Origin of the sequence: Blautia sp. OF09-25XD, from assembly GCF_003482095.1 — a bacterium.
Taxonomy (GTDB): Bacteria; Bacillota; Clostridia; order Lachnospirales; family Lachnospiraceae; genus Fusicatenibacter; species Fusicatenibacter saccharivorans.
This window is the reverse complement of the sequence record NZ_QUMG01000002.1, coordinates 1-115,343: the sequence shown is the minus strand read 5'-3', so window position 1 is coordinate 115,343 and position 115,343 is coordinate 1. Positions and strand designations below refer to the sequence as shown.

The window sequence follows — 115,343 nt, the reverse complement described above, 5'->3', positions numbered from 1 at the left end:
ATGCAGGATTTCACCCACTACATCGGAATCAGCCTGAACACGGTTCTCCACACCTTCAACCCGGACGTCATCGTCATCAACAGCTCCTTCACCAACTACATCCCAGGTCTGATCGACGAAATCACCTCCGGAATCCAGAACCGCCTCCGCTGGTACCTCCACGTCCTCCCGGCTCACCTGCAGGATGTCTCCGTCCTCATGGGCGGAATCAGCCTCTGCTCCCGGAACTTCCTCGGAATTTCCACCTTTAAGCTGCTGGACCTGTAACTCAGAAATAAGTCCCTGTTCAGAGCCCCATCTCGATTCCGCTGCGCTGCATCTTGATGTGGCTTCTCGCCATATGAAATTTCAGAAAAAAGTGCTCATTCATGCAAGCATGATTCGCAATTTGTTCTGAAATTTCGCATGGCTCTGAATAGTCACAATTTGTTCATGATTTTTTTACAACATGAACACGCTTTCAACATAATTTACCCGTATACTAAAAGCATAAATAATGAATGCCAACATTATTTACACAATTTTCTTTTTCATATTGCCGATTAGAAAATCGGCTCTCCTTCCTTTAAAAATAAAAATGAAAGAAAGCACTGTTTCGCCAACGGTGCTTTTTTTCATGCCCTTTTCCCCCGCTGCCATGCGCATCACGCAAGGGCGGACGGGCGGCGGTGAGGCGTCCCCTCTATTTATACAATTCATCCGTCAACCGCGCAAACTCCTGTAAACTCAATGCCTCCCCACGAATCGTAAGCGGCCAGCCGCAGGCTGTGATTGCAGCCTCAATCTCCTCTTTCGAAAAATGCAGCAGCTCCGAATTTTTCAGTCCGTTCGCCAGAGTCTTCCGTCTCTGATTAAACGACGCCCGAATAATGGAGAACATCAACTTCTCATCCTTCGTCTCCACCGGCATCACCTCATGACGCGTCAGCCGGATCACCGCACTTCCAACCTTCGGCCGCGGCATAAAACAGTTCGGCGGCACATTCGCCACAATATACGGCTCCGCATAATACTGCACCGCCAGCGACAGCGCCCCGTAATCCTTCGATCCCGGCCCCGTCTGCATCCGGTCCGCAACCTCCTTCTGAACCATAACCGTAATCGAATCCACCGGCACATGATTCTCAAATAATCCCATAATAATCGGCGTCGTAATATAATACGGAAGATTCGCCACAACCTTGATCGGCCGTCCGTTGTTCTTCTCCTTCGCCAGCGCCGCCAGATCCACCTTCAAAACATCATTGTTGATAACCTCAACATTATCATAATCCGACAGCGTATCCTCCAGAATCGGGATCAGATTCTTGTCAATTTCCACCGCACACACACTCCGCGCAGCATACGCAAGATACTGCGTCAGCGTACCGATACCAGGTCCGATTTCCACAACAAAATCGTCCGGTCCGATACCTGCAGCGGCTACAATCTTATCCAGCACATGTGGATCGATCAGAAAATTCTGACCATACTTTTTCTGAAATACAAAGCCGTACTTCTGCAGTACGGCTATTGTATTCTGCGGCTCCCCGAGCCACGGTTTTACTTTCTCCATAAATTCTCCATGTATTTAGAACTCAAAGTCTTTCTCGTAAAGAATCACGCGGTCGTCCGCATCGGTATGCTTTCTGGACATGCGTCTTCCGAATTTACGGGTTCCCTTTTCTGCATGGGCGATGGCACGATCCACCATATCTTTGACCTGTGAAATCGTCATCGGCTCGCCCTCCTTCTGATTATTGCCAATTTGTGTATACAGAGCAAGCACACCCATCTCGTCCATCTTGTATCCATTCTCACGCGCATACGTGCGGGCAAACGTAACAAGCTCGTCGTTCGTGAAAACAGGAATCGAAATGACCGTCTCAAACTTCTTCGCAAAATCAGGGTAATTCCGCAGAAGACCTCTCATGCTGACCTTCTCATCCTCGATGATCAGAACCAGACTGTCGGTACGGAAATCCATTGCCTGCGACAGCTTCTCGATCGTCTCCGGGTACATCAGACCGGCACGCTCGATCAGGAGGAAACCTCCCGCCAGCTTTGAAACAATCTGCGCACAGTCCTTTTTGTTCAGAACAGATGCATCCAGACGGGCCATCTTCGTTGCCGGAAGTTTTAAGTCAGCACAGATTGCACGGACGAGATCCTCCGACAGCTTCGTTTTTCCAGTACCGTATCCGCCCATAATGGCAATGTTTCCATGACGGGAAGTACGGTCGCCTGCGTAATGATAAACACCATGCATTGCATCCAGAATCTGGATATCCATGCCTGGAACTTTCGCAAAGTAAGTAAACAGCGCTTTCTGCTCATCACTCAGCTTATCCGGCTGGGTGTCGTTCAGGATGCGGAGTCTTGCCTCCTCCGGCGTCTCCTCGCGGAGCACCTCTTCAATCGATTTCGCAACAGTTCCTTCCGGAATGTTGTCGCGGATCAGCTGAACGGTGGCATCCGTTGTTTTTTCGATGCTCATGTTGATCGTCGCATCGGATACGCGCTCACGCTTTGGCTCGGTCGGAACTTCGATTTCGATTTCCTCCGGGGTAATCTCGATCGGCTGGGTTCCTGCCGGCTCAAACGGATCGGCTGGCTCAGTCTCGGCCGGGGTTTCCGGCTCTGTTTCGCTTTCCGGCTCGTCCGGCAGTTCGATTTCCGATGCTTTTTCAGCTTCCTGCACTTCTGCGTTCAGCGCTGCCTGAAGCTCACTAAAATCGATGGTCGGCCGTGTCTCCTCTGCCGGTTTCAGATCCGGGATGACAACCGTTGCATCCATGGACGGCGTCTCCGCCGGTTCTACGGTTTCCTCAATTTCGGCTTCCGCCTGAGCCTTCTCGGCTGCTTCTGTTTCAGCTTCCACTGCTGGTTCTGTAACTTCTGCTTCTTCGATTTCAGCCTCGGCTGCCGGTTCTATAATCTCTTCGATCTCAGCTTCATCCATCGGCTCTGCAGCTTCTTCGGTTTCAGCCTCATCCGCCGGTTCTGTGATCTCTTCGGTTTCCGCTTCATCTGCCGGTTCTGCTGCTTCTTCCGGCTCAGCTTCCGCCTGCGGCTCCTCAGCCGCTTCCCGTGCCTCTGCCTCGGACTCCGGATCCATCGGCTGCTCTGCGGTTTCGGCTTCTGCTACCTGCTCAGCCGGCTCTTCTGCTTCTTCCTCCGCAACTTCCTCCGACAGGTTTGCTGCGGTCTCCTGGAACAGTGCTTCGAGGTCCGGCTCTTCGTATTTCTTCTCCGGCTTCGGTGCTTTCGGCATTACCGGCTCGGCTTTTTCCTTCGGTTTTGGCTGCGGTCTTGTCTTGATCGTCGTGTTGGCATCCGGGGATACCTCTACGTTTACATCAAGCTGCTCCGGCTCCAGATCTTTTACTTCGTACTGTACCGGCTCTTCGCTTGTCTCTTCCTCGACTGCCGTCTCTTCCTGTTTCTTTCCGCGGAAGGAGAAGACGTCGCGGATGCTCTTTGCAAGCTCTGCGTGAAGATCGATCGTATTTCCAAGGTACGTCGGCGTGCTGTCTGCATACGCCTGCTCTTCCGGAATCTCCTCGATCGGCTCCTCTGTCTGCTGCAGTGCTTCGTACTCCTGCACCTGCTCTGCATCTGCCTCGGCCTGCTGTGTTTTCTCATATGCTTCGTACGGCGAACCGGCTTCTTTTTCTTCTTCACCGGCCACATACTGGCTCATCACACCGCCGTTTACCGGTTTTACTTCCGGCGTCTCTGCCGGCTCTTTCGTCGCAGCCATTTCACCGGCTCCGCTCTCTCCGGCTAACCGCACTTCAAGTGCTTCCGGATCCTCGGACGGCTCTTCATTCTTTTTGTAGTCAAAACGATGCTCGTATTTGATCTGCTGGGACGGTGACAGCGGCTCGTACTTCATTTTCAGATCCATTGCCTTTGTTACATATTTGCCCTCGCTGAACCACAGGATCAGCTCATCACAGGCATCGATGCATTTCTGCGTCTCTCCGGCTTTGCTGTAAAGGTTTGCCAGTTCATATGCCCATCTCTCGGTAAATTCCCGCTCTTTGTATTCCTCCAGAAGGGAAATCTGCTCCTCAAGCGGCGCTTTCTGTCCTCTTAAAATCTTGTATTTCAGCAGATACCGGGAATTATCGTGACGTGCGACTGCTTCAAACTCGTTGTAAAAGTCAATCGCCTCATCAAAGTCTTTCATTTTTACGGAGACCTCTACCAGGCGGTACAGAATGCCCTTCCGATGGAAGAACGGTCATACGCCATCAGCAGAATCTTCTTCGCCTCCGGATATCGTTTGTTCGCCTCATAGACATCCGCTACCATGCCGAGCGTGCGCAGACTCTTGACACGCCGCCAGTCAACGGCTTCTACAACTGCAAGTGCCCCCTCATAGTCCTCTTTTTTTACCAGACTGTTCAGCTCTTCCAGCCGGCTTTGATATTCAGCTTTATCCAATCTTTTCACCTCAATACATTTCAGATTGTTTTAGTTCATAGACACGAACAGTGTACCACACTCCCCGTAGAATGTCAAAAGAATGCCTGTTTTGCAGGCATTTTTCGGGATGCAAATCCTTCCAGCGGTCATCAAAAAAAGAACACCCGCCCCTCCGGTTTTTCCCGGAAAAGCAGGTGTCCCCTAACTACTTATATTTGATTCCGATTACTTTCTGACAGTAATCTTGTCCAGATGCCAGATATCATCTACATACTGCTGGATGGTACGGTCGGATGTGAATTTGCCGCTGTGTGCGGTATTCAGGATCGCGCTTCTTGCCCATGCAGAAGTATTTCTGTATTTATCCTCAACACGCTCCTGTGCTGCCGCATAGGACTTGAAGTCTGCCAGGGTAAAGTACATATCCGGGCGCGGAGCATTCTTCGGTGTGAGCAGGGAGTCATACAGATCACGGAACATCATGGTGTCGCCGTTTGAGTATCTTCCGCTGATCAGATCCATCACTACGTTGTGGATGTCCTGATCGTGGATGAAGTAGCTCATCGGATCGTAGGTGTAGTTGTTCTCATATTCGATAACCTGATCTGCGGAAAGTCCGAAGATAAAGGCGTTCTCCTTTCCAACTTCCTCAACGATCTCTACGTTTGCACCGTCCATGGTTCCAAGAGTCAGGGCACCGTTCAGCATGAACTTCATGTTACCGGTACCGGAAGCCTCTTTACTTGCGGTGGAAATCTGCTCGGAAACATCAGCAGCGGCAAAGATCAGCTCTGCGTTGCTGACACGATAATCCTCGATAAATACGACTTTGATCTTTCCTTTGATGGTCGGATCGTTGTTTACCACATCACCAACGGAATTGATCAGTTTGATGATCGCTTTTGCACGCTCATAACCTGCGGATGCTTTTGCTCCGAAGATGAAGGTTCTCGGGTAGAACGGCATATCCGGGTTCTTTTTCAGGCGGTCATACAGATACATGATGTGCAGAATGTTCATAAACTGACGTTTGTACTCATGCAGACGTTTTACCTGAACATCGAAAATGGAGTTCGGGTCTACATCGATACCGTTATGCTCTTTGATGTATTTTGCCAGGCGGACTTTATTTTTATATTTGATTTCCATAAATTCCTTCTGTGCCTGGGTGTCATCTGCCAGCTTAGCGATCTTTTCGATCTTCGGCAGATCGGTGATCCAGCCGTCTCCGGCGTACTCGGTTACCCAGTCAGCCAGGAGCGGGTTTCCGTGAAGCAGGAAACGACGCTGTGTGATACCATTCGTCTTATTGTTGAACTTCTCCGGAGTCATCTCGTAGAAGTCTTTTAAGGTCTGTTTTTTCAGAATCTCGGTATGAAGCTGTGCAACACCGTTGACAGAATAGCCGCCTACGATAGCCAGACGGGCCATATGAACCTGTCCGTCGTAGATGACTGCCATCTGGCGGATTTTCTCCTCATCACCCGGGTACTGCTCTCTTACCTGGATCAGGAAGCGGCGGTTGATCTCCTCTACGATCTGATAGATACGCGGAAGAAGTCTGGAGAACAGGTCAACCGGCCATTTCTCAAGTGCCTCTGCCATGATGGTGTGGTTGGTGTATGCGCAGGTCTTTGTGGTGATCTCCCATGCCTCATCCCAGCCAAGGCCTTCTACGTCCATGAGGATTCGCATCAGCTCCGGAACGGCTACGGTCGGGTGAGTATCGTTCAGCTGGAAGGTAACCTTCTCATACAGCTTTGTGATATCATCGTGATGTTTTTTATATTTTGCAACTGCTCTCTGTACGCTTGCAGAAATGAAGAAATACTGCTGTTTCAGACGCAGCTCTTTTCCTTCGTAATGGTTGTCGTTCGGATACAGAACCTCTACGATGGTTTTTGCAAGGTTTTCCTGCTCAACCGCTTTGTGGTAATCACCTTTGTCGAAGGAATCCAGGGAGAAGTCCTGAATAGCCTCTGCATCCCATATGGTCAGCGTGTTTACAACATCGTTGTCGTATCCTACGATTGGCATATCGTAAGGAATTGCGTTTACAGACTGGTAATCTTTCTGTACAAAGTTTACGCGTCCGGTAGCCTCATCATACTCCTGTGCTACGTATCCGCCAAATTTTACTTCTTTTGCGTATTCCGGGCGTTTCAGCTCGAATGGATAGCCGTGTTTCAGCCAGTTGTCCGGTACTTCTACCTGATAACCGTCGCGGATCTGCTGTTTGAACATACCGTATTTATAACGGATACCGCAGCCGTATGCCGGATATCCCAGTGTAGCCAGGGAATCCAGGAAGCATGCTGCCAGACGGCCAAGACCGCCGTTTCCAAGCGCAGGATCTCTCTCCTGGTCCTCCAGAAGGTTCAGGTTCAGTCCCATCTCATCAAGAGCTTCCTGTACCTGTTTGTATGCAGTCAGGTTAATCAGGTTATTTCCCAGCGCACGTCCCATCAGGAACTCCATGGACATATAGTACAGAATCTTCGGATCCTGCTCATCCATTGCTTTCTGGGTTTTCAGCCAGTTGTCAATAATAACGTCTTTTACTGCGTAGCAGACTGCCTGGTAAATTTCCTGCTGGGAAGCCTCTTCCAGATTTTTTCTGTACAGCATTTTTACGTTTTCTTTGACACTGTTCTTAAAAGTTTCTTTGTTGAACTCGGCGTTTAACATCTGCGTCCTCCTCAATAGCAGTCTGCGAGCGGAGAGCTTGTCTGCATCCCCGCTCGCAGGCTGATTTTTATATTAACGATCGTCGTGGAAACGCATCCAGAAGTATTCTTAGATACGCTCTACTGCCATGGTAACCTTTTCGGAGTTGATATTCCACTCCTTCTCATAGCCCTTTGTCTCTCCAGTCACGATTTCTTCTGCCAGAACTTCAGATTTAATTTCATCACCATGGTTTTTCATGATGCTTACAATCTTGTCGTTGTCTTTTGCATATACTCTGATCTTGTCCATAACCTCAAAGCCGGCCTCTTTACGCATGGTCTGGATTTTACTTACCAGCTCACGAACAAAACCTTCCTCGATCAGTTCCGGAGTCAGATTGGTATCCAGAACAACGGTGATTGTATGGTCGGATTCGGATACATAGCCTTCCATCTGTGCCATGTCAATTAACAAATCCTCCTCTAATAATACAATTTCCTGTCCATCGATGTCAAGTTTAAGTTCGCCGGTGCTCTTGAGCTCTGCCATAGCCTTGTTTCCATCCAGCTCAGACAGGGTTGCTTTGATCTTGTTCAGCAGTTTTCCGTATTTTGGTCCTACGGTACGCATCTGCGGTTTGAAGCTGTAGCTGATGAAATCTGCGATGTCATCTTTGAATACAACTTCTTTGATGTTCAGCTCATCCTTGATGATCTCTTTGTAGAACTCGGAAAGCTGGAACTCGCTCTTCACGTACATGGTTCCGATCGGCTGACGGTTCTTGATGTTGGCGGTGTTTCTTGCGGCACGTCCCATAACGACGATCTCCAGCAGGTCTGCCATATCCTCTTCCATCTTCGGATCAATCCAGTTCTCATGTACCTCCGGGAAGTCGCACAGATGGATACTTTCCGGTGCACTTGCATCGATGCTCTTTACGAGGTTCTGATAAATATCCTCTGTCATGAACGGAATCATCGGAGCTGCTGCTTTTGCAACGGTCACCAGTGCGGTGTACAGAGTCATGTAAGCATTGATCTTATCCTGCTCCATGCCTTTTGCCCAGAAACGCTCACGGGAGCGGCGTACATACCAGTTACTCATATCATCACGAAGGACTGCAGTGCTTTTGCTGCCTCCGGGATACGGTAATTTGCCAGGTTGTCGTCTACTGCTTTTACAGTGGATTCCAGACGGGACAGCAGCCATTTATCCATAACAGCCAGTTTGTCATATTCCAGACTGTATTTTGTTGCATCGAAGTTGTCGATGTTTGCATACAGGACAAAGAACGCGTAGGTGTTCCACAGGGTTCCCATGAACTTTCTCTGTCCTTCCACGACCGTCTTGCCTGCGAAACGGCTCGGCAGCCACGGAGCACTGCTGGTGTAGAAGTACCAGCGGATCGCATCGGCACCGTAGGTCTGCAGTGCGTCAAACGGATCTACCGCATTTCCTTTGGATTTACTCATCTTCTGTCCGTTCTCATCCTGTACCAGACCAAGAACGATAACGTTCTCGTATGGTGCTTTGTTGAACAGCAGAGTGGAAATTGCAAGCAGGGAGTAGAACCATCCACGTGTCTGGTCTACAGCCTCGGAAATAAACTGTGCCGGGAACTGTTTCTCGAAGGTTTCTTTGTTCTCGAATGGATAGTGATGCTGTGCGAACGGCATGGAGCCGGAATCGAACCAGCAGTCGATAACCTCCGGTACACGGTGCATCTCTTTACCGCATTTCGGGCACTTAATGGTCACTGCGTCGATGTATGGGCGGTGAAGCTCGATGTCATCCGGGCAGTTGTCGGCTTTTTCTTTCAGTTCTTCGATACTGCCGATGCAGTCCTGATGGCCACATTCACACTGCCATACCGGAAGCGGAGTTCCCCAGTAACGGTTTCTGGAAAGTCCCCAGTCCTGAACATTCTCCAGCCAGTCGCCGAAGCGTCCTTTTCCGATGCTCTCCGGAATCCAGTTGATGGTGTTGTTGTTGCGGATCAGATCCTCTTTTACTGCAGTCATGCGGATGAACCAGGTCTCACGTGCATAGTAGATCAGCGGAGTATCGCATCTCCAGCAGTGCGGGTAGCTGTGCTCGAACAGCGGCGCATCAAACAGAAGATCCTTGTCCTCGAGTGCCTGCAGAACGGCCATATCTGCTTTCTTGCAGAAAGTGCCTGCCCACGGAGTTTCCTCGGTCATCTCACCTTTTTCGTTTACTAACTGTACGAATGGAAGATCGTATCTGTGACCGACCTTGGAGTCGTCCTCACCAAATGCAGGGGCGATATGAACAACACCGGTACCATCGGTCAGTGTTACGTAGGTATCGCAGACTACATAGTATGCTTTTTTGTTTCCGATTCTCTTCTCAGCGTACGGGAACAGCGGCTCGTACTCTTTGAACTCGAGATCTTTACCCTGATAATGCTCCAGGATTTCAGCGCCCTCACCGAGAACGGTGTCTACCAGAGCAGCTGCCATATAATAGGTATATCCTTTGCTTGTTACTTTTACATAATCCTCATCCGGGTTGACGCAGAGTGCAACGTTGGACGGAAGGGTCCACGGTGTGGTGGTCCATGCCAGGATGTAAGCGTCCTCGCCTTTTACTTTAAAGCGGACAACGGCTGAACGTTCTTTGACATCTTTGTATCCCTGCGCTACTTCGTGGGAAGAAAGCGGGGTACCGCAGCGCGGGCAGTAAGGAACGATTTTGTGTCCTTCGTACAGAAGACCTTTCTTCCAGATCTCTTTTAATGCCCACCACTCGGACTCGATGTAATCGTTATGATACGTAACGTATGGGTTTTTCATATCAGCCCAGAAGCCAACGGTATGGGAGAAGTCTTCCCACATTCCCTCGTATTTCCATACGCTCTCTTTACACTGCTCGATGAATGGCTCTACGCCGTATTTTTCGATCTGGTCTTTTCCGTCCAGACCGAGTTTTTTCTCAACTTCCAGCTCTACCGGCAGTCCGTGGGTATCCCAGCCTGCTTTTCTCGGCACCTGATAACCCTTCATGGTACGGTATCTCGGGATCATATCCTTGATAACACGGGTCTCTACGTGGCCGATGTGCGGTTTTCCGTTTGCGGTCGGCGGTCCGTCATAGAACACGTAGGACGGATTTCCTTCACGCACTTTCATACTTTTTTCGAAGATCTGATTGTCTTCCCAGAACTTCTCAACCTGTTTTTCTCTCTCGACAAAGTTCATGTCGGTTGAAACTTTCTTGTACATGCTTGTACCTCCTGAAACTTAAGTTTCTCGTTTGATTTGCTCGCGTAAAATAAGAAAAAGCTCCCGCCCTGTAATAGGACGAAAGCTGTACTTATCGTAACCACCTGTTACATACTATCATATGCATTTCCTGTAACGGGGAACAACCGGCAACTTCTTACCACTGCTCTCCGGCTTTCTATATTTTATGCGCCGGACGCGCAGATTCAGAACTGCAACTTGGAAGTGATGTTCACCTGCCGCTACTTGTACCGGACTCCCACCATCCCCGGCTCGCTTTCACTGTACCGTTCACGCGCAGACTACTGTCTTCGTCATCGTTTTTCATGCCTTATTATAACTAGGGGCTGCAAGCGTTGTCAAGAGTGGAAAGCATATTTTATCGGTTCTTTTCCGCGATTTTACGGGATTTTCGGGGGTGTGCGTTGCTATTTGGATGGGGGAATGGTAAAATCGGGGTATAATCAAAAAACGGAAGGGAAGTGAAATCATGGGAAGATTTGTGAATCCGGACAACAGTGCATTTCAGGTTGCTCTCAATTCCGAAATCTATGTGGACAAAACAGGACTTTTATCGTATACCAACAAAGTTCTGGACACCATGCAGGGCTATATCTGCAACAGCCGCCCGCGGCGGTTTGGAAAATCATTTGCTGCAAATATGCTGGCGGCCTATTACAGCAAGGGCTGTGATTCCAGAAAGATGTTTTCTGGCCTTGCGATCAGCCAGACGGCAGACTTTGAGAAGCATCTGAACCAGTACGATGTGATTCATCTGGACATCCAGTGGTTTCTTTCGAATGTCAGCGATCCGGAACAGATTGTGGCCTACATTACAGAATGTATACTGGCCGAGCTGCGTACCATCTATGCAGATCAGCTTCCGCCGGAAGTTTCCACCGTTCCCGACGCTCTGTCCCGGATCAAAGAGGCGACCGGACAGAAATTTGTGATTATTATTGATGAATGGGATGTCCTGATTCGTGATGAGGCCTCCAACCAGAAAATTCAGGATGATTACATTAATTTTCTTCGTGGAATGTTCAAAGGGACGGAACCGACGAAATATATCCAGCTTGCGTTTCTCACGGGTATTCTTCCGATCAAAAAATTGAAAACGCAGTCTGCCTTAAATAATCTTCATCAGTATTCCATGCTGAATCCAGGCCCGCTGGCTTCCTATATTGGATTCACAGAAGATGAAGTTTCCGCTCTCTGTCAGAAATACGGACAAAATTTTGAGGAAGTCAGACGATGGTACGACGGCTATCTGCTTGGAAATTACCATGTATACAATCCAAACGCGGTGACAAGTCTGCTTCTGGATGGGACATTCCAAAGCTATTGGTCGGAGACGAGCACATACGACTCGATGGTTCCTTTTATCAATATGGATTTTGACGGATTGAAAACAGCAATTCTGGAGATGCTTTCCGGCGCCGCAGTTCCTGTCATGGTTACCTCTTTTAAAAATGACATGGTCAGCTTTGTAAATAAAGATGATGTTCTGACGCTGCTGATTCATTTGGGCTATCTTGCCTACAATCAGCAGACACAGATGGCATATATTCCCAACGAAGAAATCCGCAGGGAGTTTCTGACTGCGGTGACTTCCAATCATTGGAATGAACTTTTCGCTTTCCAGCAGGAATCTGCGGATCTTTTAGATGCTACGCTCGATATGGATGAAAATGCTGTCGCTGCCGGAATTGAAAAGGTCCATGAGGAATATACTTCCGTGATTCAGTATCATAATGAAAATTCGCTCAGTTGTGTCCTCACGATTGCTTATTTAAGTACGATGCAATATTACTTCAAACCCATTCGTGAACTTCCGACCGGGCGCGGTTTTTCCGATTTTGTCTTTCTGCCAAAGCCGGAATACCGATACGATTTTCCGGCGCTTGTAGTAGAACTGAAATGGAACAAGAATGCGAAAACGGCACTGGATCAGATTAAAAGACAGCATTACCCGGCTTCCATTGCATCTTATACAGGGGATATTCTGCTGGTTGGTGTTAATTATGATAAGAAGACGAAGGTGCATGAGTGTCGGATTGAAAAATATTTGAAATCAGGAGAAAAATGATGAAAGTTGTGATTGCAATTGATTCTTTTAAAGGAAGCCTTTCCTCTCTGCAGGCTGGAACAGCGGCCGCCACCGGGATTTATCGTGTCGATCCGAAGGTGGAGACGGTTGTGCGCCCGCTTGCCGATGGCGGTGAAGGTACCGTTCAGGCACTGACCGAAGGTCTTGGCGGACGGCTTGTCTCCGTTTCGGTGACCGGTCCTGCCGGAAAACAGGTTATCTGCCCGTATGGCATCATCGACCGAACGCAGACCGCCATTATCGAGATGTCGGGGGCTGCCGGTATTACGCAGGTACACGGCGATGAGAAAAATCCGCTGTACGCCACAACGTACGGTGTCGGTGAGGTTATCTGCGATGCCATCCGCAATGGCTGCCACCGCTTTATCATTGGAATCGGCGGAAGTGCCACAAATGACGGCGGTATTGGTATGCTACAGGCACTCGGTTTCGGACTGCTCGATGCAGAAGGAAAACAGGTTCCTTTTGGTGCTGTCGGACTGGAATCTCTTACCACGATTACGGCAGATCACGTTCTGCCGGAACTTTCGGAATGCACCTTCCGTATTGCCTGCGATGTAACGAATCCGCTCTGCGGTTCCAACGGCTGCAGCGCCGTTTTCGGACCGCAGAAGGGCGCGGATGCTGTCATGATCAAACGTATGGACACATCGCTTGCCTCCTACGCCGCACTCTGCCGGAAAACATTCCCGAACGTCGACGCGGAATTTCCCGGAACGGGTGCTGCAGGCGGACTTGGATTTGCTTTTCAGACGTTTCTTTCTGCTTCACTGGAACCCGGCATTCAGATCATACTGGATGAAACCCGACTTCGTGATGATGTGAGAGACGCTGATCTTGTCATCACCGGTGAGGGACAGCTCGATGGGCAAACCGTGATGGGAAAAGCGCCGATCGGAGTTGCAAAACTGTCAAAAGAATACGGCAAACCTGTCCTTGCATTCTCAGGCTGTGTTACAAAAGATGCATCCACATGCAACGCCGCCGGAATTGATGCCTTTTTCCCTATTATGCGGAGCGTCGTTTCACTCGAAGAAGCTATGGACATAGAAAATGCGGCAGAAAATATGACAGATACCGTGGAACAGGCTTTTCGGCTATTTTTGCTTCAGTAAAGCGGATATTCGCAATCCGCTTCGCTACTTGCTTGAGTCGGTTAAAATACAAGACCGTTTTCTCCTGCTTTAATTTTTGCAGGAAGGACAGAAAACACGTCGTGCTCTCATCGTCTTAATTCCAGCAGATATTCTGTCGTTCCTACTTCCAGCTGTTTCGTTCCTGTCCACCGAAATCCGTGGCGGTTGTAAAACGCAATGGCACGCGTATTTTTCTCCAATGCCCATAGATGGTCTGCGTCAAACTTTTCAATTGCAAAGGTAATCAGCCGTGGCCGACTCCGTTGTTCTGCAGACATGGATCTACGTATAGTTTACAGATTTCGGTTCCGTTGATTTCTGTAAAACCTCTTATAATTCCATCATCGTAGACATAGATGCGGTTTAAGATTTCTTCTTTCTTAAAGTACTGGTCGATCATCGGGACTACCTGCATTTCACCGAAGGAATAGGCCTCCTCGTGAAAAATCGGGAAATAATTGATTCGGTTGTTGAACACGAAAATTTCCGCAATTCTGGACAGGTCTTTCAGTTCTGCTTTTCTGATTTTCATATTTTCTCTCATTTTAATTTCCAATCAACACTTTCTTCCCCCGAAACGCAAATCCATAATACCTGATCCGCTCCTTTGCGATTCCTCTGGCAAGCAATTCTGTGTCATACTGTTTTTCCTGAATCTGACGAAGTGCATGCTCCACCGTCTCTTCCAGCGACTTTTCTTTTGATGTGTTCTGAACCTTAAATTCCATTACGATCGCATCCAGGTTTTCTTTCAATGGCTCCATTACTACGTCATACCTTCCGAATCCACTTTCTCTGTTGGAAGTGATTCTGTATTTTCCGGCCAGATCAACAATCAGCCCAAGGACAAATCCATGGTAAAATCTTTCTGGTTCGAGTTCCTCTGATGGTTTTCCGCCCGTGTCGAAACTGCTGAATGTCTGAAGTGCTACCTGATTCATAAACTGGTTCATATAATCCAGATCTCCGGCAAGCAGAGCATCTTTAAAATTGCCATATGCAGAATCTTCTTCTGTAAACCAGTCCTCTATCATTTGTTCAAACATCAGCATTGTCTCATGATTTGTCACTTTCAAATCATACTGGCGCTTTCCTGTTCGGTTATCCATTTCGTACCGATCCACTTTCAGATATCCGCTCGCAAGCATAAGACTCCAGATGGCTCCCCGCTTTCTGCCAAGCTGTTCAAAAATAACCTGCTCATCCAATTCTGTGCAGATCACTCTGCCGTTTAATAAATCTTCCATTTCCGTCTTGATCTTTGCAGGACTTCGACGGATCAGATTGGAGATCAGCATATTTCCGCTGGTGTCTGCCCAGTACGTTCCATATTCTCCCGTGTCCAGATATTTTGTAATGGACCACGGATTGTAAATATCCTTCCGTTTTCCAAAGGAAAATCCATCATACCAATAGCGGACGGTTCCTTTTTCATCGGACAGCCCATTTTCCTCCAGCGCATGAAAGACTTCTTCTTCTGTAAAGCCAAACGAGCCGCTGTACTTTTCCGATGTTGTTGTTACAACTTCAAGATTATTCAGATCGGAAAAGATAGATTCTTTACTGACTCTTGTTATTCCTGTCAGCAGTCCCCGTTCCATATAGGGATTCGTTTTGAATGTGGAATTGAACAGGCTTCTGATAAACGCAGTAAGATTCTCCCAATACCCATGAATATACGATTCCTGCAAAGGAGTATCATACTCATCCAGAAGAATAATCACCTTTTTTCCGTAATAGCGGCTCAGATAATCGGACAGATAATTGACAGCTACTGCTGCCGCATCATCCGACATATTTTCTTCAACGGAATCAAAATAGGCGCGGTCTTTTTCATTTAATACTTTGCTGGATTTGACAAATTCAAAAGTACTATATAATTTTACCAGCTTACGAATTACCGCTCTTCTTGCAGTCTCATATGTGGTTGCCTTGATATCTGCAAAGCTGAGGGAAATCACCGGATACGTTCCCTGCAGCTTACGAAATCTTTCCTCTTTCCAGATGACAAGGTCTTCAAAATATTTGCTGCATTCGGAATGATTTACGGAAAAGAAATATTCGACCATACTCATATTCAGGGTCTTGCCGAATCTTCTTGGGCGTGTGATCAGAGTAACACTGTCCTGATTGTCCCACCATTCCCTGATAAAATCCGTCTTATCGATATAAAAACAGTTATTCTTTCTGATGGATATAAAATCCTGATTTCCAATGGAAATTACTGATTTCATGGGTCTGCTCCTTCCTAAATCCTTTACCACCGACAGGCTTGCAAAAATTTATTTCTGTTTCTATTTTATCATATTTCTCTGGCAGAACAAAGATCATTCCCTGTCCGAAGCAATTATTTTCCATTGGATATTATGTTTTGACAGATGTCACGAACTATGCTTTCTCTGTCCTGATCCGCCGTTATTCTGGTTTCATACAGAACGGATGTATAATCTTTTTCGTTCCACCATCTCTGCATATCTTCTGCACTGAAATCATTGCAGTTCGGCTTTGTTTTGTGGCGCTTCACGGTCTCCTCGAAGGGGATGTCGAAGTAATATGCGTATATATTTTTTCCATATAAAGCTACTGCCAGCTCAAATAATGCACGATACCATTCCGCATTCAGTATTCCTTCCAGAATAACAATCTCGCTGTGTTTTCTTCCATATCGCAGAAGTTCTTCCAGAAGAGGCAGCGCCTTTGTATTTTCTCCGTCTTTGACTTTGAGCATATCTCTTCGGATAACATCCTGCGAGATCAGCATTGTATTATTTCCGAACACTTGCTGTAATTCCTTTGCAATAGTTGTTTTTCCACTGCCGGAATTTCCTCTTAAAATGATTAATTTATTCGTCCGTAAGCAATCGCCCATTGTCATTCCATTCTCCATACATAATTCCCGCTTTCGTATTATCTAAAAGTTTCTGCAAACGGCTCTGAAATATTTCTTTTTCCTCAAACATTGTAATTTTATACACTTTTCGCTATCTGCAGCGCCAGAAACAGCTTGTCCAGATCGTGGTTAGCGGCAGATAATCCATCCGTTTCATAGTTTCCTTCGATCAGCACATCTCCCGCAACAAGAAAATCATACAGTTCAAATCCATAAAAATCACTGATCGCCTGAACGCCTGCGAGTTCCATTTCCACGGCAATGCATCCTTCTTCTTTTCGTTTTCTTACAAGATTTACCGTTTCCCGAAGCATACTGTCTGTCGTCCATACGCGCCCCTGAACGTATGGCAGTTTCCTTTCTTTGAAAAATTCCGCCAGTTTGTCCGTGTTTTTTATTTTTATGTAGTCCTGCGGTTCTGCAAAATAATAGGACAGTCCTTCTCCCCGGTATGCCTCCGTTGGGAGAATAAACTTTCCATCGGTTGCTTCTTTGTCCAGACTGCCGCACGAGCCAAACATGATAAAGACGGATGCTCCTGTTAAATGATTGACTTCGGCAATCGTTCCTGCTGCAAGAGCGGAACCAATTGGTGTCAGGTAGAAAGCAATCGTTTCTTCCTCATATGGCAGAGTCCAAACCGGTATATTTCCATTGCATGCTCTTACTTCTGCAATCTGTCGGCATGGGAATTTTTCAAGCATGTATTCATATATTACTTTTGAAAAAATTACCATACATTTTTTTACCAGATGCTGCTTCTCCCCATAAAAATTCTCCAGCTTTACAATCGGCTCGCTGTTGATATCATAAGAATCAATAATCATTCTGTTTCCTCCATAAATTTTATTTATCTTTACCAAAAAGTCCCATATCCACCACCCTTACTGCGCAGACATGAGACTTCCGTTTTTATTTTTGCATTACTTCAATAACACATTCATGTTTCTTCGTTTTTTTATTATAATTGATACCGGCAAGCATTCGAACCACAGAATCTTTCAGGCCATCCATATCCATTTGAATATAAATTTTTAAGGCCTCATACGTTTCCGTCTGGTTCCAATAGGTTCCGAATTTGTGGCGCAGCATGGCTTCTACCACAGATTTCGGGCTATACATGGAATAAATTTCATCTCCAGTCTGCCGATGCGCAATCAACTGATAACCATCGTACCACGTTTTTGCTTCTTCAAAACTCATCTCATATTTTTCACAGAGGGCAGATATCTCCTGCTCTGTGAAGCCAAAATATTCCGCCAGATCACCGGGATCTGTCATGGAATACTCGGTAAATATATTTAGTGCAGAATGAGAACCATTTTTGTTTGTGAACTTTTCTTTTTTCAGACTTTTTAGCAATACCTTTCGATTATATACATGCGTATTCCACAGTATTTCCATGCTTCTGAATTATTTTCATTAAATCATCAGCCTGCATCCAAACGGTTGCTGTATTATCATTTGGATGAACACCAATTTTATTTCCGACAAATTCCACGTCCATGAAGACTTGAACTCTGTGTTCGGCATCGTTTAGAATACCAAGCGGCGTAACGGCACCGGGTATCAGTTTCATAATATCAAATAATTCCTCCGCAGCTGCAAAAGAAAGTGCACGCAGACCACGTTGCCTGCGAAACGCTTTCAAATCTACTCGCTTGTTCCCTTTCATCGTTATCAAATAATAATTACGTTTTTTATCGTCGCGAACAAATAAATTTTTAGCGCCCCACTCTGGATACGGCAAATCAACAGCATCTGCTTCTTCCATATTGAAAACTGCCTTATGTTCCGTAATTTCATACGCTATATTTTGCCTTTTTAAATAATGATATATCTCTATCTTATCCATACTCTTTTATCTCTGTAAACTGAAATTGAAATATGCCCTTATTTTTCATACTTTTCAATCCGGCATTCATGTTCTTTTGTTTTTTCATTGTAGTTAATTCCCACCAGCAAAAGCTCCCCTGCATAGCATGCAACAGACTCCGGATATTTTCTGTCTCTGATCTGATCTAATGCTGCTCTGACGCTTTTGTCCCATTTCAGTTCCACAACAAGCGCCGGGTAATAATTCTGAAACTCCGGCTTTGGAATAAACACAAAGTCTGCAAATCCACGACCCGCGGGAAATTCGCGGATTGGTTTGAAATAGTATTGCATGGAACTCAAATAGGCAATGGACAGAACACTGCTGAGTGAGTTTTCATTGTTATACTGAATCACAGAAGTATATTCCCTGTGAATTTTTTCAATTTCTTTTGCTACTGCGTTTCCATTCATCTGAATTGTATCTTTCAGAAGCTGCTCTGATTCTTTTTGAAATACAATCAACTCATTCCATTTTTTCCTTTTCGTTGCCAGAATCAATTCCTGACGGATTTCCTCATTCGGAATAAAAGCAGTTCTAAATGTCCGGTCATAGGCCAGATATCCAAGGTGAATCAGATACGTCAGCACATCGTCTTTATTGGCGAAGCTAACGGTATCGTTCTGAAAAGAGGTAACATCAACCGGAACATGATCTCCTGAAAGCATTTCGATTACGGCACTTTTCAGGCCATCAAAATCCATATTGATCAGCGGAACAATCGCCTCATAGGATGCGGTTCCGGACCAGTAGCTCTGGAATTCGCCTTCGAGCATCAGGTTCACAACGGCATTTGGATTGTATACATGATATTTCCCAATCTGATAACCGTCGTACCATCGTTTGACTTCTTCAAACTTCTGACCATATACTTCACATAGTTTTTGAACTTCTGTTTCTGTAAAACCTACATATGGTGCAATCGGCCCGGCATACAGCATCGAATAATCTTTGAAATTGTTCAGCGCCGACTGTGTCTTTTCTTTTTTTACAGGCAAAATACCTGTCAGATATGCCAGTTGAATATATTTTGTCGGCTCCGTCCCTTTGAACATCGCCCGCAGAAAATTGATATATTCTTCCTGTGTTTTGAGATCCGCCGCCTCGTCACGAATCAGAACATCCCATTCGTCTATAATCACAATAAATTTTGTCCCGGATGCCGCGTTGATCCGCGACAGCGCCTCCGGCAGTGACCGGATTTCTTCTGGAAGTATATGGGGATAATATTCTTTTAACTCCGAAATCGTTTTTTCTGAGATATAAGAAACAATCCGCTCCGGTCCGCCTGCCGGTTCCATACACCATTGGATATCCCAGTGGAGCACATCATACTGATTCAGATGTTTTTCAAAATCCTTTGCCCTGCTGATTTCCAGCCCGGAAAACATTTCTTTCGAACTGCAGCCCTTGCTGTAATACGCGGTGAGCATATTTGCCGTAATTGATTTTCCAAACCGCCGCGGGCGGCTGTTGCAGATATATCCCTGCAGAGTGTTCATGACTTTATTCGTATAAGTCAGCAGTCCTGTTTTATCAACATAAATCTCAGAATTTAATGCAACCGCAAATGCTTCATTTCCCGGATTCAGATAACTTCCCATGCAAATCCCTCCCGTCAACATTTTATATGACTCATTATACTTGATCCCTCTGACTATCACAAGGACAGGATTTTCCCACGCAGCTTCCGGTTTTTCACTTTCGTCCTCCTGTGAGAATCCCATACAATTCCGGTCTTCTGTTTTTCAGTCCGCATTTTTCCCGCTTTCTGCATTTCCTGCATTTCGTTGATACTAAAATCAGACATGTTATTATCCTTCATCCTCGTAAATAATGATTTGAAAATATTGTAACTATTCAGAGCCATGCGAAATGGAAGAAAAATCGCGAATCATGTTTACATGAATGAGCTATTTTTCTGGAATTTCATATGGCGAGATGGGGCTCTGAATAGTTACAAAATATTATACCCTATAAATGCTTCAATGGTAAACTTTCATTTTGCCGCATAAAAAATGCGCACCGCAGTTTTCATCAAAATCATGAGTATGCGGCACGCAGTTTTTATTTTGCTTTTTTCTTCTCTCTTTTCACAAAAAGACAGACACATGCAACAACAAAAACAGCCGTTGCAGCGATCAGTACCGGCCATACCGGCAGTGGACAGACGCTTGCGCTGATCAGTTTCAGTCCCTGGTAAAGTGTGTATACACCGAAAATTGAAAAGATGACAAACGCCAGTGTATTCAGCAGCCCATCCGGTGTCTTGCTCTTTAAGAGATAGCCGACCAGCATTCCGAGAATATCCGCTGCGAACAGTCCGAGAGAACATCCGATCCATACAACGAATGCGGATCCCATCCCTTCATTTGCACCAAAGGTGATTGCGGTAAGCTGTGTTTTGTCTCCAAGCTCTGCTACGAAGAACGTACAGAAAACGGCGAGCGGTGCGAACCGAATTTTGGATTTGCCGCCTTCTTCCTCTTCCTCGTCATCATCACCGGAAATGGTGGATGCTGCGAAGTAAAGAAATGCGAGTGCTGCAATCGTCTTAATCAGCCAGTCCGGAATGAATTCGCTGACGAGGCCGCCTGCGAGAACCGCCATTCCATTCAGTACCAGAATCGCGGCTGCGGTTCCCAGGATAATGTCTTTCAGCTTGTACTTCGAAGTAAGCGCAATCAGCATGAGCTGCGTCTTATCGCCCATCTCTGCGATGAACTCGGTAAGAAACACCTTTAGAAATAACACCATTTTCCATTCCCCTTATCTTATAATGATATAAATGGCATATGCGGCATAAAATGCGACCATACAGAAACCTCGACTCTTCCGATTTTCTTTTTGGTTCCTGCAAAAATCCATACACATACCGTGAATACGATCAATACACACAAATCAATTATATTTTCCGTAATGATGGCCATCGGGCTGATTGCGGATGCAATGCCAAGTACCATAAGAATGTTGAAGATATTAGAACCGATCGCGTTGCCAAGTGCCATATCAACTTCATTCTTTCTCGCAGCAACGATAGAAGTTACGAGTTCCGGAAGGGAAGTTCCGATGGAAACAATGGTCAGTCCGATCAGAGTCTGGCTCATTCCGAGATCGCCCGCGATTCTCGCTGCGGCATCTACGGTCACATCTCCGCCGACTGCAATGGCGACTGCTCCACCGACGATGAACACGATACTCTTCGGAACGGAAAGCAGCTTGATATCCTCGTCGGAACCGCCTTCAATTTCGACTTTTTTTCCTTCGCGGTTTGCCTTTAAGGCAATCTGAACCATGTAGACAATGTAACCTGCAAAGAATCCAATTAAGATCACACCGTCCAGGTGACCGAGCATCATACCGGATTTATCGCCGAGTCCGCTGATTCCTAAAACCATTAAAAGTCCGGCGCAAATCAGGGACAGCGGGATGTCTCTTTTGATGGTTTCCTTTGCAACTTCTATGGTGGTCAGTACGGCACAGACACCGATGACAACCATCAGGTTAAAGATATTGGAACCGATGACATTACTGACTGCGAGCTCGTTGTTGCCGGTAAGTGAAGCCGATACACTGACCGCGGTCTCCGGAAGTGATGTTCCCATGGCAACAATGGTCAGTCCGATGATGATCGACGGAACGTGCAGTCTCTTTGCTGCGCTTGAGCTTCCTTCTACGAAAAAGTCCGCACCTTTGATCAGCAGGACAAAACCGATGACGAGACAGACAAGCACAAGAGCAAACGGGGCGTTGTTGATGAAATTTTCCATGTTTTCCTCCTTTGTTTTCCAAGCATATATTCCAAAATAGTATCGTTAACAGAAGCAGGTTTTACTCATTATCCGCAAAAAAAGACTCATGTATATCAAGGAACATCCGATATGCGATACACCGGTGATTCATCGATATACATGAGTCTCATTATTTAAGATTTGCCAGATTATACTCTTTTCTTATAATCAGAATGTTGACAAATCACACATTCGTGCTAACTACTCCCTCATGGAATATTACATTACTTGATAAATACTATCAAATGTCTTCGGGGTTGTCAACAAAATTTGACTTTTTTATCCGAAAGATTTCAGCCCCGCTTACGAATGCATACCAGTCATGGGTGCAGAATACTTTACAAAATATAACAAACCGAATATCCTAAAACGAGAAAAACTTCATTTTCATGATAGTCCATTTTTAGACTGATCTATCTTTTCTATGGTACTCACCTCTCTATTCGTCCTGTGTTTCCATCTCTTCGAGTTCCAGTTCCGTTTCCATCATGCGCTCCAACAGGGATTCCTGTGCCTGATTTTCTTCGTCTATTTTCGTCTGAAGCTCCATCAGCTGTTCGTAATTTGCGGAAAGTTCCGGGTCCATCATTTCCAGTTGAAGTTCTGACATTCTGCTCTCACTCTCCGCAAGCTGCTCCTCGTATTTTTCGAGCTGCCGTTTTAAGCGGGACAGAATTTTTCCCGGGTTATAATATTTCTTTTTGTCAAACACATCATCCAGTGTCGGAACGTCGGCTGATTTCCGTACAATTCCTCCCGCATTTCCCGTTTCTCTGCCCGGCGTCTGCCGTTTGATTTCTTCGAGATACTGTGCATAATTCATTCCGTAAAATTGTACGTCGCTCTCGCCGAACTCCAGAATGCCGGTTGCCACCTGGTTGATGAAATAACGGTCGTGTGATACGAACAGAACGGTTCCCTCGTAGCTGGTCAGCATTTTTTCCAGCGCTTCTTTTCCCGCCAGATCCATGTGATTCGTCGGCTCGTCCAGGATCAGGAAATTCGGTTTCGTATAAAAAATCCGGCAGAGCTCCAGCCGCACTTTTTCACCGCCGGAGAGCTGTCCCATTTTCTTTTCAACATCCTCCCCGGAGAACAGAAAGGCTCCCAGTGCACTTCTGACGTCGTTGCGGAGCAGATTCGGATAAAGACTCCAGAAATAGTCGAGCACCGTCTGCTCCGGGTCGAATTTCTGGTTGACTGCTTTGTGCTGATCGAAGTAGGCAAAATCCACGCGGTTTCCAAATTGATAACTTCCGCCCAGTGGATTGATTTCGCCCACAACGGTTTTCAGAAGCGTCGATTTTCCTTTTCCGTTTTCTCCGATGATCGCAATCCGTTCTGCTTTTTTGATGACGGCCGAAACCTCGCTCAGAACGGTATCGTATCCTATTTTCAATTTTTTCATCGTGAGCACGTCCGTATAGCTTTCGCGTGCCGGATGGAATAAGGCATGGAACGTCTTCGTGTCAAACCGCCGCGGTTTCTCGATTTTTACCATGTGCTCGATCGCCATTCGTTTCGAACGGGTGGCCGCAACTTTTGTCGGTGTGTTTTTCCATTTCTCAATCCACGCCGTCAGACGCTCAATTTCCTTCTGCTGCGCCTCATAATCTTTTTCCTGCTTGATCTGCGCTTCTTCTTTTAATCTCACAAACGCAGAATAATTTCCCGGATACCGTTTGATGTCACCGTATTCGATTTCATACGTCACATCAATCACGCGGTCCAGAAACATGCGGTCATGTGATACAATGATAACGGCATTTTCGTAGCTTTTCAGATAATTTTCCAACCACTCCACTGCAGCGATGTCGAGGTGGTTGGTCGGCTCGTCCAGAAGCAGGATGTCCGGACGCTGTAAAAGAAGCTGAATCAGCGCAATTTTTGTCTGCTGTCCGCCCGAAAATTCACCGATCGGTTTTTCCAGATCTTCGAGCGCAAAACCAAATTTCTGGAACATCGTTTCCAGATCTTTTTTCCAGCTGTACCCGTGCAGGCTCTCGATTCTCCGCTCCAGGTAATCATACTCCGCCAGCAGTTTTTTATGATCTTCGGTCTCGGCGAGCAGCTTTTCGATTTCCTTTTTTCGCGCTTCACACGCAAAGACTTCCGCGAAAGCCTTCTCCAGCTCCTCTCTTACCGACACATCTCCATCGGTAAAATTAATCTGGCGCAGAAAACCGATGTTCTGTTTTCCGCTCATCGTAATTCCGCAGCTCTCGTCGCTGTCCAGATTACTCATCTCAATATCCCCGGCAATCAGCCGCAGCAGCGTCGTTTTTCCGCAGCCGTTTCTACCGACAATTGCAATTTTTTCTGTATCGTGAATTTCGAAATTCACACTGTTTAAAATCGTGTCTGCGCCAAACTGGACTCTGGCATTTCTGATCTGATATCTCATGTTTTATACCTTTTCTGTTGTTTCAACTCACAGTCGGTATTTTCACGGAGTCTGACATGTCGAAAATAGTTCGACTGTGACTTACCTCATGTCAATGGAGGATACCGATTTCTCTCCGCCCGCCACTGCTGTTATGTTTCTTTTAACAATTCATCCCACCGCTTTAGAAGCTGGGGACTTCTTGTCTACTGATGTTAAAATTCTGCTTCCATTATACCGTCTCCGCCCTTCGTTCTCAATGCCAAAAATTTTTCGAATCAAATTTGGTACGCCTGCGGCATAAAAATATCTCTGTTTTACTGATTTGCTCCAGTAAAACAGAGATATTTAACTTCCTATATATTCCGAAAGTCCCTTACGCAAAAATACTACTCATGAGTAGTATATAATATTCTTCTCTTTTTTTCAATGCTGTCTCTTAACAGATTTTCCCAACCAGCACTACAATCCCAGCTGTCACAAGTGCAATGATCAGATACAGAATCGTCGCCAGGCCTCGTTTTGTCAGCACGGTTTTCCATGGTTTTATGTACGGAATCCCTTCCATTCCTTTGATCTCCCATATTTTACTGTGTCCAACCCACACCCGGTCAAGCATAATTCCGTCGAACCAGTTCATCACCACAAGGAAGAGGTAGGATTGGAGATATGCCGTCTTGAAATCGGTGACTTTATTCCAGACAAAAATGATCGCGATCAGCACCACGAACAAAATGATGCAAAATGGAATCATAACCTGCTTTCCTTTTTTCATGACCGCATCTTTGTCGATCAGTCCACGTTTATCGGCTTCTTCTATATATTCCTTTGGGTAAAAATAAACACAGTTCATTCCATCATTTCTTACCAGACACTTTACCATCAGAATAAACAGAAGACAGTATAATATGTTTTGCAACAACAGCATCTCACATTCCTCCTCAGACTACCGTTTATGTTTCTTATAGCTTCATGTTAGTTCAGGCTAATCACATTGTCAAGAGGACTTGCTGTTTTTACATTAACACTGCCGCAATGGATAAATTATAATCGTTTATAAAGCAAAAAAAGAAACGAGCAAGTCCTGTCAGGCATAAACCTTACCCAGTGAAAACCCATTTCTTTTTTAGACAATGTCAAAGATACCATACTTCTTTCTCCCATCGAACTTTCTTTACACTCGTCCCTCATTTATTTTACAATTTCTATTTCAGATTGCAAAACTCATCCGCCGTCAGCTCATAGTCGACAGAAGATTCCATTTCCCCCAGCTGATTTTTCCAGGAATTGTAATGGACTGCGGTTTTGCGGAAGCCGAGTTTTTCGTAGACATGCTGTGCTCTTGTGTTTTTGAGGTTGGTATCAAGAAAAATAACGTTGGCTCCCATGCGGAACAATTCTTCTATGAGCATGCTCAGTACAACTCTTCCAATGCCTTTTTCCTGGTAATCGGATTCGCAGATTTTGATTCCGATTTCATATCGATGATTTTCGAATACATAGAAACTCATTTCGCCGATTCGCACATCGTTGTATTCTATGATGAGTCTTCGTCTTGTTTCATCGCTGTCGTCGGCAATCTGTTTTTCAATTTCCGCTGCGCTTGTCCCAAGCCCGTTTGGAAATCCGGCGTGGGCCATGACGGTTCCATCGTTCCACCAGACGGCTAATTGTTCACAATCTTTCTTTTCGGCATTTCTAATGCACAGCTGATTGTATTTTATGTTCATTTCTTCTCTCTTTCTCTGCAATCACTTACAGCTTAGACTCATACCATTCCTCCGCCGTTTTCTCAAATCCGACCGACTGGAACATGCGCTGGCTTTGTCCATTAAAAGAATAAATATTGGCTTTTACCCGCTCCATTCCCTTTTCTCTTGCAAGCTTCAGCATCTCCAGAACGCACCGTCTTCCAATATGCTGATTCTGGTATTCTTTACAGACAACGACAGCGATTTCACTATTCTCTCTCAGCGAAACATCTCCCACCAGCACGCCCTTATATTCTATATAATAGCAGTCACCGTGCGCGGTAAGATAATCATACATCCGATGCAACAGCTCCACATCATACGGCTTCTCCCGGTTGTCCACCTGCCTACACACGTCCAGATCCTGATACCACGGAAGAGAGGCCTCGTCATTCCTGTAATATGGGATCAGCCGGAGTTCATTGTCTATGATTCGTTCGGTCATTTTGGTTTGGCTCCTTGTTTTTTGATCTTAAAGTGCTGCAATTTCCTCTGTAATTTCACAGACACTCTTATTACTCGTATCAATTTTTACCGTATCAAGTACCTGATACATCTGAATTCGTGCAATGCTTTTGTCCATAATCTCTTCCGTACGAATCTTATTTGCGATGTCGGATAATAACCGCTTCCGCAAATTTGCTTCATCCACGATCAGCGAAATTTTAATCACTCTGCATTCTTCCGTGTCCAGCTTACTGACGATTTCATCAACAATACTCTGCTCATGCATCACCCAGCAGAAAATAACGTTTTCATAAGCGCTGCAATGCAGAAAGTTATTCAGCAGATAACAGATGTTGTCCATCACCATCTCTTTCGTCTCATCCGTCACCTGAAACGGATCGGCGTCCCAGCACCAGTCGCCGTCAAGAAAAACGCTGTTCGCCAGATCTTTTTTCAGCTGCTGACTTACCGTCGTCTTGCCAACGCCCATCGTTCCGCCGATCAAATATAATGTTTTCATTTTTCTCTCCCCATAACACGAATATCCGAAAAAATATCGTTTTCAAAAAGGATTTCAAATCCATCTGCCGGCTGAAATCTGCCATTCAGGATTTCTTTTCCATGGAAGGATATTTTTCTTACTTTGTTTTCCGCATCTTTCACTTCAATTTCACAGTAAGAAAGCAAATATGCACAGATCGCCGTCGCATGAGAAACCACGAGTGCTGTTTCTCCTTCTTCCATCTGTCCGACGATAGAATCGATCGCGGTTTTCATCCGCACCTTCACTTGATTTAACGATTCCCCGCCCGGATTGCGAAAATCGTGATCTTCATACTGTTTCAGCCAGAAATCCTCCCTGGCATCCCCGATCGTTCTTTCATGCAGCTCCTTCACAATGACCGGGTGATCTGCGATGAATTCAGCCGTTTCCATTGCTCTCCGATAAGGTGAAGAAAAGCATCTGTCCACATTTGAAAATATATTTCTTTTTGATACAGCAAGCGCTTTTCCCTCTTCCGATAGAGGAATCTGCTCATTCTGCATATCCCCTTTTTCCGGGATGGAATGCCTCATTAAAAATATTTTTTTCATTTCACTCTCCCCTGCTGTTATTCCTAAAGTTTTTTAATCAAAAACATCTCCATCGGCTTTTTTCCATATCCTTTTTCTGATGTTCCCCAGCGATAAAAAGCATGGTGCAAAACGGAGTAGTATCCCAGAAAAGATTATATTGCAGCAATCAAATGTTTCCAGCGGACCTGCTCTTGTGGATATTCTTGATAAACTGATACGAATGGATGTTGTTGCAAAAGAAGCTCCTATTAACGATGAAAATGATGTGTCGCACGGACGGAAGCTTCCCACAGTTCCACCAGCGTTTCCATCCGCGGCATTCTCTCCTGTACTTCATATATTATTATCTTACTCATCTTCCTTCCACAGCTTTCCTTCTTTATAATGTTTCCTGCAAAGCGCCACATAACTCTCGTTCGATCCAAGGAAAATCTGCGCGCCTTCCCGAACGATTTTTCCGTCTGCGTATCTCGTATTGCACTGCGCCCGTCTTCCGCACCAGCAGACCGTTGGGACTTCTTCGATGATGTCAGCAATTTCCATCAGCCTTCTCGACCCCGGAAACAAATGTGTCTGGAAGTCTGCCCGCAGACCGTAGCAGAGCACCGGAATTTCATAGAAATCTACAATATCCGAAAGCGTATCAACTTCCTCCTGGGAAAGAAACTGCGCTTCGTCGATCAGAACCGCGTCCACTTTCTTTCCATGATACCGGTATTCCCCGCTGTCCGCACTCCATGTCTCCGAAATTTCTTTTAAAAACTCATCCACATACTCCGCCGGTGCTTCCAGCCCGATGCGGGATTTGATCTCATGCTCTCCGTCGCGGTTGTCCGTCCGCGGTTTCAGCAGAACAGCATACTGCCCGCGCTCCTCATAATTATAGCGAACCATCAAAATATTAGCAGATTTCGAACTGCCCATCGCGCCGTAGCGGAAATATAATTTTGCCATTGTTTTTCGTCCTTTTGTCTTTTCTTATTCTTTCAGTTCTTTCCGTAAAAACGACTCCTCATCAATCTCTACGTTTTCAAAGCTGTGATAAAATTTATCTGCATTTGGATTTGTCGCCCGAATCAGATAATATTGGTTAATCCCATGTTTCCTGCAGTCTTTTTCCATCTCCTGAAACAGCCCCTGCGCAACGCCTTTATGTCTGGCTTCCGGCAGCACATAAACCCAGTCCACATATGCCATCCGGTAACCGTCCTGCATACATCCGTAAAAATGATACTCAATTCGCCCAAGAACCTGATCATTCTCCATAGCAAGAATGGATGTTGTATTCTGATAGAAGGGATCTTTTACTCTTCTTCGCAGCCCTTCCCGATCCACCGCTTCCACATGCATCATCTCCGGCTCTGCCCCCATTTCTTTTCTATAACAGAAAACTACCGACAAACCTGCTTTTATCGATAGTTTCTTCAATTTTTATTATAACCGATCCCGCTCTGTTTTCCAATTAAAAAGGCAGAAGAAATGAAACCTTTTATCCCGTTTCCATTTCCTCTGCCTTTCTTACATTTCTTTCCTCTTCTGATTCCTCTTCTTCCGCAGGTTCTCTTTCTTCTGCCGGATTTCCCCCGCCTCCTGTTCGCTGCTGATGCGGATGGTTTTCACGACGAAGAGTTTTCCTTCGTCCGAATGTTTCATGCGGCTTTGCCTTTCAAATATCCATGCTCCGGGCACCAGGCTACGCAGTAGTAGTTTTTCCCGCCGGCCGAAAACCAGCGTAAGCGTTTTCTTGCCGTTTTCCCGCAGATGCAGCAGTGCGTGCTGCAGACCTCGCGGTCGTGCATGGCTTCTTCTTTTGTGTCGAATTCGCGGGAGATGAATTTCGTGTAGCCATTATAGACGGCGTGGATCTCCTCTTTTTTCGATTTCGGGTTCTGATATACGTCGATCGAGTCGTACGCCAGCACAACATCCATATCGATGCGCGCAAAAATGTCGGCCGTATATTTTGCATCCGAAAGCGCCTGATGAAAATGCTCGTCCTTCGGGAGATGGAGGAAGTCGGCGGCGTACTCGAGCGCCCGGCGGCTCTTCATCGTTTCGTACTGGATCGCGAACAGTTTCTGTACATCGTAAAAATGAATCGGCCCGCGGATCAGCGACAGGAGGTTATAAAATTTCATGTTCCGCTGGAGCTCCGTCAGGTCTCCCGGTCCCCAGGTGCCGAACATGCACGCACCGCCGGAGAATGCAAAAAATTCCTGCACGGCCTGCGCAAATGGGATTCCGTTCTGCAGATCCTCTTCTGTCAGTCCGACGACCTCGCGCGTCCGGTGATGGAGATGCTGGTAGACCACCGGTTTTACAATCCGGTGAAACGTTCCCACCACATTCCGCTCACCATCCATCTTCACCGCGCCGATCTCAATAATCTCAAACGGCAGCTTCGGGTTCTCTTTTCCTTTTCCATAGGGACACTGGTTCCATTCCAGGTCAAAAATCACATAGTCCATTGTATTGTCAATCCTTCATTCTGTGTCGTCTGTCCCTATTATAAATGATTTTGATATAATGAGCAACTATCTGGCAATTCCATTCTCCGCCCATTCTGGCAATTTTCTTCTTATGCATTACATTTCCCATTCATTTCATCCCGTTCTCTTTCAAACTTAACGCTTCTTTTATTGAAATCCCAGGGTAAATCCGATATAATATTTTTAACTCCGGCCTTCGTTTTTACTCAAAAAAATCACCTGAAAAAGCCGGAAATATTACGAATTTAGATGAGCATCCGATATGAAAACAAAATTAACGCAAAAACAGATTCGATTTCAGGCGCTTCTGCTGTTTTTTATTACATTTTTTCTTGTCGAGCTCTGCGCCGTTTTTCTGTATCAGAATCAGTTAAAGGAAGCAAAGCTGAAAGCTGACTATACCGCACAGACGACCATCGGCCGCGTGAAATCGCAGTTAAACCATTATCTTGCCGAATCCAATCTGATGAAACACATGATTGAAGCCGGTTATACCGTCAATGACGAAGAGTTTTCCGTCCTCTCCTCGCTGATGCAGGACGACCAGAATGTCATCAAAGCACATGAGCTTGCAAAGGACGGCATTGTCACACTGATTTATCCGATGAGCGGAAACGAAGCCGCACTCGGACTTAACATGCTCGAGCATCCTGCCCGGAAACAGGAGGCACGCCTTGCCAAAGAGAGCGGCGAATACACGATTGCAGGACCGTTTGAGCTGCAGCAGGGCGACATCGGAGCACTGCTCTTTGACCCGATTTATACCACCGATGCCAACGGTGACCAGACCTTCTGGGGCTTTTCGATTCTCGTTCTCGACTGGGAATCGTTTCTGAACGAAATTGAACTGGATACACTGGAAGAAGCCGGCTACACCTACGAACTCTGGAAAATTTCTCCGGCCACCGGCGAACACGTTTCCATCGCACACTCCGGCAATTCCCGGCGTTCCGATGCCATCGAAGTTCTCTGCACCGTGCCGAACGACACCTGGCATTTTGAAATTGTACCGAAAAACGGCTGGCTCAGTCCGCTGCAGGTTTTTGTTTCCTTTGCACTCGGACTCATCCTTTCCCTGCTTGCCTCTATTGGTTTTCTGCAGTTCCAGATGCGCCGCTATAAAGACGAGATTCACGCAGCAGAACTGGAAAAAGCCGTACAGGAAGCACAGTCTGCCAACGAAGCAAAAACACGTTTTCTGTTCAACATGAGCCACGACATCCGAACTCCGATGAATGCCATCATCGGTTTCTCGGATCTGCTGGAAAAGCACATCGACGAGAAGGACCGCGCGGTCGACTACATTGCAAAAATCAAGTCCTCCAGCAGTTTTCTGCTCTCCCTGATCAACTACGTGCTTGAGATGGCGCGCATTGAGAGCGGTAAGGCCTCGCTGAAAATCGAGCTCGGCAGCTACAGCGAGCTGATCAATTCCCTGAATGCAGTGTTTGAGCCTTCGTTAAAAAGCAAAAAGCTTTCCTATCTCTGTTACAACACGGTGGAACACGATGCCATCCTCTGCGACCGGACAAAAATACGGGAGATTCTGCTGAATATCATCAGCAACTCCATCAAGTATACGCCGGAGGGCGGAAAAATTTTCGTAAAAATCGAAGAGACACCGGCACCAAGGAAGGGCTTTGCCTCCTACCGCATCACCGTGAAGGACAACGGTATCGGCATGAGCAAAGAGTATCTGCCGCATATTTTTGAAGAATTTACAAGAGAACATTCCTCCACCGAAAGCCACATCACCGGAACCGGCCTCGGCCTTCCGATCGTCAAATCCCTCGTGAATCTGATGGGCGGAACGATCGATGTGGAAAGCGAACTCGGTGCCGGAACAATAACTACGGTCTGCCTCACGTTTGGACTTCCGACCGAAGAACAGCTTGCGGCTCACCAGCATAAAGACGAGATTCTCGAGCAGTCCCTGCAGACGCTTTCCGAAAAACGTGTGCTGCTTGCCGAGGATAATGACCTGAATGCAGAAATTGTACTCACCGTTCTGGAAGAAAACGGCATTCACGCCGAGCACGTAAAAGACGGCGCCCTCTGCTTAAAAGCAGTCCAGAACGCACCAGAAGATTATTACAATGTTATTCTGATGGATATTCAGATGCCGAACATGAACGGCTATCAGGCCGCAGAAGCGATCCGTGCACTCCCGGGAAAACGCGGGGAAATCCCGATTGTCGCCATGACGGCAAACGCGTTTGAAGAGGACCGCCGAAAAGCACTGGAATCCGGCATGAACGCCCATATCGCGAAACCCGTTGACGTTTCGGTTCTTCTCGAAACACTTTCCAGGTTTTCATGACCTTTACAGATCCCGATGCACCGCGCCTCTTCTATGGAATTTTAACTTCCATCGACGATCAGAAACCCAAAAACAAATAATATGCATGAAAAAAGGAGCGTTCCCGTAAAGAGAACAGCTCCTTTTTTCATGCGCCGCAGCGGACGCTTTTATTTCTCGTTTTTCAGCAGCTCCAGGTTTTTGGAGATCAGCTCGCATCTCTGTTTTACGCAGTCCGGGGATCTGTGCGGATCCTGCGGTGTGTTGAACAGATAGTCCTCGAGTTTGTCGATTGTGGTGGTTGCTACATGCATTCTTGTATCGCAGGATGCATAGTAGATGTAAACCTCTCCGTTCTCACGCGCAATCGCGCCGTTTGTAAATACAACGTTGGAAACGTCTCCGACTCTCTCTTTTCCAAGCGGAACCAGGAATACACCGGACGGCTCTGCAATGACTTTGGACGGATCGTTCAGATCAGTACCGAAGACATACAGAACGTAGCGAAGGCCTGCTGCTGTATTTCTTACACCGTGTGCAATGTTGATCCAGCATTTCTTACCGCGGATCGGCACTGCTCCGGCACCGTTTTTGGACTCGGTCAGGGTATGATAAATACGTTTGCTGATGATCTTCTCCTCGTCGATGACAGCATGTGTGATATCATCGCAGAGTCCGAAGCCGATTCCTCCGCCGCTTCCGGTCTCAATGAAACCATCCATCGGACGGGTGTAGAAGGCATATTTTCCGTCTACGAACTCCGGATGCAGAACAACGTTTCTCTGCTGCGGAGAACGTAAGGTTTTCAGGTTGTCCAGACGCTCCCAGGTCTTCAGGTCTTTCGTTCTTACGATACCAGCCTCAGCAACAGCCGCGGACAGATCCGGATCGTTTTTGTCCTTGCTCTCAGAGCAGAACACTCCGTAAATCCAGCCGTCCTCGTGCTGGGTCAGACGCATGTCATAAACGTTGGTTTCCTCTGCGCAGGTATCCGGCAGCACAACCGGGTAATCCCAGAAATGGAATCCGTCGATACCAGTATCACTCTCTGCAACAGCAAAGAAAGATTTTCTGTCATTGCCCTCCACGCGGACAACGAGATAATACTTTCCATTCAGATAAATCGCGCCGGAGTTCATCACAGCGTTGATGCCGAGACGCTCCATAAAGTACGGATTCGTCTCCTCATCCAGATCATATCTCCAGTGAACAGGAGCGAACTCTCTTGTCAGCACCGGATACTCATAGCGGTCATAAATACCGTTGTAAAAATCTGCTTTTGTGTTCTTTCTTGCCACAAGGCGGTCTACCTTGGCTTTTTCCACATAATACTGTTTATTCAGCATCTTTTAACCTCCCAATTACTTCCATACACATACGTCCATTGTGATACGGGCATTTCCACGGTTCTACAATCGGCTCATGAATCGGGCTTCCGTCTGCATTCACGCACCAGAACCACTCAGACCCCTCTCGTTTGTCGATCACATATTCCTTGATGTAGCCCCAGATGTCTTTTGCCGCATCGAGATACTTTGTTTCCTCCGGTTTTTTCTGCCATGCATTTAAAAATCCAACGACTGCTTCTGCCTGTACCCACCAGACTCTTGTGGTATCATCCACACCGCGCTCGCACTCATTCATCAGCGAATGATTTTTGTATGCCGTGTTGTAGATATTTTCCGCAATCTCTCCGGTGATCGGCAGCAGTTTTTCCCGGTAAGCCGGATCGCCGAGCACTTCTGTACCCCGGTCGATCAGCCAGGAAGTCTCGATATCATGGCCATAAGAATACAGATCAATCAGCGTATTCCATGTCCGGTCGAAGAATACTTCCTGACGGCCTTTTTCTTTGTTATATACTTTATCCGCGAAGAGATCCATCATAAAGCGGAGACGGTCACCGGTAAACGGATCCTTTGTCACGCGGTACAGCTCGGTATATGCTTCGAAAACATGCAGCAGCGTATTCATGGTCTTCTCTGCCATGACGCCATTCTCCGAGAGCTTTTCATTGCTCTCCGGCTTGAAATCGCGGGTAAATGCCTCGAGATAACCGTACTCGTCGGTGCAGTGTGTCTCGATGATCTGCTGCAGCGATTTTGCCAGCTCCAGCGCCTCGGTGTCGCCCGTCGCATCAAAATACGTAGACAGCGCATAAATTGCAAATGCCTGATTGTACGTATGCTTTGTCGTATCGAGCGGTTTTCCGTCGTAGGTGACAGACCAGAACACGCCACCGTACTCGCGGTCCACACACGCCTGTTTCATAAAGCGGTACGCATGCTCCGCATCGGCGCGCAGCTTCTCGTCCTTTAAGGTCAGGTACGCATTCGAGAAAAACCAGAGAATTCTGCTGTTTAAGATGCAGCCCTTCTCATACGTTTTCTGCACGTTCAGATCAAAGTCCTGATAGCCGTAAAATCCGCCGTATTCCTCATCTCTTAAGCCCTCCCAGAACGGAACGATCCGTCCAGTAAGCTCCTGCTTTACTTCCTTTGCCAAAGACTGCATCTTTTCTTTCCTTCTTTCTTATCTTCTTCCAATTTCGGTGTCAGACTCGCGTACGACACTGTTTTTCTTGATATAATCTACAATCAGATCTACGGTTGTGAATGCCAGTCCTACATACGTATCGGCTGCGCCGTAGTAGATCGCGATCTTTCCGGTCTCTGCATCGTGAATGGTTGCGCACGGGAAGGTTACGTTCGGAACGAAGCCTCTCTCCTCATACCACTCTTCCGGTGTCAGAAGGAAGTTCTGGCAGCGGTATTTTACGATGGACGGATTCTCTTTGTCGAGGATTGCGCCGCCGATGCTGTATACATAGCCATTGCAGGTGCCGCTTACACCGTGGTAGAACAGCAGCCATCCTTCGTTGGTCTCAATCGGAGCTGCGCCGCCGCCGATCTTTAAGGACTCCCACCACTCCGGGCTCTTGCTCATGACGTGGCGGTGTTTGCCCCAGTACAGCATATCCGGGCTCTCGGACAGGAAGATGTCACCGAACGGTGTGTGGCCGCTGTCGCTTGGACGGGACAACATCACGAAGTTGCCGTTGATTTTTCTCGGGAAGAGAACGGCATTTCTGTTGAATGGAAGGAATGGATTCTCCACACGTACGAAGGTTTCAAAATCTTTTGTTTTTGCCATTCCGATGGCTGCACCGTAGAAGTCCTGGCACCAGATGATGTAGTAGGTATCTTCTACTTTTACAAGACGCGGGTCATATGCGTAAACCGGCATGAACGGTTTGCCTTCTTCGTCAACGAACTGGATTTTGTTCTCATCGAAATTCCAGTGGATCGCATCTTTGCTTCTTCCAAGGTAGATGTACGGGATTCCGTTTGTCTGCTCACCACGGAATACTCCGATGAACTCGTCGCCGTACGGCATAACGGCGCTGTTGAAGATTCTTGCTACTTCCTTCACCGGATTTCTTCCGATAATCGGATTCTCGCTGTATCTCCATACCGGTGCACCGGAAAACTCAGCCGGGCCTTCCTGCCATGGCATATTTTTGACAGCATCTCCAATAATTTTAACTTCGCTCATTTTTTGAAACCTCCATGAAAAATATTGTTTGTTTATGAGTTGTACTTTGTTTTTTTAAGTTTCTGTTAGTGGACAGAATCTTGTTTTTTAATTCTTTTTTCTCCGAACCGCCGTGTTTTATCACCCTCACGCCCAGTCCTTTAGCTTAATTTTAACATAGATGATTAATTTTTCAACTGGAAATCACTTAAAAAATAAGTTCCGTTAGATACTGTCAATTTTTAAGTGACTTTGTTGTGTAATATGTACAAAAACGGGGCATTTCAAAATGCCCCGTTTCTTAATTTATAATTCAGTTATAAAAATCAAAGCTTTACGCTCTCTTTCGGCACCAGCTGTCCGGAGACAATTTCCATATTTTTGCCGGATGCCGCGCCGCGGATCTGCTTCAGCGCTTTTTCGAGCGCTACTTTTACCATCGCCTTCGTATTGATCTCATACGAAGTGATCTTGAGATCCGGGAAACCCGGATACAGGTAATTGTCGAAGCCGACAATGGAAACATCCTCCGGCACGGAGATGCCGCGTTTTTCCAGCTCGAGCATCAGAAGGCCGGCGGTCAGGTCGCAGTTGCAGACGAACGCTTCCGGCATCTGTTCCGGGAGATGAATTTCGATCTGGCCCTGCTCATCACGGTCCTCCAGAATCCATTCCGCCGGTGTCACATCGCGGTGTTCCAGAACAGCCTTGGAAAAACCGCAGTACCGATCCATGATACTGCTGGAAAAATGAATCGAACCGACAAAAGCCAGCTTGGTCAGGCCATGCTCATACAGGTATTCCGTCATCAGATACATTCCGTGAAAGTTATCTGCGATCACGGCATCTTTTGCCAGCTCATTGTCGTAGAAATCCAGAAATACGATCGGAAGATCCACGTTTTTCTTCAGATAGTGGATGTAATCGCGGCTCGTGTCTCCCATAAGGATCAGTGCATCGACGGTCTGCTCCTTGGCGATGCACGGCACGATCATCTCATCTTCCATCTCCTGTTTCAGGATCTCCACGGTCACCATACAGCTCTTTTCCGTCGCCGCCAGTGCCATCTCCTGATACATTTTCCAGTAAAATGTCGTATACTCTGCCAGATACCGTTCCGGAATCACCACTCCGATGCAGCGCAGGCTTTTTCCCTGTGTATTTCTCGCTCCGCTTCCCGGCTGGCGGTACCCCATTTCCTTTGCAATTTCCAGAATCCGGGCGCGCATCTCATCGCTGACCCCTTTCTGTCCTGTAATCGCGTTATGCACGGTGACGGCGCTGACGCCCGCCACCTTTGCAATATCTGCCAATCTTACTTTTGCCATATATGTTACTCCTTAGTCCACTGCGATAAAGTGATACAGTCTGCTGACGAAATCGCCCCAGAAATCTTTCATGCGGAATCCGGCATTCATCAGCATCTCGCCGCTGTAAACCTCATCGGTTCCTTCCAGACGGTATTTTTTCGCCGGATCGAAGCCGCGCAGGCGTACCTTGCGGGACGGCATATTTACCTGTGCCAGCACCTGTACGTAAGTTACAAGCACTTCGTTTTTATCCTCAGAAGCTACTGCCCAGCAATCGGATCTGTGGTTTTCACGGTAGGAAAGAATACGATAATACTCTCCCTCGCGGATCAGTTCATGATATTTGTGATACATCGCGGTCTGCTCCGGAATCAGCTTTCTCTCTTCTTCCGGCAGTTTTGTGATATCAAGCTCATAGCCGAACGTTCCGGCCAGTGCCACATGGCCTCTCGTTGTAAACGGAGTTACACGGCCAACCGTGTGGTTCGGGCATACGCTGACGTGTGCACCCATTGAGCAGAGCGGGTAAATGAGGGCTGTTCCCTCCTGGATTTCCAGACGCTCAATCGCATCGGTGTCGTCGGAGCACCAGATCTGCGGGCTGTAGTAAAGCATTCCAGGATCGAAACGTGCACCGCCGCCGGAGCAGTTCTCCAGAAGCAGATCCGGGAACTCCTGTACCAGACGCTCCTGCATCGCATACATACCGAGCACGTAGCGGTGGAACAGCTCCTGCTGGGAATCTTTGTCCAGGTAGGTGCTTCCCAGGTCGCTTAACTGACGGTTCATATCCCATTTCACGTATTTGATGTTTGCACTGCGCAGGATTTTTGCCACACATTCATACGCATAATCCTGCACTTCCGGGCGGGAGAGATCCAGCACGTACTGGCAGCGGATCTCAGTCGCTTCTCTTCCCGGAATCTGAATCGCCCATTCCGGGTGCTCTCTGTAGAGATCAGAGTCCGGGGAGATCATCTCCGGCTCGAACCAGATACCGAATTCAAGACCGATTTCATTCACTTTGTCAACCAGATTTTTCAGGCCGCCTTTGATCTTCTCTTCGTTGACAACCCAGTCACCGAGGGAAGAATCGTCTTTATTTCGTTTTCCGAACCAGCCGTCATCCATAACAAGCATCTCGATGCCGTCTTTTTTTGCCTCTCTTGCGATATCGAGGAGTTTATCGGTATCAAAATCAAAGTAAGTTGCTTCCCAGTTGTTAATCAGAATCGGGCGTTTTTTGTGGTTGTACGGGCTGCGGATCATATGTCTGCGATAAAATGCATGGTAGGAACGCGTCATTTTGCCAAGTCCCTCGGCAGAGTAGACCATAACAACCTCCGGCGCCTGGAATTCATCGCCGGCTTTTAAATTCCAGCAGAACTCCTCCTGGTTGATACCCATCACCATACGCACGGTGTCGAACTGGCATCGTTCCACCTGACCGATGAAGTTTCCGGAATATACGAAATGCATTGCGTAAACCTCGCCGCGCTCCTGATCCGTTCCCGGTGTTACCATTGCCACGAACGGATGCTCCTGATGGCTGGACTCGCCTCTTCCGGAGGAAACGAGCTGTTTTCCGTAACGGAGCGCACCCTGCTGGATGTGGCGTTCTCTTCCCCAGGATCCATGAAGAGAAAGCATCTCAAAGTCTTCGTTGTCCATATCGAGGCAGGCACTGTAGATTTTCTCTACCTTCAGCGCTTCACTGCCTTCATTTTTCACGCGGACACTTCGGGTGATAACGTTTTCTTTTGTAAAAACAGAGTAGGAAAGGATAACAACAAGATCAAGAACAGGATCTTTGCAGGTGATTTCCAGAGTTTCTACTTCGTCCTCGGTTCCAAAAGAAGCCGGAAGACCGGTCAGCGGGCGTTTTCCTTTGAAAATTTCATAGGAATCAAAGAAAATCTCACATCCCATACGGCCCTGTGCATTTCTTATATTCAGACAGCTCTCACGGTAATCGCCGACTCCTCCGGTCGGGTATTCCATTGGAAAACGGTCGAGGAACGAAGATTTCTCTCTCTTATTGACGGACGGGGTGAACGGCGGCTCATCCATGCGGAGCGGATACAGATCCGGCTCTCCGTGCAGAAGGGGTCCGTAGTAAACATGTCCGACGTAGCCTTCCGGCTCAGGCCGATCACATACGTCGTATTCTCTGTATTTAACTGAAAAAGCTTTTTCTCATCATAATATAAAATCGCCATTTTCTTCTCCTTATTTCAGGTAAGCTTGATCCGCCGGGCCGATTTTTGTACAAAAAGACCTCACCCGCCGGGCTGAGGCCTTTTTTTTGTTTCTATATCACACAGCGTTTAAGCAGTTACCATTGCATTTTTTAATTTTTCCAGTTTCTCGGCTGCATCTTCAAGGGATGTGCCTTTTACGCCGAAATAGAATTTGATCTTCGGCTCAGTACCGGATGGGCGCACACAGCACCATGCGTTGTTTTCCAGCTCATAGTAAAGAACGTTGGAGGACGGAAGTCCGGTCGCGCTCTTCTCTCCGCTTACGAGATCCTGGCGTACATCTGCTTTGTAATCGCGTACGGCAAGAACCTGGAAACCGCCCAGCTCTTTTGGCGGGTTCTCACGGAAGTTGGTCATCATGGTCTGGATCTCTTTTGCACCGTCGATACCTTTTAAGGTCATCGTTGCAAGACCCTCTTTGTAGTAGCCGTACTCCTCGTACATATCCACCATGGCATCCCACAGTGTTTTGCCCTGCTGTTTGTAGTATGCAGCAACCTCGCAGAGCATCATAACTGCCACGCAGGCATCTTTATCTCTTGCATATGTTCCGGCCAGGCAGCCATAGCTCTCTTCCAGACCAAATACATAATTGTGTGCACCGCTCTGCTCAAAAAATTTGATCTGCTCGCCGATGTATTTGAATCCGGTCAGAACCTCGATCAGTGCCACGTTATAAGCTTTTGCGATTGCTTTTGCCATATCGGTCGTAACAATCGTCTCAACGAGTGCCGGGTTCTCCGGCATGGTTCCGTTCTTGGTGCGCTCACGCAGAATATACTCTGCGATCAGCATACCGGACATGTTTCCGGTGAAGCTTACGTACTCGCCGGTCTTGCTGTCTTTTGCATAAACGCCGAGACGATCTGCATCAGGGTCGGTTGCAAGGATGATGTCAGCGTCTACTTCTTTTGCCAGTTTCAGCGCCAGTGTCCATGCTTTCTCGTCTTCCGGGTTCGGGTAAGCCACCGTCGGGAAGTTTCCGTCCGGCACTTTCTGCTCTTTTACAACGTAAACCTGATTAAAGCCAAGCTCGCGCAGAACGCGGCGTACCGGCACATTTCCGGTTCCGTGAAGCGGTGTGTAGACGATCTTCATATCTTTTGCCGCATCTTTGATGATTTCCGGATGAATGCTCTGCTCTTTTAATTTTGCAACGTAACGGTCATCAAAATCGGTTCCGATGACCTGGAACAGGCCTTCTGCTCTTGCATCATCTTCTTCCATCGTTTTAACGGCAGAAAACTCGGTTACTTTTGCTACCTCTGCGAGAATGTTTTTGTCGTGCGGCGGTGTAATCTGTGCGCCGTCCTCCCAGTATACTTTGTATCCGTTGTACTCTCTCGGGTTGTGGCTTGCGGTAATGACGATACCGGAAATGCAGCCGAATTCACGGACAGCAAAAGAAAGCTCCGGTGTCGGGCGCAGGGACTCGAACAGATACGTTTTGATTCCGTTTGCATTCAGGCAGAGTGCTGCTTCGCGTGCGAATTCCGGAGACATTCTTCTGGAATCGTGTGCGATGGCTACGCCTTTTTCCTGTCCGTTCTGGGAAATGATGTAGTTGGCAAGGCCCTGGGTTGCCTGGCGTACGGTGTAGATGTTCATGCGGTTGGTACCCGCTCCGATGACACCGCGGAGTCCGCCGGTACCGAACTCAAGCTGACGGTAGAAACGGTCTTCGATTTCTGCCTCATTTCCTTCGAGTGCTTTCAGCTCTTCTCTGGATGCCTCATCAAAATATGGATCATTGCACCATTTTTCATATACTTCTCTGTAACTCATGTTTGTTATCCTCCCTGTCTGTTGTACTTTATTTAACTTAAGACAGCAGACTTTTTCTGGATTTAAGCTCGTTTCATCACAGCTTAAAGTTACCATTTGTTTAGTCTGCTGTCAACTTAAAAATTAATTTATTTTTTCTAATTCTCTTGGTTCCTGATAAAGCTCTTTTAGATCACTGAGAACCTGTACTTTTCCTTTGCGGTCTGCGGTGCTCCAGGCTTTTCGTCAGTTCCATGACAGCCTTCATATAGCAGGCATGATCCTCTCTTAACCGGCCATACCTTCCGCAGCGTTCCGCGCAGACGGTACATCATATTTTTCAGTGCTCCGTACGGATTTTCACTCTCCTCATCCGTCCAGAGTGCTTCGGTTAACTGTTCCAGTGTTACGATGTGGTTTTTGTTGCAGATCATATAAACCAGCAGCTTTGTGATCATCGGGGAATGAATCGCTTCCTCGTTGAGGCAGCGTGTTTCATCGTACATGCGGAATCTTCCAAGCAGCTGTACGCGAATCATAAAACATCGTCTCCTTCTAAGAACTCAAGCTCTTTTTCGATCTGAATTGCCGGCAGTGCACTGTATTTCAGATTCTTTGCCCAGCCTTTTTTCTCCTCGGAGAAGCGCTCGCTGATTCTCTTGTAGACGAGTTCGCATCCTCTCTGGCTGCCGCCCTGCAGCAGAATCACATACTGGGACGGGCTGTATTTTGCAAAAAATCGGAATGACGCAGGCTGCGTTTCATTACCTCAAGCAGCTTTTCGGACATACGGTCAAGGCGCGGACCGCCTTTTGCCGGGTAACCTTTTCCGTCTGTAATGGTGCACAGCATCAGCCACGGCATCTGTCCGTTCAGCTCGGACATACGGTAAACAAGTCGGTAGCAGTCACGGAATCCGGCGAGGGAACAGAAGAATGCTCCGCCCTTTTCTCCCGGGCTCTCCTGAAGATCTGCCTGTACCTCTTCGATCACGCGGTGTCTGCTGCCCATGCGGCTTCCCAGATAGCGGTACTGCTCCACCAGTTTCTCGCTCGGTGTAACGCCAAGCTCTTCAAAGTAATGTTTCGAGGTCTGCTCGTACAGTTTCATGGCCTCTTTGTATCTCTCCAGGCCGATCAGCGCCTGCATCTGGACTGCCTGCCACTCGTCGAACGGATACAGTTCGGAAGCAACAGAAGTCAGTTTCTGCAGCTCATCGAACTCCTCGTTTTTCAGAAGATACTCACTTACTTCTTTCAGTGCATCGGAATATACTTTTTTCAGCTGCGCGCGCTCCGCCTGTACCCACTCTTCCTCGCCGAAATCTGCAAGGAACTCTCCGGTGTACAGCTCCAGTGCTCGATCATCTGATCCATGCGCGCTTTCTCGTCCGTCTCTTTTCCTGCTTCCAGGATCTTATTTTTGATATCAATCGCATCTACCTCGACCGGCATCGGGCTGGTCCAGTGGTAAACGCCTTTCTGTGTATAAATGTACTCAAACTGCGGAAGTCCTGCCTCGACAAGGCTTCTTTTCAGGCGATGTACGCCGACACGCAGGCTGTTTGCCGCGTCCGCCACATCTTCTCTTCCGTATGTGCTCTCCAACAGTCTTCCTCTGGAAATTCCATTGTCCTTGTTATAGAGGAAAATCTGCAGAAGTCTCATCGATTTTGTTGCCATTGTTTTCCGGAAGGAAATCGGCTGGTCGCCGTACTCCAGGAAAAAACTTCCCATCATGTGTACTTTTAAAAGCGGTAACTGTTCTGTTTGGTTTTTCATTTCTTCGTTCATACTAACTCCTGTATTGCCTGTTGTGCTCTAATCTCTGTGGTCGGTTGCGCTGCGCTCCGCAATCGGCTGCGGTAACGGGCCGGCGGTTCCCTGTTCGTTCATTTCAAAAACAATTACGGACGCCGGATTTCTGTTTTCTATTTTACATCATTTTAATCAAAAATCCTACTATAAAATGTATAAAATATTAACTTTAACACCGAAAAATTCCTGCTTTTTCTTCTTTTGTCTTGTTATCTTTTTGTCAATCCCATCTCATCCGTAAATTGCCCGCATGATTTTAGCCATCAGCCGCCCTGCAGGCGCCGAGAGCACCAGTACTACAGCAAGAGATACCATGCCGCACCCGAGCAGTGCGCGGTTCACAAGTCCCCGTGCTGAGCAGAATCCGAGGCAGAATCCCTTCTTCCAGGGCCAGAACAGCTTTTCCGGTTTCCGGTTGAAAAAATCGAGCACCAGATGGGACAGAAAGCCCACGGTAAAATAAGCGGACGCATCCGGGTAGATGATGTCCACGCACGCCGTCAGCAATGCCAGCGCCGCAAATGAATGCATGAAGGAGCGGTGCGGCTGCTGTTTCCCATAGGCGCAGATCAGCAAAAATGCTGCCGTTCCGGTGAGGAGACGCAGCACGCTGCTGTCGCTTGTGAGGCGGCGGTAAATTCCAAGATTCAGTTTATACTCCGCAAGAATTGTGAGCACCGCAACTGCAACTGTTGCCGTAATAATCTTATCGGCATCGCGGTGCGCCTGTGAAGTGCCGACATCAATGTCACTGATCAAACCGCCGATCGCGGCAGCCCCGGCACCGGCCACAAGCGCGGGAACCGTCTGCGGCTGTAAAACAGCAAGTGCCGCTGCTGTTCCAATAAAAAAATGTGTTCTTCCAAGCATTTGTCTGTTTTTTCCTTTCGTAAAATTTCCTTTATCATAGCACATTCCCGCCCTTTTATGCAACCATTTGTTCGATTCTTTTACGACCGTATGGTCCTATCAGGATCAAAAAAAGAACCTCCTGCGACCGTTTATCGCCGCAGGAGGTTCTCCTCTGTTTCTGCCTTTATTCCATACTATTTCCAGGTTATCTTATTTCACGTTTTTCCCTTCATTGTATGAATTTTCATTTGACATTTATCGCTCATTTGAGTTATATCTTTATGCTTCATATACCAGTTCACCAGCAAGATACGTCCGGCACACCGGAATGTCTTTGATCGTGCTCTCATCCACCTCAAACGGATTCTGACCCAGTACGACGAAGTCTGCCATCATGCCTTCTGCGATCTGGCCTTTCACGTTCTCCTCGAAACTTGCCTCGGCACTGCGGATCGTGTAACTGTCGAGTGCTTCCTGTACGGTGAATTTCTGATCCGGCAGGTACGGGCCGACATGGTCGCGCAGCGTTGTTCTTGTGACAGCGCACTGCATGCAGGCGAGGGCATCCGGCAGCTCTACCGGGCAGTCAGTTCCGTTGCTGACGGAGACGCCGTTATTCATCAGCGTCTTCCAGCTGTAGCTTGTGCTCGCAAGCTCTTTGCCGACGCGCTCCTCTACGATATGGTTATCGTAATCGAGGAAGATGCTCTGTGCGTAAACGTGAAGATGCATTTTCGCGATTTTTTCAAGCTGATCGGCTCTTGTGATCTGGCAGTGCACGATGCCGTGGCGGTGATCTTCTCTCGGGTTTTCAGCAAGGGCTTTTTCATAGGCACTTAACACGCGGTCGAGGCACGCATCACCGATCGTGTGAACTGCAGCCTGCATGCCGTGTGCATTGGCGTAGCCGATCATCTCATCCATGGTTTCCTGGGTGAATACCGGGATTCCGCAGGTGGACGGGTCGTCTGCGTATGGGCGACTGAGGAATGCTGTTCTCGCACCGAGTGCGCCGTCGCCGAGCATTTTCAGCGGGCCGATTTTAAAGCGGTCTGTGCCGATGCCGGTCACATTTCCAGCCTCAACGAAACCTTTTAAGGATTCCAGATCGGTAAAGTTGCTCTGCTCGTAAACGCGGACGGTCAGCTCGCCGGAATCCTCGAGTTCTTTGTATGCTTCGTTGACGGTCTGCCACGGAACGGCGCGGTAAACGCAGTAATCATCACTCTGGCTGCTGGTGACGCCGTAGCTGTTCAGGGCTTTGCAGGCGCTGCGGATCATATCTTTGATTTCCTCTTTGCTCGGCACCGGAATGCTGTCGTAAACCGGTTCCATTGCATTGTCGAAGAATCTTCCGTCCGGCTCACCGTTTTCCATACCGATCTCTCCGCCCTCCGGCTGCGGGGTATCTGCGGTGACGCCGAGGAGTTCCAGCGCTTTGCTGTTGACTACGAGGCAGTGGCCGCACGCTCTCGTCGCGCAGATCGGAACTTCAGTTGATACGCGGTCAAGATCGTAGCGGTTCGGCATGCGGTCCACGTCCGTGAAGTAATCCTGATTCCAGCCGCGGCCCATCAGCCATGCGCCGTCTTTTCGCGGATGCTCTTTCTGGAAGGTGTCGAGGCAGGCGAGCATATCTTCCAGGCTTTCGGTATGTGCGGCAAGCTGCGCTTTCAGCAGGGAGCTTCCGTAATTTAAAAGGTGCATATGGCTGTCGTTAAAACCGCTGCAGACGAATTTTCCGCCGAGGTCTACAACTTTGTCGCCGGCTGCTGCAAGGGCATCTGCCTCTGCGCTGCTTCCGGCGAAAACAAATTTGCCGTCTTCTACTGCAAACGCTTCGACAAGCGGCAGTTTTCCGGTGTAGACAGCTCCGTTTTTGTAAATTGTTTTCATATCATTATCCTCCTACTGTCATCTAAATTTGATTCTATTCTTTTCTGCCCATTTGCGCAATATACAAATTCAGACACGCTATTCTCATGCGTGTCTGGATTCGCTTTTGAATATTTTTTATTTCGTTTTCTCTTCGTAGAACAGGCAGGCGTTCTTGTCTACCGTGCCCTGGCCGAAGTTTCTTGCTTTGTAGTCTTTCAGCAGTTTGAAATACTGGTTCGAGAGAATCAGGATCACTGCTACGTTGACGAAGGTCGGGATCGCAGATGTGATATCAACGACAGTCCAGATAAAGCCCTGGTTGTTTGTCTTTACCAGATAGATCGTCCACAGTACGCCCGGCAGAGCGCGGACTGCGTAGAAGATTTTCATGACGATATCTTTCATCTTGCCTTCTTTTTTATACAGATGCTCCAGAATTGCCAGATAGTAGGTGAACCATCCGCCGGAAGTCGTTACAGTGAAAATGACCATGATGACTGCCAGAAGGATGCTTCCAAATTTGCCGAATCCGCTTGCAAATGCACTTAAAGCAAGTGTTCCGCCGTTCGTTCCGTCGGTCCAGTTTCCGCTTAAGATAACGGAAAGTGCGGTGATCGTACAGATAACCATGGTATCAAAGAATACCTCGAAAGATCCCCACAGACCCTGCTCTACCGGATGCGGTGTTTTTGCGGAAGCATGGATCATTGGAGAAGTACCCCATCCAGCCTCATTGGAGTATACGGAACGCGCCATACCCACACGGATAATCTCGCTGACTGCGCAGCCGGCAAAACCGCCGATCGCTGCTGTTCCGGTAAATGCGTTTGTTACGATGCTGCAAATACGCCAGGAACGCGGTTGATGTTGATGATGATCATGCCAATTCCCATCAAGATATAAAGAACGCTCATAAATGGAACGAGCTTGCTGAACAGACTTGCGATTTTCTTCGTACCGCCGCTTGTAACGACATAGGTCAGAATGCAGAGCAGAACGCCCATCACGATAACGCCTTCTACTTTGAAGCTTCCAAGATTGATATTCTCAATACCGAACGCACCGGCTACGACCTGAGATGCGGTCAGGTTGGAAGAGGTTACGAAGAAGGTGGAGAAAATACCGATGCCGAAGATGAGCGCCGGGATCAGCCACAGCTTGCCCCAGTGGCGCTCCTCGCCAAGTCCGCACTCCATGTAGTAAGTCGGACCGCCGTAGTACTCACCTTTTTCGTTGGTGTGACGGTAGTAGCAGCCGAGGGTAACCTCAACCTGTTTTAATATCATACCAAGCAGAGACGAAAGCCACATCCACATAATGGCTCCCGGGCCGCCTGCTGCAACTGCAGTTGCAACACCGGCGATATTACCGAATCCTACGGTACCGCCGATAGCGGTCGAAATCGCCTCAAACGAGGAAAGCATACCCTTTCCTTCACTTGCTTTGTCTTCTTTCTGGAACAGTTTTCCGCCGGTTCTCTTCATAATCCAGCCAAAGTGACGGAACTGGAAAAATCCAGAACGAACGGTAAAGTACAGACCGGTCAGAATCATCAGCGCGATCAGCGGCACGCCCCAAAGGACACCGTCCAGCCAGTTAAGAAATGCTATCATGTCAAAATCCTCCCTTTTTTCTTTTCCGGCAACAGTTTTCTTCAGACGTATCCTGTAACACCCGTTTCGTCTTTCGTTCTCCAACCAAACAGATTTCCACCCCTGGAACCTTTTGTCACGGTTCCAACTGCAGTACAATAAAAAGAGCAGCGGTCTTCACCACTGCTCCATTAAATCTACGTTCATGAAGCAATAGCTCCTCCACCAGTACGGTGAGAGTGCACAGCCTGTTCGACTGTACCCCAACGCAGACAGTTTTTCGGGAACTGCCCCGTTTCGGCGAATGCTCCTTTCCCTGCCCGTCCCAGACCCCGTTGTCTCAGGACAGCTACTCTTAGCCTTCGCGCCTCTATTGCCGAATATGTATATTGACAGGTATTATCATATGTTTCTTTTCGCTACTTGTCAATCGTTTTTTCGACATTATTTTACAAAAATTTTATATTTTCGAAATTTGTCCTGATTTATTTGACTTTCTTGTCTCCCTCTGACGGCTTCAGCTGGTTGAACTTCCACAGACGCTCCATATAGCCGGACTGCTCTTTGGCCAGCTCTTCCACATTCGGGTTGTAAATGATTCCTTTTACCATTCATTCTCTGTCTGTCATACTGTCCTCCTGTCTGCTGTAGGATCTAAATAAGTATCCCTTCCAGATGATCCATCTCATGCTGGCAGATCTGGGCTGGCCAGCCGGTGAATTTCTGGCGTTGTTTTTTCCAGTTCCAGTCGTAGTATTCGATTTCGATGTTCTGGTACCGCTTTGTTTTCCGCACGCCTGGCAGGGAAAGGCAGCCTTCTTCTGTTTCGTAGGGGCCGCTTTTGCGGACGATCACCGGGTTGAACATGATGATGTCGCGGAATCCGGCGTTTACGATGATGATGCGTTTTTTCACGCCGATCATATTTGCCGCCATGCCGACGCATGCCTCGCGGTTTGCTGCCAGTGTGTCCTGCAGATCTCTTCCCACCTGCAGATCTTCCTCTGTCGCCGGGACGGATTTCTGTCCGAGGAAGAGAACGTCTCTCATAATTGGTTTTACCATTTGTGTTTCCTTTCTCTTTCGGCCTTAAAGGCCAAAATCGTTTAATTTTCTATTTGAATCCACATATCGCACGATGTGCATCCGATTACGTTTTTTCCGCCTTTCTGCTCCAATCGTTCTACTGTTCCGCTGCAGAACGGACAGATCCAGTCAATCTGTTTTCCGGCTTTGACGGCCTGCATCATGTTGACGAATTTTGTCGTATCTACATTTTTCGAATTGCAATTCTGCGTCCAATCACCGGAGAGTACTTTTCGCAATTCGCCGTTTTCATTCAGAATAACGGTGTCGCCCTCCTCGATGTTCCAGTCATACAGCATCTGATCCTCCTGGCGGATGCGCGATTCTGTTCCGTTTTCATCTTTCAAAACAACAACTGCCATGACAGGCTCGTCGGCACCGCGCTCCTCACAGCCGAAATCAAGGTCTTCCTCAATTCGCATTACCTGATATTTCATAAAAACGCCCTTTCTTCAAATATAATTCATGCTTTTTTGTATTCCACACGGTTTTTGCTGTTACAAAACTTTTTATTCCTGAATCGTAAAAATCACAACCCGCTCCCGGCTATCCCCGCCCGGAAACAGATCCATACAGTCGATCTCATCGAGAAATTCCAGTTCCGGCACCGTCATCAGATACGAGATATAAGCATCCGACGGGTAATAGAAAAACAGCTGGATCTCCCGCGGATTTTCGTAGTACGATTCCAGCAGTCTTGCCATCGCTTTTCTTAAGATTTCAAGCGAAAACGGGTTAAAAAAATACACCCGGTCCACTTCCGCAGGAACGGGAAAATTTTCGGCGCTCTCCAGCACAAACTCCGTCCGCGCACCAGAGGCCGCCGCCTTTTTGTTTTCCATTGCCTTCGCATAAATCCGCTCATCATACTCCACACCGATGGACTGGCACCGGGTCTGCGCCGATAAGAAGAAATCTACGCGGCCCTTTCCGCATCCGTAATCGAGCAGCGTATTTCCCTTTCGGATCATCCCCGTGTTTGCCATCCGCTCCAGCACGCAGTACGGGGTCGGCTCATACGGATACCGGTACAGATCCGACCGGCTGTCGTCCCGCCCCATTGTGTGGATCTGAAGCAGCTTGTCCCAGCGGTTTTCGTTTTTATCCTCTCTCATCGCCCGTCTCCCGATACTGTTCGAATAATTCCAGATACTCCTGTTCCACCGCATCAAACGGCCGCACCGCGTAGTCCAGCGTGATGTGAAGCTTCGGTGCATCCCCCTCCTGCGGCTCCTCCAGCAGATTCGTCAAATCGTACCACAGCAGATCATTGTCGATCTGTTTCATCATCCGCTGCTCCTCCGCCGTCAGATCACTGCCAAGATATTTCTCATAAATCACCGAAAGCAGATGGTCCTCGATCTCGCGGTACCGCGGCATTTCCTGTTTTAATGGCCGCGGCACGTCCGACATGTAACACTCGCTCGCGTCATGCAGAAGGCACGCCAGCACCAGCCGCCGGGAATAGCCGCGCGCGGCCGCCTCTTTCGCACAGCAGATGCAGTGCTCTCCCACTGACCAGAACGTCGTCACATGGCCGTTTCCGCGGCAGATCATCGGCAGCGCATGCGCAAAATCCTCCACACAGAGCAGTTCCGGAGCGGGATGCACAGGGTCAAAATGTTTTCTTGTATACGTTGTTATTGTGCTCATTCTTTTATCTCACTATATGATTTTACTGCCGGCTGTCCCGCGTGCGGCTCGCCGATGATTTTTTCCATCCAGACCATATCGTACCAGCGGTCGAATTTGTAGCCGCAGTTGTGGAAGGTTCCCACGAGTTCGAATCCGAGATGCGCATGGAACTCGGCGCTGTTTTTCGTCAGATATTCATCCTCGACCTGCGGATAGCCGATGCAGGCGTAGAGGTTCAGAATGCCCATTTTTTCAGGCGGTCCGCCAGCTCTTCATACAGTCTCCGGCCAAGGCCTCCTTTTCTTGCATTGTGATCGAGATAAATGGTCAGCTCGCTCGACCAGTCGTATGCGGCGCGGCCGACAAAGGCATGTGCGTATGCATAACCTTCGATTTTTCCATCCTGCTCGATGACGAGGTATGGATATTTTTTCATGATATCACGCATGCGGTTCTCAAATTCTTCCAGAGACGGCACGTCCCACTCGAAAGAAATGACGGTGTATTCTACATAATAAGCATAAATCTCCAGAATGCGTGCGGCATCCTCTATTTTTGCATCTCTGACAGTAATTGTACTCATAATAAATTCCTCCTCTGACCGTACTGCTTGCGTTTTCTGAACTTTATCTTATCACTCCGCTGAAAAATGGACAACATGATTTCCAGATTTCCTTTTTTTCTAAATTTTTCTGTGCTCTTTGCTTTCTTTCCTGTATAATAAAAGAAACAAGACGGATCACTATTTTTCTTCTTAATGAAAGAAAGGAACGTGCCTATGAAAATTTTAAATCTCGAAAACGAAAACCGGAAATTCACCAAGTCCATCGAAAATTTCCACGTCATGGAATATCTCCAGGATTCCAGCGTCTCGCCGATGACTGCCATGGAGGAGTATTACATGAGCAAAATGAATGTGCGCCGCCGCCAGGTTGTCATTGAACTGGACAAGGAGCACTCCGCGATTATCCAGTCCGGTGCGATGCAGTGGATGGGCGGCCATGTACAGGCGACCGCCGGAATCAAAGGGATCGGCGACCTGTTCGGAAAGGCCATCAAAGGCGCCATGACAAAGGAATCTGCCGTAAAACCGGAGTACGTCGGCGACGGATATCTCGTGCTGGAACCGACCTACAAATACATCATTCTTGTGGATGTCGAGAAATGGGGCTCCTCCGGAATGACGATTGAGGACGGCATGTTCCTCGCCTGCGACGGCAGAGTCAAAACCAAACTGACCGCCCGCAAGAGCATTTCCTCCGCTGTCCTCGGCGGCGAAGGCTTCTTCAATCTGAGCCTCGTCGGCAGAGGCGCCGTTGCCCTCGAAAGCAACGTACCTGAGGACGAGCTGATCGAAGTCGAACTCGAAAACGACGAACTGAAAATCGATGGAAACCTCGCCGTCTGCTGGTCCTCCAACCTTGATTTCACCGTAGAGCGCTCCACCGGAACCCTCGTCGGCTCCGCCGTCAGCGGTGAAGGCCTCGTCAACGTCTACCGCGGAACCGGCCGCGTCCTCATGAGCCCGGTCGCCCCGACAGATTCCCTGCCGACTGCAACCAACACGACCCAGGCGAACCCCGCTGTGAAGAACAACCTTCCGCCGGAAAATTAAATTCGAATCCTCTCCGCCCCTATGCCTAATACGCATAGAAAAAAGTCAAATTAAACCTCGTTTTTGATTGACACTTTCTTCAAAACATGTTAGCGTAAAATACGCATTTATCTTTACATTCTTAAGAAAAACCATACGATAAAATACATGTTCTGGAGAAAATGATGAATAGAATAAACTGGACTGAACTGAAACCGCAGATTCAGCAGGTCGGGCGATTAAGTCTGCCTGCGATTCTTACACAGATTACTACGATTGCGATGCAATACATTGATTCCGCGATGGTCGGCGCGCTTGGGGCGAATGCTTCGGCGGCGATCGGACTGGTTTCGTCGACGACGTGGCTCCTCAGCGGTACGATTTATGCGGTTTCAGCCGGTTTTTCTGTTCAGGTAGCGCATCAGATCGGGGGAAATCATGACAAGAAGGCAAGGGATGTTGTGCGGCATGGCATCGCGTCCGCGCTTGTTGTGTCGGCTGTTTTGTGCCTGATCGGGCTTCTGATCAGTCATCCGCTGCCGGGGTGGCTCGGCGGTGCGCAGGAGATCCGGCGGAATGCCACGCTCTATTTTATGATGTTTGCCATCATGCTTCCGTTTTCCCAGCTCAACTCGCTGATGTCGTCCTTCCTGCAGTGCAGCGGTGATATGGTGACGCCCAGTATTTTAAATGCCGTCATGTGCGTGCTCGATATCATTTTCAATGCTCTTTTGATTCCGGTTTTCGGTGTCATGGGTGCCGGTATGGGAACGATGCTGGCCTGCGCCGTCATCAGCCTCACGGGTGCCTGGTTCTGTTGTGTCCGCAATCCGCGGCTGCGTCTCCGCCGGAAGGAAAAAACGGTTTTTGATACGAAAATTCTGAAAACTGCATTCAAAATCGGTGTGCCGGTTGCCGTACAGGAAATCGCGATGAACAGCGCCATGGTTGCTGCCACCATGCTGATTGCCCCGCTCGGCTCCATTGCGATTGCGGCCAATTCGTTCGCCGTCACCGCCGAAGGCCTCTGCTACATGCCAGGCTACGGCATCGGTTCCGCCGCGACAACGCTCGTCGGCAGAAGCTACGGCGCCGGAAATTACAAGCTGGCGAAACGCTACGGAAATATCTGCATTGCCATGGGCGCAGTCCTGATGGCCATCACTGGAGGTCTGATGATGATCTTCTGTCCGTTCGTCTTTAGCATTCTGACTCCTGACCCGCAGGTGCGCTCGTTTGCCGCCGAGGTACTCCGCATCGAACTGCTCGCCGAGCCGTTTTTCGGCGCTTCCATCGTTGCCGCCGGAGCCCTCCGCGGAACAGGCGATACGTTTGTGCCAAGCCTTCTGAACCTTGGCAGCATCTGGGTCATCCGCCTCGGTCTCGCGGTGCTTCTCATCACCCCGCTCGGCCTGCGCGGCATGTGGATCGCCATGGCTATCGAGCTCTGCATCCGCGGATTGCTGCTGCTCTACCGCCAGCATACATCGAAATATTATAAACTGCCCGCAGCCTGACTTGGCGGCAGCGTATAGAAAAAGCGCTTATTTGAGATTTCATTCCCGCCTCAAATAAGCGCTTTCTATTTTACCTTATCCCTTGTTTCAATTCACAGTCGGTATTTTCACGGAGTCTGACATGTCGAAAATAGTTCGACTGTGACTTGCCTCATGTCTGTGGAGGATACCGATTTCTCTCCGCCCGCCACTGCCGTTATGTTTCTTTTAACAATTCATCCCACCACTTTAGAAGCGGGGGACTTCTTGTCTACTGGTATTAAAACTGAATCACTTCCGGCTCATCCGTAAAGGAGCTGATCATTGCCGTTGCGTTCTGGAAATTTTAAACGTCTCAACCTCCACAACCCGCTCTTTCCCTCTCGTTCCCCAGATCATCAGATGGACCTTATATTCCACCGAATCCCGTGCATAAAAGAATGGCTCCTCGCGCAGCAATGATGCGCGTTTTCCTTCGGCTTCCAGTATCTTTTTCCGTTTCATTGCCTGCTCCTGGATTTTTCGGATCTGGGTTCCTTCTTCGCCGGTGAAGCGTCGTTTCGGATAATTCTGTGCTTCGCGGGCCAGTTTTTTTTCCAGTAAATCCACGACTTTCGCGTGGCGGCTCGTATGCAGCAGTTTTGCGATCTGTTTTGCGAGGAGTTTTCCCTGCCATTTTTCATAAAGTGCAAGATACCACAGCAGCACTTTATCGCCTGCCTCCGATGCCAGTTTTTTCATCTCCGTAATTGCCTCTTCCGTCGCTTCCCACCACGGGCATGACGGTACGAGATACTGATCCGGCACGGCCGGGTAGCAGCAGAAATTGAGCGGCGGGAAATTGGCCAGCGATGCCAGACGCATTTCTTCCTCGGTGCAGAACGCCTCGCCGAGGTATTCCAGCTTGTCCCGCAGGATCGCAATACGGAACTCAATCTGCCGCAGATACTCGTATCCGTCCACCCAGAAATGACCCGTTTTTCCGTAATCAAACAGATGCACTTCCAGTGAAAGGCGGCTGAAAAACAGCGTGCACACCGTCTCTCCCTGCCGCACGATCAGAACGTACTGCTCCCCGTCTTTTTCCAGTGCAGCATCTATTTCTCCCTCGTATTCCTTCTGATACGTTCCCGTCAGCTCCGCGTCATGAAAAACGAGAAAGCTCTCTGCCGCATCGTTCATCAGATAGACAAGCCAGATCTCCTTTTCTCCTCCACCGTACCGCTCACCCGGAAGCAGCAGCTCGAACTGCCCCTGCGAAAGAAGCACATCCAGCCTTTCCAGTTCCTCGGTCCATGTGATATTTTCTGCAATTTCCATTCCGTGATTCTCCCCTGTTTTCTTTTACTTCCTATGATACACCATAAAAAGGCTCCACTGCAATCCAAAGCAGTAGAGCCCCTTCTCCAAATTTTTCTGTTATTAATCCGTCCCGTTATCCGGCGCATGCCGTCCGCACTTTCTCGTCCAGCGTCGTCTGAATCTCTTTTAAATTCACCGGTTTCGGAATATACCCGCGTCATGCCCGCATCCGCGCACCGCTTGCGGTCCGTTGCAAAGGTATTTGCTGTCATCGCAAAAATCGGAACATCATTGTCCTCACGCACACTGTTTCGAATTTTTTTCGTCGCCTCGATGCCATCCATCACCGGCATCTGCATATCCATGAAGATCGCAAAATAGCTTCCCGGATCCGACGCTTCAAACTGATCCACGGCCTTGGAACCATTCTCCGCCCAGTCCACGACAAGGCCGAAGCTTCCAAGCAGCTCCGTCGCAACCTCTGCATTCAGTGCATTATCCTCCGCAAGCAGAACAGCAGCACACCTGCAATCAGTGCCACCAGATACAGCTGGTGGTCAAACAGATACGCCATGATGGTCGGTGTCTCCACGTTCATGCTCGTAAATGCGGTGATCGCCGGATGGCGGGAAAATGCAAACTCCTCCTCTCGTATTTTCTTTTCGCAGGCAATAAAAAAGCACCATAGATTCTCCTACCGTGCATTTGAGTCATTTCTCCCTATTTATTTTATAAGAAATGTTCCATATTTACGCAGCTGGCTGCCATTTTACAGGCCTTGTAGCTTTGCGTCACAGCCTTTCGACTGCTTTGCCGAGATTCTTTTTTTATTTTAATTCATTGCTGTAAGACTCTCTTCTCCTTTCCCATCGGAATATGATATAATGACCTCTGGATTTTGGCAGATTACTGTTTTTAACATTGGAGGTGTACGATGAAATACAGACTCATGACAGAAAACGATTTAGAATATGTTGTCGAAAAAAATAATGAATACTACAACAATGTCGAAGGCTGCTGCTGGACCTATGAAAAGCCTATAAGAGAATTTATCAGGTACTCACAATGGAAAATTCCTGAAGTAAACTGCGGAATCGCAAGTATGTGTTTCGTCTTGAAAAAGCAGCAAAAATATAGTATAATATTTTTGTTTCTGACCTGGCTGAAACATTTATAATTCTTGTTTCTGTAGCTCAGCAGGATAGAGCGTCCCCCTCCTAAGAGAAAGCCGAGGCATTCCCCAAAGGGAAAAAATGAAAAACAACTTTCAGTTCGAATCTATTCTGAAAAATGCCAATGGTGACAACAAAGCATTCCCCAAATTGGGGAGCGTTCTAATGTTACCAAATCGAAAAAATCTGTAGATTGACAACTCGAAATAGAGTTGATAATCTTATATATGGCCGAAGGGAAAAATCCCAGAAACCCAGTAAAATCAAGGTTTGCGGCATGTGTCGTCATAGCTCAGCTGGATAGAGCACTCGCCTCCTAAGCGAGGGGTCGGAGGTTCAAATCCTCTTGGCGACGGGCTTCAAAGCGTTCGAAAATGTTAGCTGGATTAGCTGACAACGAACGCTTTTGTTATTTTCTAATCACGTTCTTCAATTCTATTAGCTACAGCTAATGGTCAAACAGCAATGTCTGTTTGGAACTTTACTATCTATAAAAGTTCCAGGCAGGCATTTTTTATTTCCTGAATCCTGGAGGAAAGGAGTCAAGATGACTGAACCAAACAAGTGAAAAGTCTGTTATTGAGAGGGTATGGGGAGATCCCCATCAAGATAAAACCCATAGGTTGACGGGAGGCAAAATGGCAATACTGTTAAACATGGGTGGATCTTGCTCTTATTTGTATCCCTCTATATAACGAAACGCTCAGAGGCTGTTTTACAGTGAGGGAAAAGAAAAAATATCAAAAAATTGATAATTAATGGTGAACTTGTGATAGAATGGAAAAAAGAGAAAAGCATAAAGGATGTAGTTGTGGAGAATATTTGTTATGATTAGAAAGTTGCTGAACGGAGATATCGATAGAGTCGCTGACATATGGTTAAAGACAAATCTGAAAGCACATTATTTTATTTCCAATCAATACTGGAAAAGTAATTATGAATTAGTAAAAGAAATGCTGTCACAATCCGAAGTCTATGTGTTTGAAGCAGATAAAATGATACAAGGATTTGTAGGACTAAATGATGAATATATCGAAGGTATTTTTGTCTCCGATGAAATGCAGTCATGTGGCATAGGTAAGCTTTTATTAGATTATATTAAGGATAAAAAAGTTAGCTTACGATTAAATGTATACCAGAAGAATGCCAGAGCAATTTCTTTTTACCAAAGAGAAGGATTCATTATTCAATGTGAAGATTTGGATGAAGATACTGGTGAAAAAGAGTACACTATGCTATGGAAACGAAAATAGAAATCGGAATTTGGAGAATTAGACGTTATGAGGAGCGTAAAAATATGAATGCTGACTTCAGAATAGACGGAAAAGTAATAGAAACAAAAAGGCTCATTCTTAGATCATTCAAACAAACAGATTTGGAGGATTTCTATGAGTATGCATCTGTCGAAGGTGTTGGGGAGATGGCAGGATGGAAACATCATGAAAATATTGCTGAATCTCAAAGTATTATGAATTCCTTTATCAGTGAGGATAAAGTATTTGCAATCTGCTTAAAGAAAAACAATAAAGTAATCGGTACTGTTGGCATAGAAAAATATGGGTTAGAAGATGCTTTGACAGAATTCAAGGATTATTACGGCAGAGAATTAGGATATGTTTTGAGTAAAGATTATTGGGGAAAAGGACTTATGCCCGAAGCCGTAAATGCAGTTAAAGATTATTTATTTGGCGAATTGGATTATGATTTTCTGATTTGTGGTTACTATGATTTCAATGAACAATCAAAACGAGTTCAGACAAAATGTGGCTTCAAACCATATCGTTCATTGGTCATGACAACGCAAATGGAGACAAAAGAACAAGGTACATTGATGTTGTTGCTGAATTCCAAGAAGAATATTAAATTAGTTTTTTCACATCCGGAAACCTTAATCTCCGAAAATTGGTAAAATCCAGTTTGTTGAACTGAATCCGAAAAGCATTAGGGCGCAGAGGAGATAGAATCCTTTGCGTAAAAGACTAACGAACATATTTAATGAAACATCGGAACCATCTTCTTTTTGTTGTCTACCTATAATAACGATTGGAGTAATCGATTATAGACACTGCAATCAAAAAAATCTGAAAATATATTTATCAACATTACATAAAAGTGTGTAGATGCACGGAAATGGGGAGTGTAACGATGGAGATTAAAAGAGACGCTTACCTACAGCAGCTGATCGAGCGAAAAGATAATGGAATGATAAAGGTGATTACCGGCATTCGTAGATGTGGCAAATCCTTTTTGCTGTTTACCATCTTTAAGAGATACTTACTGGAGAACGGCGTTGATGTTGATCATATTATTGAAATTGCATTGGATGGTATTGAGAACGAGGAATTAAGAGATCCCAAGGTATGCTTCAAGTACATCAAGGATGCCATGAAAGACGACGGGAAGTATTATCTCCTTTTGGATGAAGTGCAGTTCATGCCACGATTTGAGAAAGTGCTGAACAGCCTGCTCCGCATGAGCAATATTGATGTGTATGTCACCGGAAGTAATTCCAAGTTCCTATCCAGCGACATTGTGACCGAATTCCGTGGCAGAGGTGATGAGATTAGAATCTACCCTCTCTCCTTTGCAGAGTTTTATTCTGTCTATGACGGCGATTATGATGATGCATGGGATGACTACATGATCTACGGAGGATTGCCGCAGATCGTAAGTTTCCAGAGCGAACGACAGAAAGCGGACTATCTGAAGAACATCTTTGCAAATGTCTATCTGAAGGATGTTATTGAAAAAAATAAGATTCAGAACGTGGATGAGATTGGGATTCTGGTTGATGTGCTTGCATCTGCAATCGGCGCACCGACCAACCCTTCAAAGATTGCCAATACCTTTGCCAGTGAGCGCCAGATGACTTATGCTAATAAAACCATCTCCAAGCATATCGACTATTTGACAGATGCCTTTTTGATTTCCAAGGCAAGCCGATACGATATTAAGGGCAGAAAGTATATCGGTGCAAATCTGAAATACTACTTTACGGATCTGGGACTAAGAAATGCACGTTTGAATTTCAGACAGCAGGAGCCTACTCATATCATGGAGAACATTGTTTATAACGAGCTGTTGATCCGTGGCTACAATGTTGATGTGGGTGTCGTGGATATCTTCGATAAGGATAAAGAGGGCAAACGTGTTCGCAAGCAGTTGGAGGTTGACTTTGTGGTGAATCAAGGAAACCAAAGATACTATATCCAAGTTGCATATGACAGGACTTCGGAAGAAAAACAGACGCAGGAGTTCAATTCTCTGCGTAATATCCCGGACTCTTTCAAGAAGATCGTCATTGTAAATGGCAGCAAAAAGCCTTGGAGAAATGATGAAGGTTTTGTCATCATGGGAATGAAGTATTTCTTGCTGAATGCGAATAGTCTGGAATTTTAAGTCGATTTGAGTTGTTGCTGTGGTGTTGTTCTATTTCCAAAAAGAGTGAAATGATATAAATAAGGCCAGCCGATGTGGTAGCATTTATGTGGGAGTACATGAAAGTACCGGAGGATTCAAGAGAAAAAGTTAAGAATCTGCTTAAAGATGCAAATGAAAATGGAGTAAAAATAAGTCATCAGGCACCAACACTGTATGATGTTGTTCCGAAAGAAGAAATTGCTGAATTTGAAGAGCTTATGCGCAAAACCATAGCTGACATTGTATCAGAAGCCAGTAGCGTTGCCTGTTGGGTGTATGTGCAGAAATATGTGAAGCACAAAACCCTAAACGAAATGCTGCAAGAATTGCCAGACGTAAGTCAATTCATCCTGGCTATGATGAGATAAGTGAAGAATTACTTCATTCTGCAAGAGCTATCCTTGAAGCAGATAATGAAATGCAGAGAATAAAAGACAAAATTGGTATGTTACACGAAATTTAGGGAGAAAACTGAGCAAGTAGGAAGGTGGAATATATATGAAACAAGATACTTTAGAGGGCAAAGCAAAAACAAAAAATGGGGTAAAACGGCTGTGCTTTTCCATAATCTGCATTCTTCTGGAAGTGATTTTTATTATTACTATCGTAACACGCTTGAATGAATATGCAGAAATCATAAATTTATTTACAAGGATTTTGAGTGGGATCTTGGTTTTGGGATTGTACGCATCAAATAAGACATCCTCTATGAAAATGCCTTGGGTCATCTTAATTCTAATTTTCCCAATTATGGGTGTAGGCCTGTATTTGTTGATTGGTTTGAATGGTGGCACACATAAAATGCGTGAGCGATATGCAGAAATTGATAGCAAATTGTTACCAATGCTCCCGGACAGTCAGGAGTGTTTGAGCAGAATAAAAGAAACAATTCCGAAAGCAGGAAATATAGCAAGTTACATACAAAGAAATTCGCAGTATCCAATCTATCAGAATACGGATATTGTGTATTTTGATGAAGCAGTGAAAGGATTAGAGGCACAGCTTAAGGATTTGGGGAAAGCACAGAAGTTTATCTTTATGGAATATCATGCGATAGAAGACGCTGAAGCATGGCATAAGATTCAAGATGTTCTGGAAGAGCGAGTAAAAGCAGGTGTGAAAGTTAGAGTATTCTACGATGATATGGGTTCTATAGGCTTTATTAACACAGATTTTGTGAAAAAGATGGAGGCAATAGGAATTCATTGCCGTGTATTCAATCCGTTTATGCCAGGTTTAAATCTGTTTTTGAACAATCGTGATCATAGAAAAATAACAGTTATTGATGGAAAAGTCGGATTTACAGGTGGATATAATCTAGCAAACGAATATTTTAATTACACACACCCGTATGGACAGTGGAAAGATACAGGTATTCGTTTAGAAGGAGATGCTGTTCAGTCGCTTACGGTGACATTTTTGGAAATGTGGAATGCAGTAAGTGATAAGGATGCTAATGATTCTGATTTTAGTAAATACCTTTTCCACTATGATTATGCGGCACAGCAAACTGGGTTTGTTCAACCTTATGCAGACAGCCTATGGATAATGAGCAAGTAGGAGAAGAAGTTTATATCAGTATGATAAATAAAGCTGAAAAATATTGTTGGTTTATGACTCCATATCTAATCATAACAGATGAAATGACGCATGCGTTATGTCTGGCTGCTAAGCGAGGGGTAGACGTAAGAATTATCACACCTGGTATCCCTGATAAAAAATTCATTTATAATATAACTCGTTCTTTTTATCATGGATTGGTTAAACATGGTGTTCGTGTTTATGAGTGGACTCCTGGTTTCTGTCATGCAAAAATGAGTGTGGCAGATGACTGTATGGCAACTTGTGGAACAATTAATCTGGATTATCGAAGTTTATATCACCATTTTGAAACGGCTGTTTTATGGCAGATTGTCAGGCAGTTGTGGAAATAAAAAATGATCTGATAAGAACGATGGGAGAATGTCGTGATGTGACAGACCAATATCAAACCGGACGAAGTGCATATTTGCGACTGGGACAATTATTTATGAGATTATTTGCTGGATTGCTATAAGAATCTGATGAAACGACCTTTCAAAAAACAGTTGATTTAGAAGTTAACTGTTTTTGAAAGGCCGTTTTTGCTATATCTAACAGTCTGTTGTACAAAGAAGATGTTGCATTGATGAAAAAACAAACCTTGTTGAGGTTAAATTGAGATTGACTTTGTATTGTATAAGTATGAAATAAAAAGGAATCAGGTGATGTACAATGAAAAAGTATAAAATATGTAAAATCCTTCTTGTTATACTGGCAGTTTTTTTATGTGTGGCTTTTTATGAATTGCTCGGAATCCGCGTTGCATATAAAAAGCAGCCGGAAGTGTCCAATACAACCAAAAAAGAAACAAAAAATGGGTCATGGAACGAATGCAGTGAAAATACAGAACGGGCAGTAATCATAGAAAAGAATCCAGAAGCGCTTTTACAAAGAGTGCGTTTGATCAAGAATGCAAAAAAGGAAATTATTCTTTCTACTTTTGCATTTCAATCCGATGAAAGTGGAAAATTGATTTTAGGAGCACTGCATGATGCGGCAGACAGGGGTGTACATATTCGTCTGTTAGTAGATGGAATGGAGAGCTGGATTGATATGGAAGGAAATCCGTATTTCTATGGATTATCTTCCCATGAGAATGTTGAAATTAAACTATATAATAAGGCCAATCCGTTGAAACCGTGGAAAATGATGGGTAGAATGCATGATAAATATTTGATTGCAGATGGAAAGAGATATATTCTTGGGGGAAGAAATACATACAATTATTTCCTGGGTGATTTTCCGGGACATAAGAACTATGACAGAGACGTGTTAGTGGTTTGCGATGAACCTGAGAAAGAAAATTCAGTTAACCAGTTGTTAGAGTATTTTGAAACGATATGGGAACAAGAAGACAGTGGTTATTTTCATGACAATAAAAAACTGGCAAATAGAAAATCTGTAAAGAACGCAGTTTTAGAGCTGCAGAACGGCTATCAGAAATATTTTGAAGAGAATAAGGAAAGAATCTGCGATACCGATTACACGGACGAAACTTTTGAGACAGAAAAGATTGCATTAGTGTCAAATCCTATCCACACAGGTTCCAAGGAACCAGTAGTCTGGTATCAACTGGGAGAACTAATGAAAAATGCAAAAGAGCGCGTGAAAATTCATACACCATATATTATTTGCAATGATATGATGTATAATACATGGAAAGAGATTGCGGAGAGAGTTCCGGATTTTTCTATCATGACCAATTCGGTTGCCAACAATGGAAACCCGTTTGGTTCTGCTGATTATGCGAGAAACAGAAACAGAATTTTAAATACAGGAATTGATATCTGGGAGTATGAAGGCGGCTATTCTTACCACGGAAAAAGCATCCTGATTGATGATGATCTATCCGTAATCGGTTCCTTTAACATGGATATGAGAAGCACGTATCTGGATACGGAACTGATGCTTGTAATACGTAGCAAAGAGATTAATAAACAGTTGGAAGAAGGCATGATGGAATATGAAAGAGTGTCCCGACAGGTATTGGAAGATGGAACCTATCGTGATCCATATCATGTAGAGCCAATCGAATTAACAAAGAAACGTCAGAGAAAAATATTTTTGGTACAGCATCTGCTTGGATGGGCAAGGTATCTGTTTTAATAAGGAGGAAGGAAAACGTGTTTCAAATATTGATTGTAGAAGATGATAAAGAATTAAGCCAGCTATTCCAAAAAGTGCTTGAGAAGAATGGATATCAGGTCAAAAGTGCATCGGATGGAGCACTGGCATTAGAAATATTGGATAAAGAGTATATTGATCTGATCATTTCCGATATTATGATGCCGGTTATGGATGGTTATGAACTGGTGTCGGAACTCCGTTCAGCAGGATATCAGATACCGGTACTTATGATCACTGCGAAAGGTTCCTTTGATGATATGCGCCAGGGATTTCTTTCGGGAAGTGACGATTATATGGTAAAACCGGTAAATGTGAATGAAATGGTTTTAAGAGTCGGAGCACTGCTTCGCCGTGCACAGATACTGAATGAACACAAAATTGTGATCGGTTCAACAGAGTTTGATTATGATGCAATGACGGTTACAACTGATAAGGAAAGTCTTGTTTTGCCTAAAAAAGAATTCCTGCTTTTATATAAGCTTGCAGCTTCGCCAGGCAGAACATTTACAAAACAACAGTTGATGGATGAAGTATGGGGATACGAGACGGAGGCAGACCCACATACGATAGAGGTACATATAGGAAGAATCAGAGAGCGTTTTAAAGATAACCCTGATTTTGAAATCGTAACAATGCGTGGAATTGGATACAAGGTGGTGAAAAAATAATGGAACAAAAGAAAGAAAAAGGATTGCGGATCCGATCCTGTCTGACTGGTGCAATCTGGCTGGCACTTGTATTTTCAACAGTCATATCTGCTTTATTATTTGCTTTTTTGAATCATTTTTTTAATCTGCCGGGCAGCATATCTGTGCTTGGCTGGCTTTTGATTTTCAATACATTGATTGCAGGGCTGATCACTTCCTTTATCAATGCAAAGTTACTGGAACCAATTACCAGACTTAGTAAAGCAATGAAGGAAGTTTCTCAGGGAGATTTTGAACAGCATTTGGAAACGAACAGCCGTATAGCAGAAGTTGGAGAATCTTATCAAAGTTTTAACGTTATGACAAAAGAACTTCGTGCAACAGAGGTGCTGCAGATGGATTTTGTATCTGATGTTTCTCATGAGTTTAAGACCCCGATTAATGCCATTGAAGGATATACAATGCTGCTTCAGGGAGAAGAACTGTCTCCGGATCAAGAGGAATATGTAGAAAAAATCTTATTTAACACCCAAAGACTTTCCGGATTGGTTGGTAATATTTTGCTGTTATCCAAGTTAGAGAATCAGAATATACCAATGAAAAAAACAGAATATCGTCTGGATGAACAGATCCGCCAGGCATTTCTTTCATTGGAAACAAAATGGACAGAAAAAGAAATTGGTTTTCAGGTAGAATTGGAGGAAGTTAAATATACTGGGAATGAAGGACTTTTTATGCATATCTGGATAAATCTTTTGGATAATGCGATTAAGTTCAGCCCTTCAAAGGGGACAATTACGATGTTTCTGAAACAAGAACAGGATTCTGTTAAGTTCATTCTGGAAGATGAAGGACCAGGAATAGAGGATGATGTAAAATCCAGAATATTTGACAAGTTCTATCAGGTAGATGGATCTCATAAAGCAGAAGGAAATGGCCTAGGTCTTGCACTTGTAAAACGGATTGTAGATAGTGCCGGAGGAACAATCAAAGCAGAAAACCGTGAATATGGTGGATGCAGATTTGTTGTAGAGCTTCCAATCCAGAAAGATAAGGCCATATAAGTTTAAGAAAAACAGATAGAGGAGGAATTACATGACATTTTATCAGGAGTTGCAGTTAAATCAGGCAGGTTCTAAAAACCTGTTGAAAAAGAGTGAAACACTAAAAGAAAAATCATATCATATGTGGGTATATCTGGTGAAGATAGCTGCTACAATGGCATTTTGTTTTTGCTTTGTTAGTATTTTCAGTATCCTATTTGGAAATGAGAACAGCATTGTAGGTGTAGTAGTCTTATTATGTCTCATGGTGTTTAGAAATGCGGATCTGGGGATCCACACCGGACAATCTACGATGCTTTTGGCTTTGTTCTTTGTAATTATGACTGTATGTCCGCATTTAGCAAATCAGTTTTCACCGGTATTGGGAATGCTGTTAAATATTGCGGCACTGGCTGTGTTGATTCTGTTCGGATGCCATAATCCATTCATGTTTAATCAATCTACATTGGTTCTTGGGTATCTACTGCTATATGGTTATGATGTTACGGGAAAAAGCTATCAGATGCGATTAGTCGGAATGGCTTTAGGTGCAGCACTTACCTGCTTCGTATTTTATCGAAATCATAAAAACAGAACCTATAAAAGAAATCTGAAAGATCTGATACAAGAATTTGATATCACTTCTTCCAGAACAAAATGGCAGATATGTCAGATTTTATGCGTACCGATTGTCCTTTGCATTGCAGAACTTTGTAATATGCCACGTGCAATGTGGGCTGGTATTGCGGCCATGTCCACGATTTTGCCGTTTATGGAAGATATGCACTACAGAGTCCGTAAAAGGATTGTCGGAAATATTGCAGGTGTTATATGTTTTACAGTATTATATTTTCTGCTTCCTTCGTCAATCTATGCATATATAGGAATTCTTGGTGGAATCGGTGTAGGATTTTCAGCACAATATGGCTGGCAGGCAGTATTTAACACATTTGGTGCTTTAGCCATTGCTACAGAGACTTATGGACTACAAGGAGCGGTTAGTCTTAGAGTGATTCAAAATGTTTTTGGTGTTGTGTTTGCTTTAGCATTTTGTGTTATATTTTATTGGTTTATGTCTAAAAAAAAAGGAAAGTAAGGTGACCGTACATGCAGAGTGAAGTGAATCAGGAAGAAAATTTGAATAGAATTATTACGGTTCCTAATCTTCTTTCCTTTTTTCGGCTTTGTCTGATTCCGGTAATTATATGGAGTTATTGTGTAAAGAAAAATCCTCTGTTAGCTGGTGAAATCTTATTGCTGTCTGAGCTTCCCGATATGTTCTGGTAAAGACTTGGACCATGGCAGAAGCTCTGTTAGAAAATCAGTTTTTTTATCCTCCACATGTTTAGGGATTTCTCTGAGCAGATGTCGAACTTTCCTATTATATAAGAAAATTCCGCATAGCCGCTGATGATAATGAGCTACATATCTTCCCGGATTTTTCTCAGCACCGAGCAGACTTCCAGTTCAAGTTCTTCCCCCAGGATCCTACCTTCCATCCTTTCTTTTCTGTCATACCCTGCTGTAAGTATAGCATAGACTTTTGTTTCCGACATTAAAAATTCCATCGACATCCGTTTCTGCACACGGTATAATAGGTATCATGTAAAGAAAAAGGAGGTTGTTTTCTTATGTTATCCTGCACCTACGAAGTAGTCGCCATCGATGGTGATTACGCGCATTTACGCCGCAATGACATCGAACCGGAGGACAATGAAATGAAACTGGTTGCCCGCGCACTGCTGCCGCCGGAAATTATGGAGGGCAGTATTTTGAAATACGAGATGCTGCAGTATGAAATCATTGGCTGATGCTGTTTTTCCGGCCGAGGTGTTTTCTCTCCCGCTCTTTCATGGCATCTCGGAAACCGGGCGGACGGCTCTTGTTTCGAGCGGGTGGCTGCGGACGTGTTCGTTTGAGAAAAACCAGACCATTTATCACATGGGTGACCGCGTGTCCGAACTGGGGATTGTGCTGTCCGGCAGCGTTTTCGTGGAGAATACGGATCTCTGGGGCAACCGCAGTATCTTAAGCAAGATCACCCCCGGCCAGGTATTTGCCGAAACGTATGCCTTCTGTCGGGAGCCGATGATGGTGAATGTCACGGCAGCCGAAGCCTCGACGGTTCTCTTTTTCAATCTTCGAAACCTCGACCAGACCGCCGATGGTGATGATGCATGGCTGTCCCAGCTTCGCAGTAACATGCTCCGCATCTCCATGCAGAAAAATCTTACCCTCTCCAACCGCATTTTCTGCACTACACCAAAGACGATCCGCGAGCGCGTGCTGGTCTACCTCACCGCGCAGTCTGCCAAAACCAGCGCCGACACCTTTACGATCCCCTTCGACCGCCAGGGCCTCGCCGACTACCTGAACCTCGACCGGAGCGCCCTCTCCAAAGAACTCGGAAAAATGCAGAAAGAGGGAATCCTCGAATTTCATAAAAACAAATTTACGCTGCGTCATCCGTCTCTCTAGGCGGTACCGCAGCGTAAATTTTTTACCGTTTCATCGTTTCAAATGCTTATTTTTCATAAACGAATATACACAAAAAGTATTTTTCCGTGGTTATAACCACATACTTTTCCTGTTATATCCGATATTCTGTACGTGTAAATTATGAAACTCCGCGCAGATCTGTTTTTCCCTCTGCGCTTAACCCCTCGGAAATACCCTACAGGAGGAACTATTTTTATGGAACAGAACATGTTTTGCTACCAGTGTCAGGAAACTGCCGGCTGCTCCGGCTGTACAAAATCCGGTGTCTGTGGAAAGCGCCCGGAGACAGCGGCGCTGCAGGATCTGCTGATCTGGACGACGAAAGGACTTTCCGCCGTGACGACACAGCTCCGCCGCGAAGGAAAAACCGTCGATGCCAGCGTCAATCATCTCATCACCGAAAACCTGTTTACGACCATCACAAACGTGAACTTTGATGATGATACGATCCGCGCACGAATTGAGGCAACGCTTGAGACCAAAGCGCTTCTCGCTCAGCTTGCCGACTGCTCCGCTCTGCCGGAGGCCGCCCTCTGGAACGGCACAACCGATGAGTTTGCCGCAAAAGCAGTAACCGTCGGCGTACTTTCCACGAAAAATGAGGACATCCGCTCTTTACGCGAGCTCATCACCTACGGTCTGAAAGGACTTGCCGCGTACACCAGCCATGCCAATGTTCTCTTAAAAGAAAACGAGGAAATCGATGCCTTCCTGCAGCGTGCTCTCGCCGCAACGCTCGACGATTCCCTCTCCGCAGAGGAACTGACGGCTCTCGCACTCGAGACCGGCTCCTACGGCGTGCAGGGAATGGCACTGCTCGATGAGGCCAATACTTCCGCTTACGGCAATCCGGAGATCACCACCGTCGATCTCAGTGTCGGCACCCGCCGGGTATTCTCGTCTCCGGCCATGATCTGCGCGACCTCGAGATGCTGCTCGAGCAGACCGTGAACACCGGCATCGATGTTTACACCCACTCCGAAATGCTGCCTGCACACTACTATCCGGCGTTCAAAAAATATGAACATTTTAAGGGAAATTATGGTAACGCCTGGTGGAAACAGAAAGAAGAATTTGAAGCCTTCAACGGCCCGATTCTGATGACGACGAACTGTATCGTGCCGCCGAAGGACAGCTACAAAAACCGTATTTACACAACCGGAGCGGTTCGTTATCCGGGATGCCCGCACATCGACGGCGTCATCGGTGAGACAAAAGATTTCTCTCTGCTCATCGAACAGGCAAAGCACTGCGCACCGCCGACGGAACTCGAGCAGGGAACCATTGTCGGAGGCTTCGCCCATGCACAGGTACTCGCCCTGGCAGACCAGATCGTCGATGCCGTGAAATCCGGCGCGATCAAAAAATTCGTTGTCATGGCTGGATGTGACGGCCGTGCAAAGAGCCGCAGCTATTACTCTGATTTTGCACAGGCACTGCCGAAAGACACCGTGATTCTGACCGCCGGCTGTGCAAAATACAAATACAACAAGCTGAACCTCGGCGACATCAACGGCATTCCGCGCGTCCTCGATGCCGGCCAGTGCAATGATTCCTACTCTCTTGCCGTGATTGCACTGAAATTAAAGGAGGTCTTCGGCCTCGACGATATCAACGATCTGCCGATCATCTACAATATTTCCTGGTATGAGCAGAAAGCCGTCATTGTTCTTCTGGCGCTGCTGTCGCTTGGTGTCAAGAACATCCACCTCGGCCCGACACTCCCGGCATTTTTAAGTCCGAATGTCGCAGCTCTTCTCGTTGAAAACTTCGGCATCGCCGGAATCGATACCGTTGAAAACGATATGGAATTGTTTTTCGGAAAATAATCGAAAGCCCTTGCTTTCTTTCATTTTTCCACGTATACTGTATATGTTCAGACAAAAATATCTTTGAATTTGGGCATATCAGAAAACGGACCTCAGATTCCATTTCTATACACGCCCGACACCGATGAGTCATCTCATCTTAATCACACATTTTTAGAACGTGCCTGGGAATTTTTTCAGACACGTTCTCATTCTATCACGGAGATTTATAAACTATGAGCATCATGAAAAATATCAATAAAGCCAAGGTTATGGTCTTAAAAGATCAGGTTTCCTACCAGGAAGGCCAGATCGTCAGCAAAACACTGGTACAGAATGAATCCGTCAGTATCACCTTATTTGCCTTCGACAAAGGCGAAGAAATCAGCACCCACGAGTCCGGCGGCGACGCCTTCGTCACCTGCCTCGACGGAACCGGTGAAATCACCATCGACGGCGTAAAATACGAACTCCACGAAGGCGAATCCATCGTCATGCCGGCAAAACATCCGCATGCAGTGTATGGCAAAGAGCAGTATAAGATGCTTCTGGTAGTGGTATTCTAACGTATCCTTTTTGAACCAATTATTGATATGCCTGGCAAAATAAGGCAGCATGCCTCAGGATTTCCTGTGATATGCTGCCTTGCCTTTTTATTCATTTACGCCTTTTCTATCAGGCATTCATGCTTTTTGGTCTTTTTATCATAATTAATTCCAACCAGCAGAATATCTCCAATATACGGTTCCAATGATGCAATGTACTTTTTCTCTTTGATCTGATCTGTCTCCACCCACAGATGGGCTATGAGCTCCTCAGCAAATGGGATTCCACAAGACCATACGCCGAGGCGGTGCTCTACCACCATCTCTGGTACGACGAAAAAGACGGCTATCCGCGCGAGTATACCCATAAAGGCAACGACAACGCCATTCTCTACCAGATCCTCACCTGCGCCGATTGTCTCGGTGCGGCAACCGATTCCGTCGGGCGGCTGATCACCGTGGAACGCGAACAGTTATACCGCGAAGTCTTCGGTAAAAACGTGGAGCTGGTTCTATAACTTTGGTTTCTGTTTATGGCGTTAATTCGTATATCCGTATATTGTAGTTCTTTTCAAGGTTCTGTCCGTCTCGCGTGGACACATTGTAGAATGCACAAATTTCATTCAGCTCACATGTTCATTTTGTTAATTTATTAATGAACGTGTTTTTTTCAATTTTATGTTTTATGTTAATTTATGTTCATTTATCGTTCATCATTTTGTGAACGCCAAGTTGACATCATTAAAAGAAAATAGTTTACATTTTGGGAAAAATATACTAAAATAACAGAAACGGTCAAATCTCCGCCGAAAAAAACGGCGGAGATTTTTCTGGAAAGAAGGGCGAAAAACGTGTTGGAAAGACGATCGAAAAATTTCGAAGGAAATGCGTAGAAAATCCGCCCGAAAAGGTGAAAAACCAAGCATAAATCACAGGGAGGAACTTCATACTATGAAAGAAATCATCCAGGGCTTCTACCAGAAGAAACATTTCTGGACCCGCCTGATTCTGGTCATCGCTGCCGTCATCCTGATGGGCTTTGCGCTCTCATGGCTGCTTCTCGTCGATCTCGGCACCGATCCGTGTACCTTGTTAAACCAGACCATCTCCACCCGCCTCGGCATCAGCATCGGAAACTGGCAGGCGCTCTTCAATACCGTCCTGCTCATCTTCGTTATCATTTTCGGCGGCAGAAACTTAGGCTTCGGAACCCTCGCAAACATGTTTCTCGTGGGATATTCCATCGACTTTTTCTCCTGGATCTGGGCGAAAGTCCTTCCGGCAGACCTCTTCACCTCGATGGGTGTGCGAATCGCCGTGCTGATCCCGGCGCTGATCCTGTTTATCCTTGCCGCATCCTTCTATATGGATGTTGATATGGGAACTGCACCATACGACGCAGTATCCTTCATTATCTCCACCCACCTGCCGAACGTTTCGTTCCGTGTGATCCGCATCGTCTACGACTTCGTTGTCACCGCGATCGCCGTTCTGCTCGGCGGAAAACTCGGCATTGTCACCGTGCTGATGGTTATTACCCTCGGTCCGGTCATTGAATGGCTGGGAAATATCATGAAACAGCATCTGAATATTTTTGATGACTGAAATCATTGCTTTTCCGCGCTTTCTATACTACAATAGAACTACCAGATGATCTTTTTTCTAAAAGAAAAGCCTGCCTCCGGGACTCACATCTCTGTGGCAGGCTTTTCTTCCCTAAAAATAGCCGAAAAAAGACTCAAAAAGCAGAAAATCATTTATATTAAGGAGGTTTTTCCTATGAGCAACACCCCAAACCCTGTTTACGAAAAACTGATGAAATGCTACGAGAGCTTCCGCTCCCATATCGATTTCCAGCCGGAAGTCGCACTGATTCTCGGTTCCGGCCTCGGTGATTTTGCGAATGATATCCGCGTTACCGCAACCCTCGATTACCATGATATCGAAGGCTTCCCGGTTTCCACTGTTCCGGGCCACGCGGGCCGTTTTATCTTCGGCTACGTCGGCGATGTGCCGGTTGTCTGCATGCAGGGCCGCGTTCATTATTATGAAGGCTATCCGATGACCGACGTCGTTCTCCCGACCCGCCTCATGAAGCTGATGGGCGCAAAAGCACTGTTCTTAACCAACGCCGCCGGCGGCATCAAACAGGGCACAAAGCCAGGCTCTCTGATGCTGTTAAACGGCCAGATCGCCTGCTTCGTTCCATCTCCGCTTATCGGACCGAACATCGACGAGCTCGGCACCCGTTTCCCGGATATGAGCCAGATCTACGACCTTGAATTCCAGAAAATCGCACGGAAAGCCGCAGCCAGCCTTGATATCGACCTGATGGAAGGCGTTTATCTGCAGCTCACCGGCCCGCAGTACGAGTCCCCGCAGGAAATCGCCATGTGCCGCACCCTCGGCGCAGACGCGGTCGGCATGAGCACCGCCTGCGAAGCCATCGCTGCACGCCATATGGGCATGCGCGTCATCGGTATTTCCTGCATTACCAATCTTGCCGCCGGCATCTCCCCGCAGCCTCTGTGCCATGCGGAAGTTCAGGAGGCAGCTGACATGGTTGCACCGCAGTTCAAAAAACTCGTTGCCGCAACGATTCAGGGCATCGCAAAGACACTGTAAACACACAGCGGCGGGGGTCTGTCAAAAAAACAGGCCTCCGCCGCTGAAAACAGCACGTAAAATAAAGGAGAGATCTTTTTTGAATACACGTTTTTACAACGCCAAAATTCTCGTACTCGACGCTGAAAACCATTTTTCCATCGCCGAAGACGAACTTCATGTCACCGGCGACACCATCACCTATATCGGACCTGGTAGAAAAGCAGATCCAGATGCCGCAGAGACCACTGTCTTCGACCGCGAAATTGACGCCCGCGGCAATCTCCTGATCCCGGGCTTTAAAAACGCACACACGCACACCCCGATGACCTTCCTCCGCTCCTACGCGGACGATCTCCCGCTCCACGAATGGCTCGAGCGCCAGGTCTTCCCGAACGAGGCAAAGCTCGCCGGGGACGACGTTACTGGCTCAATATCCTCGGCATCATGGAATATCTGACGAGCGGCATCACCTCCAATTTCGACATGTACATCCAGCAGAAAAACAGCATCGCTGCCACGGTCGACACCGGATTCCGCACCGTTCTTACCAGCGGTCTCAACAACTTCGTCGACAGCCCGGAAATTCTCGAAGAGATGTATAACTATGTCAACGAACTCTCCGACCGCACCTCGTATCTGCTCGGTTTCCACGCCGAATATACGACCGGCGGCCCGCTTCTTGAAGCCGTTGCCAAACTCGCCGAAAAATACCATTCCCCTGTCTGGACACACAACGCCGAAACAAAAAGCGAAGTCGAGGGCTGTAAAGAGCGCTGGGGACTCACCCCGACACAGCTGATGGAACGCTTAGGCATGTTCCAGTACGGAGGCGGCGGCTACCACTGCATCTGGATGGAGGACCGCGATTTTGAGATCTTCCGTGACCGGAAACTGACGGCCGTTACCAATCCCTCCTCAAACCTGAAGCTCGCCTCCGGCATCTGCCCGCTGAAGCGTTTTTACGATAACGGCATCAACCTCGCCATCGGCACCGACGGACCGGCCAGCAACAACTGCCTCGACATGTTCCGCGAAATGTTCCTGACCACCGGTCTTTCCAAAGTCCGTGAGATGGACGCCGCAGGAATCCCGGCTGATGCGATACTCTACATGGCAACCGCAGGCGGCGCACACGCGATGCAGATCGATGACTGTGACCGTCTCGCCGTTGGCAAAAAGGCGGATCTCGTCATGATTGATCTGCACCAGCCTAACATGCAGCCGGAAAATAATCTGATCAAAAACCTCGTTTACAGCGGCAGCAAACAGAACGTAAAGCTTACCATGGTAAACGGTCAAATTCTCTACGAAAACGGCGAATTCCGCATCGGCTTTGACCCGGAAGAAATTTATGCAAGATCCAACGCCATTATCCGAAGAATTTCCGGCTCGCATGCAGATAATTAGTGGATTTCACGCAGTTTTTCCTTTGCTTGACATACTTTTTTCTTTTATATTATAATGTAGCCATACATGCAGAAACGCTGTACCGATTGAAAGGAGAATACTATTATGAAAAAGAAAGTAGTTAGCTTACTGCTTGCAGCCGCCATGACAACTGCTGCACTCGCAGGATGCGGTTCCTCCAATGGATCCTCTTCCTCCGACGCATCCACAGGTGCCGATTCCACCAGCGCAACTTCCGCTTCTGCTTCCACAGACGGAGAAAAAAAAGACGCCGCAGGTGAGAAAATTGCCATGATCACAGACTCCGGAGATATCACCGACGAATCCTTCAACCAGATCACCTGGGAAACTGTATGCGCCTACGGCGATGCAAACGGCGTAGAGTACGAGTACTACAAACCGGCAGAGGATACCGATGAAGAGCGTATCAACTCCATCGATCTTGCTGTTTCCGAGGGTGCTACCGTTGTTGTAATGCCAGGTTACCTGTTCGGACCTGCCATCGCTGAAGAGCAGGACACCTATCCGGATGTAACCTTCATCGCAGTCGATGTTACCGAAGGTGATATTGTAAAAAACGGCAAAGCTGTTGATCTCGGAAAGAACGTGTACATCTGCTCCTTCGAAGAAGAGCAGGCCGGCTACCTGGCTGGATACGCTGCAGTAAAAGACGGCTACACAAGCCTTGGTTTCCTCGGCGGTATCGCTGTTCCGGCCGTTATCCGTTTCGGTTACGGTTATGTACAGGGTATCAACGCTGCTGCTGAAGAAGACGGCGTAGATGTAAACGTAAAATATTACTATGGCGGCCAGTTCTACGGCGATGACTCCATCACCGCCCGTATGGAGGGCTGGTATGCAGACGGAACACAGGTTGTATTCGCCTGCGGCGGCGGTATCTGGACATCTGCTCTGGATGCAGCTGAGACACACGACGGAAAAGTTATTGGTGTAGACGTTGACCAGCGTTCCAAAATCGGCGAGCGCTGCCTGACTTCCGCTATGAAAGGTCTTCCAAGCGCCATCAACAACGCTCTGGATTCCTACTTCAGCGGAAACTTCTCTGAACTTGGCGGAACTGCTCAGCAGCTTGGACTGAAAGACGGAGATTACATCGGCCTTCCTACCGATTCCGAATCCTGGGGATTCACAACCTTCACACAGGATCAGTATGAAACTGTACTGGCTGGTATCCGCGATGGTTCCATCGAAATCTCCAGCGATACAGAAAATCAGCCGGAAGTAGGTTCTCACGTAACCGTTGATTACATCAGCTAATGTGCATACTGTTTCTGTAACAATATGCCTTTTGGGGAAGAGAATATTATTTCTCTTCCCCTTTTTTTTCTGCCATGCAAAATGCTATACTAGACATAATGAAAGCCCGCAGTTCTGCCTTATTTTCCATAGCTTCGGCAGTCCTGCAAAACCACGCTTGAAAGGGAATATGTATATGGAAAATGAGTACATTATTGAGATGTTGAACATCACCAAAGAATTCCCGGGTATCAAGGCGAACGACAACATTACGTTACAGCTCAAAAAAGGAGAAATCCATGCTCTGCTTGGAGAAAACGGTGCAGGAAAATCAACCCTGATGAGTATTCTTTTTGGTCTGTATCAGCCTACCTCCGGAATCATCAAGAAGAATGGGCAGGAAGTCCATATCAACACGCCGAACGACGCCAACAATCTCAACATCGGTATGGTGCACCAGCACTTTAAGCTGGTCGAATGTTTCTCGGTTCTCGACAACATCATCCTCGGCGTAGAGCCGACCAAAGGCCTTTTCCTCGAGAAAAAGAATGCCCGTGCAAAAGTCATGGAGCTGAGCGAGAAATACGGTCTGATGGTCGATCCGGACGCTCTGATCTCAGATATTACCGTCGGCATGCAGCAGCGTACCGAAATTCTGAAAATGCTCTACCGTGACAACGAAGTCCTGATCTTCGACGAGCCGACCGCGGTTCTGACGCCGCAGGAAATCGACGAGCTGATGAAGATCATGAAGAACCTCGCAAAAGAAGGAAAATCCATCCTCTTCATCACCCATAAACTCAACGAGATCATGGAAGTTGCCGACCGCTGTACGATTCTCCGCAAAGGAAAATACATCGGAACCGTCAACATCAGCGAAACTTCCAAAGAAGAGCTCTCCCGCATGATGGTCGGAAGAAACGTCAGCTTCTCCGTCAACAAAAAGCCGTCAAAACCGGGCGACACCGTTCTGAAAGTAGAGCACATGACCGTACCGAGCAAGGTGCACGGAAACAACGCCGTCAAAGATGTTTCCTTTAATGTAAGAAAAGGCGAGATTGTCTGCATCGCAGGTATCGATGGAAACGGCCAGTCCGAGTTCGTTCAGGGCCTCACGGGACTGGAAAAAGTATCCGGCGGTAAAATTCTGTTCAACGGACAGGACATCACGAAAGCTTCCATCCGCGACCGCTCCAAGATGGGCATGAGCCACATCCCGGAGGACCGCCATAAACACGGCCTCGTGCTGGATTACTCCATCGAGCAGAACATGGTGCTGCAGCGTTACTGGCAGCCGGAATTTGAATCCTTCGGCTTTATCAAATCAAAAGCCGTGCGCGAATATGCCGAGCGCCTGATCGAGCAGTACGATGTCCGCAGCGGCCAGGGTCCTGTGACCATCACCCGCAGCATGTCCGGCGGAAACCAGCAGAAAGCGATCATCGCGCGTGAGATCGACAAAGATCCTGATCTTCTCGTTGCGGTACAGCCTACCCGTGGTCTTGATGTCGGAGCCATCGAATACATTCACAGCCAGCTCGTTGCACAGCGCGACAAGGGAAAAGCCGTTCTTCTGGTTTCTCTGGAACTGGATGAGGTTATGGATGTTTCCGACCGTATTCTTGTTATGTACGAAGGAGAGCTGGTCGGCCAGCTGGATCCGAAAACCGTTTCTGTCGAAGAACTCGGTCTCTACATGGCAGGTGCAAAACGGGATCCGGTTCCCGAAAAAGTATAAAAGAGAGGTAAGAAAAGCATGAACGAAAAAACGAAAAACGCTCTTCTGTCCATTGTCGCTTCTCTTGTATGTATTGTGATCGGTCTTCTTGTGGGATTTATCATTTTATACTGCATCAACGCGGAGAACGCAGTGGATGGATTTACACGAATCATCAAAGGCGGCTTTTACTTAAAGCCGAAAGGAATCGGAAGTGAAATCGCTCAGTCCGCTCCCCTGATTATGACCGGACTTTCGGTTGCATTTGCTTTTAAAACAGGTCTGTTCAACATCGGTGCTGCCGGACAGTACACCGTCGGTGTCTTCGGCGCCCTGTATTTTGCCATCATCCTCCACATGCCATGGTATGTATGCCTTCTGGCTGCTATGGTCTGCGGAGCCATCTGGGGAGCATTTCCTGGTATCTTCAAAGCATACTTCAACGTAAATGAAGTTATTACTTCCATCATGTTCAACTGGATTGGTCTTTATCTTGTCAATGAGCTGATGTACAACACCATCCCGGGCATGTATGATCAGAAGACCACACGTACTTACAAATTAAGCTCCGCTTCTCCAAAATCCCTGATTCCGGACTGCGGCATGAACTCCATTTTCCGTACCAGTTCCACAACGATTGCGATTTTCATTGCGATTGCCATTGCGGTCATCATCTACATCGTTCTGAACAAAACAACCTTCGGCTATGAGCTGAAAGCCTGCGGATTCAATAAGGATGCTGCCAAATACGCCGGCATCAACGAGAAGAGAAACGTTGTTCTCTCCATGACCATCGCAGGTGCGCTTGCCGGAATCGGTGCAGGCCTCTACTTCCTCTCCGGTGCATCCGAGTGGAACCCGCAGGTATCGACAGCACTCCCGGCCATCGGATTTAATGGTATCCCGGTTGCGCTTCTTGCACTTAGCAACCCGATCGGCGTTATCTTCGCTGCTCTCTTCGTTGCTCATATTTCGGTCGGCGGTGCTTACCTGCCTACGAAATATTATCAGCCGGAGATCGCGGACCTGATCGTTGCCGTTATCATTTACCTTTGCGCATTCGTTACCCTGTTCAAGGGCATCGTTGCAAACCTGTTCAAGAGCAAAAAAGAGCAGAAAGCAAATGCCAATGCAGACAACGGAAAGGAGGAGAAGAAATAATGTTCCTTTTAATTAAATTTACCTTACTGTACGCCGTTGTTCTGATGCTCGTTGCGATGGGCGGTATGTTCTCCGAGCGAAGCGGTGTCATCAACATCGCGCTGGAAGGAATCATGGCGATCGGCGGCCTTGCCGGTGTCTTCGTCCTGGTTCTGTTCCCGGACCTCCCGGCTCCTGCACTTGTGGCACTTTCCATTCTGGCGAGCGCCGTATCCGGTATGATCTACTCTCTGCTGCTTGGCTTCTCCGCCATCACACTGAAAGCAGACCAGACGATCGGCGGAACCGCGCTGAACATGCTGGCTACTGCCATTGCCATCGTCCTGGTAAAAGCATTCAACAACGGCTCGGATGCCGGAAACGGTGCAGCTTCCGCAAAGCTGAACTACACCAACGCCGCTTTCATTTACAAGATCGGACCATTTACCGTGAACATCTTCCTGTTCATCGGCATCATCCTTCTGATCTGCAGCTACGTGTTCCTCTTCAAAACGAAATGGGGACTGCGCCTGCGTGCCTGCGGTGAGCATCCACAGGCAGCCGACTCTGTTGGTATCAACGTATACCAGTGGAGATACACCGGTGTTATCATCTCCGGTGCACTCGGCGGTATCGGCGGATTTGCCTACATCGTTCCGTCCGTTACCACCTGGAACTTCGAAGTCGGCGTAGCCGGTGCCGGATTCCTTGCCCTCGCTGTTATGATCTTCGGTCAGTGGAAACCGTTCCACATTGCCGGAGCAGCCGTATTCTTTGCGGTATTCCGTTCCCTGGCAAACATTGCGGACTCCACCGTCCTCTCCCATCTGGGACTGTCCAAGAACATTTACAACATGATGCCGTTTATCGCATCCATGATTATTCTCGCCTTCACATCCAAGAATTCCCAGGCTCCGAAAGCCGAAGGTATTCCGTACGATAAGGGCGCAAGATAATATGTAACTATTCAGAGCCATGTGAAATGGAAGAAAAAATTGCGAATCATGCTTGCATGAATGAGCGGTTTTTTCTGGAATTTCATATGGCGAGCAGCCACATCGAAATGCAGCGCAGCGGAATCGAGATGTGGCTCTGAATAGTTACAATTTTTAAAGGCAGAGCCGTTAAATCCGAACTGTGTTTTTTCGGCTCTGCCTTTTCTCTATCATTCTGATTTATTTTTCATCAAAGAAAGGAAAAAATTATGCTGAACACCAAATTATTTGACCACACTATTTTAAAAGCAGACGCAACCGAAGCACAGGTTGCAAAGATCTGCGACGAGGCACTTGCACATGATTTTGCTTCTGTCTGCGTCAACCAGTACTACACCAAATTCGTTGCTGAAAAGCTCAAAGGATCTGACGTCAAAGTCTGCACCGTTGTCGGCTTCCCTCTGGGCATGTCCGATACCCGTGTAAAAGCGTTTGAGACCCGTGCGGCCATCGAAGACGGTGCACAGGAGGTTGATATGGTCATCAACGTCGGAGCCCTCAAAGACGGCAAATACGACTTCGTACGCTCCGATATCCAGACCTTAAAAGAAGTATGCGGCAAGGACATCGTTCTGAAAGTCATCATCGAGACCTGCCTTTTAACCGATGAAGAGAAAGTAAAAGCGTGCGAGCTCGCAAAAGAAGCCGGCGCTGACTTCGTAAAAACCTCCACCGGATTTTCTACCGGCGGTGCAAAAGCGGCTGATGTTGCCTGATGAGAAAGACCGTAGGCCCGGATATGGGCGTAAAAGCTTCCGGCGGAATCCACAACGCAGACGAGGCACAGGCTATGGTAGATGCCGGCGCAAGCGTCTCGGAACAAGCGCAACACTGGCTATCATCGGATAAAAAGGAGTTTCTTATGGATACGATACTGATAGGAATTGCCGGAGGAACCGGCAGTGGAAAAACGACACTGGCAGATAAGCTGGTAGAAAGTTTTGGACGCGATGAAGTGAGCATTCTGCGCCATGACAACTATTACAAACGCCATGACGATATTCCTTTTGAGGAGCGTGCCAAATTAAATTACGATCATCCCGATGCCTTTGATACCGACCTGTTATGCCAGCACATTCTCGAGCTGAAAGCCGGAAAATCCATCGAGATGCCGGTTTACGATTATGCCATGCATAACCGCTCGGATAAAACGATTCTGGTCCATCCTGCCCCGGTTATCGTGCTCGAGGGCATTCTCCTCTTCGTTGAGAAGGATCTCTGCGATCTGATGGACATCAAAGTCTTTGTCGATACCGATGCGGACGTGCGGATTCTCCGCCGGATCCTGCGCGTTGTAAAAGAGCGCGGACGTTCCCTGGACAGCGTTGTAACGCAGTACCTGACGACCGTAAAACCGATGCACGAGCAGTTTGTAGAGCCGAGCAAGCGCCGTGCCGACGTGATCATCCCGGAGGGCGGACAGAAACCGTTGCTCTTGAAATGCTGATCGAGCGGGTGCGTAAGCATCTGAATCTGGTGCAGAACCAGTAAACATCCGTTTATCGCTATAAAAATCTGCAAAAAAAGAACGAGGACTGAATTTTCTCTTTTTCAGCCCTCGCTCTTTTTATTTTTCCCTTACAGATGTTCCAGCATTCCCTGCAGCCAGATCTGGCCTTTGAAACGTCTTCCCACTTCCGGTACTCCAAATAAATCCTTTTCGTTGATACAGATGTCTATCGGCACATCGTTGCAGACGAGGCCGAGCTCATACACCTGCTCGCCCGTTACCGCGTTCTTCGTTGTATTCATCTCCGTAATTTCACCCATCACGCTGTACTGGTCACATTCAAGACCGCTCGGCATGAAAAAGCTATCTACAATAGAAAAGACATCTTCCTTCGTCAGACGCTGGGAAATCATGGCATATGTGTCAATATCATCCATGGTGAGACTTTCCATCGCATCCTCATCCCCGTTTCTGGCAGCCGAGATCAGTGAATTCTTCTGCTGCGTGCTGCGGCGCTCCTTCTCGACCTGTTCCGGGTCTTTCTGGATCGGAAGCAGAATTGTTCCTTCCGCTGCAAGACCGGAGACAGAAAGCGGGAGCGGAAGCGGCTGCAGCGCATTTTTCTGTTTCATCTCAAGATATTCCGCTGCATGCGTCAGATAAAAGATCATCGTGATGCCAAGCCGCATATCGTCGCAGCGCCTGCAAACGATTCCTTATCGACGTGGCGCTCCACCGATACCTCCTCGTAGGAGCTGATCTGCCCGCCCTCGAAATAGGGATAATAATATTCCATCTGGAAACGGTTGTTCTCATCAATTTCCCCACAGACCGTGATACCACAGTCATATGCATATTCTTTCGAAAATTCAGCAAAAAGGTGGTGTTCTTCTGTTTCCACAATCTTTTTACGGTCGTAGTTTTCTACTACATCACGAAGAATCTCCTGGAGTTCCTTCGTCGTCTTGATCTTTGAAAATCCAATGGTTTTCAGGTAAGCGTGCATAAGAACACCTCCTCTCATTCCTTTGTATTTCTTATGCGATTAGTGTTTCGGAACCAGTTTCTCTTTTCCGCCCATGTACATACGAAGAACTTCCGGAATGCTTACGGTTCCGTCTGCATTCAGGTTGTTCTCCAGGAATGCGATCAGCATACGCGGCGGAGCAACTACGGTGTTGTTCAGGGTATGTGCCAGGTATTTCTTTCCGTCCTCGCCGTTGACACGGATTTTCAGACGTCTTGCCTGTGCATCACCAAGGTTGGAGCAGCTCCTACCTCGAAGTATTTCTTCTGACGCGGAGACCATGCCTCAACATCGACAGATTTTACTTTCAGGTCAGCCAGGTCACCGGAGCAGCACTCCAGAGTACGAACCGGGATATCCATGGAACGGAACAGGTCTACGGTGTTCTTCCACAGTTTGTCATACCACATCATGCTGTCTTCCGGTTTGCAGACAACAACCATCTCCTGTTTCTCGAACTGATGGATACGATAAACACCACGCTCCTCGATGCCGTGTGCTCCTTTTTCTTTACGGAGCACGGAGAGTAGCTGGTCAGGGTCAGAGGCAGTTTCTCCTCCGGGATGATGCTGTCGATGAATTTACCGATCATGGAGTGCTCGCTGGTTCCGATCAGGTACAGATCCTCGCCCTCGATTTTGTACATCATGGACTCCATCTCAGCGAAGCTCATAACACCGTTTACGACGTTGCCGTGGATCATGAAAGGCGGTACGCAGTAGGTAAATCCGCGGTCGATCATGAAATCTCTTGCATAAGAAAGGATGGCAGAGTGGAGGCGTGCAATGTCGCCCATCAGATAATAGAATCCGTTTCCTGCAACTTCTCTTGCTGCATCCAGATCGATTCCGTCGAAGGACTCCATAATGTCGGTGTGATACGGGATTTCAAAATCCGGTACAACCGGCTCGCCGAAACGCTCTGCTTCTACGTTCTCGCTGTCATCTTTTCCGATCGGTACGGAAGGATCGATGATGTTCGGGATGACCATCATGATCTTTTTGATTTCTTCTTCTACTTCTTTTTCTCTTGCGGAAAGAGCCTCGATGCGGGAACCGTCAACAGCTACCTGTTTCTTTACTTCCTCAGCCTCTTCTCTCTTGCCCTGGCCCATCAGTGCGCCGATCTGTTTGGAGATTTTGTTTCTTTTTGCACGAAGTGCTTCTACTTCCTGTTTGATGTCACGGTTTTCTTTGTCCAGCTCGATGACTTTATCAACCAGCTCCAGTTTCTGATCCTGGAATTTATTTCGGATATTCTGTTTTACAACTTCCGGGTTTTCTCTTAAAAACTTAATGTCTAACATAATTTCCTCCTAGTAGATCTTATCCCCTCATTTTGGCGGGATTCTTTTTGTTCTTTCCAGCCCGGAACCACTGCCGTTTTTCCAGCATTTATGCGGGTTTGGCGCGTTCCAGTACCATCATATAACAGTATATGCATTTTTTCAAGCGTTCTTTCATGCTGTTTTTCTGCGGTCCGCTTTTACATCAGATCGATCGAATTCATCGTAATTGCCTGGCGCAGCGCGTCGATTTCCTCGGCGCTCAGCATGATATAGGACTCGCCTTTTACGATCTCTTTCAGATATAAAAAGCAGTTGTCACGGCTGTGGATTGCATTCAGGATAAAACCTGTGTTTTCTTTGTCGAGCATTGCCAGCGCAAAACTCATCTTTCCGCCCACATCGTCAAACGCATCATATTTTACGATTCCGTATTTGTTCAGCGTCATGCCCTGGATCTTTTTCAGATCCGCAAGATTCTTTTTCGTCAGCTCATTCTGCTTGTTCAGTTTGTCAATTTCCTTGAACCGCTGATGAAACAGCTTTTCGAGTGACTGGGCGTCTTTTCCCTTCATAAAGCTTCTGTACTTCTGGTTCAGTCTGCTCAGACGCAGCGACATGCTGACCGTCATAATCATCATCACGATAATCAGTACAATCAGAAGAAGTACAACAACGCCAAGGTCAATTCCTACCTTACTAAATAAATCGCTCATTATTCTACCTCTTACTGTATTGATTCAAACAGATCCATGATTCTCTCGAGCTCTTCCTGGGAATAATACTCGATCTCGATCTTTCCTTTGTGCTTTGCCCCGCGGTGAATGGAAACCTTCGTACCAATGATGCTCTTAATTTTCTCTTCCAGACCTTCGTAGATGGCTTCCTCTTCCAGATTGACTTTCTTTTCTTTCTTCACCTTCGGATTCAGGATCTCTTTGACCAGGCGCTCGGTCTCACGGACACTGAGCTTTTCATCGAAGATTTTCATTGCCGTATTGTACTGGAGCTCTTTATTCTCCAGCGCCAGCAGCGTACGCACATGACCGGTTGTCAGCATTTCATCGACAACCATCTGCTGTACCCTGTCGTCCAGTTTCAGGAGACGCATCGAGTTTGTAACCGCCGTTCTGCTCTTGGAAACGCGCTCTGCGATTTCATCCTGGCGGAGATGGAACTCTTCCATCAGGCGTTTGTATGCGTGTGCCTCCTCAATCGGGTTCAGGGATTCTCTCTGAATATTTTCAATCAGGGAAATCTCGACAACTTCCTGCTCGGTAAAATCTTTGATGATGACCGGTACTTCTTTGATTCCGGCAAGCTTTGCAGCCTCCATCTCCGTTCCCCTGCGATGATCTCATAATAATCATCTTTTTTCTGCACCAGAATCGGCTGTAGAACTCCGAACTGTTTGATGGATTCCGAAAGTTCGATCAGGCCGTCCTCGTCAAAGGATTTTCGCGGCTGTTCGCGGTTCGGTTCAATTTCGGAGATTTTCAGTTTCATCTCAACTGGTTTTTCGACAACTTTTTCAACAACCTTCTCGACTACTTTGACCTCCGGTTTTGCCGGTTTCTCTTTTGCTTCTGCTTTGGCCGAATGTCCCGGTGAAATCAGGGAATCCAGGCCCTTGCCTAATCCTCCTCTTCTCGCTGCCATTACTCTTCATCCCCCCTGTGAATCACTTCGTCTGCCAGGAGACGGTAGCTCTCTGCACCGGTGGACCGCTTGTCGTAATAGTTGATCGGCATACCGTAGCTCGGTGCCTCCGCAAGGCGGACATTTCTCGGAATAATGGTTTTGTAGATATTCTGATCCAGGCTGTCTTTTACGTTTTCTACTACCTGCAGAGAAAGATTCGTTCTCGCATCGTACATGGTAAAGACAACGCCTTCCATCTCCAGTTCCGGATTCAGACGCTCCTGCACCAGCTCAATCGTGTGCATAAGCTGGGATAAGCCCTCCAGTGCGTAATATTCACACTGAATCGGCACCAGAACGGTGTCCGCGGTGGTCATCGCGTTGATTGTCAGCATATTTAAGGATGGCGGACAGTCAATAATAATGAAGTCGTACTGATCGCGAACCTGATCAATTGCGTTTTTCAGGATGAATTCTTTGTCTTCCACCCCGATCAGCTCGATCTCCGCTCCGGCCAGATTGACATTGGAAGGGATAAGGGAAAGATTGTCAAAATTCAGAGGAATGATGCAGTCCTCCAGTTTTGACTCTCCAAGAAGCAGCTCATAGATGGTATTTTCCACTTCATTTTTCTCTACTCCCATTCCGCTGGTGGTATTTCCCTGCGGGTCCATATCAATGGTCAGAACTTTTTGTCCCATTTCTCCTAAACAGGAAGAAAGGTTAATTGCGGTGGTAGATTTACCTACGCCGCCTTTCTGGTTTGCAATTGCAATTGTTCTTCCCAAAATATGTATTGCCTCCTTTCATCTTTTTGTTTTCCATTTGCAGTTTTTCCTTTTTACAGGAAATGACCTGCCGGCACTTCTTTCAAAAAAATGATTCATGCGGCAGGTGTTTTGGCATATATATAGGAAAAATCTCCTTTTCTATGCCAGTCTATCTGAGGAATTCTTCAGATTCTATCTCAAAATTGCCCCAATTTGGGACAAAGATATTTTATCATACTACGCCGGATTTTACTACTGGAAATGTTTCACGTGAAACATTTTCTGCATTTTTGCATGATTAGGCGGTTTGAAGCATAAGAAAATTGGAGATTTTTGGCGATGTTTCACGTGAAACATTTTGAAAAGCACTGTTTTACAATAATTTTTCTCGGTTTTTACGCTGTTTAAAGGCTTTTTGGAATTTTTTCAGCGATGATTTTGCATTTTTTTGATGGTTTCCAAGTAATTCTGCAATGTCAGAACATTTTTTTCTGTTTCACACAGTTTTTATAAAATGTTTCACGTGAAACATTTTAATTTTTGACGTTTTTGAGGTATAAATATACTGGAAACGTTATTTTAATCGTGTGATGCTCTTTTTCAAGGAAATCTCATGTGATTAGAAAGAAAAAATCAACTTATCAGGATATTATTGATACATAGATCAGGAATCAAAACTGTTTATGGTTGTTCGGTGATCGTAAATGTCTCTTTTGTATATAAAATGTATTTTTATTCACCAGGGCTCTGTTTTTTCATCGTTCTTCCTCGCTTTTTTCAAATTTTCAGCATTTTTCTCTTTATCTTCATCAGTAAGAAGCATAATCCGTGAGACATCCTCTTTTTCATTTTTTCTCAATTTTTTTCTCTTTTCGGGCGGTTTTTCTTTGATTTTTTTATTTTACAGGCCAGGCTGCACATTTTCTGTTTTTTATCGATTTATTTGATTTCACTATAATTTTTCTGTTTTTATGGTTTTAATATTTTCCTCTCGCTGCCACGTCTTTTATCCTCTTTTTCATCTTTCTGGCTTACCTTTCTCTTTTTTTGTAAACAATCTCACTTTTTCTCTTTTATCAACATTTTTTATTCCTTCTCTCCGTTTTTTATCCCTCATCGCCATTTCACACCATTTTCTTGCCTTTCACTGCCTCTCCCTCCCGTTTTTATTCTTTTCGCCCATGTCTATACTACATTTTCCCCTTTTCAGTCGTTTTTTGCCTTTTCTCAACTCATTTTTATCTTTTTTGCTTTTTCCGCCTCTTCCATCGTTTTACACCCTCTTTTTGCCATTTTTTTAGATCATCCTTCATTTTTTCGTTTCTACTTATGTCACTTTCCCCGTCTCATTTTTCACGTTTCACGTCTCTCAAAATGTTTCACGTGAAACATCGTTTTTTACGATTTTCGGTCTTCGGCGATCAGCGAGAAGCGATTTGCTTCCCGGCTTTCCGAAAATCACTCTCATTTTTCACCTCTCTTATTTTTAAAATAATCGTATTTTCTATTCTATTTTTGATTTTCTCCGTTTTTTCTACATTTTCCTGTATTTTCGCGTGTTTCACGTAGTTTTTCGTCTCTGTTTTCTTTCTTTATTAAATTATTTAATTATATTTTTATATTTTCGTATGAATTGAACTTTTACATTCGTTTTTTCGGATTTTCCAAACCATTTACTAAACGCATTTTGGGACCATTTTTTCATGGATTTTTACCAATCTGGAAGGATTTTATCCCATAGTGCCGTTTTCATGCTTTTATGTGTATTATTGCATCATTTTTTCTCTGTTTTTTCAGTTATGTAAACTATTTAAATATGCCATTCGCCAGTAGTTGACATAACGTAGTTCTCCTGGAATTGTCTACGCTTTTCGTCAAATTGCGTCTTATTTTCGTCTCTTTTTCTCATTTTTCCCTTAATTTTTGCATTGTATCTTTCCCTTTTTTCGCTTATAATAAGCTCAACACAACGTTTCGAACCGATTCCTCCCCTCCGGGAGACCCCTGAAAGGAGTTTTATCATATGAAACACAGCAAAAAACTGGTCACCTTGAGTGTCCTCACTACGATGTCCGGCGCAGCGATTTACTTTCTGAATAAAACGCTCGATACCGCCGCCGTACGGAAAAACCTGCTCGCCTCGGCTGAAAAAGAGATCTTTTCCTGGCAGTTCGGCGATATTTTTTACACAAAAAAAGGCACCGGAACCCCGATGCTCTTACTTCATGACTTACATTGTGCCTCCAGCGGCCGCGAATGGCAGTATATTGAGGATACTCTCGCAAAGGATCACACCGTCTACACACTCGATCTTCTCGGCTGCGGCCGTTCCGACAAGCCGGCGATCACGTACACAAACTTTTTATACGTACAGCTCATCGTCACCTTCATCAAGCAGGTCATCGGATGTCCAACCGACGTAATTGCATCCGGTTTATCCGGTTCTTTCGTCGTAACCGCCTGCAATACAGCCCCGAAATGCTTTGGCCGAATCATGATGATCAACCCGACCGACCTTGCCAAGCTCAACAAAATCCCGGATAAACGCAGCCGCTTCCTGAAACGCATGATCGAGCTCCCGCTCGTCGGCACGCTGCTGTACCACACGCTCACCGGCCGCTCCAACATCGAGCTTTTATTCACCGAGAGCTATTATCACAACCCATTTCACCGCTCACCGGAGGACGTAGACGCCTTCTACGAGTCCGCACACCTCCAGAACAGCGCCGGAAAGTACCTTTTTGCAAGCCTTGCGGGCAATTACGTGAACCTCAACATCGGCCACGCCTTAAAGCACATTGACAACAGCATCTTCCTCATCGGCGGCGAGGAAGAGCCGGGCATCGCAGAAACCTTTGCGCTGTACACAGCGCTCAACACCTCCATCGAAACCCAGATCCTGCCGAAAACAAAGCACATGCCGCAGATGGAGGCCCCGCAGGCCCTCTTAGACCAGATCCAGATCTTCTTCGCACCGGTACAGTAATACCCCCTTCTGCTCCCGGCCTCGAGCAAAAAAATGAGACAAAAAAGCGGAGGATTTACTGATATTTCCATGTCAGTAAATCCTCCGTTTTTCCATTTTTAACCCGGCTCACAGTCCATTTCCAACGCATCTTCCTCTGCGCCCGGATAATCCGTTGGCGGCGCTGTATGCGTTTCCATTCCCTCTTTTATTTCATCCATCGTATAAATATTAATTCTCTCCCCCGGCGCTGCATCCGGGTCAAATTCCACCGTTTCTCCCAGTGCAAGCATCATTGGCTCATCCGCATTTCTTTTCTCATCTGCAATCTCATACGCATTTACATATTCACCCGACGCAGTCTCTACATACTGTCCAAACCCGTCGCAAAGCCGGTAATAAAGCTCCTTTTCCGCATCTTTCTCCAGAAAATACAAGGATTTCTGCCCGATCACCGGATCAAGGTCGCAGAAGCTGATCTGTATATAGTTCTCCCGCCGTTCCTCCTCCGAATACTCCGCTTTCAGCTCCTCTGCGTTCCAGTACGTAATTCCCGCATCCTCCATGGACTGCAGATACTCTTCCACCGTAACTGCTCCGCCCAGCTTTCGAACCGTAATATGTTCTCCGGCTTCCATATCACCTTTCAAAACGTCATCCACCCGCAGTGAAATATCGGTTGCAATCTCAATTCCCCCGGCAAAACAGCTATAATCCTCTACCGTTCCCAGAACAATGAGATCGCTTCCCTCTTTCTGCTCATAAAAGCTATTATAAAACCGATCCCACTCCTTCAACCCTCCGTACTGCATATTTACCTTTACCGGATCCAGATTTTCAAACCGCATTTTCTCCTCTGTTTCCGCCGTTTCTGCATTACCGCAGCCCACCAGCAGAATACACAATACTGTCAAACAAACCCTTTTCATCCTTTCACCCCCCATCCACCGTCTTTGTTATACTCCCATTATACTTCTTCCGCTTTCATTTTCCCATAAAAAAACGGAAGATTTACTGATTTTTCACTCTCAGTAAATCCTCCGTTTTCAATTTTAACCAGCCTTTAATGACTCCTTATTCCGCCGAATCCGAAGAACTGTCATCCTCCGTCTTTGCCGCAAGCAGTTTCCCGTAATTTTCCACCATGGTCTTCACGTTATTTTTATTCACAAGAGACGGCACTCCGTCCTCATCTACCGTGTAATAGAAGCTTGAATCATACGGGCTGTAAGCAAATGTCAGGTCGCCGTCTGTCATATGGAAGACTGCGGTAAACTCGGCATCCTTGGCCTGTACGAGGCTCTCATCCTTCGTCTGCGCCTTCAGGCCAATGAGTGAAGAATAGAATGTGGTAAACGTTGATTTATCAATCGTTTCATCGCCGCAGGTGTAACTGATTTCCTGTGTTGTGGAATCGCTGTCGTCATCCTTTTTCTCTTCCACATGGCGTACATACGTCTTCGTCTCGCCGTTATACGTAATATCAAGACTCGTCAGATCCGATACATTTTCCATGCCGATATACATGTTCCAAAAATCAGATGCCTTCTTTCCGGTGAAGGTTTCAACGTTCGAAGCCGTCATCAGATGAACTTCATTCGAGCCGTCCAGCTTCACGTAATAAGAACCGCCGTCCTCATTTGCATTGCCGACATACAATACCAGATCTTTCTCCACCGTAACGGTTGTCGTTTCGGAAGAAGAGCTCGTTGCAGTGCTGTCGCTTGATGCAGAATCTGTTGTGGAATCCGAAGAAGTATCTGCCGTTGTTGTATCGTCAGCCTCAACCTCCTGCTCTTCCGTGTAATGCACGCGAATCGTCGTCTTTGGCTGATCCAGTCCGTACTGGGAAAGATCCGATGCGTTGTACGTAACAAGATCTCCAAAGCTAAGAGATGCCACTGCACTTGTCATGGTGCCGATCGAATCCGCATCACCGCCATGTGCCGCTCCATCTGCGTCCACAACCTGCCATTCATCCGTCTGGAGTGCCGAATCAGCAGCGCTTACTTCTTTTGTCAGCGTATATCCGTTCTCACCCTCCACCTGCAGCTTTGTAATGTTTTCCGCCGTCACAGATGGCATGGATTCCGTTGTCGCCCACTCCATCATATCGGACGGGAACATCGTTCCAAGCGATGTGCTTACCAGATAAACCTTACTCGTATCATCGTTCAGATAAATATAGTATCTGCTCGAGCTGTTCTTATCTCCGACATGAATCGTCGTTTTCTCGTCTCCCGCAGTCACTACAACCTCCTGAGACGGCGTCTCGAGCCCAAAATCGGCCATAGAATCGATTTCATCGCCTTCAATGACTCTTTCTGCTGTCATGCTGCTAAGAGAGCTTAAAACGTTCGTTATCTTGCCCTCATCCAGTGGGAATCCATCCTCCTGATCGTATGTCCAGATATCGGTATCATCGTCTCCTGCTGTTTTCGTAAAGGACACCGTCTCTCCGTTGATCTGGAACGAAAGCGCTGTTACATCATCTTTTGAAAAACCAACTACTTTTTCGGCGTCTGCACCAGAATCCGAACTGCTGCTGTCCGCATCGGCGGTGCTGTTTTTCTTCGTCAGCACCACCAGTACGGCAAGAAGCAGTACCAAAAGGATCAGGCAGGCCGCCATCTTTCCTTTTTTCTTCATCACTGTTTTCTCCTCTTCATCCAGATCATCACGCCAATTACAACAAGTACCAGCGGAATTCCCGCAATGGTAATAATAGACCAGGTGTTAACTGCTCCCTGTGTAAATACCAGGTTTGTATAGCTTGTGCTCTTGCTTGGAATAACAACGGTCTGCTCCACATCACACATGGAGGTCAGTGCAGTCGCTGCCAGCTTCGAGTTCGCACCGCTGATTGCCTGGTCAATCTGGCTGCTCAGCATCGATGCACTCGAGAAATAAATGATCTGTGTCTCTTTATCATCTACAGTTTCTGTAATGGAAACGCCAAGGTCAAATGCGCCCGTCTCACTGTCCGCACTCTTCGACCAGGTGCTGTTCTCCGGGTCATTTTCAATATAAGCGTCCTCGGTGGTCGTCAGAAGGCTCTTGATCGTAATGGTATCACGATAAGAATCGAGCTTCTGAATTGCCTGTGCAACCGGCATCAGAATGTAATTACTCTTTACTTCGGTTGTAATGTCATCACTCTGAATGTTCGGCAGCAGATAATACGGCATCTGCGGATAATAATGCTGGGAATCGGTCTCCACAACAATTCCGCTGGAGCGTTTCACGCCGTAGTTCTCCAGTATGGAATCCAGATTCGGCATATCCGTTCCGGTATAGCTGGTGAACATCAGAAGTTTTCCGCCGTTTTCCAGGTAGGTAATGACTTTATTTGCCTCATCCTCGGAGAAATCGGTGGTCGGGGACATGATCACAAGCTCCTCGGCATCCTCCGGGATATCGTCTGTCATCAGGGCAAGATCACTGATTTCCACATTGTTTTTGTTAATGGCATCACTGAAGTTTGTAGAGAGATCACTCTCGGAAGCCTCGCCGTGGCCGGTTACCCAGTAAACCTTCGGGTTGTTTTCACTCGTCACATACGTGATGGCGCTGGTAATCTGACCCTCGCCGTCAAAGCCGGTCGTCTGTGTCTGATAGGTCTGATAGTTTGTGGAAGTCTCCCACATATCACTGTTGCTGACCACCTTGCTCTTATCGCCGCATACGACAATGACACTGTTTGCAGCTACCGTCTGATCGGTATACTGACTCGTAAATTTCGGATACAGATCCGGGTCTTTTGTCTCTACTTTGATATGGTCAGAAAGCTCATCGTAGTGCTCCAGCAGCTTCTCGATGGTGTCATCCTCACTGCCCTTCTGCACAATATAATACAGGGTAACGTCTTGATCGAGATCCTTTAATGCCGTTTTCGTCTCATCTGTAATGGAATACATTTTCTGCGTACTCAGGTCAATCTGTGTTTTACTGGTCGGAATCTGCGCCACAATCAGGTTAATAACCACAATCACAGCCAGAACAATCACCGTCATAATTGAAGAATAAGAGCCCTGTTTCAGGTGCTTTTTCTGCTCCTCGCCGGTAAACACTTCCTTCAGATGTTCTTTGGAGAACGTCTTTTTCAGCTTTTCTTTGATATTGAAATTCATTTTATGCTGTTTCTTTTCTTTCTTTTCGCTGCTCATCGTCTCCACCTCCTAATTCCAGCGTTTCTTCTGCAGGGACTGCATTGCAAGGAAAGTGCAGATTGCAATGACGGACAGGTAGTAAACAACACCGCCAATGTCCAGAATACCGTTCACAAAGTTATCCATATGGCCTGCCATGTTGAATACACCGAGCAGATCCTGGATTTTGCCCTCGAGAAGGGTGGATTTTGTGAAGTAAACTGCCGTCAGCGCACCCTCGCCGATCACGGCAATCACACCGGTAATGATCGGGTTTTTAATCATACTGCCGATCCAGAGGCATACCAGCGCGATGATGATAAAGAAAGCAAAGAAAGAGCTTCCGGCTCCTTCCGGGAAGAAGTTTGCGATACCGCTCTCCACGTAGCACAGGAACAGGATCACAAAGCCGACAACGGCTGCGATGACCTGGCTCTCGGTGATGGAGGAAACGAACACACCGACCGAAATATAGGCTGCCCCCAGCAGGAAATAACCAAGGATCGAAGTGTAGGATACAGCGTAGGAAACCGTTCCGTGGGTTCCAAGAAGCAGCGGATACAGGCACATAATCAGCACCGGAATCACATAAATGGTGAGAAGCGCCAGATATTTTCCAAGGATAATATCGGAAATTTTTACCGGTGCAGTAAGGAGCAGCTGATCCGTCTTATTTTTCTGCTCCTCCGACAGGACACGCATTGTCAGAACCGGTACTGCGATCAGCAGAATAAATGCGGAATTCTGCAGCGCGTATCCGATCTCCGGGTAACCCTGCTGCAGGTTGATGGCCGTAAAATACAGGCCGAACAGCGCCAGAGTAAACGCCATAAACAGATATCCGATCATGCTTGTCAGATAGCTTTTTAACTCTTTTTTATAAATCGCCGTCATTGTGCGTCTCCCTCCTCCTGTTTTGTTTCAGCGGCTGATTCCGCTGCATCTGTGCTTTTTTCTTCAGACGTTTCCCCGACAGCCGTTTTGTCTGCTTCTGGTTCACATTCTTTTTCACATTCTTTTTGTTTCAGCTGTTCTTTCTCTGCTTTTTTCAGCTTTCTTGCAGCCTTTCCGGAATCATCGGTCAGCTCCAGGAAGACGTCTTCCAGAGACATCGAGGAGGAAGTCAGCTCGAGGATCGGGCAGTTGGCCTTTGCCAGTGCATAGAACAGCTCCTCGCGGATATCCTTATCCTTTTCAGTGGTAATTTTTACCTTAATCTGCTCCTCATTCGGCGTATTTTCATATTGGATCTCTTTTGCATCAAGCGCATTAAGCGCCGGAACCAGCTGCTTTCTCGTTCCGTGAACGGTACATGTAACCGTGTTTGATCCAAGCATCAGTTTACTTAAGTTTTCCGGGGTGTCGCTCGCAACAAGCTGTCCCTTTGCAATAATCATGACGTAATCGCAGACAGCGCTGACCTCGGAGAGGATGTGGGAACTTAAGATAACGGTATGTTTTTTACCCAGTGATTTGATCAGGTCGCGGATCTCAATGATCTGCTTGGGATCCAGGCCTACCGTCGGCTCATCGAGGATGATGATCGGCGGATAACCGAGCACTGCCTGTGCCAGTCCGACCCTCTGTCGGTATCCTTTCGACAGGTTCTTGATCAGACGGTTCTGCATATCGGTGATCTTCACCAGATTCATGACCTCAAGAATCTGTTTCTTTCTCTGATCCTTTGGAATTTTCTTTAATTCCGCCACGAATTTCAGATATTCCAGAACGGTCATGTCCGTGTAGACCGGCGGCAGCTCCGGCAGATAGCCGATGCATTTTTTTGCCTCCTCCGGCTCCTCCAGGATGTTGTGCCCGTTGATCAGCACTTCGCCCTCCGTAGATGCCAGATAGCCGGTGATGATGTTCATGGTCGTTGATTTTCCAGCACCGTTTGGGCCAAGGAAACCATAGATCTGGCCTTCTTCTACGGTAAAACTCAGGTTGTTGACAGCTACGTGGTCGCCATAGCGTTTCACCAGATTTTTAACCTCTATCAATGTTCCTTCCTCCTTGTTTCTTAAAGCAGTTCCGGCCTGGCCTTTCTGGCAAAAGAGCCGGAGATGCTCTCATTTTCTAAAGACACTTTATCTTATTCTGAAAATGTGATAATTTGCTGGAAAATTTGTGAAAAAACGGTGAAGCCATGGAGCAATTTGTTTGTTTTTCGACGAAAAATCAATTTCTTTTACCATAAGAATCATGTATACTATAACGTATCCGCGGACGGACGCTTTTCCATTTTTGTTCCGCCGCGAAACATTACGCCGGACTTTTTCCCGTCCGGGACTGGAGATTTTAGGAGACTCTATGAATAAAAAAGACTACTACTGGGCCAAGTATATACTGATTTTCGGCTTTTTCTGCATCTCTTTTGGCACCTCGATTTTCCTGAAAACCGAACACGCCCCCGATGAGGCGATGCGGATGCTGATTCCGGAATACATCGTCTCACACCACACACTGCCGAACGGCATGGAAGAATCGGTGCGCCATCCGCTGTGGGGATTCTCCTATGCGCTGTATCCGTATCTGACCGCGATCATCAGCTCCGTGTTTATGGCCATTACATCGCTGTTTACGAAAAGTGCAGCGGCTCTTTTAACTGCCGCCCGCCTCACCAGCGTCCTTTCCGGCACCGGCACACTGATCGTTGTCTTTCTGATCGGAGAAGAGCTCTTTGAACGCCGCGAATCGGCACTGCTTGGCGGTATTTTCGTCGGTTTCCTGCCGCAGTTCGTGTTCCTCTCCTGCTATGTAAACAACGATTCTTTTGCTGTTTTCACGGTCGCACTGATCATCTACTTCTGGATCCGCGGCATGAAAAGCGCATTCTGCAAAAAAGACTGTATCGGCCTGGGAGCAGGCTGCGGACTCTGCGCGCTGTCGTACTATAACGCCTACGCGTACCTGCTCGGCAGCATTCTGCTGTTCTTCGCGCTGATGATTCATTTCCAAAAACCGGCAAAAGAAATTTTTGTCAAAGCGCTGGCTGTTTTCGCTATCGCCTTCCTGATCGGCGGCTGGTTCTTCATCCGCAATGCCGTCATCCACGACGGCGATCTGCTCGGCATGCGCACCTCGAATGAATCCGCATCGCTGTACGCAGCCGATGAATACAAACCAGAGAATCGTCAGACCCCGGCATCCGAAGGCTGGAGCTTCCAGCAGACGTATTTACAGACCCCGGAGGGCCGCACCTCCAACTGGCTGTTCTCCACCGTCAGCAGCTTCATCGGCTCGTTCTCCTATATGACCGTCCATCTCCCAATGGTGCTTTACCTGCTGTACGGTGCCCTGATGGCATTCGGTTTCCTGCTGTTCCTGTTCCTTGGCATGATCCCGCACTGGTTCCGCAAAAAGCCGCAGCTTCTCCTCTTTGTGATGCTGCTCCTCGCCTGCCTGATCACGCTGTTCATGGACATGTACAACACGTATTTCAGCGACTACCAGTCGCAGGGCCGTTACCTGATGCCTGCTCTTGTTCCGCTGATGGTCTGGATTGATGACGGCTATTCTTCTCTCACTGCAAAACTTCCCGCCAAGTGGAAACGCGCCTCCTGCCATCTGACACTCCTGCCGGGAGCAGTCTGGCTTGTACTGTTTCTCATCAGCTACATCGGATTTTTGATTCCGGGCTGTTGTGTATAAAAAATTTGTAACGCAGTAATTTACGTTCTGCAGTGCTGAATTTTTGGCATTATTTTCCGGAATTTCTATAAAAAACAGGTGCTGTCTCTTTTTCTCAGATAGCACCTGTTTCTTCGTTACAAGCTTTTCGTTTTTAGATATGTTTCATCCGGGCTTCCCTTTCACTTTCTTTGTTTCCTTTTAATTGCCAAACCAGCTATAATACCAACTGCCAGAATCCCAATTCCTAAAATAATTACCAACATCTTATTTTGATGTTTCACCGGCTGATTTGCAACATCAAGGACAATATTGGTTCCTCCTTGTGCATCGTCAGTTTCGATATAAGACGAATCAGCAACTGCGGCAACAACCGCAGCATAACTATATGCATGGAATTCTTCTTCACCATCAAGTCTATCTTCCGCTATTTCCGAACTGTCTGTAAGACACGCTGCAGCATCTTCACGTCCCGGTATCAGATACTCCATTTGCGTTTCATTTAATGCAATCCAGACCGGAAAACGAATCGGATCTACTCCTCCAACAAGTCGAAATTTATAATTGTCCCATACAATATCTGAATTTGCAGCAAGTGAAATATTTAATTGTTCTATATAGGTCGGCGTATCATCTAATTCATATCCTCTGGCTCCACTTATGTGCCATTGATCGATCGGTTGTCCATCTTCCCCATTTGCCCTTACCGCACATGCTTCATACAAATGTCCATATGCTCTAATCGGGATAATCCAAATATAATCGCTTTGTTCTAACGCACTTTCTACTTCGGACACAGAAAGAAGTTCTGAGGTTAAAAGTGGTGTATCAATATACTCTTTTAATGCATTATCAAAATCAATATCCGATACACGGATTCCCTCCTCAAACGGATCCTCAACAGGTCCTCCATTTGTAACAGACACAATTTCATCAGCCAGCTCAACTATTTTTTCATAATCTTCAGATTCCGATAGTATTTCAAGTTTAGATGCCGATACAGTAGATGCTGATATCATAATTCCAATGAAGCAAACAAATATTTTTAATATTTTCCTCATGCCATTCCCCCCTATCATATTTTCTTTTACGTTTCACAATCGATCTATTTATCTCATCATACACTGATATATTTTTTTAACAATTATCATATTTTCACAAAATATTCAGCGCAAAATACTGCAAATAGGAGAATTGTTTTTTTTGCTCAAAAGTGTAATTTTCCAGACATTTAATCGTATATATACATAAAAAATCAGAAGAGGTTATTATGCCAACTTACTCGGCATAACAATCTCTTCTGATTTCACCTTTTACACTTTTGTTTCTTTTTTAGCTTTCTCAAAAAATCTATTTTTTACTGAATCGGCTCCTTCGCCGGTGTTCCCGCTTTTCTCGGGTACTTTTTCGGCGTTGCCTTCCCCTTCTCGATACAGACAAACGATCGCTCATCCTCGGTTCCCGTAAGCTGGAAATAGACCGGCTCTTTTGCTTCGCCGCCGAGCACATGAATCGCTTTTTGAGCTGCGGCAAGCTCCTCATTCAATTTGCCCGATTTATACGAAACAAACCGTCCGCCCACCTTCACATACGGCAGACAGTACTCCGAAAGCGAGCTTAAATTCGCCACCGCGCGTGATACCACGAGATCAAACTGCTCCCGGTAATCCTTCTGGCGTGCGAAATCCTCGGCTCTTCCGTGAACCGCCGTGATTTTCGAAAGGCCAAGCTGTCCGATCACCTCATTCAGGAATTTCACTCTCTTATTCAGTGAATCCAGCAGTACAACTTCCACCTCCGGAAACGCGATTTTCAGCGGGATTCCCGGAAAACCGGCTCCCGTTCCCACGTCGAGAATGCGTCCCGCCTGTTCCACATCACAGACCTTCACCAGCGACAGACTGTCGAGAAAATGCTTCGTAATCACCTGATCGAACTCCGTAATCGCCGTCAGATTCATAAACGAATTCCACTCTACAAGCAGCTCATAATACTGCAGAAACTGCGTTTTCTGCTCCTCGGAAAGTGTGATTCCAAGCTCAAAAAGGCCGCGCTCAAATCCTTCAAGATTGTATTCTTTCATGTTGTTCTCCGTTCTACTCTATTCTTCCAAGTGCCCGCCGCACTTTTTGTTCCTGTCCACGCAGTATCAAAACACTTGCTGTTTCGCTGCATAAGAATGTAATTCAGCCATGCATATCTGTCCTTTATTTATGTCCCAGATACACCAGCAGAACCGAAATATCCGCCGGGGAAACGCCTGAAATACGGGACGCCTGGCCGATGTTGATCGGGCGGTACAGGTTCAGCTTCTGTTTCGCCTCGATACGCAGACTCTGAATCTCGTCGTAATTGATATTCTCCGGGATCTTCTTCTCTTCCATCTTCTTGAACTGCTCCACCTGCTTCATCTGGCGCTTGATGTAGCCGTCGTACTTGATGTTGATGTTGACCTGCTCCTGCACATCCTCCGGCAGCTTGGGTCTTTTCGGATCTACTTCCGCCAGCATCTTATAATTCAGCTCCGGCCGGCGGATCAGCTCTGCGAGCGAACTTCCGCCGGAAAGCAGCGTTGATCCATACTCTTCCAGAAGCTCATTGATGTTCGAGCTCGTTCCCACATACGTATTCTCCACGCGCTCAATCTCTTCCTGAATCTGCTGTTCTTTTACTTTCAGTGCCTCATACTGCTCCTCGCTGATCAGACCCACGCGGTAGCCGTATTTGCGCAGACGCAGATCCGCGTTGTCCTGACGGAGCAGCAGACGGTATTCCGCGCGGCTCGTCATCATACGGTACGGCTCATGGTTCTCTTTCGTCACGAGGTCGTCGATCAGAACGCCGATGTACGACTCCGAACGGTCGAGCACCAATTTCTCTTTTCCCTGTACGCAAAGCGCTGCGTTGATACCCGCGATCAGACCCTGTGCCGCAGCCTCTTCATATCCCGAACTACCGTTAAACTGGCCGCCGGAAAACAGATTTTTGATCGCCTTGAACTCGAGGGACGGCAGAAGCTGTCTCGGGTTAATGCAGTCGTACTCGATCGCATACGCATTCCGCACGATTTTCGCGTGTTCCAGGCCCGGCACGGTGTGATACATCGCAATCTGCACATCCTCCGGCAGTGAACTCGACATGCCGCCGACGTACATCTCGTTCGTGTATCTTCCCTCCGGCTCCAGGAACACCTGATGGCGGTTTTTATCCGCAAATTTTACGACCTTATCCTCAATCGAAGGACAGTACCGCGGACCCGTTCCCTCGATCATGCCGGAATACAGTGGCGACCGATTCAGATTTTCGCGGATAATTTTGTGCGTTTCTTCATTCGTATACGTCAGCCAGCAGGATTCCTGATTGATCTGTACGCTCTCCGGATCGGTCGAGAATGAGAACGGCACAACGCGCTCATCGCCAAACTGCTCTTCCATTTTCGAAAGTCAATGCTCCGCTTGTCAATACGCGCCGGTGTTCCTGTTTTAAAACGCACCATCTCCACGCCGTTCGCTTTCAGGGAATCCGTCAGATGCGTCGCCGCCTGCAGTCCGTTCGGGCCGGTATACGTGCTCACATCGCCGTAAATGCACCGTGCATTCAGATAAACGCCGGTACAGAGGACGGCAGCCTTACAGTGGTAAATCGCGCCGGAAACGGCCTTTACACCCGTCAGAACACCGTCTTCCACGATCAGCTCCGCAATCTCCATCTGGCGGATCGTCAGATGATCGGTATTTTCAAGAACCTCGCGCATCGACTGGCTGTACGCCCGCTTATCCGCCTGCGCACGCAGCGAATGCACCGCCGGTCCCTTCGATTGATTCAGCATTTTCGACTGAATAAACGTCTTATCAATATTTTTACCCATCTCGCCGCCGAGCGCGTCGATCTCTTTTACGAGGTGTCCCTTCGAGGTTCCTCCGATGTTCGGATTGCACGGCATCATCGCGATGCTGTCGACACTTACCGTAAATACAACCGTTTCCAGCCCCATCCGCGCTGCCGCAAGTGCTGCCTCGCATCCCGCATGGCCCGCACCGATGACGGCAATATCAATTGTTTCTTCTAAAACTGCCATTTTTCCTGTCCTTTTCTATCTAAACTCTACGAACTGTTTCGTGACTATTTGCCTGTACAGAACTTGCTGAAAATCTCATTCACAAGGTCCTCTCCCACCGCTTCACCGATGATCGAGCCAAGTTCCTCATACGCATTCATTAGGTCAATCGAGAAGAAGTCCTCCGGCATACCCATTTCGATGCTGCCTGCCGTCAGCTCCAGACTCTTTTTTGCTTCCAGAAGCGCCTGTTTATGACGCGCATTCGTGATGTAAACCTCATCGTTGAACGAAATTTCACCTTGGAAAAACATCTTTTTCATTTGCTCCTCCAGCTCTTCCATGCCCGTCTCTTCCCGCGCCGAAATGCTGATGACCGGAGCACCTGTCTTTTGCTCCATCTCCTCTTTTTCGATCACCGCGGTCAGATCTGATTTATTCAGCAGCACAATCGCCTTGCGCCCTTTCAGGATTTCCATGATTTTTGCATCATTCTCATCAAGCGGCACGGATGCATCCACCACATAGAGAATCAGATCTGCGTCCTTTGCATGCTCCAAAGCACGATCCACACCGATTTTCTCGACCGTATCCGCCGTTTTTCGGATCCCCGCCGTATCCAGAATCCGAAGGGAAATGCCCTTTAAGACCAGATTTTCCTCGAGCACGTCGCGTGTCGTTCCGGCGATATCCGTCACAATCGCTTTTTCCTCGCCTGCCAGCAGATTTAAAAGCGATGATTTCCGGCATTCGGTTTTCCAAGGATCACCGTCTTGATGCCCTCCTGGATCATCTTGCCCTCATCCGCAGATGCAAGCAGCTTTTCCACCTGCTTTTTCTGCTCCGCAACAACCTGGGCCAGCCGCTTTGGATACCCGTCCAGGCTGATGTGCTCCGGGTCATCGAGCGCCGACTCAATAAATGCGATCTCGTAAATCAGCTTCTTGCGGATTGCCCGGATCGCCTTTTTCACCGTTCCGCGAAGCTGGCTCTCGGAGCTTTTTAAGGCATAGGCACTTTTCGCCGAAATAACATCCATGACCGCTTCGGCCTGCGTCAGATCCATTCTTCCGTTCAGAAACGCCCGTTTCGTAAACTCGCCCGGATCTGCCGCCCGCGCACCGGCATTTAAGACTGCCTCGAGCACTTTTTTCACCGCCAGCACCCCGCCGTGACAGTCGATCTCGACGGTATTCTCGCCCGTATATGTTTTCGGTCCTTTCATTACCATGACAAGGACCTCATCAATCACTTCCTCCCCTTCGGTAATCCAGCCATAATGAATGGTGTGCGATTTGACCGCAGAAAGCTTTTTTCCTTCTTTTTTTGCACGGAATACGCGATCCGCCACTTCGAATGCATCGTTTCCGCTGATTCTTACAATACCAATTCCCGCCGGCGCCATCGCTGTGGACACTGCGGCAATTGTATCATCCAAATGAAATCCTGCCATTGTTTCCAGTCCTTTCTAAAACCTCTCTTTTTGGGGATCCCAGTATTCAGATCCACATTTTTTCTTTCCTCTCGCATGGCTCTGAATAGTTCCATTTTAGCAGAAAACCAGAAAAGACGGTACCCCGTATTTTACACAGGTACCGTCTTTTTGCATATTTTTTACGCTTTCTTATCGTTTCGGCGCTACAACAACGTGGCGATATGGCTCGCTGCCCTCGCTGTAGGTCTCCACAAATTTATTTCCCTGCAGTGCAGAGTGGATGATTCTTCTCTCGTAAGGATTCATTGGCTCCAGAGAAACCGGTCTTCTGGTCTTTTTCACTTTGTAAGCGATGTTTCTTGCCAGGTTTTCCAGTGTTTCTTTTCTGCGCTTGCGGTAATTTTCCGTATCAAGTTTGACACGAACGTAATCCTTCTGCTCTTTATTGACTACAAGGCTGGTCAGATACTGAAGGGAATCCAGCGTCTGTCCTCTTTTGCCGATCAGGATGCCCATATCCTCACCGGCAAAATCAACTTCAAGAGAACCGTTCTCGGCATTATACTCCATCTGGATCTCAACCGGGAGCTCCATGGCTTTGAATACACCGCTTAAGAACTCAAGTGCCGTTGCCTTGATCTGGGCGATTTCCTCGTCTGTTCTCTGAACTACTTCACGCTCTTCTCTTGGCTCGGAGCGTCTTGCAGTTTCTGCCTGACGCGGAGCAGATTTTCTTTCCGTTTCTTTCTTTACAGCTTCTTTTTTCGGCGCTTCTTTTACCGGTGCAGGAGCTGCCTCTTTTTTCTCTGGTTTCTGGGGTGTTTCCGGTTCTTTTTCCGGTGCGGCTTTTACAGCGGCACGGATCACAGCCGGTTTACTTCCGATTCCAAAGAATCCGGAACTGCCTTCGCTGATGACCTGGATCTCCAGTTTATCGCTGGCAGCCTGAAGCTCGATGCAGGCTTTTGTAATGGCGTCGTCCACGGTTTTTGCGGATACTTCGATAAACTCCATAAAGATTTACCCCCTATTTTTTCTTTTTGCTGTTCTTTTCATCAAACTGTTTTACCATGTTTGCTTTCGCAGCGATGCTTCCGGCGCGGTATTCCTGATTGCTGTTGTAATACTCAGTCGAAGCCTTTCTTGCTGCCTCTTTTTCCTCAGCAGACGGCTCTTCGTTCTCCTGTACCTGAATATTACGCACACTCTGCGTTGCAGCCTGTGTGATTTTCTGCGGCGGAAGGCCGGCTTTTTCTCTCTTCTTTGCAGCTTTTTCCTGGTTTTTGCGGATCACCTCATCCATGTCGATCGAGGACATATGGCGGTTGATGATAACCTGCTGTACACTTCGAACGAGCGCACCGGCGATCCAGTAAATACCAATACCGATGGAGAATGATAAACACATAAATGCGGAGAAAACAGGCATTACCGTGTTCATGGTCTTCATGGAATTTTCCATGGAGTTTGCTGTCTTATTTCCGTTGTTGGAAGATGGTGCCTGCGGCATCAGCTTGTAGTTCAGCCACTGGGTAAACCATGCCAGAATCGGCACCAGAATTGCTCCTGCAATCAGAAGCGCAGATCCGTTTGCCATACCCTCGCGGATGACATCCATCGGAGACTGTGTGATATTAAATCCAAGGAACATGTTGATATGCTTGGACTCCGCGGCGGTTTTTGTAATGGTATCCGCAATACCGGAGAACTCGCTGATGTCAGCCAGCTTCGTCCACTGGGACGGTTTCAGCACATAAAACATGTCCAGAAGGTTATTTTCGGTTAATGTTTCACTTACTTTACTGTACATGGTAACACGGTTATCTGTGATAAACTGTGTCAGGATGTCAGAATATCCTGATACACCCATCATCTGTGTTGTCAGTCCCTGGAATACATTGCGGACACTTCCGATATATCCCGGAATATGATAGATAACCTGGTACAGTGCAAGCAGAATCGGCATCTGAATCAGCAGTGTACTGCAGCTTCCTGTCGGGGAGACACCGTATTTCTGATAAACTGCCATGGTTTCTTCAGATTTTTTCATCTGAGAAGCCTGGTCTTTTTTGTTCTGATATTTCTTTTCAATTCTCTGCAGATCCGGCTGCATTACGCTCATCATCTTCGACATCTTCTGCTGCTTGATCTGAAGCGGCGTCAGAACGAGATAAATGATAATCGTATACAGAATAATCGCAATACCGATATTCGGAATTCCAATTTTTTCCAGACAAAAATAAATTCCATTGATCAGCCAGCCGAGGATCTGGCATACCCACCCGATAATCGGCCACGTTGATTTACTCAGTACGATATCCAAAACGTCTTTTCCTCCTTATTTATCTACGGCACAGGGTCGTAACCTCCGTGTGAAAACGGGTTACATCTCAGTATTCTCCATAATGCCAGCAGACTTCCTTTGAAAGCACCATATTTCTGAATCGCTTCCAGCCCGTACTGCGAGCAGGTCGGCGTATAAGGGCAGTGCACCCTCTTCAGAGGAGACAGGTACTTCTGATAAAACCGGATACCTTTTATCAATACCGTCTTCATTTTTCTGTTTCCTTTAATATATGATGTAGTCTTCCCAGATGCAAAAGTGCTCCCTCTATCTCGAAATACGTACAGTTTTTTGCATTAACTCTTGCGATCACAACTACATCCATTCCACACTGAAATTCCTCTTCATGCAGACGATAACTCTCCCGGATCAGTCTCGCCAGATGGTGGCGCACAACGCTGTTTCCCACCTTTTTACTTACTGAAATTCCAATCCGGTTCCGTCCCAGCTGATTTTTCTTCACATACATGACCAGAAATCGGTTTGCAAACGATGTTCCCTGCTTATAAACCAGCTGAAAATCTCTGTTTTTTTTCAGGCTTTCCGAATATTTCATGAATCCATTCTTTCCTTCATGATTTGTCTAAATTTTCTTTTCATTGAATAGCTTTAGATAGAAGAAAAGACCACATAAATTTTATGCGGCCTTTGGTTTTATGCTGATAATTTTTTTCTTCCTTTTAATCTTCTTGCAGCTAAAACTTTTCTTCCACCTTTTGTGCTCATTCTTGCTCTGAATCCGTGAACTTTAGCTCTGGATCTTTTTTTCGGCTGAAATGTCATTTTCATAAGATAAGGCACCTCCTTTAAATTCTAATCAATAACTGCCTGCGAGGCAGTATTTCACTACATGTATGACAGAAAACATCATTTCAATTATATTCATAAACCCCCATTTCGTCAACCCTAAAATCAATAATTTTCGCAGTTTTTTCGGGAAAAATGCCGCTCTGACGCGGTTTTCCGGTCTGCCGCTGCCCGTGCCTTCCGTGTGCTGATTTTCGGTTTATCCACAACTTATCCACACTGTCCGCCGCACACGTACAAATACCAGTTCGATTTTTGCGCTTTCCACACGATATCTTGTAACCGTAATCAACATTATCCACAATCTGTGGATAACCTTGTGGATAACTTTCGGTTTTGCTGTGTACAACCTGTGGGCATTTCCAATTTTTCCAGTATTTACGCCATGTATAATGTGTATATAAGTTTTCCAGACTTTACACATTTCGGTTTTTCCAGCCCTCTATCCACAATTTTATCAACATAAGCTTCCCTGTTATCCACAAACTATCCTCCATTTCATCAACAGGAAAATTTTTTACACATTCTGTGGATAAAAAAATAATTATCCACATTTTTGGGTTGAATAAAACGGCATTTTATTATATCATATAGAAGTAAAAATGCGACTATTCGGGGAAAATTTCGTTTTTCAGACAGAAGTTATCCCCAAAAAGCAATGATTATAGAAGCGGAGCGACAGAAAAAGCATGGAAATCGTACAAGATAAATGGAAAGAAATACTGCAGAGAGTGCGGGACGAGCACGAATTATCTGAGATCTCCTTTACTACATGGATTGAACCACTTACGATCCATTCGGTTGAGGACAATCTGATCACAATCCTGGTTCCATCCGAAAAAATGGGTCTCGATTACGTGAGCAAAAAATATACTCTTCCTATTAAAGTGGCCATCGCGGAAATCACAGGTGTCAACTATGAGATCCGCTTTATTCTTCCGGAAGAAGTGAAACAGGAAAAAGCGCCTGCTCCCGTCCAGAAAAATCTCTATGTGCCGAACCTGAATCCAAAGTATACCTTTGATACCTTCGTGGTCGGCAGCAATAACAAATTTGCCCATGCAGCTTCTCTCGCCGTGGCCGAATCCCCGGGAGAAATCTACAATCCGCTGTTTTTATACGGTGGTGTTGGACTGGGCAAAACCCATCTGATGCATTCGATCGCACATTTTATTCTTCAAAAGAACCCGTCTTCGCGGATTCTCTACGTAACGAGTGAAGAATTTACAAATGAAGTCATCGAGGCCATCCGAAACAGCAACAACACCGCAATGACCAAATTCCGTGAGAAATACCGCAATATCGACGTACTTCTCATCGATGATGTGCAGTTTATTATAGGAAAGGAATCAACACAGGAAGAATTTTTCCATACCTTCAATACGTTGCACGGCGCCAACAAACAGATCATCCTTTCTTCGGATCGTCCCCCGAAAGACATGGATATCCTGGAAGACCGCATCCGTTCCCGTTTCGAATGGGGACTCCTTGCCGACATCCAGAGCCCGGATTATGAAACGCGAATCGCCATCCTCCGCAAAAAGCAGGAACTCGACGGCTATTCCGTCAGCGACGATGTGATCGAATACATCGCTTCCAATATTAAATCGAACATCCGTGAATTAGAAGGCGCTCTCAACAAAATCATTGCATACGCAAACCTTGAAAAACGTGAAATCAACATTGATCTTGCAGAACAGGTGCTGCGCGATATCATCTCCCCAAACGAGAAGAAGGTCATCACGCCGGAATTTATCATCGACACCGTTGCAGATCACTTCGATATTACGCCGTCCGACATTGTCGGCAGCAAGCGGAGCAGCAAAATCGTATTCCCGCGCCAGATCGCAATGTATCTGTGCCGCGAAATGCTCGATGCCCCGCTGACCGGAATCGGAAAAATGATGGGCGACCGCGATCATACCACTGTCATGCACGGCATTGAGAAGATCGAAAAGGAAATGAGTGCCAAAGACAGTGTCCGCAACACGGTAGATATCTTAAAGAAGAAGATTAACCCGTCTAAATAAGCGGCATAGCTGTAACTCTGTCAAAACAGTTCGAACCGATCTACATTTATATAAGAAGAAACGCATCGGTTTACAGGCCCTTATTTATGCACAAACCGATGTGGAAAGCCTGTGGATGAATTGTGGACAAATTTGGAGCCTGAAGTTATCAACATTTCATACACAGGTTCACGTTCGATTATTCACAGAGTTATACAGATCCATTTTTCCAGTATTTCCGCATTCTCGAAGGGGTTATCCACATATCCACAGCCCCTACGACTAAGACTACGGATTTTTACTATATTTTTTCTTTATAAGCATACTCACCCAGCCGTGAGGAAAGGAGAGTTATCCACAATTATGAAATTAGTGTTTGACAAAGCAGACCTTGTAAAAAGCGTTGCCATTGCGATGAAAGCTGTTTCCGGTAAAACTACGATGCCAATTCTGCAGTGTATCCTGATTGATGCATCTTCCAGCCAGATCAAGTTTACCTCCAACGATATGGAACTCGGAATTGAGACCCTTGTCACAGGTATGATTCTGGAACGCGGTGTTGTTGCTCTGGATGCAAAGATTTTTTCTGAGATTGTAAGAAAACTTCCGGATAATCAGGTTACAATAGAGACAGATGAAAATCTGGTAACAACAATTACCTGCGAAAAAGCAAAATTCAGCATTCCGGGACAGTCAGGAGAAGATTTTTCCTATCTGCCGATTCTGGAAACTTCCGATTGTGTTTCCATTTCCCAGTTCACCTTAAAAGAACTGATCCGTCAGACCATTTTCTCCATTGCAGCCAATGAGAACAACAAACTGATGACCGGTGAGCTTTTTGAAATCAAAGATAACACACTTCGCGTCGTATCTCTGGACGGACACCGTATTGCGATCCGCAGAATTGAGCTGAAAGATTCGTATCCGGACCGAAAAGTCGTTGTTCCGGGAAAAACCCTGAACGAAATCAGCAAAATTCTGTCCGGCGAGATGGATGATCAGATTGATATTTACTTCTCGGAAAACCACATTATGTTCAAGTTCGATGATACAACGGTCGTTTCCAGACTGATCGACGGTGAATATTTCCGCATCGACCAGATGCTTTCGAGTGATTACGAGACAAAAGTGACGATCAACAAAAAAGAATTCTTAAGCTGTATCGACCGTGCGACGCTTCTTGTCAAAGAAGGCGACAAAAAACCGATCATCATCGACATCCAGGATGGAGCGATGGAACTGCAGATCAACTCCGCGATGGGTTCCATGAAAGAAGAGATCGATATCAACAAAGAAGGCAAGGATATTATGATCGGTTTTAACCCGAAATTCCTGATCGATGCACTTCGTGTTATTGACGACGAGGAGATTTCGATTTATCTGGTCAACCCGAAGGCTCCATGTTTTATCCGGAACGAAGAAGAGAGCTATATCTACCTGATTCTGCCGGTAAACTTCAATTCCGTGAGATAAGTCACATAAGTTTGAAATCTGCCGGAACCTTTTCTGAAAGAACTTTCAGCGGTTTTACAGCCACACAGGTTGAAAACTGCGAACTTACGTGAGGAAAAGGCACGGCAGTGCAGGAGGAAAAAATGGAAATTATTACGCTGCGTGAAGATTACATCAAACTGGGCCAGGCATTAAAAGCTGCTGCTCTGGTAGAAGACGGCGTGGAAGCAAAGCTCGTCATCAAGGACGGCGAAGTGACCGTAAACGGTGAAGTAGATACCCGCCGCGGCCGCAAGCTCTATGACGGAGATGTTGTCTGCTACAATGGAAATGAGATACAAATTAAAAAATAAGGCTTAAAAACTTAAGCTGATTTTTCACGGACGAGTGCTCATGTATATCAAATCTTTAGAACTGAAGAACTATCGGAATTATGAAAACTTATGCATAAATATCAGCCCCGGAACGAATATTCTCTACGGTGACAATGCCCAGGGAAAGACGAATATTCTCGAGGCTTTATATCTCGCGGGTACGACAAAATCGCACCGCGGCAGCAAGGACCGCGAAATCATCCAGTTTGACCGGGAAGAAGCCCATATCCGGATGATGGTGGAACGGAACGGCAGCACGCATAAAATCGATATGCATCTGAAAAAAAATAAATCCAAGGGAATCGCCATCGATGGAGTTCCGATCCGCAAAGCGTCGGAACTTTTTGGCATTGTAAATATTGTGTTTTTCTCTCCGGAGGACCTGAATATCATCAAAAACGGTCCTGCGGAGCGCCGGCGTTTCCTCGATAGCGAAATTTGTCAATTGTCAAGACTATACATGATCGAGCTTGCCAATTATAATAAAGTGGTGGCACAGAGAAACAAGCTGCTTAAAGAGATTTCGTTTTCCGGCAGAATGGCGGATACGCTCGAGATCTGGGATGAGCAGATGGTCCGCTATGGAAAAAGCATTATTTCCGAGCGGAAAAAGTTTATCAGCCGCCTGAATGATATTTTATCCGAGATCCATCAGAATCTGACCGGAGGAAAGGAGCAGATTCTGATTACCTATGAACCGAATGTGTCCGAGGAAGCGTTTTCCGAAGAGTTAAAAGCCGGAAGAGAGCGTGATCTGCGTTTCGGACAGTCCTACACCGGGCCGCACCGGGACGATTTCTGTGTGCGGGTCAACGACATTGATATCCGTAAATACGGTTCCCAGGGGCAGCAGAGGACGGCGGCGCTTTCGCTGAAATTGGCGGAGATCCGTCTGGTCGAGGAGGAAATTCACGATACACCGGTTTTACTGCTGGATGATGTTTTGTCGGAGCTGGACGGCAGCCGGCAGAATTATCTTCTGCAGAGCATTCACAGCATACAGACACTGATTACCTGTACCGGACTGGACGAGTTTGTCGAAAATCATTTTGAGGCAAACAGCGTATTCCAGGTGGTCGAGGGATCTGTGTTTCACAAAGAAACAGGAGGAATCTAAATGAGTACAGAGAACATGGAAAAGACAGAGTATGGTGCAGACCAGATTCAGATTCTGGAGGGTCTGGAAGCCGTACGGAAGCGCCCAGGTATGTATATCGGCAGTACCTCCGCACGGGGACTTCACCATCTGTCTATGAGATTGTCGACAACTCGGTAGACGAGGCACTGGCAGGATACTGCAAAAATATTGACGTTACGATTAACCCGGACAACTCCATCACCGTCATCGACGACGGCCGTGGTATTCCGGTCGGCATCAATCATAAGTCGGGCCTTCCGGCCGTTGAGGTTGTCTTTACGGTGCTGCACGCAGGCGGAAAGTTCGGCGGCGGAGGGTACAAGGTATCCGGCGGTCTGCACGGCGTTGGTGCATCCGTTGTAAATGCGCTGTCCAACTGGCTTGAGGTGCGCGTTTATCACGATGGAAAGGTTTATTTCCAGCGGTATGAGCGCGGAAAAACCATGAATAAGCTGGAGGTCATCGATACCTGTCCGATCGAAAAAACAGGTACCGAGGTCCGTTTCCTGCCGGATGATACGATGTTCGAGGAGACGGTTTATGATTACGACGTTTTAAAAACAAGACTCCGCGAGACCGCATTTCTGACCAAGGGACTGCGCATTGTTCTGCGCGATCTGCGCACGGATCCGGTAGTGGAAAAAGCATTCCACTACGAGGGCGGTATCAAAGAGTTTGTCAGCTACCTGAACAAGAGCAAAACGGCGCTCTACCCGGACATCATCTACTGCGAGGGAGAAAGAGACGGCGTTCTCGTTGAGGTTGCGATGCAGCACAACGATTCCTATCAGGAAAATACGTACGGTTTCGTCAACAACATTACGACGCCGGAGGGCGGTACCCATATCGTGGGCTTCCGGAATGCGCTGACGAAAACCTTTAATGAATATGCAAGAGCAAATAAACTGTTAAAAGACAGCGAACCGAACCTGACCGGAGAGGATATCCGCGAGGGTATGACGGCGATTGTCAGCATCAAAATCGAGGAGCCGCAGTTCGAGGGCCAGACAAAGCAGAAACTTGGAAACAGCGAGGCGAGAGGAGCAGTCGACAATATCGTGAGCACTCAGCTCGAGCTGTTCCTGGAGCAGAACCCGGCTGTCGCAAAAACGATCGTTGAAAAGTCCCTGCTTTCCCAGCGTGCGAGAGAGGCTGCAAGAAAAGCGCGTGACCTGACGAGAAGAAAATCCGCACTGGACGGTATGTCCCTGCCTGGAAAACTGGCAGACTGTACCGACAAGGATCCGAAAAACTGTGAGATCTTCCTGGTCGAGGGAGATTCCGCGGGCGGTTCCGCAAAATCCGCGAGAAGCCGTGCAACGCAGGCGATCCTGCCTCTGCGTGGAAAAATCCTGAATGTAGAGAAAGCACGTCTCGATAAAATTTATGCCAATGCCGAGATCAAAGCGATGATTACGGCATTCGGAACCGGAATCCACGACGATTTCGATATCACCAAACTGCGCTACGACAAGATCATCATCATGACCGATGCCGATGTCGACGGCGCGCACATCGACACACTGATGCTGACGTTCCTGTACCGCTTCATGCCGGAGCTGATCAAACAGGGCCACGTTTACCTGGCACAGCCGCCGCTGTTCAAGATTGAGAAAAACAAAAAAGTATGGTACGCATACGATGACGATCAGATGAATCAGATCCTCAATGAGATCGGACGCGGAGATAATAAGATCCAGCGTTACAAAGGACTGGGAGAGATGGATGCGGAGCAGCTATGGGAGACCACCATGGACCCGGAACGCCGTGTTCTGCGCCGCGTTGTGTTCGATGAAGAGTATTCTTCTGAAATTGATCTTACCTTCAATACGCTCATGGGCGACAAGGTAGAACCGCGCCGTGACTTTATCGAAGAGAGAGCAAAATACGCAAACAACCTGGATATCTAAAAAGTCCTGTGAACTGAAGTGGAGGAAAAGATGGAAGATAATGTTTTTGATAAAATTCACGAGGTCGATCTGAAAGACACGATGGAGGAATCCTACATCAACTACGCGATGAGCGTAATTGCATCCCGTGCACTTCCAGACGTCCGCGATGGCTTAAAGCCGGTACAGAGACGTATTCTGTACTCCATGAGTGAACTGAACAATACGCCGGATAAGCCGCACCGTAAGTGCGCGCGTATCGTCGGTGATACGATGGGTAAATATCACCCGCACGGCGACAGCTCTATCTACGGAGCACTCGTCAACATGGCACAGGACTGGGCAACCCGTTATCCGATGGTGGACGGCCATGGAACTTCGGTTCCGTCGACGGCGACGGCGCTGCGGCTATGCGATACACCGAGGCACGTTTAAGCAAAATCTCGATGGAGATGCTGGCGGATATCAACAAAGACACCGTAGACTTCGCCCCGAACTTTGATGAAACCGAAAAAGAGCCTGTTGTTATGCCGGCCCGCTACCCGAACCTTCTGGTAAACGGTACTTCCGGTATCGCAGTCGGTATGGCAACGAACATCCCACCGCACAATCTGCGCGAGGTGGTAAGTGCCATTGTAAAAATTATTGATAATATCATCGAGGAGGATCGTACGACAGATCTCGAGGAGATTCTCGGCATTGTAAAAGGCCCTGACTTCCCGACCGGAGCAGAAATCCTCGGCACCCGCGGCATCGACGAGGCCTACCGTACCGGCCGCGGTAAAATCCGTGTTCGTGCGGTATCAAACATCGAGACACTGCCGAACGGAAAGAGCGAGATCATCGTAACCGAGATCCCGTACATGGTAAACAAGGCGCGCCTGATCGAGAACATCGCCGCGCTGGTAAGAGATAAAAAGATCGACGGCATCACCGGCATTGCGGACCACTCCAACCGTGAGGGTATGCGCATCTGTATCGAACTGCGCCGCGACGCCAATGCAAACGTCATCTTAAACCAGCTGTACAAACATACCCAGATGCAGGATACCTTTGGTGTGATCATGCTTGCACTGGTAAACAATCAGCCGAAAGTCATGAACCTTCTGGAGGTGCTGACGTATTATCTGCAGCACCAGGAAGAGGTTGTGACGAGAAGAACGAAATACGACCTGAACAAAGCGCAGGAGAGAAGCCATATTCTGGAAGGACTCTTAAAAGCGCTTGACCATATTGACGAAGTGATCCATATCATCCGTGCATCCGCGAATGCGGCAGAGGCGAAGAAGAACCTGATGGAACGCTTCGATCTGAGTGATGCCCAGGCCCAGGCAATCGTAGACATGCGTCTGCGCGCTCTGACCGGTCTGGAACGGGAGAAGCTCGAGAACGAGTACAAAGAGCTGATGGCGCGCATCGAGCAGTTAAAAGCCATCCTCGCAGACCGCAAGGTGCTTCTTGGCGTTATCCGCAGGGAGATTCTGAACGTATCCGAAAAATACGGCGATGACAGAAGAACTTCCATCGGCTTTGATGAGTACGATCTCTCCATGGAGGATCTGATTCCGCGCGAGAATACCGTCATCACCATGACGAAACTGGGCTATATCAAACGTATGACCGTTGACAACTTCCGCAGCCAGAACCGCGGCGGCAAGGGAATCAAGGGCATGCAGACCATCGAGGACGACTACATCGAGGAGCTTCTGATGACGACGACCCATCATTACCTGATGTTCTTTACGAATACGGGAAGAGTCTACCGCCTGAAAGCATACGAGATTCCGGAGGCGTCCAGAACCGCAAGAGGAACGGCGATTGTCAACCTTCTCCAGCTGCAGCCGGGAGAGAAGATTACGCTGTTATTCCAATGCGCAAATATGAGAAGGGCCATTATCTGTTTATGGCAACGAAAAAGGGACTGGTGAAGAAGACGCCGCTCGAAGAGTACGAGAACGTCAGAAAAACGGGTCTTGCTGCCATTGCGCTCCGCGATGATGATGAACTGATTGAAGTTAAGACAACTGATAACGAGAAAGAGATTATTTTGGTAACGAAATTCGGCCAGTGTATCCGCTTTAAGGAAAACGATGTGCGTACGACAGGCCGTGTTTCCATGGGTGTACGCGGCATCAACCTTCTGGACGGCGATGAAGTAGTCGGCATGCAGATCTGCACGCAGGGAGACTATCTCCTTGTCGTATCCGAAAACGGCATGGGCAAACGGACGCCGATGGCAGAGTTTACCGTACAGCTCCGCGGCGGCAAGGGTGTCAAATGCTATAAGATTACCGAAAAGACCGGAAACCTGATTGGTTCCAAGGCGGTCAACGAGGATAATGAGATCATGATGATCACCACAGAGGGAATCATCATCCGTACACCATGCTCCGGCATTTCTGTTATGGGACGTATCACGTCCGGTGTCAAGCTGATGGATGTGGACGGTGAAATCAAGGTTGCCAGCATTGCAAAGGTAAGAGACAAAGAGGCATCCGAGGAGACTCCGGTTTCGGTGGAAGAGACCGAAAGTGCTTCTGAGGAAACGAAGGAATAATACAGCGTCGCAAAACGTGTCTGAGAGAAAAAAGCTCAGGCACGTTTTTCTCGTTTGGGGAAGGGGAGAAAAATATGAAACGAATTTTACTGATGGTGCTGCGGAATCTGCTTCTGGTTCCGTGGATGTGGTGCCGGCTCTGTTACCATGCAGCGCATCCGGACAAGTACAGTCTGGAAGAGCACTTTAAAATGCTGCGCTTTATTGTACAGCGGGCGAACAAAGGCGGAAACGTCATTGTGGAATCCTATGGAGCAGAAAATCTTCCGGAGCAGGACGGTTTTGTGATGTATCCGAATCACCAGGGACTGTACGATGTGCTGGCGATCGCAGGAGCGTGCTCGCGTACCTTTACAGTTGTTGCCAAAAAAGAGGTAGAGCATATTCCGTTTTTAAAACAGGTCTTTGCGTGCATCCACGCGCTGTTTATGGACCGGGAGAATCTGCGGCAGTCAATGCAGGTTATCAATGAGGCGGCCGATGCCGTAAAAGAAGGCAAAAACGTCATTCTGTTTCCGGAAGGAACGAGGAGCAGAAAGGGAAACCAGCTGCTGGAGTTTAAAAGCGGCAGCTTCAAGATCGCAGTAAAAGCAAAATGCCCGATCGTGCCGGTTGCGTTAAAAAACTGTTTTGTTCCGTTTGACTCCAATACCGTCCGTCCCGTAACGGTAGAAGTCCATTTTCTCGACCCGATCCCATACGAGGAATACCAGGGAATGAAGACAACAGAGATTGCCGAGATGGTAAAGAAGAGAATTGAAGCCGTCGTAACCGAGTAGCGGTTTCAGAAAAGAGCGTGATATGCGCTCTTTTCTGCTATTCTGGGGGCTGATTTGGGTTCTGTAAGGCATATTTTCTATAATAGTAAGAAAAAAACAAAAAATTCGAAAAAACGGGTTGACAAGAACGTAAGGTTTTTGTATAATAAACCATGCGTCACGAATGAGTGACTGCACATATCATTTTATATTTAGGCATTTGGAGAAGTACTCAAGTGGCTGAAGAGGCGCCCCTGCTAAGGGTGTAGGTCGGGTAACCGGCGCGAGGGTTCAAATCCCTCCTTCTCCGTTTAAAAGCCAAAAACAAAATGATATTTTTTGTGGAAAAAGTTCTTGACAAACAGTTTCACATCTGATAAGATAGCAGAGTTGGTGATAGGTTTGAAAAAACTAATCCAAAAAATAAATTAAAAAAGTTCTTGACAAAAGCGAATGAGTTTGATAAAATAAACGAGTTGCTGATTGAAAGAACAGCGAAGAAGTTAAAAAAACTTCAAAAAATAAATCAAAAAAGTTCTTGACAAACGAAAAGCTCTGTGGTAAAATAAACGAGTTGATCCGAGTCGGAACAGCAAAGATCCTTGATAATTAAACAATGAAACACATCCTCGAAAGTTCTGAATAAGTAATTCAAAACGATCGAAAGATCCTTTAAAACAGTAAAAGGGATAAATTAGCTAGTATGTTGATTTTGAACTTGGAACAAACATTTTATCAGAGAGTTTGATCCTGGCTCAGGATGAACGCTGGCGGCGTGCTTAACACATGCAAGTCGAGCGAAGCAGTTAAGTTGATTTCTTCGGATTGATTCTTAATTGACTGAGCGGCGGACGGGTGAGTAACGCGTGGGTGACCTGCCCCATACCGGGGGATAACAGCTGGAAACGGCTGCTAATACCGCATAAGCGCACAGAGCTGCATGG

At 46.8% G+C, this 115,343-nt stretch carries 90 protein-coding genes, 2 tRNA genes, 1 rRNA gene, 18 pseudogenes and 2 riboswitches (1 of these 113 running past the window's edge); of the genes and pseudogenes, 43 read left to right on the top strand and 68 right to left on the bottom strand.

The features are described from left to right. Nucleotides 1–267 carry the 3' end of an ROK family transcriptional regulator gene (locus DXA93_RS02515; protein ID WP_022462912.1) on the top strand. The gene continues 885 nt to the left of window position 1, outside the view, so 267 of the gene's 1,152 nt are visible here — the last part of the coding sequence; the start codon falls outside the window, past its left edge; it ends in the stop codon at nucleotides 265–267. Nucleotides 268–682: 415 nt separating this feature from the next. Here the strand turns inward: DXA93_RS02515 and rsmA are convergent, their stop codons facing one another. The 5 genes and pseudogenes from rsmA to ileS all read right to left on the bottom strand — a co-directional run bounded on the left by rsmA (nucleotide 683) and on the right by ileS (nucleotide 10,328). Beyond that, the gene (rsmA, locus tag DXA93_RS02510; protein ID WP_119207685.1) at nucleotides 683–1,555 is read right to left on the bottom strand and encodes a 16S rRNA (adenine(1518)-N(6)/adenine(1519)-N(6))-dimethyltransferase RsmA; all 873 of its coding nucleotides are present in this window, start codon (nucleotides 1,553–1,555) and stop codon (nucleotides 683–685) included. A 15-nt stretch (nucleotides 1,556–1,570) separates the two neighbouring features. Further along, the gene (locus tag DXA93_RS02505; protein WP_119207684.1) at nucleotides 1,571–4,174 is read right to left on the bottom strand and encodes a hypothetical protein; all 2,604 of its coding nucleotides are present in this window, start codon (nucleotides 4,172–4,174) and stop codon (nucleotides 1,571–1,573) included. A 14-nt stretch (nucleotides 4,175–4,188) separates the two neighbouring features. Then, a complete protein-coding gene (locus DXA93_RS02500; protein ID WP_119207683.1) occupies nucleotides 4,189–4,431 on the bottom strand; it encodes a hypothetical protein in 243 nt (80 codons plus the stop codon). 207 nt (nucleotides 4,432–4,638) lie between these two features. Continuing rightward, entirely contained in the window at nucleotides 4,639–7,101 is a 2,463-nt protein-coding gene (locus DXA93_RS02495; protein ID WP_118659752.1) for a glycogen/starch/alpha-glucan phosphorylase, read from the bottom strand. Between the two features lie 108 nt (nucleotides 7,102–7,209). Next, nucleotides 7,210–10,328 (bottom strand): annotated as a pseudogene (ileS, locus tag DXA93_RS02490) (isoleucine--tRNA ligase). 490 nt (nucleotides 10,329–10,818) lie between these two features. Between ileS and DXA93_RS02485 the strand changes: the two are divergent. Beyond that, nucleotides 10,819–12,417 (top strand): AAA family ATPase, encoded by a 1,599-nt coding sequence (locus tag DXA93_RS02485; RefSeq protein ID WP_119207682.1) that lies wholly within the window; start codon nucleotides 10,819–10,821, stop codon nucleotides 12,415–12,417. Then, nucleotides 12,417–13,553, top strand: a complete 1,137-nt coding sequence (locus DXA93_RS02480; protein ID WP_119207681.1) for a glycerate kinase family protein — start codon at nucleotides 12,417–12,419, stop codon at nucleotides 13,551–13,553. Before DXA93_RS02485 ends, DXA93_RS02480 begins: the two co-directional genes overlap by 1 nt. 265 nt (nucleotides 13,554–13,818) lie before the next feature. On the opposite strand, the gene DXA93_RS18180 is transcribed toward DXA93_RS02480, so the two are convergent. From DXA93_RS18180 to DXA93_RS02380, 19 genes and pseudogenes are all read right to left on the bottom strand, one after another. Further along, the gene (locus DXA93_RS18180) at nucleotides 13,819–14,106 is read right to left on the bottom strand and encodes a hypothetical protein (protein ID WP_243109133.1); all 288 of its coding nucleotides are present in this window, start codon (nucleotides 14,104–14,106) and stop codon (nucleotides 13,819–13,821) included. 13 nt (nucleotides 14,107–14,119) lie between these two features. Further along, entirely contained in the window at nucleotides 14,120–15,808 is a 1,689-nt protein-coding gene (locus tag DXA93_RS02470) for an AAA family ATPase (protein WP_055225796.1), read from the bottom strand. A 113-nt stretch (nucleotides 15,809–15,921) separates the two neighbouring features. Next, on the bottom strand, nucleotides 15,922–16,461 hold the full coding sequence (locus DXA93_RS02465) for a kinase (RefSeq protein WP_226906354.1): 540 nt from the start codon (nucleotides 16,459–16,461) through the stop codon (nucleotides 15,922–15,924). Between the two features lie 80 nt (nucleotides 16,462–16,541). Continuing rightward, on the bottom strand, nucleotides 16,542–17,291 hold the full coding sequence (locus DXA93_RS02455) for a nucleoside phosphorylase (protein ID WP_055225800.1): 750 nt from the start codon (nucleotides 17,289–17,291) through the stop codon (nucleotides 16,542–16,544). 145 nt (nucleotides 17,292–17,436) lie between these two features. Continuing rightward, a pseudogene (locus DXA93_RS02450) lies at nucleotides 17,437–17,790 on the bottom strand (AAA family ATPase); the annotation flags it as partial. Nucleotides 17,791–17,836: 46 nt separating this feature from the next. Continuing rightward, entirely contained in the window at nucleotides 17,837–18,319 is a 483-nt protein-coding gene (locus tag DXA93_RS02445; RefSeq protein WP_055268132.1) for a prolyl-tRNA synthetase associated domain-containing protein, read from the bottom strand. Nucleotides 18,320–18,357: 38 nt separating this feature from the next. Then, the gene (locus DXA93_RS02440) at nucleotides 18,358–19,944 is read right to left on the bottom strand and encodes an AAA family ATPase (protein ID WP_055225808.1); all 1,587 of its coding nucleotides are present in this window, start codon (nucleotides 19,942–19,944) and stop codon (nucleotides 18,358–18,360) included. Between the two features lie 463 nt (nucleotides 19,945–20,407). Continuing rightward, nucleotides 20,408–21,097 carry a TMEM165/GDT1 family protein gene (locus DXA93_RS02435; protein WP_055225810.1) on the bottom strand — a complete coding sequence of 230 codons (690 nt, stop codon included), beginning with the start codon at nucleotides 21,095–21,097 and terminating at the stop codon, nucleotides 20,408–20,410. Nucleotides 21,098–21,109: 12 nt separating this feature from the next. Beyond that, a pseudogene (locus DXA93_RS02430) lies at nucleotides 21,110–22,110 on the bottom strand (calcium/sodium antiporter). Between the two features lie 460 nt (nucleotides 22,111–22,570). Next, the gene (locus DXA93_RS02425) at nucleotides 22,571–24,535 is read right to left on the bottom strand and encodes an ABC-F family ATP-binding cassette domain-containing protein (RefSeq protein ID WP_119207680.1); all 1,965 of its coding nucleotides are present in this window, start codon (nucleotides 24,533–24,535) and stop codon (nucleotides 22,571–22,573) included. Nucleotides 24,536–24,953: 418 nt separating this feature from the next. Next, nucleotides 24,954–25,442, bottom strand: coding sequence for a hypothetical protein (locus DXA93_RS02420; protein ID WP_117510553.1), 489 nt, complete (start codon nucleotides 25,440–25,442; stop codon nucleotides 24,954–24,956). A 277-nt stretch (nucleotides 25,443–25,719) separates the two neighbouring features. Continuing rightward, a complete protein-coding gene (locus DXA93_RS02415) occupies nucleotides 25,720–26,244 on the bottom strand; it encodes a GNAT family N-acetyltransferase (protein ID WP_055225836.1) in 525 nt (174 codons plus the stop codon). Nucleotides 26,245–26,269: 25 nt separating this feature from the next. Next, complete coding sequence (locus DXA93_RS02410; RefSeq protein WP_117510551.1) at nucleotides 26,270–26,710, bottom strand: GNAT family N-acetyltransferase; 441 nt, start codon at nucleotides 26,708–26,710, stop codon at nucleotides 26,270–26,272. Between the two features lie 27 nt (nucleotides 26,711–26,737). Next, nucleotides 26,738–27,232, bottom strand: a complete 495-nt coding sequence (locus DXA93_RS02405) for an AAA family ATPase (RefSeq protein WP_117510549.1) — start codon at nucleotides 27,230–27,232, stop codon at nucleotides 26,738–26,740. Next, nucleotides 27,229–27,789, bottom strand: coding sequence for a histidine phosphatase family protein (locus DXA93_RS02400; RefSeq protein ID WP_256372630.1), 561 nt, complete (start codon nucleotides 27,787–27,789; stop codon nucleotides 27,229–27,231). The genes DXA93_RS02405 and DXA93_RS02400 overlap by 4 nt, the downstream gene beginning before the upstream one ends. A 348-nt stretch (nucleotides 27,790–28,137) precedes the next feature. Further along, entirely contained in the window at nucleotides 28,138–28,743 is a 606-nt protein-coding gene (locus tag DXA93_RS02390; protein ID WP_118750362.1) for a thymidine kinase, read from the bottom strand. Nucleotides 28,744–28,767: 24 nt separating this feature from the next. Next, nucleotides 28,768–29,142 carry a GNAT family N-acetyltransferase gene (locus DXA93_RS02385; RefSeq protein WP_243109132.1) on the bottom strand — a complete coding sequence of 125 codons (375 nt, stop codon included), beginning with the start codon at nucleotides 29,140–29,142 and terminating at the stop codon, nucleotides 28,768–28,770. A 165-nt stretch (nucleotides 29,143–29,307) separates the two neighbouring features. Then, nucleotides 29,308–29,442, bottom strand: a complete 135-nt coding sequence (locus DXA93_RS19295; protein WP_330425919.1) for a hypothetical protein — start codon at nucleotides 29,440–29,442, stop codon at nucleotides 29,308–29,310. Beyond that, nucleotides 29,439–30,257: a 3'-5' exonuclease gene (locus tag DXA93_RS02380; protein ID WP_330425918.1), complete on the bottom strand. Its 819-nt coding sequence runs from the start codon at nucleotides 30,255–30,257 to the stop codon at nucleotides 29,439–29,441. The genes DXA93_RS19295 and DXA93_RS02380 overlap by 4 nt, the downstream gene beginning before the upstream one ends. Nucleotides 30,258–30,540: 283 nt before the next feature. Between DXA93_RS02380 and DXA93_RS02375 the strand changes: the two genes are divergently transcribed. Then, complete coding sequence (locus DXA93_RS02375) at nucleotides 30,541–32,598, top strand: ATP-binding protein (protein WP_117805118.1); 2,058 nt, start codon at nucleotides 30,541–30,543, stop codon at nucleotides 32,596–32,598. A 149-nt stretch (nucleotides 32,599–32,747) separates the two neighbouring features. Here the strand turns inward: DXA93_RS02375 and DXA93_RS02370 are convergent, their stop codons facing one another. The 20 genes and pseudogenes from DXA93_RS02370 to DXA93_RS19285 all read right to left on the bottom strand — a co-directional run bounded on the left by DXA93_RS02370 (nucleotide 32,748) and on the right by DXA93_RS19285 (nucleotide 50,889). Then, nucleotides 32,748–33,923 (bottom strand): glycoside hydrolase family 130 protein, encoded by a 1,176-nt coding sequence (locus DXA93_RS02370; protein ID WP_022461807.1) that lies wholly within the window; start codon nucleotides 33,921–33,923, stop codon nucleotides 32,748–32,750. Continuing rightward, on the bottom strand, nucleotides 33,913–35,091 hold the full coding sequence (locus DXA93_RS02365; RefSeq protein WP_055221154.1) for an AGE family epimerase/isomerase: 1,179 nt from the start codon (nucleotides 35,089–35,091) through the stop codon (nucleotides 33,913–33,915). Before DXA93_RS02365 ends, DXA93_RS02370 begins: the two co-directional genes overlap by 11 nt. An 18-nt stretch (nucleotides 35,092–35,109) precedes the next feature. Beyond that, nucleotides 35,110–36,132: a glycoside hydrolase family 130 protein gene (locus tag DXA93_RS02360; protein ID WP_117510535.1), complete on the bottom strand. Its 1,023-nt coding sequence runs from the start codon at nucleotides 36,130–36,132 to the stop codon at nucleotides 35,110–35,112. Nucleotides 36,133–36,437: 305 nt separating this feature from the next. Further along, nucleotides 36,438–37,439, bottom strand: coding sequence for a substrate-binding domain-containing protein (locus DXA93_RS02355; protein WP_117805119.1), 1,002 nt, complete (start codon nucleotides 37,437–37,439; stop codon nucleotides 36,438–36,440). 12 nt (nucleotides 37,440–37,451) lie between these two features. Then, nucleotides 37,452–39,640, bottom strand: a pseudogene (locus DXA93_RS02350) (alpha-galactosidase). Nucleotides 39,641–39,748: 108 nt separating this feature from the next. Beyond that, a complete protein-coding gene (locus DXA93_RS02345) occupies nucleotides 39,749–41,467 on the bottom strand; it encodes a phospho-sugar mutase (protein ID WP_055225852.1) in 1,719 nt (572 codons plus the stop codon). A 167-nt stretch (nucleotides 41,468–41,634) separates the two neighbouring features. Beyond that, nucleotides 41,635–41,985, bottom strand: a complete 351-nt coding sequence (locus tag DXA93_RS02340; protein WP_117805121.1) for a winged helix-turn-helix domain-containing protein — start codon at nucleotides 41,983–41,985, stop codon at nucleotides 41,635–41,637. Next, a complete protein-coding gene (locus DXA93_RS17700) occupies nucleotides 41,982–42,155 on the bottom strand; it encodes a hypothetical protein (protein ID WP_158576359.1) in 174 nt (57 codons plus the stop codon). The genes DXA93_RS02340 and DXA93_RS17700 overlap by 4 nt, the downstream gene beginning before the upstream one ends. Further along, nucleotides 42,152–42,796: a bacterial transcriptional activator domain-containing protein gene (locus tag DXA93_RS02335; RefSeq protein WP_243109141.1), complete on the bottom strand. Its 645-nt coding sequence runs from the start codon at nucleotides 42,794–42,796 to the stop codon at nucleotides 42,152–42,154. Before DXA93_RS02335 ends, DXA93_RS17700 begins: the two co-directional genes overlap by 4 nt. Next, entirely contained in the window at nucleotides 42,727–43,239 is a 513-nt protein-coding gene (locus DXA93_RS02330; protein WP_119207677.1) for a helix-turn-helix domain-containing protein, read from the bottom strand. The genes DXA93_RS02335 and DXA93_RS02330 overlap by 70 nt, the downstream gene beginning before the upstream one ends. A gap of 255 nt (nucleotides 43,240–43,494) precedes the next feature. Then, nucleotides 43,495–44,133, bottom strand: coding sequence for a metal-dependent hydrolase (locus DXA93_RS02325; protein ID WP_158565921.1), 639 nt, complete (start codon nucleotides 44,131–44,133; stop codon nucleotides 43,495–43,497). A gap of 261 nt (nucleotides 44,134–44,394) precedes the next feature. Next, nucleotides 44,395–46,011 (bottom strand): amidohydrolase, encoded by a 1,617-nt coding sequence (locus DXA93_RS02320; RefSeq protein ID WP_117805124.1) that lies wholly within the window; start codon nucleotides 46,009–46,011, stop codon nucleotides 44,395–44,397. A 117-nt stretch (nucleotides 46,012–46,128) separates the two neighbouring features. Continuing rightward, nucleotides 46,129–47,417, bottom strand: a pseudogene (locus DXA93_RS02315) (alanine/glycine:cation symporter family protein). A gap of 374 nt (nucleotides 47,418–47,791) precedes the next feature. Then, a riboswitch (Lysine riboswitch) is annotated at nucleotides 47,792–47,966 on the bottom strand. 104 nt (nucleotides 47,967–48,070) lie between these two features. Then, on the bottom strand, nucleotides 48,071–48,196 hold the full coding sequence (locus DXA93_RS02310) for a maltose acetyltransferase domain-containing protein (RefSeq protein WP_117510523.1): 126 nt from the start codon (nucleotides 48,194–48,196) through the stop codon (nucleotides 48,071–48,073). A 43-nt stretch (nucleotides 48,197–48,239) separates the two neighbouring features. Continuing rightward, nucleotides 48,240–48,650, bottom strand: a complete 411-nt coding sequence (locus DXA93_RS02305; RefSeq protein ID WP_117805125.1) for a peptide deformylase — start codon at nucleotides 48,648–48,650, stop codon at nucleotides 48,240–48,242. A 41-nt stretch (nucleotides 48,651–48,691) separates the two neighbouring features. Next, nucleotides 48,692–49,108, bottom strand: a complete 417-nt coding sequence (locus DXA93_RS17930; RefSeq protein ID WP_173827430.1) for a hypothetical protein — start codon at nucleotides 49,106–49,108, stop codon at nucleotides 48,692–48,694. 72 nt (nucleotides 49,109–49,180) lie between these two features. Then, nucleotides 49,181–49,786: a class I SAM-dependent methyltransferase gene (locus tag DXA93_RS02295; protein ID WP_117805126.1), complete on the bottom strand. Its 606-nt coding sequence runs from the start codon at nucleotides 49,784–49,786 to the stop codon at nucleotides 49,181–49,183. Next, complete coding sequence (locus DXA93_RS02290) at nucleotides 49,773–50,324, bottom strand: hypothetical protein (RefSeq protein ID WP_117805127.1); 552 nt, start codon at nucleotides 50,322–50,324, stop codon at nucleotides 49,773–49,775. The genes DXA93_RS02295 and DXA93_RS02290 overlap by 14 nt, the downstream gene beginning before the upstream one ends. Further along, complete coding sequence (locus DXA93_RS19290; RefSeq protein ID WP_330421088.1) at nucleotides 50,321–50,554, bottom strand: GNAT family N-acetyltransferase; 234 nt, start codon at nucleotides 50,552–50,554, stop codon at nucleotides 50,321–50,323. The genes DXA93_RS02290 and DXA93_RS19290 overlap by 4 nt, the downstream gene beginning before the upstream one ends. After that, nucleotides 50,542–50,889, bottom strand: a complete 348-nt coding sequence (locus tag DXA93_RS19285; protein WP_330421089.1) for a GNAT family N-acetyltransferase — start codon at nucleotides 50,887–50,889, stop codon at nucleotides 50,542–50,544. Before DXA93_RS19285 ends, DXA93_RS19290 begins: the two co-directional genes overlap by 13 nt. A 195-nt stretch (nucleotides 50,890–51,084) precedes the next feature. Between DXA93_RS19285 and DXA93_RS02280 the strand changes: the two genes are divergently transcribed. Continuing rightward, on the top strand, nucleotides 51,085–51,921 hold the full coding sequence (locus DXA93_RS02280; RefSeq protein ID WP_117805128.1) for an AIM24 family protein: 837 nt from the start codon (nucleotides 51,085–51,087) through the stop codon (nucleotides 51,919–51,921). 164 nt (nucleotides 51,922–52,085) lie between these two features. Then, entirely contained in the window at nucleotides 52,086–53,417 is a 1,332-nt protein-coding gene (locus DXA93_RS02275; protein ID WP_242991195.1) for an MATE family efflux transporter, read from the top strand. A gap of 300 nt (nucleotides 53,418–53,717) precedes the next feature. Here the strand turns inward: DXA93_RS02275 and DXA93_RS02270 are convergent, their stop codons facing one another. After that, nucleotides 53,718–54,665 (bottom strand): DUF3878 family protein, encoded by a 948-nt coding sequence (locus DXA93_RS02270; RefSeq protein WP_243109140.1) that lies wholly within the window; start codon nucleotides 54,663–54,665, stop codon nucleotides 53,718–53,720. Beyond that, a complete protein-coding gene (locus tag DXA93_RS20445; protein WP_243109139.1) occupies nucleotides 54,578–55,165 on the bottom strand; it encodes a response regulator in 588 nt (195 codons plus the stop codon). Before DXA93_RS20445 ends, DXA93_RS02270 begins: the two co-directional genes overlap by 88 nt. A 282-nt stretch (nucleotides 55,166–55,447) precedes the next feature. Continuing rightward, a riboswitch (cyclic di-GMP riboswitch) is annotated at nucleotides 55,448–55,523 on the bottom strand. Between the two features lie 109 nt (nucleotides 55,524–55,632). Here DXA93_RS20445 and DXA93_RS02260 point away from each other — a divergent pair. The 17 genes and pseudogenes from DXA93_RS02260 to DXA93_RS02180 all read left to right on the top strand — a co-directional run bounded on the left by DXA93_RS02260 (nucleotide 55,633) and on the right by DXA93_RS02180 (nucleotide 69,561). Beyond that, nucleotides 55,633–55,875, top strand: a complete 243-nt coding sequence (locus tag DXA93_RS02260) for a hypothetical protein (RefSeq protein WP_119207675.1) — start codon at nucleotides 55,633–55,635, stop codon at nucleotides 55,873–55,875. Nucleotides 55,876–56,151: 276 nt separating this feature from the next. Further along, nucleotides 56,152–56,225 (top strand) — tRNA-Arg (locus tag DXA93_RS02255). Between the two features lie 472 nt (nucleotides 56,226–56,697). Continuing rightward, the gene (locus DXA93_RS02245) at nucleotides 56,698–57,123 is read left to right on the top strand and encodes a GNAT family N-acetyltransferase (protein ID WP_055195028.1); all 426 of its coding nucleotides are present in this window, start codon (nucleotides 56,698–56,700) and stop codon (nucleotides 57,121–57,123) included. Next, nucleotides 57,108–57,779 (top strand): GNAT family N-acetyltransferase, encoded by a 672-nt coding sequence (locus tag DXA93_RS02240; protein ID WP_226906398.1) that lies wholly within the window; start codon nucleotides 57,108–57,110, stop codon nucleotides 57,777–57,779. The genes DXA93_RS02245 and DXA93_RS02240 overlap by 16 nt, the downstream gene beginning before the upstream one ends. Before the next feature lie 236 nt (nucleotides 57,780–58,015). Next, entirely contained in the window at nucleotides 58,016–59,269 is a 1,254-nt protein-coding gene (locus DXA93_RS02235) for an ATP-binding protein (RefSeq protein WP_119207674.1), read from the top strand. A 98-nt stretch (nucleotides 59,270–59,367) separates the two neighbouring features. Then, the gene (locus tag DXA93_RS02230) at nucleotides 59,368–59,658 is read left to right on the top strand and encodes a hypothetical protein (RefSeq protein WP_179964667.1); all 291 of its coding nucleotides are present in this window, start codon (nucleotides 59,368–59,370) and stop codon (nucleotides 59,656–59,658) included. Beyond that, nucleotides 59,640–59,753, top strand: a pseudogene (locus tag DXA93_RS20820) (GTP pyrophosphokinase); the annotation flags it as partial. The gene DXA93_RS02230 and the pseudogene DXA93_RS20820, both read left to right, overlap by 19 nt. A gap of 35 nt (nucleotides 59,754–59,788) precedes the next feature. Next, a pseudogene (gene cls / locus DXA93_RS02225) lies at nucleotides 59,789–61,346 on the top strand (cardiolipin synthase). Nucleotides 61,347–61,543: 197 nt separating this feature from the next. Then, nucleotides 61,544–62,977, top strand: a complete 1,434-nt coding sequence (locus tag DXA93_RS02220) for a phospholipase D family protein (RefSeq protein WP_117814422.1) — start codon at nucleotides 61,544–61,546, stop codon at nucleotides 62,975–62,977. After that, the gene (locus DXA93_RS02215) at nucleotides 62,956–63,666 is read left to right on the top strand and encodes a response regulator transcription factor (protein WP_044024695.1); all 711 of its coding nucleotides are present in this window, start codon (nucleotides 62,956–62,958) and stop codon (nucleotides 63,664–63,666) included. The genes DXA93_RS02220 and DXA93_RS02215 overlap by 22 nt, the downstream gene beginning before the upstream one ends. After that, nucleotides 63,666–64,709 (top strand): sensor histidine kinase, encoded by a 1,044-nt coding sequence (locus tag DXA93_RS02210; RefSeq protein WP_055225915.1) that lies wholly within the window; start codon nucleotides 63,666–63,668, stop codon nucleotides 64,707–64,709. The genes DXA93_RS02215 and DXA93_RS02210 overlap by 1 nt, the downstream gene beginning before the upstream one ends. A gap of 31 nt (nucleotides 64,710–64,740) precedes the next feature. Next, nucleotides 64,741–65,784 carry an FUSC family protein gene (locus DXA93_RS02205; RefSeq protein ID WP_118700640.1) on the top strand — a complete coding sequence of 348 codons (1,044 nt, stop codon included), beginning with the start codon at nucleotides 64,741–64,743 and terminating at the stop codon, nucleotides 65,782–65,784. 11 nt (nucleotides 65,785–65,795) lie between these two features. Continuing rightward, nucleotides 65,796–65,966: pseudogene (locus tag DXA93_RS02200) on the top strand (CDP-alcohol phosphatidyltransferase family protein); the annotation flags it as partial. A 353-nt stretch (nucleotides 65,967–66,319) separates the two neighbouring features. Further along, nucleotides 66,320–66,499: a hypothetical protein gene (locus DXA93_RS02195; RefSeq protein ID WP_055225919.1), complete on the top strand. Its 180-nt coding sequence runs from the start codon at nucleotides 66,320–66,322 to the stop codon at nucleotides 66,497–66,499. Then, nucleotides 66,483–67,166: a Crp/Fnr family transcriptional regulator gene (locus DXA93_RS02190; protein ID WP_119207673.1), complete on the top strand. Its 684-nt coding sequence runs from the start codon at nucleotides 66,483–66,485 to the stop codon at nucleotides 67,164–67,166. Before DXA93_RS02195 ends, DXA93_RS02190 begins: the two co-directional genes overlap by 17 nt. 216 nt (nucleotides 67,167–67,382) lie before the next feature. Further along, nucleotides 67,383–69,016, top strand: a pseudogene (hcp, locus tag DXA93_RS20440) (hydroxylamine reductase). 215 nt (nucleotides 69,017–69,231) lie between these two features. After that, the gene (locus DXA93_RS02180; RefSeq protein ID WP_022462474.1) at nucleotides 69,232–69,561 is read left to right on the top strand and encodes a cupin domain-containing protein; all 330 of its coding nucleotides are present in this window, start codon (nucleotides 69,232–69,234) and stop codon (nucleotides 69,559–69,561) included. Between the two features lie 95 nt (nucleotides 69,562–69,656). Here the strand turns inward: DXA93_RS02180 and DXA93_RS17610 are convergent, their stop codons facing one another. Next, nucleotides 69,657–69,908 carry a hypothetical protein gene (locus DXA93_RS17610; protein ID WP_147399497.1) on the bottom strand — a complete coding sequence of 84 codons (252 nt, stop codon included), beginning with the start codon at nucleotides 69,906–69,908 and terminating at the stop codon, nucleotides 69,657–69,659. Between the two features lie 583 nt (nucleotides 69,909–70,491). Between DXA93_RS17610 and DXA93_RS02170 the strand changes: the two genes are divergently transcribed. The 9 genes and pseudogenes from DXA93_RS02170 to udk all read left to right on the top strand — a co-directional run bounded on the left by DXA93_RS02170 (nucleotide 70,492) and on the right by udk (nucleotide 80,110). Then, nucleotides 70,492–71,145: a YczE/YyaS/YitT family protein gene (locus DXA93_RS02170; protein WP_022461580.1), complete on the top strand. Its 654-nt coding sequence runs from the start codon at nucleotides 70,492–70,494 to the stop codon at nucleotides 71,143–71,145. A 174-nt stretch (nucleotides 71,146–71,319) separates the two neighbouring features. Beyond that, nucleotides 71,320–72,165 (top strand): purine-nucleoside phosphorylase, encoded by an 846-nt coding sequence (locus DXA93_RS02165; RefSeq protein ID WP_119207671.1) that lies wholly within the window; start codon nucleotides 71,320–71,322, stop codon nucleotides 72,163–72,165. 79 nt (nucleotides 72,166–72,244) lie between these two features. Further along, a pseudogene (locus tag DXA93_RS02160) lies at nucleotides 72,245–73,554 on the top strand (amidohydrolase family protein). Nucleotides 73,555–73,659: 105 nt separating this feature from the next. Next, nucleotides 73,660–74,832 (top strand): BMP family lipoprotein, encoded by a 1,173-nt coding sequence (locus DXA93_RS02155; protein ID WP_055225931.1) that lies wholly within the window; start codon nucleotides 73,660–73,662, stop codon nucleotides 74,830–74,832. Nucleotides 74,833–75,001: 169 nt separating this feature from the next. After that, nucleotides 75,002–76,549, top strand: a complete 1,548-nt coding sequence (locus tag DXA93_RS02150; RefSeq protein WP_442857945.1) for an ABC transporter ATP-binding protein — start codon at nucleotides 75,002–75,004, stop codon at nucleotides 76,547–76,549. Nucleotides 76,550–76,567: 18 nt separating this feature from the next. Then, nucleotides 76,568–77,689 (top strand): ABC transporter permease, encoded by a 1,122-nt coding sequence (locus tag DXA93_RS02145; RefSeq protein ID WP_118640528.1) that lies wholly within the window; start codon nucleotides 76,568–76,570, stop codon nucleotides 77,687–77,689. Next, nucleotides 77,689–78,624, top strand: a complete 936-nt coding sequence (locus DXA93_RS02140) for an ABC transporter permease (RefSeq protein WP_055225933.1) — start codon at nucleotides 77,689–77,691, stop codon at nucleotides 78,622–78,624. Before DXA93_RS02145 ends, DXA93_RS02140 begins: the two co-directional genes overlap by 1 nt. Before the next feature lie 248 nt (nucleotides 78,625–78,872). Further along, a pseudogene (gene deoC, locus DXA93_RS02135) lies at nucleotides 78,873–79,512 on the top strand (deoxyribose-phosphate aldolase). A gap of 13 nt (nucleotides 79,513–79,525) precedes the next feature. Further along, on the top strand, nucleotides 79,526–80,110 hold the full coding sequence (gene udk / locus DXA93_RS02130) for a uridine kinase (RefSeq protein ID WP_442857944.1): 585 nt from the start codon (nucleotides 79,526–79,528) through the stop codon (nucleotides 80,108–80,110). Between the two features lie 131 nt (nucleotides 80,111–80,241). On the opposite strand, the pseudogene DXA93_RS02125 reads toward udk, so the two are convergent. The 7 genes and pseudogenes from DXA93_RS02125 to DXA93_RS17690 form a co-directional block, all read right to left on the bottom strand. Continuing rightward, nucleotides 80,242–81,119, bottom strand: a pseudogene (locus tag DXA93_RS02125) (DUF3881 family protein). A gap of 39 nt (nucleotides 81,120–81,158) precedes the next feature. Next, nucleotides 81,159–82,446: pseudogene (gene serS, locus DXA93_RS02120) on the bottom strand (serine--tRNA ligase). Nucleotides 82,447–82,625: 179 nt separating this feature from the next. Further along, on the bottom strand, nucleotides 82,626–83,141 hold the full coding sequence (locus tag DXA93_RS02115; protein ID WP_022461754.1) for a DUF4446 family protein: 516 nt from the start codon (nucleotides 83,139–83,141) through the stop codon (nucleotides 82,626–82,628). 11 nt (nucleotides 83,142–83,152) lie between these two features. Beyond that, nucleotides 83,153–84,084, bottom strand: a pseudogene (locus tag DXA93_RS20435) (ParB/RepB/Spo0J family partition protein). After that, nucleotides 84,084–84,854, bottom strand: coding sequence for a ParA family protein (locus tag DXA93_RS02105; RefSeq protein ID WP_022461756.1), 771 nt, complete (start codon nucleotides 84,852–84,854; stop codon nucleotides 84,084–84,086). The pseudogene DXA93_RS20435 and the gene DXA93_RS02105 overlap by 1 nt, the downstream one beginning before the upstream one ends. A 718-nt stretch (nucleotides 84,855–85,572) precedes the next feature. Continuing rightward, the gene (locus DXA93_RS18875) at nucleotides 85,573–85,695 is read right to left on the bottom strand and encodes a hypothetical protein (RefSeq protein ID WP_256372629.1); all 123 of its coding nucleotides are present in this window, start codon (nucleotides 85,693–85,695) and stop codon (nucleotides 85,573–85,575) included. A 562-nt stretch (nucleotides 85,696–86,257) separates the two neighbouring features. Further along, the gene (locus DXA93_RS17690; protein WP_158583252.1) at nucleotides 86,258–86,401 is read right to left on the bottom strand and encodes a hypothetical protein; all 144 of its coding nucleotides are present in this window, start codon (nucleotides 86,399–86,401) and stop codon (nucleotides 86,258–86,260) included. A 458-nt stretch (nucleotides 86,402–86,859) separates the two neighbouring features. Between DXA93_RS17690 and DXA93_RS02095 the strand changes: the two genes are divergently transcribed. Further along, the gene (locus tag DXA93_RS02095; protein WP_119207669.1) at nucleotides 86,860–87,822 is read left to right on the top strand and encodes an alpha/beta fold hydrolase; all 963 of its coding nucleotides are present in this window, start codon (nucleotides 86,860–86,862) and stop codon (nucleotides 87,820–87,822) included. A gap of 98 nt (nucleotides 87,823–87,920) precedes the next feature. Here the strand turns inward: DXA93_RS02095 and DXA93_RS02090 are convergent, their stop codons facing one another. The 5 genes from DXA93_RS02090 to DXA93_RS02070 all read right to left on the bottom strand — a co-directional run bounded on the left by DXA93_RS02090 (nucleotide 87,921) and on the right by DXA93_RS02070 (nucleotide 93,949). Further along, nucleotides 87,921–88,730 (bottom strand): hypothetical protein, encoded by an 810-nt coding sequence (locus tag DXA93_RS02090; RefSeq protein WP_147399495.1) that lies wholly within the window; start codon nucleotides 88,728–88,730, stop codon nucleotides 87,921–87,923. Between the two features lie 145 nt (nucleotides 88,731–88,875). After that, the gene (locus DXA93_RS02085) at nucleotides 88,876–90,450 is read right to left on the bottom strand and encodes a DUF4340 domain-containing protein (RefSeq protein ID WP_119207667.1); all 1,575 of its coding nucleotides are present in this window, start codon (nucleotides 90,448–90,450) and stop codon (nucleotides 88,876–88,878) included. Beyond that, on the bottom strand, nucleotides 90,450–91,967 hold the full coding sequence (locus DXA93_RS02080; RefSeq protein WP_022462024.1) for a GldG family protein: 1,518 nt from the start codon (nucleotides 91,965–91,967) through the stop codon (nucleotides 90,450–90,452). Before DXA93_RS02080 ends, DXA93_RS02085 begins: the two co-directional genes overlap by 1 nt. A 12-nt stretch (nucleotides 91,968–91,979) precedes the next feature. Next, on the bottom strand, nucleotides 91,980–92,843 hold the full coding sequence (locus tag DXA93_RS02075; protein ID WP_022462025.1) for an ABC transporter permease subunit: 864 nt from the start codon (nucleotides 92,841–92,843) through the stop codon (nucleotides 91,980–91,982). Next, nucleotides 92,840–93,949: an ABC transporter ATP-binding protein gene (locus DXA93_RS02070; protein ID WP_022462026.1), complete on the bottom strand. Its 1,110-nt coding sequence runs from the start codon at nucleotides 93,947–93,949 to the stop codon at nucleotides 92,840–92,842. The genes DXA93_RS02075 and DXA93_RS02070 overlap by 4 nt, the downstream gene beginning before the upstream one ends. Before the next feature lie 310 nt (nucleotides 93,950–94,259). Between DXA93_RS02070 and DXA93_RS02065 the strand changes: the two genes are divergently transcribed. Beyond that, nucleotides 94,260–95,600 carry an ArnT family glycosyltransferase gene (locus DXA93_RS02065; protein ID WP_158583251.1) on the top strand — a complete coding sequence of 447 codons (1,341 nt, stop codon included), beginning with the start codon at nucleotides 94,260–94,262 and terminating at the stop codon, nucleotides 95,598–95,600. Between the two features lie 161 nt (nucleotides 95,601–95,761). Here DXA93_RS02065 and DXA93_RS02060 read toward each other — a convergent pair whose 3' ends face one another. The 9 genes and pseudogenes from DXA93_RS02060 to rpmH form a co-directional block, all read right to left on the bottom strand. Then, a complete protein-coding gene (locus DXA93_RS02060; protein ID WP_119207665.1) occupies nucleotides 95,762–96,640 on the bottom strand; it encodes a hypothetical protein in 879 nt (292 codons plus the stop codon). 296 nt (nucleotides 96,641–96,936) lie between these two features. Then, the gene (gene rsmG / locus DXA93_RS02055; protein WP_117805250.1) at nucleotides 96,937–97,662 is read right to left on the bottom strand and encodes a 16S rRNA (guanine(527)-N(7))-methyltransferase RsmG; all 726 of its coding nucleotides are present in this window, start codon (nucleotides 97,660–97,662) and stop codon (nucleotides 96,937–96,939) included. Nucleotides 97,663–97,786: 124 nt separating this feature from the next. Beyond that, nucleotides 97,787–99,657: pseudogene (gene mnmG / locus DXA93_RS02050) on the bottom strand (tRNA uridine-5-carboxymethylaminomethyl(34) synthesis enzyme MnmG). A gap of 44 nt (nucleotides 99,658–99,701) precedes the next feature. Further along, nucleotides 99,702–101,089, bottom strand: a pseudogene (gene mnmE / locus DXA93_RS20430) (tRNA uridine-5-carboxymethylaminomethyl(34) synthesis GTPase MnmE). Between the two features lie 171 nt (nucleotides 101,090–101,260). After that, nucleotides 101,261–102,085 carry an RNA-binding cell elongation regulator Jag/EloR gene (gene jag / locus DXA93_RS02040; protein ID WP_118697736.1) on the bottom strand — a complete coding sequence of 275 codons (825 nt, stop codon included), beginning with the start codon at nucleotides 102,083–102,085 and terminating at the stop codon, nucleotides 101,261–101,263. A 13-nt stretch (nucleotides 102,086–102,098) separates the two neighbouring features. Further along, the gene (yidC, locus tag DXA93_RS02035; RefSeq protein WP_117802685.1) at nucleotides 102,099–103,394 is read right to left on the bottom strand and encodes a YidC/Oxa1 family membrane protein insertase; all 1,296 of its coding nucleotides are present in this window, start codon (nucleotides 103,392–103,394) and stop codon (nucleotides 102,099–102,101) included. A 23-nt stretch (nucleotides 103,395–103,417) separates the two neighbouring features. Then, nucleotides 103,418–103,627 carry a membrane protein insertion efficiency factor YidD gene (yidD, locus tag DXA93_RS02030; RefSeq protein WP_022462271.1) on the bottom strand — a complete coding sequence of 70 codons (210 nt, stop codon included), beginning with the start codon at nucleotides 103,625–103,627 and terminating at the stop codon, nucleotides 103,418–103,420. Next, a complete protein-coding gene (gene rnpA / locus DXA93_RS02025) occupies nucleotides 103,624–103,971 on the bottom strand; it encodes a ribonuclease P protein component (RefSeq protein WP_117814440.1) in 348 nt (115 codons plus the stop codon). Before rnpA ends, yidD begins: the two co-directional genes overlap by 4 nt. Nucleotides 103,972–104,069: 98 nt before the next feature. Further along, nucleotides 104,070–104,204: a 50S ribosomal protein L34 gene (gene rpmH / locus DXA93_RS02020; RefSeq protein ID WP_005952426.1), complete on the bottom strand. Its 135-nt coding sequence runs from the start codon at nucleotides 104,202–104,204 to the stop codon at nucleotides 104,070–104,072. 707 nt (nucleotides 104,205–104,911) lie between these two features. On the opposite strand from rpmH, the gene dnaA reads away from it, so the two are divergent. From dnaA to DXA93_RS01975, 9 genes and pseudogenes are all read left to right on the top strand, one after another. Beyond that, complete coding sequence (gene dnaA, locus DXA93_RS02015) at nucleotides 104,912–106,252, top strand: chromosomal replication initiator protein DnaA (protein WP_022462273.1); 1,341 nt, start codon at nucleotides 104,912–104,914, stop codon at nucleotides 106,250–106,252. Nucleotides 106,253–106,594: 342 nt separating this feature from the next. Next, on the top strand, nucleotides 106,595–107,704 hold the full coding sequence (dnaN, locus tag DXA93_RS02010) for a DNA polymerase III subunit beta (protein WP_119207664.1): 1,110 nt from the start codon (nucleotides 106,595–106,597) through the stop codon (nucleotides 107,702–107,704). 122 nt (nucleotides 107,705–107,826) lie between these two features. Then, the gene (locus tag DXA93_RS02005; RefSeq protein ID WP_022462275.1) at nucleotides 107,827–108,036 is read left to right on the top strand and encodes an RNA-binding S4 domain-containing protein; all 210 of its coding nucleotides are present in this window, start codon (nucleotides 107,827–107,829) and stop codon (nucleotides 108,034–108,036) included. A gap of 40 nt (nucleotides 108,037–108,076) precedes the next feature. Beyond that, nucleotides 108,077–109,174, top strand: a complete 1,098-nt coding sequence (gene recF / locus DXA93_RS02000; RefSeq protein WP_117802688.1) for a DNA replication/repair protein RecF — start codon at nucleotides 108,077–108,079, stop codon at nucleotides 109,172–109,174. Further along, nucleotides 109,175–111,105, top strand: a pseudogene (gyrB, locus tag DXA93_RS01995) (DNA topoisomerase (ATP-hydrolyzing) subunit B). It begins immediately after the preceding gene. 30 nt (nucleotides 111,106–111,135) lie between these two features. Further along, nucleotides 111,136–113,641: pseudogene (gyrA, locus tag DXA93_RS20425) on the top strand (DNA gyrase subunit A). A 74-nt stretch (nucleotides 113,642–113,715) separates the two neighbouring features. Then, nucleotides 113,716–114,420 carry a lysophospholipid acyltransferase family protein gene (locus tag DXA93_RS01985; protein ID WP_119207663.1) on the top strand — a complete coding sequence of 235 codons (705 nt, stop codon included), beginning with the start codon at nucleotides 113,716–113,718 and terminating at the stop codon, nucleotides 114,418–114,420. Nucleotides 114,421–114,621: 201 nt separating this feature from the next. Next, nucleotides 114,622–114,709 (top strand) — tRNA-Ser (locus DXA93_RS01980). A gap of 422 nt (nucleotides 114,710–115,131) precedes the next feature. Next, nucleotides 115,132–115,343, top strand: a 16S ribosomal RNA gene (locus tag DXA93_RS01975); the annotation flags it as partial.

What these genes read in the sequence shown, in the direction of transcription:
- DXA93_RS02380 (WP_330425918.1), bottom strand. Translation starts at nt 30,257, where the DNA reads ATGGACTATGTGATTTTTGACCTGGAATGGAACCAGTGTCCCTATGGA.
- DXA93_RS02090 (WP_147399495.1), bottom strand. Translation starts at nt 88,730, where the DNA reads ATGAAAAGGGTTTGTTTGACAGTATTGTGTATTCTGCTGGTGGGCTGC.
- recF (WP_117802688.1), top strand. Translation starts at nt 108,077, where the DNA reads ATGTATATCAAATCTTTAGAACTGAAGAACTATCGGAATTATGAAAAC.
- DXA93_RS02295 (WP_117805126.1), bottom strand. Translation starts at nt 49,786, where the DNA reads ATGAGAGAGGATAAAAACGAAAACCGCTGGGACAAGCTGCTTCAGATC.
- DXA93_RS02320 (WP_117805124.1), bottom strand. Translation starts at nt 46,011, where the DNA reads ATGAAAACAATTTACAAAAACGGAGCTGTCTACACCGGAAAACTGCCG.
- DXA93_RS02365 (WP_055221154.1), bottom strand. Translation starts at nt 35,091, where the DNA reads ATGCAGTCTTTGGCAAAGGAAGTAAAGCAGGAGCTTACTGGACGGATC.
- DXA93_RS02345 (WP_055225852.1), bottom strand. Translation starts at nt 41,467, where the DNA reads ATGAGTTACAGAGAAGTATATGAAAAATGGTGCAATGATCCATATTTT.
- DXA93_RS02325 (WP_158565921.1), bottom strand. Translation starts at nt 44,133, where the DNA reads ATGCTTGGAAGAACACATTTTTTTATTGGAACAGCAGCGGCACTTGCT.
- DXA93_RS02495 (WP_118659752.1), bottom strand. Translation starts at nt 7,101, where the DNA reads ATGTTAAACGCCGAGTTCAACAAAGAAACTTTTAAGAACAGTGTCAAA.
- DXA93_RS02360 (WP_117510535.1), bottom strand. Translation starts at nt 36,132, where the DNA reads ATGAGCGAAGTTAAAATTATTGGAGATGCTGTCAAAAATATGCCATGG.
- DXA93_RS02435 (WP_055225810.1), bottom strand. Translation starts at nt 21,097, where the DNA reads ATGGTGTTATTTCTAAAGGTGTTTCTTACCGAGTTCATCGCAGAGATG.
- DXA93_RS02165 (WP_119207671.1), top strand. Translation starts at nt 71,320, where the DNA reads ATGAGCAACACCCCAAACCCTGTTTACGAAAAACTGATGAAATGCTAC.
- DXA93_RS02115 (WP_022461754.1), bottom strand. Translation starts at nt 83,141, where the DNA reads ATGAGCGATTTATTTAGTAAGGTAGGAATTGACCTTGGCGTTGTTGTA.
- DXA93_RS02355 (WP_117805119.1), bottom strand. Translation starts at nt 37,439, where the DNA reads ATGGCAAAAGTAAGATTGGCAGATATTGCAAAGGTGGCGGGCGTCAGC.
- DXA93_RS19290 (WP_330421088.1), bottom strand. Translation starts at nt 50,554, where the DNA reads ATGGGCATTCTGAACCTCTACGCCTGCATCGGCTATCCGCAGGTCGAG.
- dnaA (WP_022462273.1), top strand. Translation starts at nt 104,912, where the DNA reads ATGGAAATCGTACAAGATAAATGGAAAGAAATACTGCAGAGAGTGCGG.
- DXA93_RS02260 (WP_119207675.1), top strand. Translation starts at nt 55,633, where the DNA reads ATGAAATACAGACTCATGACAGAAAACGATTTAGAATATGTTGTCGAA.
- DXA93_RS18180 (WP_243109133.1), bottom strand. Translation starts at nt 14,106, where the DNA reads ATGAAAATCAGAAAAGCAGAACTGAAAGACCTGTCCAGAATTGCGGAA.
- DXA93_RS02505 (WP_119207684.1), bottom strand. Translation starts at nt 4,174, where the DNA reads ATGAAAGACTTTGATGAGGCGATTGACTTTTACAACGAGTTTGAAGCA.
- DXA93_RS17610 (WP_147399497.1), bottom strand. Translation starts at nt 69,908, where the DNA reads ATGGGTATACTCGCGCGGATAGCCGTCTTTTTCGTCGTACCAGAGATG.
- DXA93_RS02455 (WP_055225800.1), bottom strand. Translation starts at nt 17,291, where the DNA reads ATGATTATTGATTCTTATGATATCAACAGCGAGCCGATTGTAAAGCTG.
- DXA93_RS02410 (WP_117510551.1), bottom strand. Translation starts at nt 26,710, where the DNA reads ATGACCGAACGAATCATAGACAATGAACTCCGGCTGATCCCATATTAC.
- DXA93_RS02210 (WP_055225915.1), top strand. Translation starts at nt 63,666, where the DNA reads ATGGAACAAAAGAAAGAAAAAGGATTGCGGATCCGATCCTGTCTGACT.
- DXA93_RS02340 (WP_117805121.1), bottom strand. Translation starts at nt 41,985, where the DNA reads ATGATTCGCGTACAGCTGCTTGGAAGATTCCGCATGTACGATGAAACA.
- DXA93_RS02385 (WP_243109132.1), bottom strand. Translation starts at nt 29,142, where the DNA reads ATGATGCATGTGGAAGCGGTGGATCGGGAAGGGCTGCGAAGAAGAGTA.
- yidD (WP_022462271.1), bottom strand. Translation starts at nt 103,627, where the DNA reads ATGAAGACGGTATTGATAAAAGGTATCCGGTTTTATCAGAAGTACCTG.
- DXA93_RS01985 (WP_119207663.1), top strand. Translation starts at nt 113,716, where the DNA reads ATGAAACGAATTTTACTGATGGTGCTGCGGAATCTGCTTCTGGTTCCG.
- DXA93_RS02390 (WP_118750362.1), bottom strand. Translation starts at nt 28,743, where the DNA reads ATGGCAAAATTATATTTCCGCTACGGCGCGATGGGCAGTTCGAAATCT.
- DXA93_RS02445 (WP_055268132.1), bottom strand. Translation starts at nt 18,319, where the DNA reads ATGGATAAGATAGAGATATATCATTATTTAAAAAGGCAAAATATAGCG.
- DXA93_RS02180 (WP_022462474.1), top strand. Translation starts at nt 69,232, where the DNA reads ATGAGCATCATGAAAAATATCAATAAAGCCAAGGTTATGGTCTTAAAA.
- rsmG (WP_117805250.1), bottom strand. Translation starts at nt 97,662, where the DNA reads ATGAAAGAATACAATCTTGAAGGATTTGAGCGCGGCCTTTTTGAGCTT.
- DXA93_RS02155 (WP_055225931.1), top strand. Translation starts at nt 73,660, where the DNA reads ATGAAAAAGAAAGTAGTTAGCTTACTGCTTGCAGCCGCCATGACAACT.
- DXA93_RS02095 (WP_119207669.1), top strand. Translation starts at nt 86,860, where the DNA reads ATGAAACACAGCAAAAAACTGGTCACCTTGAGTGTCCTCACTACGATG.
- DXA93_RS02170 (WP_022461580.1), top strand. Translation starts at nt 70,492, where the DNA reads ATGAAAGAAATCATCCAGGGCTTCTACCAGAAGAAACATTTCTGGACC.
- DXA93_RS02150 (WP_442857945.1), top strand. Translation starts at nt 75,002, where the DNA reads ATGTATATGGAAAATGAGTACATTATTGAGATGTTGAACATCACCAAA.
- DXA93_RS02005 (WP_022462275.1), top strand. Translation starts at nt 107,827, where the DNA reads ATGGAAATTATTACGCTGCGTGAAGATTACATCAAACTGGGCCAGGCA.
- DXA93_RS02195 (WP_055225919.1), top strand. Translation starts at nt 66,320, where the DNA reads ATGTTATCCTGCACCTACGAAGTAGTCGCCATCGATGGTGATTACGCG.
- DXA93_RS02405 (WP_117510549.1), bottom strand. Translation starts at nt 27,232, where the DNA reads ATGAAAACATTATATTTGATCGGCGGAACGATGGGCGTTGGCAAGACG.
- DXA93_RS02310 (WP_117510523.1), bottom strand. Translation starts at nt 48,196, where the DNA reads ATGGTAAAAGGAATCATTTACAACCCGAATGTGGAAGAGCTGGCCAAA.
- rpmH (WP_005952426.1), bottom strand. Translation starts at nt 104,204, where the DNA reads ATGAAAATGACATTTCAGCCGAAAAAAAGATCCAGAGCTAAAGTTCAC.
- DXA93_RS02470 (WP_055225796.1), bottom strand. Translation starts at nt 15,808, where the DNA reads ATGAAATCAGTAATTTCCATTGGAAATCAGGATTTTATATCCATCAGA.
- DXA93_RS02275 (WP_242991195.1), top strand. Translation starts at nt 52,086, where the DNA reads ATGAATAGAATAAACTGGACTGAACTGAAACCGCAGATTCAGCAGGTC.
- DXA93_RS02230 (WP_179964667.1), top strand. Translation starts at nt 59,368, where the DNA reads ATGAAAGTACCGGAGGATTCAAGAGAAAAAGTTAAGAATCTGCTTAAA.
- DXA93_RS02330 (WP_119207677.1), bottom strand. Translation starts at nt 43,239, where the DNA reads ATGAACGAAGAAATGAAAAACCAAACAGAACAGTTACCGCTTTTAAAA.
- DXA93_RS02375 (WP_117805118.1), top strand. Translation starts at nt 30,541, where the DNA reads ATGAAAACAAAATTAACGCAAAAACAGATTCGATTTCAGGCGCTTCTG.
- DXA93_RS02280 (WP_117805128.1), top strand. Translation starts at nt 51,085, where the DNA reads ATGAAAATTTTAAATCTCGAAAACGAAAACCGGAAATTCACCAAGTCC.
- DXA93_RS02480 (WP_119207681.1), top strand. Translation starts at nt 12,417, where the DNA reads ATGAAAGTTGTGATTGCAATTGATTCTTTTAAAGGAAGCCTTTCCTCT.
- DXA93_RS02465 (WP_226906354.1), bottom strand. Translation starts at nt 16,461, where the DNA reads ATGGAGAATGGAATGACAATGGGCGATTGCTTACGGACGAATAAATTA.
- jag (WP_118697736.1), bottom strand. Translation starts at nt 102,085, where the DNA reads ATGGAGTTTATCGAAGTATCCGCAAAAACCGTGGACGACGCCATTACA.
- DXA93_RS17930 (WP_173827430.1), bottom strand. Translation starts at nt 49,108, where the DNA reads ATGAAATATCAGGTAATGCGAATTGAGGAAGACCTTGATTTCGGCTGT.
- DXA93_RS02080 (WP_022462024.1), bottom strand. Translation starts at nt 91,967, where the DNA reads ATGAGCAGCGAAAAGAAAGAAAAGAAACAGCATAAAATGAATTTCAAT.
- DXA93_RS02425 (WP_119207680.1), bottom strand. Translation starts at nt 24,535, where the DNA reads ATGAGATATCAGATCAGAAATGCCAGAGTCCAGTTTGGCGCAGACACG.
- DXA93_RS02065 (WP_158583251.1), top strand. Translation starts at nt 94,260, where the DNA reads ATGAATAAAAAAGACTACTACTGGGCCAAGTATATACTGATTTTCGGC.
- DXA93_RS19285 (WP_330421089.1), bottom strand. Translation starts at nt 50,889, where the DNA reads ATGAGTACAATTACTGTCAGAGATGCAAAAATAGAGGATGCCGCACGC.
- DXA93_RS02305 (WP_117805125.1), bottom strand. Translation starts at nt 48,650, where the DNA reads ATGGTAAAACCAATTATGAGAGACGTTCTCTTCCTCGGACAGAAATCC.
- DXA93_RS02215 (WP_044024695.1), top strand. Translation starts at nt 62,956, where the DNA reads ATGGGCAAGGTATCTGTTTTAATAAGGAGGAAGGAAAACGTGTTTCAA.
- DXA93_RS02245 (WP_055195028.1), top strand. Translation starts at nt 56,698, where the DNA reads ATGATTAGAAAGTTGCTGAACGGAGATATCGATAGAGTCGCTGACATA.
- DXA93_RS02290 (WP_117805127.1), bottom strand. Translation starts at nt 50,324, where the DNA reads ATGAGCACAATAACAACGTATACAAGAAAACATTTTGACCCTGTGCAT.
- DXA93_RS02060 (WP_119207665.1), bottom strand. Translation starts at nt 96,640, where the DNA reads ATGAGGAAAATATTAAAAATATTTGTTTGCTTCATTGGAATTATGATA.
- udk (WP_442857944.1), top strand. Translation starts at nt 79,526, where the DNA reads ATGGATACGATACTGATAGGAATTGCCGGAGGAACCGGCAGTGGAAAA.
- DXA93_RS02400 (WP_256372630.1), bottom strand. Translation starts at nt 27,789, where the DNA reads ATGAGGCATTCCATCCCGGAAAAAGGGGATATGCAGAATGAGCAGATT.
- DXA93_RS02140 (WP_055225933.1), top strand. Translation starts at nt 77,689, where the DNA reads ATGTTCCTTTTAATTAAATTTACCTTACTGTACGCCGTTGTTCTGATG.
- dnaN (WP_119207664.1), top strand. Translation starts at nt 106,595, where the DNA reads ATGAAATTAGTGTTTGACAAAGCAGACCTTGTAAAAAGCGTTGCCATT.
- DXA93_RS19295 (WP_330425919.1), bottom strand. Translation starts at nt 29,442, where the DNA reads ATGAAACATTCGGACGAAGGAAAACTCTTCGTCGTGAAAACCATCCGC.
- rnpA (WP_117814440.1), bottom strand. Translation starts at nt 103,971, where the DNA reads ATGAAATATTCGGAAAGCCTGAAAAAAAACAGAGATTTTCAGCTGGTT.
- DXA93_RS02145 (WP_118640528.1), top strand. Translation starts at nt 76,568, where the DNA reads ATGAACGAAAAAACGAAAAACGCTCTTCTGTCCATTGTCGCTTCTCTT.
- DXA93_RS02085 (WP_119207667.1), bottom strand. Translation starts at nt 90,450, where the DNA reads ATGAAGAAAAAAGGAAAGATGGCGGCCTGCCTGATCCTTTTGGTACTG.
- DXA93_RS02240 (WP_226906398.1), top strand. Translation starts at nt 57,108, where the DNA reads ATGGAAACGAAAATAGAAATCGGAATTTGGAGAATTAGACGTTATGAG.
- DXA93_RS02420 (WP_117510553.1), bottom strand. Translation starts at nt 25,442, where the DNA reads ATGCTGTTGTTGCAAAACATATTATACTGTCTTCTGTTTATTCTGATG.
- DXA93_RS02205 (WP_118700640.1), top strand. Translation starts at nt 64,741, where the DNA reads ATGACATTTTATCAGGAGTTGCAGTTAAATCAGGCAGGTTCTAAAAAC.
- DXA93_RS02190 (WP_119207673.1), top strand. Translation starts at nt 66,483, where the DNA reads ATGAAATCATTGGCTGATGCTGTTTTTCCGGCCGAGGTGTTTTCTCTC.
- DXA93_RS02235 (WP_119207674.1), top strand. Translation starts at nt 58,016, where the DNA reads ATGGAGATTAAAAGAGACGCTTACCTACAGCAGCTGATCGAGCGAAAA.
- DXA93_RS02370 (WP_022461807.1), bottom strand. Translation starts at nt 33,923, where the DNA reads ATGCTGAATAAACAGTATTATGTGGAAAAAGCCAAGGTAGACCGCCTT.
- DXA93_RS02415 (WP_055225836.1), bottom strand. Translation starts at nt 26,244, where the DNA reads ATGAACATAAAATACAATCAGCTGTGCATTAGAAATGCCGAAAAGAAA.
- DXA93_RS02440 (WP_055225808.1), bottom strand. Translation starts at nt 19,944, where the DNA reads ATGGGAAGTTATCTGAATCCGGGAAATGAAGCATTTGCGGTTGCATTA.
- DXA93_RS02485 (WP_119207682.1), top strand. Translation starts at nt 10,819, where the DNA reads ATGGGAAGATTTGTGAATCCGGACAACAGTGCATTTCAGGTTGCTCTC.
- DXA93_RS02220 (WP_117814422.1), top strand. Translation starts at nt 61,544, where the DNA reads ATGAAAAAGTATAAAATATGTAAAATCCTTCTTGTTATACTGGCAGTT.
- rsmA (WP_119207685.1), bottom strand. Translation starts at nt 1,555, where the DNA reads ATGGAGAAAGTAAAACCGTGGCTCGGGGAGCCGCAGAATACAATAGCC.
- DXA93_RS02075 (WP_022462025.1), bottom strand. Translation starts at nt 92,843, where the DNA reads ATGACGGCGATTTATAAAAAAGAGTTAAAAAGCTATCTGACAAGCATG.